Consider the following 91,744-nt stretch of genomic DNA (forward strand, 5'->3'; position numbering starts at 1 on the left):
GTCGAGCATCTCGGTGGCCTGCTCAGGACTTTCCATAACCAGGGGTTCGCTGACCTCGAGACGGAGGCAGTTCACCGGGACGATTCCCTGACCGATGATGTGACGCAGCTCTTGAATGAAATCCTGTTTGAAGAGCTGCCGACAAGAAACGTTAACCGAAACGAACAGGGGCGACTCGTGTCGCGGCAATATCTTCTGCCAATTGGCAGCCGTATGTGCAGCCTTCGTCAGGACATGCGTGGAAAGCTTGATAATAAGATCGGAGTTCTCGGCCAGGGGTACAAAAGTCGCCGGCGACAATAGTCCTTCACGCGGGTGCTCCCAGCGAACGATGGCCTCAAACCCGGCAAGATCCTCAGTCGGAAGATAAACGATCGGTTGGAAGAATACCTTAAGCTGATCCTTCTCGACCGCCTTACGTAACTCGGCTTCCATCGCCGCCCGATCATCGCGGCTCGAACGCATCTCTGGGCGGAAAATCTCGATACGATCCGCACCGCTGCGCTTCGCTCGATACATCGCAATCTGAGCTTCCTTCAGAAGCTCATCTGGGCCACGCTCTTCTCCATCGTAAACCGAGACACCTAGCGATCCCGTGAGAACGATTTCCTTCCCTGCGATCTTGATCGGCGAACGCAAAGACCGCCGGATCCTCTCAGCCAACCCAGCCAGATCCCGGGCGCTCTGCTCGTTCAAAATCAGAATAGCGAACTGATCACCACCAAGCCGCGCCAGAGTATCCTGCGGCCCAAGATGCCGACTCAAACGCCGCGCCACTGTCAACAGCAGGCTATCGCCTACGACAAGACCAAGGGAGGCATTAACGCTTTTGAACTTGTCGAGATCGATACAGATGACCGTAGGCCGTACGGCAGCTTCACTAGCCGCACGCATACAGGCTGTCCCAAGACGGTCGAGAAAGAGTTCCCGGTTGGGAAGATTGGTAAGACCGCAGTGTACCGCATTGTGCAGAAGCCGCTCCTGGGCGCGCTTGCTTTCTGTGATATCGCGCATCAAACCAACGCAACGCACATCACGCCGGTCCGACGTTTCAATGCTCGCCGCGTCCAACTCATACCAGCGATACGAGTTGTCGCTGTGGCGCAAACGGAAATCGATACGGATCTTACCGCCAGCGCGTTCCTGCACGGACCAGAGCATAAGACGGAATTTCTCACGATCTGCCGTATGTAGGTGCGGAATGAAGTCTTCGACCTTACAGGTCAACTCGCCGCCGTTGAGCCCCAACGCAGCTTCGATAATCGGGCTAACCTTGACCTCATCGCGACGCGCATTCCATTCCCACGTTGCTGCACCGGCCCCCTCGACCGCGAGCGCCTGTCGCTGCTGTTGACTGGGCGAGGCGCCATACACCGGCTCTAAAGAGCGGAACGCAAACTGCGTAACCGTGAAACCGATCATCAAAACGATCAGAACCAAACCTGCTGCGAGGCCAGCTTCAATAACATCGCCCGACATCCTGCCGGTAAGCGTTACCGCTGTGCCAAAAACCCATACGAGGAAGATGATCCAAGTCGGTATGATCGACAGGGCCCGATCCTGACCTCGGAAAGCGAGGAACAGTATGATCGCAGCCCCCACACCGCCGATCACACAGAACGACAGGCGTGCAAACGTTGAAGCCAGACGCGGATCGACAACGGCAACCGCAACAAGCGCGAGCTGAGCCAGCATCCACACGCCAAAGAGCATGCGCACAAGCCCGTGACTTAAGCCCAGCCTGAGAAATGTGTGGAGGAAGATGACAAGACTGGCCGCAATCGACGCTTCACCCGCCGCGCGATAAACCGCGTTATCCTCAGGCCGCAAGTTGAACAGCTTATGGAAAAAGCCGAAATCGACGCACAGATAGACGAGCACACACCAAGCGACGAGTGCCGCGGACGGAAAGATCGCTTTGTGGTTCGCGGCAAAGATCGCCGTCAGAAAGATCGCCAATAGACCGGTCAGACCGAGCAACGCTCCGTTAAAGAGCTGCCGTTCGCGTACCTCAAGCTCATATGCCAATGGCTTCCATAGAAAGATCCGCGAAAAGCGCTCGGACGAAAGCTCAGCGACAAACGTGATCGTTTGGCCAGGTTCTAGCGTGATGCGGAACACGTCGGCCCGGTCGCTGTTCACACGCTCAGGCACAAAGCCGATTGATGGCGTCACCGCCTCAATGCGCCGGGCATCAAGATCCGGCCAGACCGTTCCGGAACCGACCACCGTGTAGCGATCTGCCGTAAGCCATCGCTCCATATCGGTATTGGTCGGGTTAGTCAGCGCGAAGACAATCCAGCTTGGATTAACCCCTGGCGTAGCCGCTTTGACGCTCATGCGCCCGACAACACCATCAAGCCCAGGTGCAGTTTCGACCTGCAGGCTGTCGCCGCGATTGTCGTAAAATTCGCCGTCGGTGGTTATCTCGATGCGATCCTGATCGGAACCGACCGTAATCGCCTTAAGCGCCGAAGCCGGGGATGTCGCAATGAGATTGGCGCAGCAAACCACAAGAACAGCCACTGCCAAGCTCAGCAGCCGCGCCGTACTACAGCGCACGCCCGCGAGCACGGCGCCCGGCCATCCGGCTCGATCAGGTTGCTGATGCCTCATTCGTCGCCTGTCCCCCTGGCGATATCTTCAGCAAGAAGCGCAAACAGGACGTGATCCTGCCATACGCCATTGATCTTCAAATACCGCCGCGCGAGCCCCTCGCGCACGAATCCCACCCGTTGCAACACATTTATGGACCCAGTATTGGACGGCATCGAGGCAGCCTCAATCCTGTGTAACCGCAATTCGTCGAATGCGTAGTGGACAGCGGTACGTACCGCATCTGTCATAAACCCACGCCCGACAAACGGAAGACCAAGCCAATATCCAAGAGACGCCGCCTGAGTCACACCGCGACGCACATTCGTCAGCGTCAATCCACCGTACAGCTCACGCCCGTGCTCGTTGAAGACACCAAACGCGTACCCTGCATCATCGCGTGCTTCACGTTGATAGTGCCGAACCCGACGCCGAAACGAGGTTCGTGTGAGATCATCATGCGGCCAAACTGGCTCCCACGGCCTGAGATGCTCACGGCTCCGCGCCCGTAACTGGGCCCAAAGCATATAATCTGACGTCAAATAAGGCCGCAGCAGGACACGCCCACCGCGCACCGCAATCTGTATATCGTTTCCCAGGCCCACCTTAAGGAAAGCCACGGCCCGACCTCACTGCCGAATCGTGCCCAAACAATGGCTGGCACGTTGCGCGTGTCCACGCGATGAAGCCCCGGCACCAACCACAGCTGCCGCCGGCTGCTTGGCTATCATACGTTGCATAAGCTCTTTAACTTGGGTGGGGCTGACCTCTTCAACCTTTGCAATCAGCTCCTCCTTTTCGATCAGACGCCCATGGGCCATCAGATGCCGCGCCATTTGCTCAGCACGCGCCGACGAACTTTCTAGCCCCATCATAAGCCCGGCTTTGAGTTGGGCCTTGGCCCGTCCCATCTCAGCGTCCGTGGGACCATCCTGTGCCAACCGTGACAGCTCTTCAGACACCACATCAACCAGCTCTTGCATTTGCTCTGGCCCGGTTGCCGCATGCACAGCCAACAGCCCAGTATCGCTTAATCCCCAGGCTGACGAATAAATAGCGTAACACAACCCGCGCTTTTCACGGACTTCTTGGAAAAGGCGGGATGACATCCCCCCGCCGAGGAGCCCAGAAAGCACCTGAACCGCAAAGAAATCCTCCGCGCGATAGGCCGGACCTTCAAAGCCGATCACAATGTGGCTTTGTTCAAAGGCCTTCTTTGAGGACCGGACCCCCCCGGCGTAAACTGCGCCACTGGTCGGATCACCGGACGGCGCAGACCCGTCGTCAAAAAGGGCCTCGGCTTGACGGCACAAACTGTCGTGATCAACAGCACCCGCCGCGCTCACCACCAACCGGTTCGCGGCATAGTGACGATCAAGGTAAGAGCGCAAATCCCTCGACGTAATTGCCTGCACGCTTTCAGGCGTTCCCAGGATTGTTCGCCCGATTGGCTGTTCAGGATAGGCTGCATCCTGGACGAGATCATAAACAAGATCGTCAGGGCTATCCTGGCTGGCAGCGATTTCTTGCAGAATAACGTCGCGTTCGCGATCAAGCTCCATCGGATCAAAGAGCGAGTCTTGCAAAATATCAGCCAGGATCTCCAAAGCCGTGCCATCGTCACCTTTGAGCACGCGCGCATAATACGCCGTCGTTTCGATGCTGGTGGCGGCATTAATTTCACCACCGACCTCTTCGATCTCTTCAGCGATCCGCTGCGCAGTCCGCGACGTCGTTCCCTTGAACGCCATATGTTCGAGAAGGTGAGAAATACCGTGCAGCGTTTCCGGTTCATGCCGGGCGCCGGTGTTCACCCAAACGCCAAGTGATAGCGTCTCCAGGTGATCCATCTGATGTGTCACCACCCTCAGACCATTCGCGAGCTCAGTGATCCTGGTCGTCATACTTGCCCCTGACGGATTGCACGCGCGTTCTGCTCGATGAAGGCTTCGACTTGACTGAGATCATTATCGAGAACTGGGTAACGCTCCTCATCACTGAGCAGCGTTGAAAGTCGGTCCGGGAGGCCTGGACGCATTCCCGTAATTTGCTCCATCGCATCAGGGAACTTGGCGGGATGTGCCGTCGAGAGCACAACTTGAGGAACGCCCATATTGGACTCGGGAGCGCGATCCGCAGCCCAAACCGCACAGGCCGTGTGCGGGTCCAACAGATAACCGCTCTCCGCCTGAACACGACGAATGGTATCGGCGACCTCGTTCTCACCAGCACGCGCCGCAGCAAAGTCAGCCTTGAGCGTCTCGAACGCCCGTGAACCGACATCGAACCGCCGAGACTGCTTCAGGCTCTCCATTTGAGCCCTGACGACATCGGACTGTCGCCCGCAAGCCTCGAACAGGTAACGTTCAAAATTCGAGGAAATCTGGATATCCATCGACGGTGACGTTGTCGCCGTCACACCGCGCATTTCATAACTGCCCGTTTCCAAGGTACGCGGCAGAATATCGTTCTCGTTGGACGCGATCACGAGTCGATCGATTGCAAGCCCCATCCGCTTGGCGACGTACCCCGCAAAAATGTCACCGAAGTTCCCGGTTGGCACCGCAAAGGAGACGGGACGTCGCCCCGCTCCAAGCGCAACAGCGGCAACAAAATAGTACGTCACCTGCGCCACGATACGCGCCCAGTTGATCGAATTCACACCTGACAGCTGCACCCGGTCACGAAACGCATGGTGATTGAACATCGCCTTCACCAACGCCTGTGCGTCATCGAAGGTCCCGCGCACCGCGATGGCATGGACATTCGCCTCCCGGGGCGTCGTCATCATGCGCCGCTGAACATCGGACACCCGCCCTTCCGGAAACAGGATGAACACATCGACGTTTTTCGATCCCCGGAACGCTTCGATCGCAGCCCCGCCCGTATCCCCAGACGTCGCGCCTATAATCGTCGCACGGCTATCGCGCTTCTCCAGGACATGATCCATAAGCCGGGCCAGGAGCTGCATGGCAACATCCTTGAACGCCAGCGTCGGCCCATGAAAGAGTTCCAGCACGAAGCGATTGGTATCGATCTGAACGAGCGGGGTTACAGCGGCATGCCCGAACGCTCCGTAAGCATCGCGGGCCATCGCCGCCAGATCTGCGCGCGAGATCCCTTCGCCCACATAAGGGCTCAAGACCTCTACCGCCACATCGCTGAACGGCATGCCGGCGAAGGCCTCAATGGCCTCCTGCGAAAATTGCGGCCACTGCTCCGGGACATATAAACCGCCGTCGCGTGCCAATCCCGCCAGCAAAACATCTTCGAAGTCGAGCGACGGGGCTTGGCCCCGTGTTGAGACGTACTTCAAGCCTTGAAACTTTCGTTTTTCGTTATGAGCAATTTCATGAGGCTAACCGCCCTCGCGCAGCACCCTAATGCGCTAGGCCGTGCACAACAAGACAGGCTTCTTGAGCCAATCCCGGTTACTCCGGGGTCCGCCGGCTCTCCAGCCTATGCCAGACAAAGGCGACATACACGCCGAGCAAGGTCAACGCCAAGCCGTACCATGTCAGGGCGTATTCAAAATGTCGGTTGAAAATCTTGACCTTACTGGTGCCTGGTTTGGGCCATTCCGCAGCCGGCACACCGCCAGCGACCGGCTCTGCTTCAATGAAAAAAGGCACAAGATCGGTCTTCGACGGATCGAACGCGGAGGCATGCATTCCGGCTAAATCACGCCAATACCACAGGTTGTCTGCCACATTGTTATCCGGTGTAAACGTTTCCTGTTTGGCACTCAGGCGAACGATCCCGATTATTGTGCGATCCTCAGCGCCACCCCCAGCAGGCCGAGTATCCGGAGATTTAAACCGCTCCGGCACATATCCGAGGTTAACCCACACATAACGCTTCTCCCCCACCCGCATGGGCGCAAACACGTCGTACCCGGGGCCATAGCCCTGATGCGGCGCGTACAGATAGCGCTCCTTTTCGTGATGCAGGATGCCGGGAACCTCCACACGCGTGTACTCGACATCACCGTCACGCGATCGGGCAATAACCTCGTCCAGCGATACCGGAGCCGCCTCCGCACGACTGTGTAGCCGCGAGATAATCGCGTCCTTTTCCACCTTGCGGCCCATCTGCCAGGTCCCAAGTCCAATCAGGATGGCAAGGCCCAGCAAAGTGAGGAGGCTGGGCCAGAGCAGACCGAGCTTTTGGTGGGATAGTTGTGAATCCGATTGCGTCATTCGTCAGAGAGCCGGCCTTCCTCGGCGCTGTATTTGTATTGCAATGCGATCAAGCCCCCTTTGAGAAGCCGCAAAAGCCCAAGCGCAACAACTGGGAGAATCAAAATCACGGCCGGTAGGGCGACCCACTCCGGCACGTCATATTTCAAGGTCGCGATCAGAGCCCCGCCAAGTCCGAGAAAACCAAGAATGAAAATACCGAAGACTGCCGGACCATCGCCAGTGTCAATGAAGCGGTAGTCCAAGCCGCAATGCTCACATGCATCGGGCACATTGATGAGCGAACGAAACAATCGACCCGTGCCACAACGCGGGCACCGCCCGCTCAATCCCGCTCTAATCGCCGATACCTTTGGCTCACTCATGTCCTGCTCTCAACGGTCTCGACCTGCCGCAGCACCCATTGTTGTTGCGCAATCTTGCTTCAAAAAAGTTCAGGGCAGCCAGAGCCGCCCCGAACCAGATCCATCGAATTCGCGGTCTACGACTTGTCGCCGTACCGAAATTAATGCCCGCCTGGGTTAGGGCCTGCGCCCCAGACGTAGATCGATACGAACAAGAACAGCCAGACCACGTCAACAAAGTGCCAGTACCAAGCGGCCGCCTCGAAGCCAAAGTGCTTTTTCGGCGTAAAATCGCCGCCGATCGCACGCAGCAAGCAGACGAAAAGGAACACCGTACCGATGATGACGTGTGCGCCGTGGAAGCCCGTGGCCATGAAGAAGGTCGCACCGTAGATGTGACCCGAATAATTGAAGGCAGCGTGGCCATATTCGTACGCTTGGCAGAATGTGAAGAGGACGCCAAGAAGAACCGTCAGCGTCAGCCCCCAGATCAGGTGCTTGCGATTGTTCTCGAGCATCGCATGGTGCGCCCACGTCACCGTTACACCCGACAGAAGCAGGATCAGGGTGTTGACGAACGGCAGCCCCCACGGATCAAACGTCGAATGGAACGCATCGTTGGGCTGCGGAGGCCAAGTACCACCGATAAACTCATTGCGCTGAACCAGGCCGATCTGTTCCGTGACGTTGGTCGGCTGGAAGATTCCCGAAGGGAACAGCGCAACGTCGAAGTACGCCCAGAACCAAGCGACGAAGAACATCACTTCAGAAGCGATGAATAGGATCATGCCATAGCGAAGGTGGAGCTGAACCACCGGCGTATGATCACCGTGATGGCTCTCCTTGATGACATCGCGCCACCACATGAAAGCAGTCGCCATAACCAGCATCGCACCGATGCCGAACACCCAAGGCCCCTGGACGCCGAAAAGTCCGGCTCCGCCAGCCTGCGAGCGCATCCAGACGATAGCGCCCACAGCGAGGATGAGAGCCGAGAAAGAAGCAGCTATGGGCCACGGACTAGGCTCTAGCAGATGGTAGTCGTGGTTCTTAGCGTGTGAATCAGCCATTAAGAGCTCTCCCGTTATCCCCTTTTTTGCCTAGGGCAGTTCTTCAAGGGCTTGCGCCCAGCCTTCCTTGCGTATTCACCCTCTCTGGTCGTCTTTTGATCGGAGAAACCAAAGCAGGGAGTAATCTAGTTTTCAGCCACCTTGCGCCGGCGTTTCCTTTGGCGCCTGCGCACTTTGACTGGGATTCTTTACAGGGTAGAAGGTGTAGGACAGTGTGATCTCCGATAGGCGTCCCGCATCTGCGTCATTGACGATTTCAGGATCGACAAAAAAACTCACGGGCATGTCCACCGACTGACCAGGCTCGAGCCTCTGCTCGGTAAAGCAAAAGCACTCAAGCTTATTAAAAAACTGTCCTGCAGACTCCGGCGTCACGTTGAACACAGCCGTCCCGGTGACCGGATGATCCGAGGTGTTGGTCGCGCGATAGCTCGCGAGCTTGGTCTCACCAAGATGAACCTCCATCGTGTGTTCAACCGGCTGAAATGCCCAGGGCAGATCCCGCGAAACGTTAGCGTCAAATCGCATCGTGATCGTTTGCGCCAACACCTTCTCCGCAGGCGCGCTGGCGACCTGGGTCGTGCCACCGAACCCGGTGACTTGACAGAACATGCGATACAACGGCACCGCCGCGTAAGCCATCCCAAGCATGCCGACCGCCATACCCAGGCAAATGATGCCCACCCGGCGATGACGGGCACCCATGCTGACTGACGGTGACTGATCAGCTGGTCCTTGCGAACTGTCTTTCGTCACGTCTTCCAAAAACCTCTCTATATCCTCAACCGGCACTATTACATGGGCCGATTGAAAACATTACCGCCAAGCCTCACGATCGTCGCAGCGTAAAAAAGGACGATCAACAGCCCCAGCGCGAGAGCGATCGCGATCGACCGCATCCGTTGCCGCTTCTTGTAGTCCTTGTCGTTATGGTCGTCGTTGTCCGACATCAAAACAAGCCTAACCCGGTGACCTGCGCGCCTGTCACAGTTGCGATCACATGCTCAGTCAGAAGTACTGCGAACAGTGCGAAGAGATAGAAGATCGAGAAGCCAAAAAGCTGCTTCGCCGCATGATCGGCTTCGCGTCCCTCGGTCACCCGCGCAACCTTAAAGGCAAACCACAGGAAAACTATCCCAAGCACAACTGACGTCGCGCCATAGGCCGCACCACCAAGACCGATGAACGACGGTGCAACGGCCAAAGGCACAAGCAAAAGCGAGTAGATTACGATCTGACGCCGTGTCTCCTTCGGACCAGCAACCACCGGTAGCATCGGCACACCAACACGCTCATAGTCCCTGCAGCGATAAAGTGCGAGAGCCCAGAAATGAGGTGGGGTCCACATGAAGATGATTAGGAATAGCAGAACACTTTCAATCGAGATTCCTCCCGTGACTGCAGCCCAACCAATCATCGGAGGAAATGCCCCGGCGGCACCGCCAATCACGATGTTCTGCGGCGTCCGGCGTTTAAGCCACATCGTATAGACGAAAATGTAAAAGCCGATTGTTAGGGCGAGAAGCCCTCCGGCGGTCCAATTGACCAGAACGCCAAGCGTCATGATCGACGCAACAGACAAAACGATACCGAAGCCAAGCGCTTCGCCTGCGCTTACGAGGCCACGAGGGATCGGCCGAGCTGCCGTGCGTGCCATATGCCGATCGATATCGGCGTCGTACCACATGTTGAGTGCACCGGACGCCCCAGCACCCACCGCGATAGCAAGGATCGCGATAATCGCCAGCACTGGATGCAGGTGCCCGGGCGCAGCAACCATTCCGGTCAGCCCGGTGAAAACAACAAGCGACATGACGCGCGGCTTCATCAAAGCCACGAAGTCTCCGACGCTTGGCGTCCCCGTAACCGCCACCGTCTCAACATCTGCCTGCAATCTCGACGTCACCGACATCTCGCAACCACTGATAAAGACCAAGTCTCTACGGAACCAACGTACCGCATCCCAGCCCCGACGCGTCCAGCAAGAAGCTCTGCCGATTACGCGCCTGGGTACCGCTCGACGGAACTATTCCTGATCCGCTAGCAACAGCGGACGATGCCGGTTGGCCCGCCCGCCACTTTAATACCCGCTTGTTCAGATCAAACAGGCGGCCCGGCCACAGATCGCGGCCGGACCGATCCTTGTCCCGATCAATGATGATCGGTTGCTTTGATCCGCGGCAGCGTTTCGAAGCAGTGGTACGGCGGTGGCGAAGACAGTGTCCACTCCAACGTCGTTGCGCCAGCACCCCAAGGGTTGTTGCCGACCCGCTCTTTGCGAGACAGGGCTACAAACAGACCGATGAAGAAGCAGATCGCGCCCACCGTTGTGATGTAAGAACCGATCGATGAGACCATGTTCCAAGTCGCAAAGGCGTCCGGATAGTCGACATAACGGCGCGGCATACCGGCAGCTCCGAGGAAGTGCTGCGGGAAGAACAGGATGTTCGCGCCAATAAACGTCAGCCAGAAGTGCAGCTTACCCCAGAACTCGGAGTACATTTTGCCGAACATCTTCGGGAACCAGTAGTACCAGCCGGCGAAGATCGAGAACACCGCACCCAGCGACAGCACATAGTGGAAGTGAGCAACCACATAGTAGGTGTCGTGAAGTGCACGGTCCACACCGGCGTTAGCCAGCATCACGCCCGTAACGCCACCAACGGTGAACAGGAAGATGAAGCCCAGCGCCCACAGCATCGGCAGACGGAACTGGATAGATCCACCCCACATCGTAGCGATCCACGAGAACACCTTCACGCCAGTGGGAACAGCGATGACCATCGTCGCAAACACAAAGTAAGCCTGAGATTCGACGCTCATGCCTGACGTGTACATGTGGTGCGCCCACACGACGAAGCCGACAAGGCCGATGGCAACCATAGCGTAGGCCATGCCGAGATAGCCGAACACTGGCTTCTTGGAGAAGGTCGCAACGATGTGGCTGATCATACCGAAGCCCGGCAGGATCATGATGTACACTTCAGGGTGCCCAAAGAACCAGAACAAGTGCTGATAAAGAACCGGATCACCGCCGCCAGCTGCATCGAAGAAGGTGGTGCCAAAGTTACGATCGGTCAGCAGCATCGTGATCGCGCCAGCGAGAACCGGCAGCGACAGCAGCAGCAAGAACGCCGTAACAAGAACCGACCATGCGAACAGAGGCATCTTGTGCATCGTCATGCCCGGCGCGCGCATGTTGAAGATCGTGGTGATGAAGTTGATGGCGCCCAGGATCGATGAAATACCGGCAAGGTGCAGCGACAGAATCACGAAATCGACGGATGGCCCCGGATGTCCGCTCGTAGATAGCGGCGCATAAACCGTCCAGCCCGTTCCTGCGCCGTCCATGCCCGGAGGGCCTTCGACGAACATCGAAGTTAACAGCAGAATGAAGGCGACAGGCAGAAGCCAAAACGAAATGTTGTTCATGCGCGGGAACGCCATGTCAGGCGCACCGATCATCAACGGCACGAACCAGTTGCCGAAGCCACCGATCATCGCCGGCATGACGACAAAGAACACCATGATCATGCCGTGGCCGGTCACGAACACGTTGAACATGTGCGGGTTGCTGAAGATCTGCATCCCCGGCTCTTGCAGCTCCAACCGCATTACGACTGAAAGCGCAACACCAATGATCGACGCCATCATCGCGAAGATCAGATAAAGCGTGCCGATATCTTTGTGGTTGGTCGAAAACAGCCACCGCTTGACGAAGCTCGTCGGCGCGCCCTGCTCATTATAACCTGCGTGAGCTTGATTGCTCATTGCGTTCGCCCCTTCAGATCTTGAGATCTTGCCTAGTTCCAACTGAGTTTCTGGCTCGTGAACCGCCGCAGCGCACGCCGGTTCACTCGTCGAGATCACTGCTGAACGGCAGCTACGTTTTGCTTAGCCTGTTCGATCGCAACTGCACGAATGATCTCACGGGCTTTTTTCTTGTCCTTCGCTTCCATAGCGCCGGCCCAAGCATTGAAGGTATCCTCACTGACGACACGCACCGCAATCGGCATGAAGGCGTGGTCCTTGCCGCACAGCTCAGAGCATTGCCCGTAAAAGATGCCTTCCTTGGTGGCCTTGAACCAAGTTGCCGTAACACGGCCAGGAACCGCATCGGTCTTCGTACCAAACGAAGGAATCGTCCAAGCGTGAATCACGTCCTGCGACGTCACCAGCACGTGCACCACCTTGTTAACCGGCACGATAACTTCATTGTCGACTGCCAGCAGGCGCGGCGAAGGAATACCTTCGTCGATCAACTCCTGCCGCTCGTCGTCCGTCAGCATCAACGAATCGAACGAAAAACCGCCCCGGTCGGGATATTCATGCGACCAGTACCACTGATAGCCCGTCGCCTTAATCGTCAGGTCGGGCTTCGGGTACGAGTACTGCAAATTGAGCAGCTTGAATGACGGAACCGCGATAGCAACCAGGATGATGATCGGCACCACCGTCCAAGCCACCTCCAGCATCGCATGGTGCGTCGTCCGCGATGGCGTCGGATTCGCCTTCTCGCTGAACTTGAAGATTACGTAGACCATAAGCGCCAGAACGAAGATCGTAATAGCGACGATGATGACGTTCACGAGGTCATAAAAGCTATGAATGTCATCGGCGACAGGCGAAGCAGCAAGCTGCATGCCTATCTGCATATCCGCAGGCTGTCCCAGTTTTGCCGCCATGGCAGGAACTGCCAAGCATACAGCCGTGACGATACCGGCGAGAACCGTCGACGACATAACGCCGAGCCATCGTTTCACCATTCTCCGCTCCCAAGTTACGCTCGGCCGTCGCCGAGTCTGCCCCTTTGATTGATAATCACGCCGGCCCCGGTCCGGCTCCGAGCATCCACTGGAGTGGCATCCTCACGGTCGTCGATCGGAGAGCAACTCCAGACCGCCGTAGGCGCCTTTATACAGCGCCAGTAAGTCATAGACTGAACGAAGTCGTCTAAGGTGCTCGGCAAGCGTTCCCAACCCTATCCAGAACACAAGCCGCATGCGGAGCTCAAGTCAAGTTCCATGCGGCATATATTCGCGATGGTCTTTGAACAATATTTGCACCCCTGTCCACCAAAACCGCCCAACAGCTCGGACAGTCCCAATTTAGCCTTTTTCGTTCCCGAGACGACACGACAAAGACTTCTCGCCAGACTAGATCATCAGCCACGCTGAAATCAGAAACGGCGGGGCTCAGCAATGGAGACGATCGCGTGCGGACCTGTGAAATTCCTCTGTCAGTTTTCCGCAGCAGCCGATTCGTTATTGCGGCGGTCATAGCAGTCCTAGTGACAGCCCTCGCTTTCGCACCCGCACAAGCGCAGGACGCGTCTCCCGACGGAAAAGTCAGATCTCAACACGGCGACTGGCAAATTGTTTGCAAGCCCCCGCCGCCGGGTGCCAGCCACGAAGTCTGCGCCGTTGTGCAGAGCGTCACGGCAGAAGACCGCAACAACGTCGGGCTGACCGTCTATTTTCAGCGCTTCTCGAATGGGACCCAGGTCCTGCGCGTATTCGCACCGCTCGGCGTCCTCCTGCCTCCCGGCCTGGGCTTGAAGATAGACGGCGCCGATGTGGGCAACGCACCATTTTTGCGCTGCCACACATTCGCTTGCTATGCGCAGGTGACCGTCGAAGAAAAGCTGGTCCAACAGCTCAAGAATGGAAAAACGGCAATCTTCGTAATCTTCCAAACCGAAGAGGCAGGCATCGGTATTCCGATTTCGCTGTCCGGCTTTTCCGATGCGCTGGCCGAACTGGCAAAGAGCAACTAATGCCCTTCTCGAACCCAACTGCCAATCTCAGCTAGTTTTTCGGAGCTGGTCGCGAAACCGCCAACGCGCTCCGGCGCACGAGCTGGCCCCAAGTGTCGTCATACTTGTGCACCAGCGACGTCGCTCCGCGCCCATCGACAAGGCCACGCTCTTCATTGTGCCAGTGGAAAATCCCACCGTTCAAATTGTAAACGCGATCCGCACCCGCCGCGAAAAGCTCCCTCTGGACGCGCTGTGCCAACGCTGAACTGCGCATCCCCACCGAACAGTAAAAGACCACCATCTTGCCGCGCACCGAGGACGAATAGCGCTGCAGGAAGGCGTCGGTGGGGATATTCGGATCAACCCGGATAGAGTTGGGAAGATGGCCGACGGCAAACTCATCCGCTTCACGCACATCTAACAACAGCACACCGGACTTACCCGACAGCCGTTGCGCCAAACCTTCCGACGACAAGTGAAGGACATCAGGAAACCTGCGGCGAACCATCGTCTCGGTCGCAAGCATCCGTTCGGGCTGCAGAGCGACCGCCTTAGGCGCCGTAACATCCGCCGTACGGCCAAATCCGACCCCAGTAGCAGACGCAGATGCAGATGCAGTGAAAACGATCAAACCGATCGTCACAGATACCAGCGACACTCTGTCCACAACGCGCCAAAGCATAGACCAGATCCGTCGTTCACTGACCAACGCAGCAGCTCCTCAAAAAGCAACCTGAACTCAAACGACTTGCATGTCTCACAAGTGACGAACGAACACTATAGATGCGGGTTCCAACGACATCCCCACGTGACGGCAATTCACTCGAGAAGCCCAATACGGTCACGTGAAGATCCGCCCTTTCGCCACTTTATTCAAGGAGCATGAAAACCCGAAGCCGTAGGGCAAAACCAACACCAAGGGAGGCGTTAGTTGAAGGCAACTCAACATCCATCTTCAGGGATCGATGAAACTGAGGAGACGCGCCGTTATCGCCGTCTGGAAGCCTTCAACCCTGCATTCCGCCGCGATATTGAACGTTTGATGCAAGTCTCTCCTGAACTGGAGGATCTTGCCGATAGCTTTCCCGGATTGTTGTTTGCGTTGGCGACAGGCTACGGCAAACCCGCGAAGCAACGCGCAAGTATACAGGCGATCCGTCGCGGCTTACCCCTTCAACGCGCAGCGATGACCTTATCGCTGCCATGGTGGCTGCGCCGCCTTCCTCCCGCCGCCTATACTCACAAAATCAGCATGCTACCGAGAAACGTAGAGTTCTCCAGGCATGTCGTTGATTTGATTCCGACACAAACATCGGACATGGGCCCCTGGCTATGGGCCATTGAGCATGGCTATCGCGGATGCCACTGGCACTTCGCTCTTTGGGCCGCGCGCTGGCTATCTAGATCCAATCGCGTCCTGGCAAGCCCGGGCGGAGAAAATAATTTCCGCTTTCTAACGGCCTGGGCATGGCACGCCGAGCGAGAGGGAACGCCAGGCCACCAGCTTGTACGCAAACCCTGGTCATCAGAAATGGGCCTGCGTAAAGCACTGGACGAAGTGGGCATATGGCGCCGCCGTGTGGCCCTGGCCGTCGCGCTAAACTCACAAAAAGAAACCGACTGGCTCACCGAAGGCAGCGCCAACGGCTACGAATTTGTCGCATTACAGACACCGGAGGATTTCATTCGGGAAAGCGATAAGATGGAGAACTGCTTGGATCAGTTCAGCGATCATATGGAAGGCGGCCTCTCGCGCATCTTCTCCATCAGAAAGAAGGGGCGCACCGTCGCAAATCTGGAAGTCGCCCCTCACGACAGCGAACCCACAATAGCCGGCATCCGTCAGTTGCGTGGACGCCGCAATCACAAGGCACGACCGGAGGTATGGCGCGCAGCATATACTTGGCTCAGCGAGCAACCCTTGCGACCGCCACACGCTGCGGCTCGGCGCAGCGACCGGGCGAGGACACAGCAAGCCGCATTGGAATTGTGGCTACCCTACCTGGAATTTCTCGATACGGCGGGGCTCGCCGAGGAGTTCGCGGCCTCAGCAATTGGCTTGAAGCCCATTGCGAGCAAGCGCCTTCCAAAAAGGAAAGTAAGTCTCTAAACCAGCACTCGAACACCCCGTGGCGCACCTCGCAAAGTAACATGCGCAAGGCCACCGCCGTCAAAGAAAGGAATGGTCAGGCCACACGCCGTTGTTCTCCTGTTGATTTGACGTGCACTCGTGTCGAGCGGCGCGACTTCTTTCCAACCGGCAAAGAAATGAGATCACGCTCGGGTTCGTCAGAAACCTTCTCAACCACAGGCGTTGCATGGGTTGGCGCGTTTGCCGTTACGTCAAGCACCTGCGCGATGCGCCGTGTGCTCTCCGCCCCTTGCGAAAAAGCGGCTTCCCAGAATTGAGCCTGCACATTGAGAATATCCATCGGCGTCCGGCATCGTGCCAACTTACTGGGCATCCCAAGACAGGCCTGCATCCTTCTGCTCGTCAGTCCCCACAGCTCTAGCTGACACTGACCAAGCCCCTTAAATTTCCGTTGTGTTTCATCGGATTGGGCAACCGGGCTTGCAAAATACGCTTCGCACATCGCTTGCCACGAACCGAAGCCTAAATCACTGATATTATGTAATGATTTCATAACTCGACTCCCTGACCGCGACCAGCTTGCCTCCTACCAGCCGCTTGAAGTGGAAGTATAACTCACGATCGAAAATTCAACCGCCGGAAGTCAATTTGTCCACAGCTCGCCAGAACAATTAAGATGCTGCAGCGCAAAATAAATTTCCCAACCTTCTCGAAACTCTCAACAGATGCTCGCCATCAAAAATTTCAATCAAAAATAATTATCGAACAAAACTCACAACCAAAAATTGAATATAGAGCCATTAACCACTTTATATTTGACAGTACTCGTCCTATCGCGAAGCTTTAGCCATGTTTCCCATCGCCGCTCCATGTTTCCCGCGGCGGAAAAACCCTTTGTATTTGTGTATTTTCATGTTGAGTTTCGTCTTTCTCAAGCAGGTCGAAAATATAATTTCAGCACGAGCTCAAGCGTGCTTATACCCCAAAGCATTGGTAGCGCTCGCTCTAATTATCAGCGCTCAACCCGTAGCAGCGAATGACGGAAACACGCCAACGAGGCACTATGAAACCTGGGTCGGCGCGGACACCGCCAAGAATGTTTGGCTTCTATATTCGGGAACGACTGCATCTCCATTCGGGCACATCTATGAAGACGGCCTTCGCCTAAGGTTTGTTGGCGGCTATGGCCAGTATACTTACGGCGGCAAACGTCCTGAGCTTAATCCTGCCTACACGGGTTTCGGAGCTGAACCGTGGCTCATTACGCCATATAAAACCTTCAAGGCACGGGTGCAGTTTGCGGAGGCTCTGATTGGCTATCAGTTACGTACTGGCGAACTTACGACCAAAGCTTTCGTCGGCATTTCGGCCATCGATCACGATATCCGTCCCGGAGACTATGCGATCCTTCCCGACGCAAACGGGAAACCGCGAAAATACTCCTTTAACTTTGCAAGTGGGCTTGATGTCGGCGTCAAAATCGCCCTTGAACTATGGTTGAATCTCGGTGCCGACGCCTATGCCTCTCTCGACCTTGCTTGGTCGGACGCCCACCTGACGCGATCCGCACGTGCGCGGATCGGACATTACTTATTTGATGGCCTGTCCGCAGGCCTGGAAGCCAACTTCAACTTGGACAGAAATGGCGAAGTCCGCCTCAAGGACGAAGAATTCGTCACGGACGCACCTATCGATTACGCCCGCTTCGGTGTGTTCGCGAGATACAATTGGGACGGAGGAGAAATTTCCGCTTCAGCCGGTCTACTCGGGGACTTCACGCAAAATCAGTCTGCATATGGTACAGTGAACTGGGTAACTCAGTTCTAACAAACCATCAGCCGCAGAGAGCGCATCGAGAGCAATCATGATCGGACTACCATCTGCGAACATTTCGCGAGCAGCAATGGCGGCCGCTTCATTGCTTGTCTTGCTCACGGCCCCTGTCCACGCGAAGACGTGCGCGGATCAAACGGTTTGGGCGCGCGGAGAACCCTCCGTCCTACAATGGCTCGCCAAAGCGAAAACAAAAGCCAATTGGCGCGCAAAGGTCAGAGCTTTGCCGGATCTTGGCGATCCATTTGCCAATTGGGAACGGGCAGAGAACGCCACCGAACACTGCGTCTCGGGTCCATCCGGAACGGTCTGCGACTTCGAAGGCACCCCATGTCGTAAAGACTGAGAAGCCCGTTAGCCATTTGTAAAATATGAGAATATCTGGACAATAAAACCCAGATGAGATTTTTGCGCGTCGGGATCGATTTGCAATCGAACGACTTGACGACGCCACAATTCATCAACAAATAGAACGCCCATTCTGTTTGCGAACAGTGAATTGACACTCTGTTACCTGCGAAACACCGGTTGCTCCGATAAAGCGGTTACTTTGACGATTTGCGTAGCACCCAACCACAGCACTTGAACAAGTGCCGCAGACAACTCGATCCAACCTCGACCTTTCGGTTCGGCCACCCATGCCCAAGTTAAGGCCAGAAACTCTGACGGCACGTCGCGAGCACATTCTTGACGCTGCGGAACGCTGCTTTGCGCGTTCCGGCTTCCATCAATGTACGATGGCTGAGATTTGCGCTGAAGCGGGAATTAGTGCTGGCGCTCTCTACAGTCACTTTCCTTCGAAAGAAGCCCTAATCGCTGGTAGTGCGGAACGTGACCGGTCCAATCTCACACGCCAATTCGCCGAGGTCGCGGATACCCCGGATCTGCCGACAGCTCTCACAAAGATTGCCGAGTACTACACGGTCGACGAACCCCAATATAAGCGCATTTTGACTGCCGAAATCGGACTGGAAGCCACACGCAACAATGGCATTCGTGAGATTTTTAACTCCGTCGACGGTTTTGTAGTGAGCAGCCTTCGGGAAGTTATCGAGCGTTCCCAACAGGAAGGTCGCATCAAACCAGATCTCGATGCGCGAACTTTGGCTGAACTCCTCAGCGTCATTGGCGAAGGCTTGATGTGGCGGCGTGCTGTTATTCCAGACTTCGACGCCAAGCCGTTGCTGCCTGCGATCACCAGCATCGTCGAAACGCTCTTTAACCCAACCTCACAACAACCAGGTGCCGCGACGCCGGCCAGACCTGCCGAGATCGAGGAAGACGCATGAAAAAGTGGCTTCTACTGATCGCGGTCGTGGCCGTGCTTTCCGCCGGCGGCTACGCCTACGTCTACGGCGATCTGCAAAAGCAGTTGGCTGAGAAGTTCGCGCCATCCAAAACCGATAACAAATCCGCAGATAAATCGAGCAAAGAAACAACCGAAGAGCAATCCTCTTCCTCCAAGGCCGTAGCGCCTGAGGATTCGGCAATTGCAGTTTCAGTGGCGGTAGTCCAACCCGCACTGTTTGTCGAAACCGTTATGGTCACGGGCTCTCTTGTTGCCCGCGAGCAAATCTTCGTGGCGGCGGAAATCGAAGGCCAGCGGATTGTGGAGCTTTCGGCCGAAGAGGGTGACTACGTAAAGAAAGACGATCTGCTCGCGACACTCGAAAGCGAGGCGCTCTCGGCCCAACGCGCCCAAATCACGGCAACCATTGCACGTGCCGATGCTGCCATCGACCGAGCCAAGAGCCTGATCGTGGAATCTGAAGCGCGCCTCGATGAAGCGGAAGCCGAGTTAAAACGCGCAACGCCATTGCGCTCCTCCGGATATCTTTCCGAGAGCACATATGACCAGCGCCGGGCGACAGCACGTACCGCGCGAGCCCAGCTGACGGCAGCCAAGCATGGCCTGGTCCTCGCCGAAGCCGAGAAGAACCAAGCTGGAGCTCAGGGCCGGGAACTGGATTGGAAACTATCGAAGACGGAAATTCGAGCCCCGACCAGCGGCCTGATCTCTCGCCGCACCGCGCGCATCGGCGGCCTCGTTTCGAGCACAAAGGACCCGTTGTTCCTGCTTGTCTCGGATGCCGAGATTGAACTCGACGCCGAAGTGCCCGAAACCAAACTCACGCGCTTGAAAATCGGACAGAAAGCTCAGATCAGCGCATCCGGCGGACCAATGGTTGAAGGGACCGTCCGCCTTATCTCACCAGAGGTCGACATCGCCTCAAGGCTCGGTCACGTCCGTATCTTTCTTGGCGCAAACCCAAACTTGCGTGTTGGAGCTTTTGCGCGCGGAACCATTGAAACGTCACGCACAAACGGATTGGCGGTCCCACAGTCAGCGGTACTGTACGAGACAAGCGATACCGCACAGCGCCCTATGGTCCAGCGCATTGTGGAGGGCAAAGTGGAAACCGTCGAGGTAGAGATCGGCTCTATTGCCGCCGGGTTTATGGAGATCACATCCGGTCTTACGGAAGGTGACGTCGTCGTCGCCAAATCCGGAACATTTCTGCGCAATGGCGACCACGTCAGACCAATCAAGCCCTCACCCAAAATCAGTGAGGCAAACTAATGAACACCAACGTCTCAGCGTGGTCGATACGACGACCAGTCCCCGCCCTGGTCCTTTTCATGGTACTGGTTGTGATTGGTACGCTGAGCTTTGGCACGCTGCCCATTACACGCTTCCCAAACATCGACATTCCGATTGTTCAGGTCTTGATTACTCAAGCCGGCTCCGCGCCTTCTGAACTCGAAACGCAGGTCACAAAAAAAGTCGAAGATGCCATTGCCGGTGTTAACGGCGTCAAACACCAAACGTCGACGATCACCGAAGGCTCATCCACCTCGATGATCGAGTTTCGGTTGGAAATTGATCCCGACCGCGCATTGAACGACGTCAAAGACGCAATTGCGCGCATCCGCGCAGACCTGCCACGAACCATCGACGAGCCGATCGTTCAGCGTATCGAAATCGAAGGTCTTCCTATCGTGACCTACTCGGCGCGCGCGCCGGCGATGACCCCAGAAGAGCTGTCGTGGTTCGTTGATGATACCGTTTCGCGTGCTCTCCGAAGCGTTGCCAACGTCTCAGCTGTTGATCGCATCGGCGGCGTCACCCGTGAGATCCATGTTGAGTTAGATCCTGATCGGCTTCTCTCACTCGGCATCACTGCAGGTGACGTGAACCAACAGATCCGCGCAACCAACATCAACCTCGCCGGGGGCCGGGGTGAAATTGCCGGACGCGAACAAGCAATCCGTACCTTGGCTGGCCAGAAGTCCGTGGCAGATCTGGCCGCAACCAGCATTGCGCTACCGGGCAACCGCTACGTCCGGCTCGATGAACTTGGCAAGGTCGTTGATACTGTCGAAGAGCCACGCACATTCGCCGACCTCGATGGCGAACCCGTCGTCGCTTTTGCAGTCTCGCGCGCAAAAGGAGCCAGCGACACCAACGTAGCTGACGCAGTCGCAGAACGTATTAAACAGCTCCAAACCGAATACCCGAACGTCATCTTTACACGCATCGATAACACCGTCGATTACACCTACGGGGTGTTTGAATCGACCATGAAGACCTTGATGGAAGGTGCCGTCCTCGCCATTCTCGTCGTCTTTGTTTTTCTCCGAGACTGGCGCGCAACCATCATCGCGGCAATTGCCCTGCCCCTCTCGATTATTCCGACATTTTGGGCGATGGAGACCATGGGCTTCTCGCTCAATCTCGTGTCGCTTCTCGCAATAACTATCGTTACTGGCATCCTGGTCGATGACGCCATCGTCGAAATCGAAAATATTGTCCGCCACATGCGCATGGGCAAATCCGCCTATCGCGCAGCCCTTGAAGCGGCCGACGAGATAGGTCTGGCTGTGATCGCGATTACGGTCACGATTATCGCAGTCTTCATGCCCGTCAGCTTCATGGGTGGAATCGCCGGACAGTACTTCAGGCAATTCGGCATGACCGTGGCGTTTGCCGTCGCGTTCTCGTTGCTCGTCGCGCGATTGATAACACCGCTCCTCGCCGCCTACTTCATGCGGTCCAACAAAGAAGCCGTCGAAAAAGAAAGCTGGCTCCTCCGGATCTATACGCGTCTCGTCGGATGGTCCGTCCATCACCGCATCAAAACCGTTCTTCTCGGCATTGCGATCTTTTTCTGCTCGATCGGCTCATTCTATTTGCTCCCGTCCGGCTTCCTTCCGGTAGAAGACGTCAGCCGGTCCCTCCTGGCCATTGAACTGCCACCGGGCTCACGCATTGAGGACACGCGCGAAGTCACGGAACGCATTGCCAACCACCTGCGCCGCCGTCCTGATGTCGAAAGCGTGTTTGTCAACGGCGGCAACCTGATGGGTTCTGGCGCCGAGGTGCGTAAGGCGACTCTCATCATCACGTTGAAGCCCAAGGACAAACGCGAGAAACCGCAAGCCGAAATTCAGGAAGAGATCGGCCGTGAACTGGCCGACATCCCGGACGTGCGCTACTGGTTCCTCCAGGACAACGGCCAACGCCAGTTCCAGCTCGTCGTATCCGGCCGAGACGGCGAAGCTGTTGATCGCGTGGGAGCTGCACTGACGAGCCAAGCCAATCGCCTCCCGCAACTCCTCAACGTTGTCTCGACAGCGGAACTCGATCGACCGGAACTACGCGTCTTTCCAAAGAGCGATGTTGCAGCCGACCTCGGCGTAACAACCCAAGCCATTTCTGAAGCGGTCCGCATCGCAACGATCGGCGACATCGGCGCCAACCTCGCAAAGTTTGACGTCGGCGACCGGCAAATCCCCATTCGCGTCAAGCTTCCCGACAGCGCGCGCGCCAATCGGCACATGCTCGAGAGTATCAAGGTTCCGACAGCGTCCGGCGGATCAGTGCCGTTATCCACCGTCGCGCGCTTTGAACTGAGCCAAGGCGCGACATCGATCGATCGCTACGACCGAACCCGCCGCGTCCTCATCGGAGGCGATCTGGTCGGTCGCACTCCTTTGGGCGATGCAGTGAACGCAGTTATGAAACTGCCGGCCGCACAAAACCTGCCCGAAGGCGTTGTGATCAAGCAATTCGGCGATGCCGAGGTTATGGCGGAAGTGTTCGAAAGCTTTGGCCAAGCCATGGCCGCTGGCTTGATGATGGTCTACGCTGTCTTAGTCCTGCTTTTTGCAAGCTTTTTGCAGCCCGTTACCATTCTGTTCTCCCTGCCGCTCTCGATCGGTGGCGCCATCGTCGCCCTAGCAATAACAGCAAACTCCATCAGCTTGCCTGTCGTCATCGGCGTGCTCATGCTTATGGGTATCGTGACCAAGAATGCCATCATGCTCGTGGATTTCGCTGTAGAAGAAATTGCGAGCGGCGTCCCGCGCAATGAAGCCATCGTCGACGCTGGCCGCAAACGCGCGCGACCCATCATCATGACGACAATTGCAATGATCGGCGGCATGCTGCCATCAGCCTTGGCCCTCGACTCTGGCGGTGAGTTCCGCGCGCCTATGGCCATCGCTGTAATCGGCGGCCTAGTTTCTTCGACGGTGCTCTCACTTGTATTTGTACCCGCCGTCTTTGTTCTCATGGACGATGTGGGCCGCGTGTTAGGCCGTGTCTTCGGGCGTTTCGTTGGCGCCGTCGACGAACCGGATGAGCCCACCGCGCATTCCGCAAAACCGCTTCCGTCAGGCTCTCCAGCAGCTTCGGCCGAATAGGTCACGGTGGATTGTTAATCGGGAAACAAATTTATTGCCCCACACCACGAACTTAGCGCTATCAGCTAGCGTTCACCGTTCGTCGCAAAATGAATTTCTTGCAGCCCGGAAGGGAACTAAATCCATGTTTGACGCGAAAAGCCTCCTCGATGCACTGGTGGGCGGCGCAAAGCCCGCACACACATCAGGCGCACCAGATACAACAGCACACGGCGACCCACTTGGCGACCTCCTGCGCAATATCATTCCCGACAAGAACTCAGAAAATGCAGGCGCCGCAGCGCCCCCATCGTCGTCAGGAGACGACATTGGCGACATCCTCAACAACCTAAAGGAAAAAATTGGCGCTGAAGGCGGCCTCGGTGACATTCTCGGCCAAGTCTTTGGCCAAGCCACTTCCGGCGTCCGTGAAGGCGCCGGCAAGATCGACGAAGCCACGGGAGCCAGCGACAGCGTCGGCGATGCCGTCCGTCAACTTTCCGGCAAATCACCAGAAGAACTGATCGCCACCGTCCGCGAAATGATCGCCAACAACCAGCTCGGCGCTGGTGCGGCATTGGGCGGCCTCGGCGCCCTGATCCTCGGCACTCAGACGGGCCGTTCAGTCGCCGTGGGCGCGGCCAAGATAGGTGCGCTGGCGCTCATCGGCGGCCTTGCCTACAAAGCTTATCAAAACTACCAGCAAGGTCGGCCTTTGATCACCGGAAAGGACGAGGTCGTAGCCGAACCTCCTCCAGGCTCAGGGTTTGAACCCTCAGCCGTCAGCAATAGGGAAGCGTTGACGCTTATCCGCACTATGGTGGCCGCCGCAGCAGCGGATGGCCGGGTCGACTCGATCGAGCAAAATGCAATTCTCGGCAGTCTTCCCCAACATGGCCTGAACGGAGAGGCCGAAGAATTCCTCGCCGCCCAACTCAATCACCCCGCATCGATCGACGAAATAGCCGGAGCGATCCGATCTAAGGAAGAAGCAGTCCGGGTCTACACAGCCGCGCGCATTACCATCGAACCCGATTCCGATGCTGAAAAAGACTTTCTGGCCAGCCTCGCCTCACGGCTCAACATTGAGCCAGAGCTGGCTGCACATCTCAATGCCTCAGCACGCCAAGTTGGCGCCTAGCTATATTCTTTAGATACGAGAAAAAAGGGGAGGCCAAACGCCTCCCCTTTCGATTTCTGTCTTTTACCGCAGCCGGTCTCAAACCATCCGAGGCAATAGACAGCGTTGGCTGTCAGTTGTTGTTCATGCCCGTCGTAACTGACGACTGCTGATCCTGATCCTTCTTGAAGAAGACATCGACACGCATGCCTGTCAGCAGCGGCGGTGATCCATCCAGATCAGCAACCACTTCCAATACATCGACATCGTTGGGACGACGCGGACCACGTGACGCGATACGCGGGCTACCCAGCGCCGACGCGATTTCAGTCACTGCGCCAGTGAATTCACGATCAGGATAGGCGTCGGCCTTAATGACGACCTTCTGACCAACGCGGATCTTGGAAACATCACGCTCTTCGACTTCTGCGCGCACACGCAATCCCGAAACGTTACCAAAAAGGACGAGAGGTGATTGCGGGCCCGGTGTTGCGATCTCGCCTTCGCGCGCGATCACGTTCAAGACCGTACCGTCAAACGGCGCCCGTACACGCGTCTTTTCATAGGCATTTTCAGCCATGGAAAGCTCAGCCCGCGCAATCGTCAAAGACGTCTCCAGCCGTGTCGGCAGAGGCATGTCTGAACGCTCCGCAACCTTGGCGAAATTCTTGCGTTCATCGCGCACTAACGTCTGAGCCTCATCGACAGCTTTGCGCACATCGGCAAGGTCGGCCTCAGACGCATCGCCCGCCCGTACACGCTCAGCGGTGTCGTCGAATTTCCGCCAATCGTCAAAGAGCGAACGTTCGGCATCTGCCAACGCATCCTCCGCGCGGCGGCGATCAAGCGCAGGCCCTGTGGCCTCTTCCTCGCTGCGCTCGCGCTTGCGCACCTCAACTTCTGAACGTGCTGCTACGACCCGCTGCCATGCGTCATCCGCATCAAGCTTGACCAGAATATCGCCCTTGCGAACTTGCGCGTTCGTCGCGACGGGAATCTCAACGACCAATCCGCCGGTCTCAGCCGAAACCTTGACCTCACCCGATTTGGGCTCGATCCGCCCAGTCGCCGAAGCGGCCCACCGCGCGCGAATAACCGAGTTTGAATCCACTTCCGCCGCGGTCTGGGCATGCGCTGCACCCGCGGTCCAACTCTGCTTGAGAACCGTCGATGCTATCGAAGCCGCCAGAACGCTCGCAATAGCGAACGTTGCCAAGGTCGAGTTAATTTTAGGCATGAGCTTTGCGCCTCTTTGTCAAATCCGTAATTTCTGGAGCATCTAGCCCCTGCGGCCGGCGCTCTTCGCCGACGATAAGACCGTCTTCAATCTTGACCACGCGATCGGCGTAGCCGAGCGTTCGCGGATCGTGTGTCACGGCAAGAACGCTACGGTTCTGCTCGTGAGCGATCCGCGCCAAGAGCTCCATGACGGCATGACCGTTCTCACTATCGAGCGCAGCGGTCGGCTCATCGGCGAGAACGATAGACGGTGAGCTGACAATGGCGCGGGCAACCGCCACGCGCTGTTGCTCACCACCCGACAAATTGCCGGGGTAATTCATCAATCGGGCACCGAGCCCAACCTCGCGCAGAACATCTTCGCTGCGCGCCGCCGCTTTGTAACCTTTTTGCCCCCGGACATCGAGCGCGATGCGCACGTTCTCGAGAGCAGATAGCGTCGGAAACAAATTGTAGGATTGGAAAATGAAGCCAATGTGAGCGCGTCGCAACTCCGCCAGTTGCTCGGCACTGAGCCCCTCCGTGTTCGTCCCTGCGACGGTCAACGACCCTTCCGTAGGAGTCATGATACAGCCCAGGATCGAAAGGAGCGTAGTCTTGCCACTGCCTGAAGGCCCCATGAGCAACGTGAGTTCGCCGGGCACGAGCGACAGGTCAACGCCCTTCACAGCGACGACCTTGCCCGCACCGCGTCCAAGCTCTTTCACGATGCCCTTAGCTTCCAGAACTGGCTTACTCGTGGTCATCGGCTAAACACCGTCGCTGGGTCGATCTTCGTTACCTTGACGATGGCCGATATCGCCGAGATGGCGCACATGAACACGGTCACGGTAAAGAGTGCGGCCGCCAATTGCGGCGTCATTAGAATTGGCAGCGGCGTTGACTGGCTCGCAAAAACAATCACGCCCGCCAATATCATGCCTAGCATATAACCAAGAATAGCGCTGAGGCCTGCTTGGGCTAGGATTACTTTGTGAATATATCCGGATGAAGATCCTAATGCACGCAGAGTTGCAAACTCGTTGATGTGATCCTTCGTACTGGAATAAAGGGTTTGCGCCACGATTACAGTGCCCACCAGAATACCGAGCAAAGCGCCACCAATAAGCGCAACGCCAGCACCCGTACGGAACAACCATTGTTTCAGGCTACGGTCGTGAAATTCTTCTTTTGTCAGAACTTCCGCCGACTCAAGCCGGTTCAGCAATTGTTTTCTAACCGTCTCGACATCGGCATTTGGTGCGAGTTTTACAAGATGAAAGGTCGCAATATCGCTCGGCAAATTGAGAAGCTGCCGCGCACGCGATAGAGGCATGTAAACATAAGGTGACTGCGTGAATGAGCGAATGCCGTCTGTCAACGCATTGATCTTAACGCGCCCAAAGTCGATTTGCGCAGAATCGCCAATCCCATGAACACCGAGGTCAGAAAGATAGGTGCGATCAACTGCAATCGCGTCCGGTGCTTTGATGTCTTCCCACGTCCCCTTCGCCAAATTCCAGGGTTTTAACGCACCGTCTTCGGCGTCGGATCCGACAACGACAACACGCGTAGAGCCGCCCTCAGGTTTACGCCACTCGGCAAACTTCACCACGATAGGCGTCACCGAAACAACGCCAGGTGTCGCGAGTGCCTGATGCCGTTCGCGCGTGCTTAGCAGCGCACCGCCATCCTCGAAACTTTTCGCCCCAAACGCCGTAATCCAGAGCGTCGCATCTGCTTGGTCGATGTTCGCTGTGATCATGCGGCTCGCGCCGAGATAAAGGCCAAGCTGAACCGCGACCAGCACAATCGAAAAGAGAATGCCGACCAACGTAACCGTAAGTCGTACGCGATCATGAAATAGGTTTCGAAATGCGAGTGTCAGAACCATTTAGCCAACCCGGCGTTGCGCCATTGATTTTTATCGCCATCAGTTCAACAAGAACTTCGCAGGCGCATAGAGTGCCGCTAGCAAGGTCCGAATTCTGTCGCCTAGAAGGCGTTCCTATCGGGCCATTAGCGCGGGAACGAAAAATCATGCCATATCGTTAGGTTTTACAATACAATTTTATAGTTAACATATGGCAAGATATAAGTTTTTTGAAGGCTACGACCGATTTTCCGGCTATCTCGAAGCCGAGCCCCGATCCATCAGAGTGTAAAATATTAGCCTACAGTTGAGAAACCAAGCTTTCGCCGCTTATTTTGTTTACGTCAGCCTCTAAAACCCTCCCGTCAACTATTGAAAAGCCCAGCCATGTCAAGTCTTTCACTGACCTCAACCCGGAAACTGCGTGCCATCGCCGCAGGCGGCGCCGCGGCTTGCGCGCTCGTCATTCATACGGCTATAGGCTCAGCGATCGCACAGGAACCACCTCAGGAACTTGGCATTTGGTATGACGACACCGGTCGTGGTGCTGTCAAAATCTCTCAATGCGGCACCTACCTGTGTGGCCACATCCACTGGCTCAAATCGCCTCTCAACAGCAAAGGCGAACCGCTTCACGACGCCAACAACCCAAACCCAAATGCGCGCATGCGTCCCGTGTGTGGCATGCAGGTTTTCGGCCAACTTACGCCCCAGGGCGACGGCACATGGGACGGCGGCTGGATCTACGATCCCAAGGTCGGCAAGTCCTATGACGTCGAAATCAAGAGCGCAGGCGCCGATGTCTTGGAGGTCCGCGGCTACGCTGGAATTAAGATGTTTGGCAAAACTCTCGTTTGGCGCAAAGCCCCCGACGATCTACCCAATTGTGATTTAGCCGAAGCGAACGGGAGCAAGCGCTAAGGCAGCAACCAAGAGCCTCCAGAAAGGTTCCTGGAAATAAAAAAGCACAGCACAATTCCAAGCGCTGTGCTTTTATTTTTCTCTCAATAGCGCGCAGCTCTCGTGAACTATTCTGCAGCGCCGGCTTGCACCGCATCAGCAACGCCAACGCTTCCGACACGTGCCCGCTGCTGGTCACGCCGCGCGAGCATGCGCTGAACGAAATCAACGGCACGCTCCATCACGATATCTCTCTGCCGATCGAGCGTAACCATATGGTAGCTGTCATCAAGCACGATCGTCTCGACGTATCCACCTAGATCTTTCTGCAAAACCAGTGTGTTAGAGAGGTTGCTCTGATCGTCGTGACGCGGATGGACGATGATCGCCGGAGCCGTGCACGCACCTAGGTTGCGCTTCACAGCCTTCACCAGTCGATGGAACTCCAACACCATCACGCCCGAACGCGCATAAGCCTGCTCGACGCCAGGACCCGAGCCCTTGAACGCCTCGATCATGAAATTGCGAACGCGCTCATCCTTGATACCGTGCGGCTCGCGCTGCTTGAAACGGAACATCCGCGCAAACCAACGCTGCGTAACCAAGCGATAAAAATTGAAATACCAGGGAATAGCCCAGCCGTTCGGCCACAACGTCGGCGCAAACACGAGCAGGCCTTCCACTTCGTTAGACCGCTGCTGAGCAAGCCGCATCGCGACAATAGAGCCAGCCGAAAGCCCGCCAATAAGAACCGTATCGCACTTAGCCTTGAGCTCGTCGAAGGCCTTATCGGCTTCCGCATACCAGTCCTGCCACCGCGAAAGGCTAAGCACGTCAGTACCATTCGCCATACCGGGAAGCATAGGGCAACTCACCGTGTAGCCGTTGCGCGCAATGCCCTGAGCTAAGAATTTAAGCTCCATGGGCGTCCCGCCGAGGCTATGGAACAACAGCACCCCGACTTTGCCGCCCCCGTAATGTATGCTGCTCAGATACCCTGTATTCTTCTTTTTGTTCATGCTTCTGTACGCTTCCGCTGACATCCGAGCCGAGCTTTGTGTAGGCGATATTTATCACTGCGAGCGTCGACCTTTAGCCGACACATGCTCCCGCGCGTGTAACCTACGGAACTGCCATAATGTATTGGCGTCCCCCGCTTGGCTCGGTGACTCTACCGAGAAGGTTTATTCCGCCGCTCTGGTCATCCCGCTCATCCCGACAACCTCACCGCGACGAATACCCTCCTGCTAATTCGCAGGCTAAAACTCCCTCTGCTATCATTTGAGCTTTCCGGCGGCCTTATAAGACAAAGAATGTCATGGCACCGTTAATTGGCTTGTATGTCACCTACTGAACGAAACGTATCGCCTTGACGATAGGGCAACGTGACGCAATTGCGAATATCCAAAAATTGAAACGCGTAAAATGAATCTTTTCGTAATGTCATATCTATAAGGATACATTATCGATAACTTACGCAACGCATTTACGCCCTCTGTGTGCGGATTGACACATCTGTTGTCACGCTTCCGCCGTCCACGACCGCGGCACTTTCCGCAATATAATTGTGACTCCCGTATGACCGAATGCCCGCGACAATTCGGGTAAGCCGCTCGTTACGTCTTATCTCCACAATTGTGGCAATGCTGTAGATTCGTAGACGGACATCTGACATAGCTCGTCCATTGTGGCATATGCACAACACGAGACTAAGGTATGCGACATTTCCGTAGGCCGCGCAAAGACCTGAGCAAAGAGCCTCAGACGCGCCTAGAAATATGATGTTAAGGTTAATGTATCACCGTTGTGATCAGGGCCTTTCCACCTCCCTGGGTAGCGATGCCTCTCTCCGATCACAAATTTCTCATTATCGAAATTGCAAAACGCCCCCGGCACATTTCCATAACTTCACCGCGCTCTGCTCAAAAGTTCGCCATCTGAAAAATATGAAATCGTTGTCACTATTAACCACAAGCGCGCACGTTATAGTTACCGGAAATTGCGCAGCGCACTTCACACTGACTTGGTCGCGTGCGGATTTGGCAAAATTATCGAGCGGAGGTTGAATCGTTGCTGCGCGCCTATCGTTTGCCGGTTTCCATACTTTTGAGCCTGACGCTTTCACTTGCGCCGGTTCTGGAGCCACTTCACGCCCAAACGTCAATCCCGCTGCCTGATATCGAAGCTTGCAAAGCTCAAGATGAGGAGGCCTTCCGATCCGCGATCAAGGCCGTCACGACAAGCGCCTTGCGAACCAACCTTGGCACCGTCGACTACGACGCCCTTGTCGCCGAGCAATGGCGCAAGAACAACGTCAGTCAACTGATTGATGATCGCGTCGACATCGCTGTTGCTGAGGTCCGCGACGAGTCAAGCTGGGGCACACTGCTTAAGTCTCTCGCTTATAAAGAGCAGGCCCAGAAACTGGCAACTGAAGTCGCCGAACGCGTTTATCGCTCGGACGCAATGAAAACGGCTATCGCCGATCTCGCGACAGCCGTCGGCCTGGAAGTTGGTGGCCGCATCGAGCAAGCAACCCGCGACGCCTCCCAACCGGCATTGCAATGCCTGCAGAGCTATCTTGGGCCTCGCTACGGCGCAACGGTCAGCGCAATCGTTCGCGATGATGCGCAAAGAGATTTCGCTGGAGCGTCGGACGCTGGGGGAGCCGATATATCGGCGGGTTCCATTTTACGCGAATCCAGCGCGGGCATCACTGGCGCAGCTATTCTCCTTGTACGTCGACAACTCGCAAATCTCGCGCGGAGCGTTGGGCAGCGCATGGTCGGCAGTGTTCTGTCCCGCCTTGTCTCGGTTGTGGCGGGCGGCGTCGGCCTTGTCCTGATCGCGAAGGACTTATGGGATCTGCGTTACGGTGTCCTGCCGATCATCGCATCGGAAATGAAGTCGGATGCCAGCAAAGATCAGGTTCGCGCAGAATTGGCCAAGAGCCTAAGTGAGCAAATGCGCAGTCATGTCGACGAAATTGGCGCTGCGGCTGCTGACCGCGTCGTCGAGGTCTGGCGCGATTTCCGCAGCGCGCACTTGAAAGCACTCGAACTCGCCGAAACCAATCAAGAATTTAGAACCTTCCTCGATAACGTCCGACAAGCCGACCTTGGGCGTCTGGATGAAGTTGTCGGTCTCGTTCTGGCAAGTGAAGGCGAAACCGGGGTTCTCACGCGGCTGGAGAACGGCACTCTGAACGAAGCAATCACCAGTCTGCCAGAACCCGCGATGGAGATTGCGCGCGCTACACGCTCTCTTGAAACTGCTCTCAAGTGGTCGGCAGTGGCTGGAAACAACATCAGTGCCGTTGTCGAGTACGGTATCTATCAGCAAGCCAGTCCGGACTCGTTTTCCACCTACACGCTGCAACGCGTTCTCGCTCTGAAAGATCGTATCGCCATCGCCCGGCTCGCCGGTGTCAACCGCGACGCTCGCGAAATCTTATTAGAACTAGGCGACTCCTCTTTACTCGGATTGTCACGGAGCCTCACCAGCGATGAACTGGCGACACTAAGCAGCTACCTTACCGGCCTGAAACGTGAACCCCGCGAACGCGTTTTGCGCGCCGTTGCGGCCTCACCGGCGAAAATGCAGGTTCTGGCGTCGGAAGGTGTGCGCAATGCTGTCGTCGCAAGCTCCGATCAGAACGCAGCTGTAGAGATGATGCTGCGAAATGATACCTCCGTAGATCCCACCAAGGTTGCCTCCGATTTCAAACTCGTTTGGGATGGCCGCGTCAGCCCGTCCCTCCTCGTCAATAAACATCCCCTCTCATTGGGGGCATTGGCGGTCGCGTTGGTCATTCTTCTGTTGCTCCTCCGTCGCCTCTTCAGCGTGAGGCGACCATCGAAGATTGGCACCGACGCGTAGCAAACAAAGGCAAGGCCTGACCTCAATTTTCAAAGATTGTGAGACCGTCAACAGAGGCGGATAGGCCACAGCGCATTGGTACGGTTTCATGCTAGAGCAGTCAGCCGAAGCGGATTTGCCCCGGCACATCCGCAAGAGGGACCGTAAAGACTTGGGACGGGAGACTAAAAAATGGGGCTTAAGGCACCGGGGATCATCACTTTTCTAATAGCGATTATTTTGACCGTCACTGTACTGATCATGAAGTTCTTTGACGCCAAGATTCCTTTTCTGGAGAATCGCGAGTTCTGGGTACTTTTGTTCTCCCACTTCCTCTTAATACTTGGGTGTTTGACACGTGGGCTGTAGCCACTAGCGTTGAATTTCTCAGCGACCCACAACCGACGGCTGTCCAACCCAGAATTTAGCTTTCTCATGTGCCCAACTGTCGCGCGGCACAATTTGGACTCGCCTCAACCTGCCCATCTGGGTGACGTTTCTCGTATGAACCGGGAACCGTACACGTTGACAAATTTCGCTAATCGCATCCGAATGTCATCGCCTGGGATTGTAGCCGCCGTCGTTTTGACGGTGGCAGCCGCAGGTTTCCTCCTTGCAGCACTGATCGGTCGCGGTGGTGTTAACCCCGTAGCCGGTATGGTGCCCGTCGCGGATCAGCAGCAGACCGCTGGTCCAGTCGGCAACGACAGAACATCGCGTTGAATATAAATATACTCAGCGCGACGGCTTGAGCGGATATTTCCGCTCAGCCAGCCAACCGTTTTGCGCGGCATAGTCCGCGCACTGAATTACCCAGATAAACCGTATCGGCGTTTTCAAGATCTGGAAGGGCAAGCGGCGCTTCTACAGCCCGTCCGCTCGCGAGAAGTTCGGCGCGGAAGGTTCCTGGGAGGAGACCGGCCGACAATGGCGGCGTCAAAAGCTTTCCGTCACGCTCGATGAAGATGTTGGTGCGGCTCCCTTCGCAGAGCGCTCCATTCTCGTTGAAATACACCACCTCATCAGCGCCGCAGGCCGCGTTGTAGTCCGCCCACTCAGCATCATACAATTCACGCCTTGTCGTCTTGTGATATAGGAACGCATTGGCGCTCGAAAGCCGCGTGGAAGAGATGACATAGCCCATCTCATAATCTGGACTTGCCACCGGCTGGTTTGAAACGGTGACCTTAACAATCCCGTCTTCCGAGAGCGTCAGCCTTACACGCAGGCGTTCATTCTCTCTCCCACTCAAAGCATTCGAAATTGCTGCACGAACGGCTGCCGCATCATACACAAAACCGAAATAGGCGGCAGAACCCGCCAGCCGTGAAAAATGCCGGTCTTCAAGAACGATCCCTTCGCCTGGCTCATAGAGCATCGTCTCAATCAGTTCGAAGGTCTTCGGCGGGTCCGTTAGAAACTTCATTTTCAGAAGGCATTCGTCATATTCGTGCCCACCCTGGGAGTCGAATACAACCCCCGAACCGATACCCATTTCCCCGCGCCCATCACGCATCACAATCGGCGTCCGTATTGCAACGTTAAGCTGAGTGACACCGCCTGGCGCCAGATATCCGAGCGCTCCGCAATAAACACCACGCGCCTCAGTCTCAAGCTCTGCGATCAACTCCATCGCACGGATCTTTGGCGCACCCGTGATCGATCCCGGCGGATAGATCGCACGCAAGAGCTGCTCCAAGCCAACGCCTTCCTTGAGCTGCGCCCGAATGCCCGACGTCATCTGATGGAGTGTCTTGAAGGTTTCAACGGTAAAAAGATCCGTCACCTCCACACTACCGATCTCAGATATGCGCCCGATATCATTACGCATAAGATCGACGATCATAAGGTTTTCGGCGCGTTGCTTAGAGTCAGTCGCGAGTTCTTTGCGCTTGTACGCGTCGCCCTCAATCGTACCGGCGCGCGCCGCTGTTCCTTTCATAGGCCGCGTTTCGATAACGCGATCATGTTGCGCGATAAACAATTCCGGAGAAGCAGACAGCACCGTTACTTTGCCGGTGTCCACGATACCGGCAAACGCGACCCGCTGCTTCGCCCGCAGATCGCGATAGAAGGTCAGAGGGGAACCATTGAGCTGAAAGCGAGATTTGAATGTTAGGTTGAGCTGATAGATATCACCAGCTCGGATCATCGCTTGAACCTTGGCGAAACGAGCCTCGTATTCCTCTCGGCTCCAAGCCAAAGTCACCGAGCTAAATTCATGGCTTTCACTCCGCGTCGTCGTATCGAGCCATGCACCCACTTCAGCACCAGACATGCGCCGGGGCGGATGGTATAGCCCGAACCACAGAAGCGGAACGTTGCGCTCCTTCGGCATGAGATGAGCGAGCTTGGGCTCCATGACATAACCAAGCTCGTAGGAGAAAAAGCCCGCGGCATGATAGCCCTGTGCGATCCCGGCTTCAATCCGCGCCAACGCCGCTGCGACCTCTTCCGGCGTTTCTGCACTGACGATTTCAATTGGGTCCGTAAACAGCAGCGACGGCTCTGCCGAACCGGAACTATTGTCCAGCAGCACAAACGCTTCCGACAGCGTCACGGCGTCGCTCGACGCCGGCGGACGCGGCAATTGGCGGTTCTGAGTGGTCATTCGTGAATATAACCCGTGAGTGCGAAGAACGACACGCGTCGGCTAGCTGCCGGCCCTGCGGGAATATCCTGCTGACCAAGTTGCACCGAGGTTTCGAAAGATCGGATCACGGAACTCCTTTCGCCAACTGTACTCACCAACAGCACTGGGCCGTCGCTGCCGGTGAAGGGCTGCATCAATTCAAAGTGGTCTCGGGGCCGCCCGCCTCCGCGCCATGCACGGATCGGTGTCGGATCATTACGCATATAGTAAAGCAGTTCCGCCGTTACGGGCCTGTCGTCGGTTATCACCGTGCTAAACGGCTGTCCACGCTCTCGCGCCTCCTGAAGTTTAGCTTGCGTCGCTTTGGCGATCTCTTCCCAGCCCAAAGTCCGCGCAAAAGGATCGGCTCCAATCGGCGGCGCAAGACGTCCCGCAGCGGCAACACCCACGACAAGCACCACCACCATAGCAATATGCACGCCGAACGAAGTCTTAAGCCAAATCCACGCGGCATCCCGCATCATCGTCGCCACCACCAGAACGCACGCTGCGACATACGCGACCGCCGCCCAATTTGCATGCGCGCGCGACAAGAACGCCTGAAGCGTGATGATTGCAATCAATGGCAGAGAAAACGCCAACAGCAGCCGATCAGCATCCGGTAGCCGCTGCCGACACGCGCGCCAGGTAATGATAAGGAGCCCAGCAAACAAAATCGGACCGAAAACGCCGAACTGCGCGCCAAAGAACTCTGCCGCCTTATCGGGATGGAAGAGTGCCCCACCCCACTTGGCGTTGTCGGCCGTATGCGAAAACGTCGCGAACTTATGGTCAAGATTCCAAACGAGGTTCGGCACGATCATAAGTACGCCGAGCCCCAGCCCCACGTAGAGCCGCGCATCCCGCAGCAAATCCCGCCGGGCGGGCGTCATAACAAGATAAACCGCCAGACAAACGATGAACCAAGCCATCGCATACTTGGCGTTGAGACCCAATCCGAAGGCAAGACCGAAGAGAAGTGCCGGCCACCAGCCTGGTCCCTGCACCATCCGTACAAACGCACCAAGCGCCAGGGCCCAAAACAGCAGCAGCGGAACATCGGTCGAGATGATACCGGCCGAAACCGACACACCGGGGAGCGTGGCATAGGCCAAACCGGCCACAACGCCGACCTTAAAATCATAAAGCTGCTGACCAATCCAAAACACTGCAACGGCTGTAGCCGTGTGCAGGAAGGGTGAAGGCAGCCGAATACAGAATTCGGAAAGACCACAACTATCGGTGGATAACCGGATCAGCCAAGCGATCAATGGCGGCTTGGAATAATAGCCAAACGCGGGCTCGAGACTCCAATACCAATACTGTGCTTCATCGAAAAACAGGTCCGTCCCATTGACAGCAAGCGCCAGGATGCGCACGACGAGCAGTGCGAGCAGTGCCGCGGCAAAGGCGCCGAGCCACGCCCGCTCCTGCAGGTTCTGAGACGTCCCGGCAATTTGGCTCATGCGTATTGGTCCCTGCATTCTATGGCCCAACGGGGGTTGTGTCGTCAGCCGGCGGCAGCAAGCCTCAATCGCGGGCGATTTGCAAGGTTGAGGCGGACTTAAGCCCGCTGATATTGTAGCGTCCGCCGAGAATCCTCCGCCGCCAGGCCCTAAGGCCGGCCGACAAGGAGCCCGAATGCGTATTTCCGTCGTTATCCCGGCGTTGAACGAGGCCGGTAACATCGGCCGGTTGGTCGCTGAAACTTACGAACATGTGCCGGCCGAAATGCTGGCTGAAGTCATCGTGATCGACGACGGCAGCGACGATGCCACCCCTGACGAACTAAGAGATATGATCGCAGCCGGTTCCTACCCAGGCCTGCGTTTGCTACGTCACGAAGGCCGTTGCGGCCAATCAACCGCTTTACGCAGCGGAATCCTTGCCGCCACCAGCCCAGTCATTGCGACAATGGACGGTGATGGCCAGAATGACCCGCGTGATATTCCTCGCATGGTGGGCCGCCTCGCCGCGCCGGGTACAGAAGGACCCGCCCTGGTCAACGGCTGGCGTACCAATCGGCAGGCCGAAGGCTCAAAGCGGTGGGCGTCGGTCGCAGCAAATCGGATCCGTGATTGGGTTTTACGCGACGAATGCCCCGATACCGGTTGCGGCATTAAAGTCTACTGGCGCGAGGCATTCTTACGGCTTCCATTCTTCACGAGCATGCACCGCTACTTACCGGCGTTGTTCCAGACCTACGGCCACAAGGTTGTCTATGAGCCCGTCAACGACAGACCCCGCCAAGTCGGCATCTCGAAATATTCGAACATCGGCCGCGCCATAATCGGCCTGTACGATCTGTTCGGCGTAAGTTGGCTACGCCGCCGCACGCGCGTACCAAACATTATTGAAGCCCTGCCATCAGACCGCCGCAATGCGGGCGTCGCTCAGTTAGGGCACGAGACAGCCGCTCCAAGCGTTGGAACGGCGGCACGCACTCAATAATCCGGCTTGGGGCACATCCGAACCAAGTCTGCGATTCTTGAGAATTTGAGGGCATCCAGCCAATGGAATTTTTAGCCACTGCCGCAATTAAGCTGGCTGATTGGTGGTCCGCCACCCCAACGGCCGAAATTATCTGGCTTGTAATTGGGTTCTCCGCTCAGCTCATGTTTTCCATGCGCTTCATCGTGCAGTGGATTGCGAGTGAGCGCGCACGCCGCTCCATCGTACCCGAGACCTTCTGGTATTTTTCATTCGTAGGCGGCGCAATGCTGTTCGCATACGCCATTTACCGCGTCGACCCGGTCTTCATCCTTGGCCAGGGCACAGGACTTCTGATCTACGCACGCAACATATACTTCATCTCAGCTCACAAGAAGGAAACCGCGGCCGCTGAAGCGGGGCCGTCACGCGCGTCCGATCCCACCAATATCCCCGCCGAATAACGGCGAACCGATAAAGGATTGCTCTGCGCACGGCACATTGAGCCGATACAAAAAGCGATGCGAAATCCGTTTCGTTGGGTTCAAGCAACAAAGCCGCACATAAGGGGCTTCACAATCTGCCAGAATGTGCTACATGACCACTCCCGGTGCCGCTACGACGTGTTCGGCACCTGCCTTGCAGTTCATAGCGTCATGACCCACATGAAGGCTTAAGCAAGGCTCCTTCGCATCAGTCCCGGCACTTCATTTGTGAAGCTCGCCTTGGCGCGCAAAGGTCGGGATATTGATTGGTGACGCGGGGTGGAGCAGCCCGGTAGCTCGTCAGGCTCATAACCTGAAGGTCGTAGGTTCAAATCCTGCCCCCGCAACCATCTTTACTTGCGACCCCGTAGCACCCGCTGCGGGGTTTTTGCTTTGCGTGGAAATCGTAAGGATTCCAGCGAGATCGCCCTGAACGTCGATCTCCACCTTGCCGTCGACTGGGGTCAGCACGATCTGATCCACGAGCGAGCGCAGCGTGTCGGCGGCCTCGATCCGCTTCCCCTCATCTTCGTCCTGCAGAGCGTCGTAAAGCTGTTGGACCCGCTTGCGGTATTGCAGTGCCATGCTCGGGTGCAGCAGCGGTGGCGGCTCGTCGGCTTCGGCCAGGAACTGTTCCAGTTCGGTCTTTCGGGCCTCGAGCTTCTTGCTGCGTTCTTTCACCATGTCGACCGAAAGGGCGTCGCTCAGGTACAGGTCGAGGATCTTTTCCAGTTCTCGGTTGACCTTGGCCAGTTCCGCCTCGGCCGACGCGATACCCGCACGGCCTTCCATGCGCAGGCGGTTCATCTCCTGCGTGAAGACCTCGCAGAAATGGGCGAAGAGCTCCGGATCGACGAGCTTGGTGCGCAGCGCATTGAGTACACGCGATTCAAGCTCGTCGCGGCGGATGTTGACCCGGTTGTTGCAGGTCCCCTTGTTGCGCGCTGTCGCACATCCGATCAGCGTCGCCGAAATCGCGGAATAGCCGCCACCACAGCAGGAACATTTGGTCAGTCCCGAGAAGAGGTATTTGGGACGGCGGCGGGTATTGATCCGGGAGAGATCGGCCTCGCCGTTTTCCTTCCGTGCGATCTTGTTCTTTTCCTGTCGCGCCTTCACCGCGCTCCAGAGGTCGTCGTCGAGAATGCGCAGCTCCGGCGCCTCCTGGATGACCCATTCCTCTTCCGGGTTGGGGCGGGCCTGCCGCTTGCCGGTGCTCGGATCTTTGACGAAGCGCTGTCGGTTCCAGACGATCTTGCCGACATACATCTCGTTGTTGAGGATGCCGTTGCCACGCTTCGGATTGCCATTGATGGTGCTGAAACCCCAATCGCCGCCGGAAGGAGCGGCGATGCCGTCCCTGTTCAGGGCAAAGGCGATGGTCTTGGCGGACTTGCCGGCGGCATAGTCGCGGAAGATGCGGCGCACGACCTCGGCTTGAGCTTCGTTGATCGTGCGATCGCCGCGGATCGGCTCGCCGTTCGCATCGAACTTCTTGACCACATCGTAGCCATAGGCATTGCCGCCACCCGATTTGCCTGCCTCGACGCGGCCGCGCTGCCCGCGGCGGGTCTTGTCGGCCAGATCCTTCAGGAACAGCGCATTCATCGTGCCCTTGAGGCCGACATGCAGATGCGTCACCTCGCCTTCCGACAGGGTGAACATCTTCACGTCGGCATAGGACATGCGCTTGAAGATGCCCGCGATGTCTTCCTGGTCGCGGGAGAGGCGGTCCATCGCCTCGGCGAGGATCAGGTCAAAGCGGCCGCCCATTGCGTCGGCCATGAGCGCCTGAATGCCCGGCCGGATCAGCGAGGCGCCGGAGATCGCGTGGTCCGAATACTCCTCGACGATGTGCCAGCCCTGCTTCTCGGCATGGAGACGGCACATACGGAACTGGTCGGCGATGGAAGCGTCGCGTTGATTGTCGGAAGAATAGCGAGCGTAGATCGCGACTTTCAAAACTTGGCTCCCATCCATATCAGGAGGAGCGCTTCCTCCTTTGCCGTGACATCATCACTTCCTCTGCATAGCACTCCTGCGCCGCCTGCCTCGCCAGGATGCCGACCAGTCGCAGAAGGCGTGGGTCGGGATTGCCGCGTGGCGTAAACGTCAGCTCCGGCACGTCCAGCAGCAAGGATTCGAGCAGCGCTTCGCGCTCTCCTCCTGTCATCTTTGCCGGGTTTCCTGGGGCTCGCAAGGTCATAACTTGCAGCATTCGCCCCGAGGGAAGCATAAGCAACGGAAATTGAAGGCGAATATTCGGCGGCAATTGGCGCGGGTGAGCGTGCTATCGCGTAGCTCAGCGTGTCCTGGCGAGCCATGGCGTAGCAAAATAACCTATCGGAATCCCTCGCTGGCCCGGTCATCATTGGCCTCGTCGCCTCTCCTCATGAGGTCATTGACTGTAGGCGCAACCTTATCGTATTGTAATTCGCGATACAAGGCGCTATATGCCGACCAAGGAGATTCGCCATGGCCACGACCGCCGAACGCAAGGAATACCCGATCTCGATGCGCTTGCCCGAGGCGGATGTCGCAATGATCGATCGCGCCGCCAGCTTGCGCGGCCGCTCGCGCACCGATTTCGTGCGCGACGCCGCTGTGCGCGCGGCCGAGGAGGTCGTCATGGAGCAGGGCCTGATCCGGATGAGCCCGGAGGGCTTCGCCGAGTTCATGGATGTGCTGGCGCGTCCGGCCGCTCCCGTTCCGGAGATGGTAGACGTTCTGAAGCGGCCCGCGCCATGGGAGCCCGGCTACGTGGCGAAGCGGTAAGCTCTTGCACCTTTCGGGTCCTGAACCGCTCTCTGCCGAACACGATGTGTCCGAGTTCACCTGTGGCAAGCCCACGCTTGACCACTGGCTGAAATCACGCGCCCTCTCCAATCAGCAGAAGGGCTTCACCGCCGTCCTCGTCGTGCATGAGGCTGGGCGCGTGGTCGGCTTCTACGGCCTCGCGCCTACCGGTGTGGTGCCTTCGGTTCTGCCGCGTTCGATCAGGACGGGGCAGCCGCCCAACCCGGTCCCCTGTATGCTGCTCGGCCAACTCGCAACCGACACCGGATGGGCAGGGCTGGGCATCGGGACCGGTCTTGTGAAGCATGCTCTCCAGCGCTGCGTTCAGGCCGCATCGCTGATCGGCGGGCGGGCCTTGCTGGTCAACGCCGTCGACGGGGAGGCGGCCAAGTTCTGGAGGCGGCGTGGCTTCGAGCCTTCCAGGGATGATCCCCTGGTTCTGCTCCGCTCGATCAGCGACATCGCTGCCTCGCTCGGCGAGGGCGGTGGGTGAAAGCTTGGCTGGCCTCCAACCGTAGCGATCCGCCCCTTCAGTCAGATTGAAGTAGATCAGATCCGCCCATGCAAATTCGTCCTCCCCCATTGCCCACATTCCACTGGCAGATGTTCGTGCTTTCCTTCGCGCTATTCTGGGCGGTCGGCGGCATGCCCGAACCTGCCAAGGCTCAGCCTCGGCCGCAGATTGCGAAGTGCGTTCCCGGCCAGGCCCGTACCGCCGACGAATATTGCCTCGTTGATGGCGACACGATCTGGATCGACGGGGAAAAGCTGCGCATGGAAGGCTACGACACCCCGGAACCGCAAACCCACATCTGTGGTGGCGACGCCGAAATCGCGCTGGCACACCGAGCCAGTGATCGGGTGATCGAGCTGCTGAACTCGCACGACTGGACCGTCGAATATGGAGAGCCGGACAACACCGGCACGCGGACGCTCGTGACGATCAGAATCGGTGGTCGCGACATCGGTGACATCCTGATTGCCGAAAGGCTGGCCAGACCCTGGCCCGATGGCGAAGAATGGTGGTGCAACCCGTAGACGTTAGTTCCACGCCGTCGACCGCCTGGCGAGATCAAACTAACTCACTGTGCGCCCCTTCTCTGTCGTTTCGACGATGATCCGCTGATCCTGGAAGCAGCTTTTCAGCGCCCAGTGTGACCAAGGCTTTGCCGTGCGAGGTAGGCGCGACTTGATGGAGTAGCTGTTCATCGCACTTGCATTCCCGCCGCTCGGATTCGACAACTGGTGTACTCGGGGGAAAATGCCATGCAGCTTGAGCGTGCTCGCATCAGAAATTTCCGTTCACTTCGCGATGTCGAAGTCGTTTTTGGCGCACACACCGCATTGATCGGCGGCAATGGCGCAGGAAAGTCTTCAATCTTGAAGGCTATCGAGAAGTTCTACTCGACTACGAAAAACTGCGACGCTGACGATTTCTTTGGACGCGATCAAGGGCAGCCGATCGAGATTGAACTAACCTTTCACCAGCTTAGCGAGCAAGAAGCCGCAGCGTTCGAGGATCGGGTGCGGGATGGTAGGTTGGTCGTCACCCGCATTTTTGACGGAGGTCCATCAAGTGGACGCTATCATGGTGTCGTTCCACAGATTCCCGACTTCGTCGCTGTTCGGGCTCATTCCGCAGCCACACCCAAGCGCGCTGCTTATAATGCCCTGCGCGAGAATAACCCACTCTACGCCGACCTTCCCACTGCTGGCAGTGCGGCAGCGGTCGACCAGGCGATGCTAACCTGGGAGGCTGAGCATCCCGATCAGTTGGTGCTGCTGCCCGACGATGGTCAGTTTTTCGGATTCCAGAACAACAGCCGAGGCAAGCTCCAGCAGCACACGAGCTTCGTGTTCATTCCGGCGGTTCGCGACGCATCAGCGGACGCGGCGGACGGCAAGACGAGCGTCATCGGCAAACTACTCGAACTGCTAGTGCGCAGTCAGATCCTTCAGCGGCCGGACGTTCAAGCGTTCAAGGCGCAGTTGACCGAGGCCTACCAGGCCTTGGTATCCGCCGAAAATATGCCTGAACTCGGTGCGCTCGCTGGGACCCTCACCGCCGACCTGCGGGGTTTGTATCAAGATGCTGAAGTTTCGTTGGCCTGGCGCGAGGTCGGCGAGATGCCAGTCCCGTTGCCAATGGCGGATGTGTTTCTCAAGGACGAAGGCTTCGGTGGACCGGTGGACAGGCAAGGTCACGGCCTCCAGCGTGCCTTCATCTTTACACTTCTCCAGCATCTTGCGCGAACTGCCGTGCCGGAGGGCGACGAGGCACCCCCTGATAGTGACGTTGACGGCAGTGATGACGCGCCCGCTGCGGCTGCGGCTGCGGTCATGGCGCAGGCACCGACGCTTATCCTCGCAATTGAAGAACCCGAACTGTATCAGCATCCGACCAAACAGCGGCACTTCGCGGAAGTGCTGCGGGGCTTGAGTAGCGGTACGCTCCCTGGCGCGCAGGGCCACACACAGGTTATCTTCGGTTCGCACTCGCCAATGTTCATTTCGATGGGGAAGGCCGACGAGATCAGGCTTACCCGGCGCTCGCATTGTGACGACAGTGAATTCAAGCAATGCAGCCTGCAAGCGCTGGATCTCGGCACCGTTGCGCAGAAGCTCGAACGCGGCTGGAATAAGCCCGCTGGCACTTTCAGTGCACAGACTTTGATGCCGCGGTTGCACATTCTCGGTGCTGAATTGGCCGAAGGCTTTTTCGCCACCGGTGTGATTCTGGTTGAGGGCCGAAGCGATAAAGCGGCGCTCACCGCGACGGCGCGGATGCTCGGCGTGAATTTCGAGGCGGCCGGCATCGCCATCCTGTCAACCGAAGGCAAAGCCAATCTCGATCGTCCCTATGTGATTTTTCGCGAGCTGGGTATTCCAACCTTCATGCTATGGGATTGCGACCAGCAGTTACCCGAGGCTAAACGAACGCCGGCAACCGATCTTGCTTTGAGCAAGCTCGCTAAGCCGAACGATCAGATCGACGCCGCGCCCACTAGCGACCTCATCAGCGATTGTTACGCGCATTTCGAAAAGACATTGGAGCACAAGCTCAAGGAGGATCTCACGCCTGAAGTACACACGGCGTGCCTTGCTGCTGCCTGCGAACCCTTTGGTGTGCATCCGAGCAACGATGCGCAGAAGATACCGGAAATCGTCTATCAGACACTTCTCCGTGCTAAAGAACAGGGCCACGAGAGCGAGATGCTGAAGAGCCTCGTCCGTGCCATGTGGCGTTTCTTCCGCGATGAGGAAATCCCGGACCCGACGGAGGCGCAAGCTCCGGTAGCAGTGGGTGCGTGATCCATGTGTGGCACTGTAACGAGGAACTGATTCGTGGCGACGCTCAAGATCATCCATACGGCTGACTGGCAGCTCGGAAAGCCGTTCGGGCGCTTTCCGCAGGAGGTGCGTAGTGCGTTGGCTGAGGCTCGCCTCGATGCCATCGATCGCCTCGGTGCTGCGGCAATATCCAGCGGTGCCACGCACATCGTCGTCGCCGGTGATGTGTTCGACAACGTCGAACCCGGCGACCGCATCGTCACGCAGATGCTGTCACGTATGCAGCGGGCGTCGGTCACCTGGTGGCTGATGCCGGGCAACCACGATCATGCGCGAGCCGGTGGACTCTGGAGCAGGCTGCGCGGGCGTGCGCCTGCCTCAGTCCGGATCGTGGACACTCCCGAGCCTATTGAGATGGAGCAGGGTGCTTGGCTTCTGCCGGCGCCCCTGGAGCACCGGAAGACGGTGTCCGATCCTTCCGCGGCGATGGTCGATATGACGACGCCGCCGGGGGCACTCCGCATCGGTCTCGCACATGGCTCCATCACAGAGTTTGGCGCCACCGGAGAGAGCTCCAATCTGATCCCGCCGGATCGCGCCAAGTCCGCGGGCCTTGACTACCTCGCGCTCGGGGACTGGCATGGCTTTTTGACGGTTGGCGACCGGACCGCTTACAGCGGGACCCCTGAAATTGACCGGTTCGGGCGCGATGAGCCGGGCGGCTGCATCGGCGTGAGCCTGCGATCCAACGAAACGCCCGAGCTGCAGCGGATCGAGACCGGTCGATATCGCTGGATGTCGCGCCGCTGGAGTATGGAGAACATGGAAGACTTGGACCGTGAACTCGCCGCGCTCCGCAGCGAGGCGCGTTTGTCGGACGTGCTCCTTTCGCTCCATCTCGTCGGTGTGGTGAGTCTCGCCGACCGCGTCACGATGACGTCGGCCGTCCAGGACTGTCTGGCGCACGAACTGCGGCATTTGGAACTCGACGCGGATGGCCTGACCGCGCGTCCGACGGCAGAGGACGTCGCCCAAATCGATGTCCAAGGTGCGCTCGCCGGGGCGACTGCTACCCTACAGGCCAGGGCTACCGGATCGGGTTCCGATGCCCAGATCGCCGCCGCGGCGCTGGAGCGTCTCTATGTCGAGGCGATGCGATTCGATGCGGAGGTTGCGCGATGATCCTCAAATCCCTGGAGGTCGAGAACTTCCGCAAGTTCCGCGAACCGCTACGCATCGACGGCTTCACCGACGGTTTGAACATCGTAGTCGAGCCGAACGAGACGGGCAAATCTACCCTATTGGAGGCCCTGCGTGCGGCCTTCTTCATCCGCTACTCCGCCAAGACCGAACTCGTCCGTTCCTATGTCCCGACTGGTGATGACGTGGCGCCCCGTGTCACTGTCGGCTTCGGCCTCAACGGGCAGACTTGGAGGCTCGAGAAGCAGTTCATGAAGTCTCCCTCCGTGCGACTTACCGGCGCGAGCGGGCGACGAGAGAGCGATGCGGCCGAAGAAGCGCTGCAGGAGCTGCTCGGATTCGAGCGGGGCAACAACCGGGGCAGCGATCCCGAAACGCGCGGGCCCCTTGGCATGCTCTGGGTCGAGCAGGCGACGGCACTCTCCGTGGAGAGTCCAAACCGCATCGTGCGCGATACCGTTCGGGGAGTGCTCGAGGCGGAAGTCGGCGCGGTGACGGGTGGTCGACGCTTTGACGCGATCCGGGCCAGCATCGAAGCGGCATATTCAGCGCTGCGCACATCGGCGACGGGCAAGTCGCGCGGCGACTTAGCGGTGGCAGAGGCTCGCGTGTCCACGGCGACGGCTGCCCGCCAGGCGGCCGAGACCAACTTCCATGAATACGAGAACACTCTCACCGAGTTGGACGCGGCGAGGTCACGGCTTAGGATTATCGAGCGTGATCTCGTCGACCCAGAGGCGGCGGAGCAGCGAAAAAAGCTCGAGGCGGACCAGAAGGTCGCGGAGACCGCCTCTCTGCGGTCGACTGCGGCGGAGGCGCAATTCGGACGCGCCGACGAGGTCGCGAAGACGGCTTCGTCGAGGATCGAGCGATTGGACGCAGCCGAGGCTCGCGTCGGATCCGCCGGCACATACCTCGAAGAGAAGGCTCGTCTGCGGGACGAAGCCAAGGCTGAGGCTGCTCGTGCCGGTGAGGAGGAAAAATCACTCCGCGCCGCGCTCGACGAGGCTCGCGCGGAAAGGGAGAAACACGAGGAGGCACTGTCCTCCGCACGCGCGCGATTGCGCGGGTTCGCTAATGCCGCGGGCGCTCGTCGCGCGATCGATGCGCGAAAAGCTCTAGCCGAGCTAGAGGAGCGTGAGCGTGCGCTGGTTGATGACTCCGCCGGGGCCGTCGATAGTGACGACCTTGAGGAGATTACCGAACTCGAGCTTGCCGCCATCCAGGCACGCGCCCGGTTCGAAGCAGGCGCTGTGAAGGTAGAAGTCGAACTCGGGGCGGGCGCATCTTTGAGGATTGACGGGTTGACGACCGACGTCACCAGCGTTGACGTCCTCAAGACCACCAAGTTCGAGTTGGGTGATGCGGGCAGCCTAGTCGTGCGCCCGCCGCAGGGTTCGGGTCAGTCCATTGAGGCCGATCTTGCAGCGGCGACGGAAGAACTCGCTTCCGCCTTGCGGTCGCTCGGCATCAAGTCGCATGCGGAGGGCGTGGCCCGGAACGAACGGGCCTCCGCTGCCAAGCGCGAGTTGAAGGCGCTCCGGACACAGATCGCCTCGGCATGTCCTGGAGATCCGACAATCGGGTTGGCGCCCGGGGCAGATGCCCTGCGCGCCTTCGTGGCCGAGCTGGGCGACATCGCCGACGTTGTCGCCCCAACCGACAATGTCGACACGCTGGAGAAGGCGGTGGTCGACGCCAAGCTCGCCGAGGCTGCCGCATCCGGAAAGCGCGAAGACGGGAGGACGGCTCTGTCGAAGGCGGAGAGTACGCTCGCAACGGCCGAAGCCGATTATTCCGCAGCCATCCGCGAATCCGAGGCTGCGGCTGAAGATCTCCGGAACCTCCTAGAGATCGGGGATCGGGAAACGCTCGAAGCGGCGCGCGGTGAGGCTCAGCGGGAGCGTGCCGCGAAGTTCGAAGCTCTCGAGAAGGCGCGCGAAAGCGCCACGTCTTTCGACGCCGACGCTATCCGACGCCGCATTGTGAACCTCGATCGTGCCGCCAGCCGGGCCGGCGAGGAACGACTTGAACTGACCGCCCGGATCGCGTCGCTCGAATCCACGATCGTTAGGGAAGGGACAAACGGGCCTGCCGGTCGCCTTGCCGAAACGCGGGAGGAAGAGGAGGCCGCGATCGCCGCTTGCGATCGTTTGCGGCATGAGGCCGACATGCTTGAGGTGCTCCGCGAGGCGCTGTCGGATGCCGCGAATGAAGCGTCGAGGACATTCCTCGCACCCGTCACGGCTCGGGCTAGTCGATACATCCAGCAGCTTCTTCCCGGATGTGATCTGTCATTCAACGAGGAGCTCGGGCTGACCGGCCTCACGAGGGCGGGGATCGATGAATCCTGTGGTGATCTCAGTCGAGGCACGCAGGAGCAGTTGGCGATATTGACTCGGCTCGCTTTTGCGGACCTCCTGCTCGAGGATGGAGCGCCGATCTCTCTGATCCTCGACGACCCTCTCGTCTATTCCGATGATGCCCGCTTGGAGACGATGACCGACATCCTGCAGGACGCTTCGAAGCGGATGCAGGTGATACTTCTCACGTGCCGGTCGAAGGCTTTTCGTCACGTCGAAGCCAATAGGATCACGCTGAGATGAGCAAACGGATGGATGCGGCGAACCGCTACAGGCTCGCCTTCACTGAAGCGGAGGAGGCGCTGGTCGCACGGATCGATTTGCGTTGATCGCATGCCAACCATGCCGAGGCCCGTGCTGCCTACCTCGCGAACCAAGCCGATCTTGGATATGTTGAGATCGCTGAGAGAGCGGGACGCCGTGCCTGCTCAACGGATCAGCTATTGGACCCAGATTATCAGCCTGGACGCTTGAAGGGCTCATATGAGCAGCCGTTCGAGCGCAATGATTGCCGGAGCGAGGAAATCTATACTGGCCTTCCCGCGAGGCGCTCGTCGAGAACCGGCTCGTCCCAGGTGCGCGTCACCCCGAGCCACTTGTCGATCACCGCCTGAAACTGGGGCTCTGCGAAACAGGTCTGGAACGTGTAGAGGCGATTGACCACTTGCCGCATCAGGTCGCGCATCTCCTCATCGTCGAACCGCGACACGCTTCCCCAGGGGATGTGGTTGCCGTCGGCGTCGATGACGAAGACATCGGAATAGTCACCGGTCTTCGTGACCGGGACCGGCCCCGCATGCAGGTCCTCCAGCATGCTGTTGCGGACGCAGATCATCGCCATCGCCTTGGCGAGCGTCGCCGCTAACTGTTCTTCTTCCTTCCGGCCCATTTTCGTCCTCCGGATCATTGTCAGAGGCCCGGCAACATGCCATCGGCGGCTGCGCTCGCTGGCGTCTCCGCGATCACCAGCCGCTCGTCGGGCAGCGGCCGTTGCAGGTCCTTCGCTTCCTTCCAGTCGGCGGTTAGCCAGGTCTCGACTTCGTCACGGCCCGTCAGGATGACGGGCATGGCCTTCGGATGGATCGGTTTCACCACGCCATTGGCCTCGGTCGTCAGGAAGGCGAACAGCTGATGATCGCCCGGACGCGGGGTCCGGTTCGATCCGCGGGTTCCGCGCCATGGCGTCCAGATTCCCGCGAAGAAGAACAGGGGCTGGGTCTCATCGAGGGCGAACCAGTGCAGCGGTTTGCGCTTCGTGACCGGATCGGGCTTTTGCCCATATTCGGAAAAGGCGGTGGCCGGGACCACGCTGCGATGCTCAACTCCGAGCCATTTGCGCCAATGGGGGCTGGCCGTGTTGCGGATATTGGTGACGCCGGTGTCCGGTGCATCGCGGGACTTCAGATATTCGATGGGCGTCGGCATGCCCCAGGTCAGCGAAGCCAGTTCCCGTCCGCCATCGGTGTTGCGCACCACCGGAGCCGGCCGGTCGGGATAGACGTCGATCGAAGGTTCGAGATTGCCGATGCTGTCATGGGTGGCGGCCACGAAATCCCTGATCGCCTGCTGATTGGTCGTAATGCGATACAGGTTGCACATCGCCCCACTACTCTCCTTGCGAATACTTTACGCCACCATAGGGCATCGCGCGCCGTCGATCACTTCCGGGATGGCCGAGATTGACTCTCGACCCACAAGAGAACAAATAAAGAACATAGCAACAGAATCGACCAGTGCAAAGCCCCGGAGACGCCATCCTCATATGCCCAGCCGTGCCGACAGCCCAGCCATTGCCGAACTTCGGGCGCGCATCGCGCGGCTCGAAGGCGATGGCGTGCGTCCGCACGAGGTGCTGCCCTTCGGGATCGCGCCGCTGGATCGCAAGCTGCCCGGTGGCGGACTGGCGCTCGGATGCCTCCATGAAGTCGCCGGAGGCGGCAACGGGGCGGTGGATGGCGCGGCTGCCGCCTGTTTCACCGCCGGGATCGCCGCCCGCACCGCCGGCCAGGTGCTCTGGTGCGTGGCGCTCCAGGATCTCTTCGCACCGGGGCTGGAGCAGGCCGGATTGCCGCCCGGCCGGGTGATCTTCGTCGAAGCCGGGGACGACAAGGCGACTCTCGCCTGTATGGAGGAAGGGCTGCGGCATGGCGGGCTGGGGGCGGTCGTCGGTGACGTCGCGCGCCTGCCGATGCCCGCCTCGCGGCGGCTGCATCTGGCCGCGAAAGGTTCGGCGACGATCTGCATCGCGTTGCGCCGCTGGCGGCGGCAGGCGGAGGCGAGCGATTTCGGGCAGCCGACGGCGGCGATGACCCGCTGGCGGATCTCGGCGCTGCCGTCCGCGCCCCTTCCGGTTCCCGGTGTTGGACGGCCGCGCTGGCTCGTTGAGTTGATCCGGGCGCGGGCGGGCGAATGTCTCGATATCGAACTGGAGGCGTGCGATGGCTCGGGTCATCTCTGTCTTCCTGCCGAACTGGCCGACAGACCGGTTGCGGCGGAAGGCGGGCGACGCAGCGCCGCCCGGTGAGGCGCCGCTGGTCATCGCCGGAAAGGAGAAGAACCGCCGGGTGGTGACGGCGGCCGATCCGGCCGCGCAGGCGCTCGGCCTGCGCGCCGGAATGCCTGTCACCAAGGCCCAGGCGATGGTGCCCGGCCTCCACATCGAGCCCGCCGACCCGCGGGCCGACCTGGACAGCCTCGAACGCCTCGCGCTCTGGGTGCTGCAACGCTTCTCACCTATCGTCGCCGCCGACGCGCCGGACGGGATCGTCATCGACGCGACCGGCGCCGACCATCTGCATGGCGGTGAGGCGGCCATGCTGGAGGTGCTGACCGGTCGGCTTGTCATGTCCGGCGTCACCGCCCGCGCCGCCATTGCCGATAGCTGGGGCGCGGCCCATGCGCTGGCGCGCTACGCGGCCGATCCGCTGTTTGTCGCCCCTCCCGGCGAAACCGTCCCGGTCCTCGCGCCGCTGCCGCTGCAAGCACTGCGCCTGCCGCCCGCGATCGCGGTGGGGTTGAATGACCTGGGCTTTGTCCGCATCGGCGACCTGATCGGGCAGCCCCGTGCGCCCCTGACCCGGCGCTTCGGCCCGGAGCTCTGCCGGCGTCTCGATCAGGCCCTGGGTGCGGTCGCCGAACCCATCGAGCCGATCCGACTGGAGGAGCTGGTCTCCGTCCGCCGCGTCTTCGCCGAACCCATAGGCGCCGCCGAGACCATCGCGCGCTATATTCGCAAGCTGGTCATGGCGCTCTGCGAGGCGCTCGAAGGGCGGGGTCTTGGCGCGCGCCGTCTCGACCTGCTCTGCTACCGCGTCGACAACCGGGTCGAGACGGTGCGCATCGGTCTGGCCATGCCGGTGCGGAATCCCGCGCGCCTGACCCGGCTTCTCTGCGACAAGATCGAGACGATCGCGCCAGGCTTCGGCGTCGAGATCATGTCGCTGACCGCCACCCTGGCCGAACCGCTGGCCCTGAAACAGGCGGCCAGCAGCCTGATCGAAGAGGGGGCGCCGGATCTCTCCGGCCTGATCGACACGCTGGCGAACCGGGTCGGCGCGCGGGCGGTCTATCGCTTCGCCCCGGTGGCGAGCGATGTGCCCGAACGCTCGGTCCGCCGCCTGCCGGCGCTTGCCGAGGATACGGGCGCAGGCTGGCCGGACCATTGGCCGCGCCCCTCGCGGCTGCTCTCCCAGCCGGAGCCGATCGAGACCATGGCGCTGCTGCCGGACCATCCTCCGAACTGGTTCTCCTGGAAGGGCGTGCGCCGCCGTGTTCGCCGGGCCGACGGCCCCGAGCGCATCTTCGGGGAATGGTGGAAACGCGATGCCGAGCTCATCGCTGTGCGGGACTATTTCCGGGTCGAGGACGATGCCGGCGAACGCTTCTGGATCTTCCGCTCCGGCGATGGCGAGGATGCGGCCACCGGCTCGCATCGCTGGTTCCTGCACGGGATATTCGGATGAGCGCGCCCGCTTACGCCGAATTGCAGGTGACGTCGCATTTCTCCTTCCTGCGCGGCGCGTCCTCGGCCGAGGAGCTGTTCGCCGCGGCGGCCGCGATGGGGATCGAGGCGCTCGCCGTGACCGATCGCAACACGCTGGCCGGCATCGTGCGCGCCCATGAGGCGGCGAAGGAGGCGGGGGTGCGGCTGATCGTCGGCTGCCGCCTCGATCTTGCCTGCGGCATGTCGGTGCTGGTCTATCCGACCGACCGGGCGGCCTATTCACGGCTTTGCCGATTGCTGTCGCTGGGCAAGGGGAGGGCGGGCAAGGCGCGCTGTCATCTCGAATGGGACGATCTGGTCGCCTATGGCGAGGGGTTGATCGTGGTCCTGGCGCCGGACCTCGCCGACGAGACCTGCGGTCTGCGGCTGCGGCGCCTGCGCGATGCCTTTGGCGATCGCGCCTATCTCGGCCTGACGCTGCGCCGGCGGCCCAATGACCAGATGCGCCTCTGGGAGCTGTCGACGCTCGCTGCGGGCCTAGGTGTGCCCACCGTCGTGACCAATGACGTGCTCTTCCATGAGCCCGGACGCCGCATCCTGCAGGATGTCGTCACCGCGATCCGGCACAATCTCACCGTCGATGCGCTCGGCACCCGGCGCGATCGCCATGCCGACCGCTATCTGAAGCCGCCTGCCGAAATGCACCGGCTCTTCGCGCGCTGGCCCGAGGCTTTGGCCCGGACGCGTGAGATCGCGGATCGCTGCCGCTTCTCGCTCGACGAGCTGCGCTATCAATATCCCGAAGAGCGCGACGATCCGGCGCTGACCCCGCAGGAGACCCTGGAACGGCTGACCTGGGAGGGCGCGGCGAGCCGCTATCCCGAGGGTGTCCCCGACGAGGTGACAGCGGCGCTGAAGCATGAGCTGGCCCTGATCGGCAAGCTCGACTACGCGCCCTACTTCCTGACGGTGAACAGCATTGTCCGCTTCGCCCGGTCGCGCGGCATCCTCTGCCAGGGGCGCGGATCGGCCGCGAACTCGGCCGTCTGCTATGTGCTCGGTATCACCGCGATCGATCCCGGCCGCAACGATCTCCTCTTCGAGCGTTTCGTCTCCGAGGAGCGCCGGGAGCCGCCGGACATCGACGTGGATTTCGAGCATGAGCGGCGCGAGGAGGTGATCCAGTGGGTCTATGAGCATTACGGCCGCGAGCGCGCCGCGCTAACCGCCACCGTCATCCGCTACCGCTCCAAGGGCGCGCTGCGGGACGTCGGCAAGGCCCTGGGGCTTCCCGAAGACCTGATCCAGACGCTGTCCGGCCAGCTCTGGGGCTGGTCCGAGGCCGGTGTGACCGAGCAGCAGCTCCGCGATCTCAATCTCAACCCGCAAGATCGCCGATTGCGCCTGACGCTCGAACTGGCCGCCCAGCTTCGCGGCGCGCCGCGGCATCTGTCGCAGCATCCGGGCGGTTTCGTGCTGACCCACGACCGGCTCGACGATCTCGTCCCCATCGAGCCCGCGGCGATGGAGGGGCGCCAGATCATCGAATGGGACAAGGACGATATCGACGCGCTGCGCTTCATGAAGGTCGATGTCCTGGCGCTCGGCATGCTGAGCTGCATGCGCCGGGGGCTGGACCTGCTGGCCGAGCACAAGGATATCCGCCTCGATCTGGCGTCGATCCCGGCCGAGGATCCGCGCACCTATGCGATGATCCGCAAGGCCGACACACTCGGCACCTTCCAGATCGAGAGCCGGGCGCAGATGTCCATGCTGCCGCGCCTGAAGCCCCGGACCTATTACGACCTGGTGGTGCAGGTCGCGATCGTGCGGCCGGGGCCGATCCAGGGCGATATGGTTCATCCCTATCTGCGCCGGCGCGAGGGTCTGGAAGAGGTCGACTATCCCCGGCCCGAGCTGGAGAAGGTGCTGGGCAAGACGCTCGGCGTGCCGCTGTTCCAGGAACAGGCGATGCGCGTTGCCATCGAATGCGCGGGCTTCACCGCTGGCGAGGCCGATCTCCTGCGCAAGAGCATGGCGACCTTCAAGCATACCGGCGGGGTCTCGAAGTTCCGCGACCGGCTGATCTCGGGGATGATCGAGCGTGGCTACGAGCAGGACTTCGCGGAGCGGACCTTCCAGCAGCTCGAAGGCTTCGGCTCCTATGGTTTTCCGGAAAGCCATGCGGCGAGCTTTGCGCTGATCGCCTATGCCTCGGCCTGGCTCAAATGCTGGCACCCGGATGTCTTCTGCGCTGCGCTCCTCAACGCCCAGCCCATGGGCTTTTATGCGCCGGCCCAGATTGTGCGCGACGCGCGCGAGCATGAAGTGGAGGTCCGCCCGGTCTGCATCAATGCCTCCCGCTGGGACTGCACGCTGGAGCCGACCGGAGACGAAAGCCGATTCGCCGTCCGCCTCGGGCTGCGGATGGTCAAGGGTCTCGCCAATGCCCATGCCGCCGCCATCGTCGCGGCCCAGGGCGATGAGATGTTCACCTCGGTCGACGATCTCTGGCGGCGGGCGGGTGTACCCGTGGCGGCGCTCGATCAGATCGCGGCGGCCGACGGATTCCGCCCGGCGTTCGGTCTGGCCCGGCGCGAGGCGCAATGGGCCATCAAGGGGCTGCGCGACGAGGAACTGCCGCTCTTCGCCGCCGCCTCGGAGCGCGAGGGACGGACCGTTCCGGAACTCGACGAGCCGGCGATCGCGCTCAGAGCGATGCCTGCTGGCCGCGAGGTGGTCGAGGATTATGGGCATATCGGCCTGTCGCTGCGTCGCCATCCGGTCTCCTTCCTGCGCGAGGACCTGGCGAGGCGCCGGATCGTCACCTGCGCCGAGGCGATGGCGGCCCGTGATCAGCGCTGGCTGGAGGCTGCCGGGATCGTGCTGGTGCGCCAACGCCCCGGTTCGGCCAATGGCGTCATGTTCATCACGCTCGAGGACGAGACCGGCATCGCCAATCTCGTCGTCTGGCAGAAGATTTTCGAGCGCTATCGCCGGGTCATTCTCTCATCGAGCATGATCGCCGTGCGGGGCCGCGTTCAGCGCGAGGGCGAGGTCGTGCATCTCGTCGCCCATCGGATCGTCGATCTGTCGCGGGATCTGGCGACTGTCGTGCAGCGCGAGGTGGCGACGGACGGGCAGCAGGGGCCGGGGGCCGGCGGTATCAGGGTGAAGGCGCGGGATTTTCGGTAAAGCCGGTGGCTTTGACAGAAGGCGGTATCGGTTCGAACCAACGAATCGGCCTGCCTCTCGGGGGTCACAAATCTTCTGGCCGGATCGACCATTCTGCGATTTCTCTATCGATCAATCGCCATTGCTCTAAAAGGTCGGCAAGGTCGGCGCTGTCTACGACCGCATGATCGAGGCCCTCGAATTGGTCACCGAGATATGTGGCGAGGCCCGCACCGCCTTCGTTGGCGAACCACACTCCGACCAGATCCGCGATTTCCTTCAACTGCCTGAGAGTCTTTTCGGCATCGCGAATGTCGAAATCACCAAGCTCCCTGTCCTGCCGACTTTGCTTGTTCCCGGCATGAGCAACATGCGAGTTAACGTGCTCGGCAATTCGATCAAGGCTGGCGAGCCGAGTTTCGATCTTCTCCAATACCGTGGCTGAGATCAGATCGCTCGGGTTACGCCCTGATGGAGACACGCCGCTCAAAACATCGAAATGCCGATGCGCGGCCTGACTTTTCATGAGCTCTGGATCACCCCACACCGGACGCCCATTCGCGGCGACGAGGTGGTCATGTTGTTCTTGATGCAGGCGATCGAGATCGTATTGCGCGTCAAGCACTTTCTCGACGTAGATTCTCCTGGTCAACCAGTTTTGGCTCGCTTTCACGTCGTTGACGACAGATCGGATCGAGTAAACTCCCTTGGGGCCATTGATCGGGGCCTTATCGAGAAGTCGGCGAGTGCCGAGAAGCAGGCTTGACCAGTATCCCTCGGAAACGAGATTGAACATCATCTGGTTAAGCGGGGGTCTCGAGCCTCTCTTCTCATTTGCAAGACGGACGATCCGAACCGTCGTGCGAAAGGCGGCGTAGTTCCAGAGCAGATCCTGAATGGTTCTGTGGATGCCCGTTGTCTCGTCGCGAAAAGCATCCCGCCACGTGGCGATGTGCTGGTCATGCTGCGTCATTAGTTTTCCAAGCCTGAGCGCCAAACTCACCTCATCATACCGGCAGACGCCAACACCGGCGACGGCTATTCGCTTCTGATTCTTCATTCGCGCGGGCTCTTTTTATTGTTCCCGCGAATAAACGCGCATCTTGCCGTGGGCCTGACGGGGGAAGGCCTTCCCCCTGGCCGGCACTATCGTTGCCGGCGCACCCCCTTCAGCGGGGAGACCCCGCAACGCCCCCTGAGAGGGAGAGTGCGGACGGGTTTTCCGTGACGGGTTGAGTGCTGGAGGAGTGGCCTCCGGCGCCCGTCGCGGAGATCATCCCGATGGCCAGACAGGACCGCGCTCGCCCAGGCGGCGCCCGCAGCAATCTCTATGACGACATCACCGACAAGATCATCGCCGAGCTGGAGGAAGGACGGCTTCCCTGGGTCCAGCCTTGGGGGACTGCGGCGAAAGCGCCGCTTGCCATGCCGCGAAACGCCGCGACCTCGCGGCAGTATTCCGGGATCAATGTGCTGATCCTCTGGGGTGCCGTGGTCCAGAACGGCTATCCGACCCAGCATTGGCTCACCTATCGCCAGGCGGCAGCCCTCGGCGGCAATGTCCGTAAGGGCGAGCACGGCACGACGGTCGTCTATGCCGACCGCTTCACCCCGGAAGACGAGAAGCGCCGAGCCCGCGAGACCGGTGAAGAACCGGGACGCGTCCCGTTCCTGAAGCGTTTCACCGTGTTCAACGCGGCGCAATGCGAAGGCTTGCCCGAGGACATCGCTGTCGAGGCACCACCACCACCGCCAGGCATGATCGAGCCGAGGGTCGAGGCGCTGATCTGTGCCACTGGTATCGATTTCCGCATCGGCGGGGATCGCGCCTTCTATGTTCCGGCGCTCGACTATGTCCAGGTGCCGCCACCGGCCGCCTATTTCGAACCGATCAACTGGCACAGGACGGCGCTCCACGAGATGGGTCACGCCACAGGCCATGCCTCGCGCCTGGGGCGGGATTTTTCGGGCAGTTTCGGCACGAAGAAATACGCCTTCGAGGAGCTGGTGGCTGAGATGAACGCGGCCTTCTGCTGCGCCTCGCTCGGCATCGTGCCGACCGTGCGCCATGCCGACTACATCGGCTCCTGGCTGGAGGTGCTGCGCGAGGATAACCGCGCCATTGTCCGCGCGGCCTCACAGGCCAGTAAGGCGGCCGACTGGCTGCTGGCGCATCTGCCGGCCGAAGATGCCGGGGAACCGGATCCGGCTGCAATCGACGGGAGGGTCGCGGCATGATCCTCCTGACCGGAACACAGCGTGACCGGCTTCTGGCCAATGGATGCCAGCGCGGCGGGGATCACATCCCCGTCGTGAAATTCTTCAACCCCTTCGGCGCGGGCGTCTGGCTCGCCACCGAGCTGGATCAGGGCGGCGACATCATGTTCGGCCTGGCCGATATCGGCTACCCCGAACTCGGCTCGTGGAGCCTGGAAGAGCTGCGTGGGGTCCGGTTGCCCTTCGGCATGGGGATCGAGCGGGATCTGCTCTTCACCGGGGATTTCCCGATCTCGGTCTGGGCGGAGGCTGCGTGGGAAACCGGCAGCATCCAGGCGGCGGAACGAGCCCTCTACCGCGCCGGTGCGGCATTCACCCGCACATCCACAGATACGGAAAGCCGGGAATCCTGATTTCCGGTTGCCGGCTTTGTGGCCTGGCGTCGCACTCTTCAGAGGAAGAGGGCGGCGCTTCGCTTCGTGACGGGTTGGAGGTCGAGAGAGTGGCTCCCGGCCGCCCGTCGCGGAGAAATCACCATGGCCAAAGCTGCCAGGAAGAAGCCCGTCGCCCCGATGATCGTCTTTTCACGGGCGCGCGACATTCCGTTCAACCGGATCAGGCTGTCGGACAGCAATGTTCGCGAGGCTGACGTCGAGGCGGGTCTGGACGAACTTACCCATGACATCGACCGGCGCGAGGATCTCGTGCAGGGCCTCAACGTTCGCGCCATCCTCGACGCGGACGGCGTTGAGACCGGCGATTTCGAGACCCCGGCCGGCGGCCGCCGCTACAGGTCCATCGCGCGCCTCGTCGAAGCCGGTCGCTTCCCGGCCGATGGCCTCGTCCCCTGCATCGTCAAGAAGGCCGATGCCAAGACCTCGGCAGTCGACGACTCGCTGGCCGAGAACCTGCTGCGCCTCGCCCTGCATCCGCTCGACCAGTTCAAGGCGTTCAAGCGGATGTTCGACATGGGCATGTCGAAGGAGGAGATCGCCGACGCCTGGCGGACCACGCCGCGCTACATCATGCAGCGCCTTCGTCTCGCGACGGTCGCGCCGGCGCTGCACGACGCCTATGCGCGGAATGAGATGACGCTGGCGATGCTGGAAGCCTTCACCGTCAATCCCGACCACGAGCGCCAGCAGCAGGTCTGGGAGCGGATCAGCACGTCGTGGCAGAAAGAGCCCTGGCACATCCGCAGCCTGCTGACCGAGACCACGGTTCCGGCTGCCGACAAGCGCGCCCGCTTCATCGGCATCGACGCCTATGAGGCGGCGGGCGGCCCGGTGCTGCGCGATCTCTTCTCCGACGAGAACGGCGGTTGGTTGCAGGACGTCACGCTGCTCGACCGCCTGGTTGACGATAAGCTGCGCACTGTCGCCGACGAGATCGCCGGACAGGGCTGGAAGTGGATCGACGCGGCAGTCGAACTTCCCTACGGCTACGCCAACGGCCTGCGCAGGCTGGTCGGTGTGACCCAGGAGCTGACCGACGAGGAGCGCACCGCCCGCGAGGCGCTGCGCGACGAGTATGACGAACTCGAAGCGCAGTATGCAGAAGCCGACGACCTGCCCGATGAGATCGACCAGCGGCTCGGGGAGATCGAAGCCGAGTTGGAAGGCTTCGAGAACCGGCCCGTCACCTTCGCGCCGGAAGACATCGCCCGTGCCGGTGTTTTCGTCAGCATCGACCGCGATGGCGAGTTGATCGTCAGTCCCGGTTATGTCCGCCCCGAGGACGAACAACCCGAGAGCGTCGATGGTGAGGATGCGGGCGAAGGTGCCGACCCGTCCGATCCCGATGCGGTGCAGCGCGCGGTTATCACCGTCGGCGGCGAGCCGGTCCCGGACGGCGATGAAGAGGAGGACGATGCCGTCAAGCCGCTGCCCGAGCGGCTGGTGACCGACCTGACCGCCTGGCGGACGCTGGCGTTGCGCAATGCGCTTGCCGAGAATCCGCGCGTCGCCATGACGGCGCTGCTGCACAAGCTGGTTCTCGATACTTTCGAGCGCACCGCCACCTCGGGAACCAGCCTCTATGCCGCCGTGCGTCACATCTATCTTCCCACGGATGCGACCGGGCTCGCTGACAGCGCCGCCGCGAAGATGATCGACGAGCGCGCGGACGCCTGGCGGGGCGACATCCCCGCTGGCGATGACGACCGGCTCTGGGACTGGATCGACGGTCTCGACGATGCCAGCCGCCTGGCGCTGCTCGCCCATTGCGTCAGTTTCGGGGTCAACGCGCTTTACGAGCGGCCCAACCCCTATTCGGGGAATGGCATCTCGCAGCACGGTCTCGACCGCCGCATGGCCGAGGCCGAACGGCTGGCACAGGCCACCGGCCTCGATCTCGTCGAAGCGGGCTGGAGGCCCACGGTCGAGAACTACCTGGGTCGCGTGACCAAGACCCGCATCATCGAGGCGGTGCGCGAGGGCGCCGGCGATCGCGCGGCCGATCTCATCGCGCATCTCAAGAAGGGCGATATGGCGAAGGAGGCCGAACGGCTCCTGGCCGATACCGGCTGGCTGCCGGAGCCGCTGCGCCCCGCCATCGAGGCGCAGGCCGTGGATGGCGCGACCGATCAGGACGAGGACAGCGTGGCGCTGCCCGACTTCCTCGCCGGTGGCCATGAGGACACGGCCGAGGCCGCCGACGATCCAGAGGCCCTCGTCGCCGCCGAGTGACGCGCAGCAGCGGGGCGGCCTCCGCCGCCCCGCATTCCATCCCTTCCATCTGAAGGCCCGGCATCTCGCCGGGCCGCTTTCGTTTCAGGAGCAAGATCATGTCCGCTTCCCTCATTTTCGACATTGCGCCTCTCGGCTCGCTCGTGGCCTATAGCGACGGCCAGCCGAAACCGCCCGCACGTTTCACCAAGAAGCTCGCCGCGTGGAAATCCCGCAACGGGGCCGGTCGCCTCGTGCGCAAGGAACCGGGCCGCGAGCGCCCGACCTACACGACGCCGCCGTCCTTCACCCTGCATGAGGGTGATTTCGGCGAAGGCGGCATCATCCTCATCACCATCATGCGCAGCTACGGCATCGACAGCGATCTGAGCTTCCGGGTTGTCGAACGCCCGAAGATCGGTCAGGTCCGTGTTGTGCAGGATGTCGGAGAGAACGTCGAATTGCTGCACCTCGCGGAGAACCACGAGGCGGCCGAACTCTGGCTAGCCAGGAACGGCTACAGCCGCGCGCGCCTCGAGGAGATCACCGCCGACGAGGCAGGCGCCGATGCCGTCGAGGGTCGAGCTGCCGCGTGACCATCGCCGATCCCGTTCATCCGGCCCGCTTGTCCCGTGACGGCGGGCCTTCTTCGTTTCAGGAGAACACAATGGCCATTCCCGATCCCGTTCGAACGAACTTCGACACTCTGCTTCGTGCTGCCGATGACGGCAATCTCGCCCTTATGGAATGCCTCGACGCCGCGACCCGTGAGACACGCTATGTCCTGTGCGCGGTCGGCCGCGACGGGGGTGATTACGTCTTCACGCCGTTCGGCCATCTCGCAAGCGGCAACCCCTATGACGCCTATCTGCCGCCGGATCCCGACGATCCTGCCGGCTTTGTCGAGAAGGCCGAAGATGGGGGCGCATCATGATGACGGTCGATGAAATCTTCGCCGATGACCGCCGCAATCCGCCATCGGAGCGCTCGCTTCCCTGGGAGGAAACCCGCAACGGCGTCACCGTCATCGTGGAACCGAAACCGCATTGGGCCGAGGACATGCGCGCCTTCCGGCTCGATGCCCGCGAATACTGCCGCTATGCCGACTGGACGGCCCATGGCGCCCGGACGCGCTTTTTCGGTCATATCGACACCTCCGGCGACGATGTGATGATGAAGGCCCGCGCCATGATCGCCCGCGAAATCGCCGATGGGTTCTGGGACTGACCGGCCCTGAAAGCCGAACCTTGCACACGGGGCTATCGGGTATCGCTGCACAAGCAGCGATGGATCGAGTTCGAGCTTCACCATTGCGCCAACTCCTTGGTGTTGTGGGGGCAACGGGTTCCGTCCCCGGCCTGAAACACACCCTGAATATCCGCCGGCAACGAGGCTGGCGCAGCAAAGCATCTGCGACGGGTTTCCGGCACCGGCTCGACGCAAAGCACCATCCCCCGCTTCCATTCGCTAACCTTGGTCCGACCGTCTCTTTGCATTCAACCCCGGTGGGGTCGGCTTACGCGCGCGTGCCGCCCTCGGGGATTCGGAAAGAATCCGAACGCCCGAGGGTGATTGCAGATCCGGTCAGACACTTCGGGCGCCTGTCGCGCGGGGGATGGTCCCCCGCCTCCAAAGACAGGAGCCGGAACCCATGTCCTACGCAGATGCCACCGCTTTCGCCGCCAGCCTCGCCACCACGCTGATGGTCGTGATCGTCGTGTTCCAGGCCGGGGACGGCACCCACGGCGTTTATCTGAACAGTCAAGCTGTCTCACTGGCATTTCGCTGAGCTCGCCGGCTCCCGGAACAGCGTCTCGATCAGCGGACATTCCCGCCGATTGCCTTCTGTGCATTGGGCCACCACGTCCTTCAGCACTCGCTCCATGCGTTTCAGGTCGGCGATCTTTTCACGCACGTCGTCGAGATGCGCGGCGGCAACGGCGCTTGCCTCGGCGCAGGGCTGGTCGCGCTCGTCGACGAGGCGCAGCAGTTCACGGACTTCATCGAGGGAGAAGCCGAGCTCGCGCGCCCGCAAGACGAAGCGAAGCCGTCGCTCGTGGGTGCTGTCGTAGCTGCGATAGCCGCTCGCCGTGCGCGGCGGCTCCGGCAGGAGGCCGACCTTCTCGTAATAGCGGACCGTCTCCAGATTGCACCCTGTGCGCTGTGCGAGTTCGGCGCGCTTGAGGCCTTTCACGCCAGCGTGATCGCGCATCCAAAAATACCCCTTGACCCTGTAGTTGCTACAGACCGCACATTAGCGCCTGGATAGGTTTTCGACAAGAAGAGCGAGGTCGAACATGAATGCATCCCGACACGGACCAGCAGACGTTGCACCGACTGCGGCAAACCTGACGACGCCAGAGCGAAGCGAGGCCGGGCGACAGCGCCTGGTCGCCGTCGGCGGCATACTCGGCGCCATCGCCGCCTCGTCCTGTTGCATCATTCCGCTCGTCCTGTTCAGCCTCGGCATCGGCGGCGCCTGGATCGGCAATCTGACGGCGCTTGCGCCCTACAAGCCACTGTTTGTCGCCGCAACGGCGGGCATGCTCGGCTACGGCTTCTACCTTGTCTACTGGAAGCCGCGACAGGCCTGTGCCGATGGGGCTGCCTGCACGCGCGCCGTCCCCAGCCGCCTCGTTCAGATCGCGCTCTGGTTCGCGACCGTACTCGTCGCCGCTGCTTTCGCCTTCGACTACGTCGCGCCGCTGCTGCTTTCCGCCTGACACCAAGAGGAGACTACCCCATGAGGAAGAGTTTGAGCGCTTTCACTTTGATCGCGTCGGTGATGACTGCGCCTGCCGCCTTCGCCGCCGAACGCACTGTGACGTTTGCCGTCGACAACATGACCTGCGCCTCGTGCCCCTACATCGTGAAGACCACGATGGCGGCAATCCCCGGTGTCGCGAAGGTGACCGTCTCCTTCGAGGCGAAGTCCGCGACCGTGACCTTCGACGACGCTAAGACGAGCACCGATGCCATCGCAGCCGCCAGCATGAATGCTGGTTATCCGGCCCACCCGACGCAGCAAGGCAGCTAGATGACTGATCGCGCCGTAATCCGCGCAGGTGCCGTTGGCGCCGTCCTCGCCGCGATCTGCTGCGCGGCGCCGCTCCTCGCCGTCGGCCTGTCTCTGGCGGGTCTTGGCACGTGGCTGACAGGTGTGGGTGCAGTGGTGCTTCCCCTGATCGTCGCGGGCTTCGGCTTCGGCGCGTGGGGGCCCCATCATCGCCGGGCAAGAGCCACGGCCTATGAGACGAAGATTCGCAAGGAAGGCGTGAAGCCATGAACGATTGCTGTGCAACCTCCTCCCGGGACAACCCGGCCGTTTCTCAGCCCGCGACACTGGCGAGCTTTGCCGTTCGACCGGGCGTAACGTTTCCGGATTGGTCGGCGGTCACGTCGCCTGTGGTCAAGAACGCTCTGCAGGCGATGGTCGGGTCCGACCACGTGCTCAATCGCTGGAGCGGTTACGATCCCGCCACCGACAGGGTGCGTGTTGCGTTGCTCCGACTCTACGCCGACCACGGGGGTGCCCCGACCATAAGCGCGCTTGCGGAGCGTACAAAACTCAGTGAGATGGTCATCCGGCCACTGCTCGACGAGCTCCGCCGGCGCGACCTCGTCGTTCTCGATGGCGAGCTGATCGTCGGCGCCTATCCGTTCAGCGATCATAACACCGGCCATCGGGTCACTCTGGACGGACGCACGCTGAATGCAATGTGCGCGGTCGACGCGCTGGGCATCGGTGCCATGACCGATCGCGACACCGCGATCGCCTCGCCCTGCGGCCATTGCGGCGCACTGATCCGGATCACCACGCAGGACCGAGGGCGGGCACTCGCCGACGTCGAGCCACAGTCGGCCGTCATGTGGCAGAGCGTCCGTTATGAAGGCGGCTGCGCCGCGAGCTCGCTCTGCGCGACGACCGCTTTTTTCTGCTCGGACGAGCATCTTTCCGCCTGGCGCGACGAACGTTCCACCGACGAGCCAGGTTTCCGGCTGTCGATCGAGGAAGGACTGGAAGCCGGCCGTGCTCTGTTCGGGCCGAGCCTCGCTGGTCTCGATGTGGCGTCGAAGAGCCTGGTGGTCGCCAACCGACCCTTGCGCACAAACGGTCGCAATGGAGGCGCTTACGATCTCGTCGTCATCGGCGCCGGCTCGGCCGGCTTCTCGGCCTCGATCACGGCCGCCGATCAGGGCGCACAGGTGGCGCTCATCGGCAGTGGCACCATCGGCGGCACCTGCGTCAATGTCGGCTGCGTGCCGTCGAAGACCCTGATCCGCGCGGCCGAGACGCTTCATAACGCTCGCGTGGCGGCACGTTTTGCCGGCATTACTGCTGAAGCCGAACTGACAGACTGGCGCGGAACCGTTCGTCAGAAGGACACGCTCGTGTCTGGGCTGCGCCAGGCCAAATACGCGGACCTGCTCCCCGCGTACAATGGTATCGCCTATCGCGACGGGCCGGCTCGCCTCCTCGACGGCGGTGTCGAAGTTGACGGCGCGCGTATTGCCGCTGGCAAGATCATTATCGCAACCGGCGCGCGGCCGGCAGTTCCTGCTATTCCTGGCCTCGAGACCGTACCGTATCTCACCAGTACGACGGCGCTCGACCTCGAGGAACTGCCGCGATCGCTGCTGGTGATCGGCGGCGGTTATATCGGCGCGGAGCTCGCCCAGATGTTCGCCCGTGCCGGCGTCAAGGTGACCCTCGTCTGCCGGTCCCGACTGCTCCCCGAGGCCGAGCCCGAGATCGGCGCGGCGCTCACGGGGTATTTCGAGGATGAAGGCATCACCGTTATCTCCGGCATCGCTTACCGCGCGATCCGCAAAACCGAGGGCCGAGCGTCACTGACCGTCACGCGTGACGGTCACGATGTCCAGATCGACGCCGATCAGGTGCTGATCACCACGGGCCGCACGCCCAACATCGAAGGCCTTGGGCTGGCCGAGCACGGGATCACCGTCTCGGCGAAGGGCGGCATCGTGGTCGACGACCGCATGCGCACGACCAAGGCTGGCGTCTATGCCGCCGGCGACGTCACCGGCCGCGACCAGTTCGTCTACATGGCCGCCTATGGCGCCAAGCTCGCCGCCAAGAACGCCCTCAATGGCGACAGCCTGCGCTACGATAACAGCGCCATGCCCGCTATCGTCTTCACCGATCCGCAGGTCGCAAGCGTAGGTCTCACCGAGGCGGCGGCGCGTGCGGCCGGGCATGAGATCCGCGTTTCGACGATCGGTCTCGATCAGGTGCCGCGCGCACTCGCCGCCCGCGACACTCGTGGGCTTATCAAGCTCGTGGCCGATGCTGCTGGCGGTCGTTTGCTCGGCGCCCACATCCTCGCGCCGGAAGGTGCCGACAGCATTCAGACCGCGGCTCTCGCGATCCGCCAGGGTCTCACCGTCGATGACCTCGCGGACACGATCTTTCCTTACCTCACCACGGTCGAGGGGCTGAAGCTCGCAGCACTTTCGTTCGGCAAGGACATCGCCAAACTCTCCTGCTGCGCCGGGTGAGCACAATCGGCGTCAAGGGCGTTTCCTGCCGATGATCGGTATGACGTCGGCGGTGCGGTTATCGCGCCGCCGTTCCATAAGCTGGCACAGCGCGCGGACTTGACGATGCTGGGCGAGCACGGTTTCGACGGCGCGCCGCTCCTGTTCGGCCCGGGCCGTCCCCGCCGGCCGATCCGTCGCGTTGCGCCGGGCTCTCGACTCGGCAACTGCATGGCGGAAGGCTTCCAGCACCTCGGAAGCGCGGTTCGCGGTCGCGCGACTGACACCTGCCTCGATGGCCAGATTCACAACCGTCAGCCTGCCATCAGCCACGCGGGGGCACCCATAAAGGAGGCGCGCCATCGCCTCACGAAGCGCCTGTTCCGTGGCTGCACTGACCGGCTTCATGATGTGCGTTCCTTCAACGGCGCGATGAGCCTGCGTTTTCTGTCGTTGTCCAGGCGCAGCGCTTCGCGTTGCAGCGGGGAGAGACGCTTGTCGGCGAGAAGATCCTCCGCCTGTGCAATGGAGGCTTCCCATGGCGGGAGATGTCGCTCGACGAGGCAGGCGTTGGGACATCGGTCGGGCGCGCATCGCGACAGGACCGGCACCGAGGCTGAAGGTTTCTCAGACTCCCGCAGGCAGAGCGCCGTCAATGGGTCGAAGAAGCAGTCGTTCAGATATCCGACATGCAGCGTGCGCGCCAGATGCGCCAGCATCGCCTTCAGGCGCTTGCGATCGGCCAGTTGCCCCGGAAGCGGGCCGAGTTCGCGGCCGACCCGCTCCAGTTCCACGCCGACGCGTTTACCGGCGGGTCCGCCTGGACCGTGACCGCGTCGATGGTTTTCGAAGTAGTCGATGATGTCGTCGAGTTGTCCGAGCGCCAGTTCCTGTTCGACCTCCTGCCTGAAGCCGGATGCGGACGAGCCGGCATAGCCGTTGAACATGGCCACGGAGGCGTGCTTGTACTGGATTTTGCCGGCGACAACCCCGAAGGGCCGGTTCGCGATGTACCAGGCCAGCGTTCGCCTGAACTGACGGGTGTTGAAGCGCCAGACGTCTTCTCCCACTCGGGGGATCACAGGACTATCGTCCGCGCCATATCGCTCATCGAGATGTTCTCGGAATTGGTTGATCTTCTTGGCGATGAGTATCGGCGTCTCGGCATTGTTCGTCTCGCGGTCGTCAAGGGCAAGCCATAGCCGCTCTGTCCCCGCATTCCGGCGGAATCGTTCCGAAAGACGCTCGGCAACCCGGATCGCCTGGACGGCGGCCTCGATGGTGATCCATTCGACCTGTTCGCCGCGAGCGCCGCGATCCTTCCAGGTCACGCCCTCGATCGCCAGCCTTTCTGTTCGCCCGTCCCGGTCGAGATTCCGTTTCAGGCAGCCGGATCGCAGCGACTGCACCTCACCGTCGCGCATGCCCGTCAGATAGCAACACACGATATAGGCGGCCGTCTGCAGGTGCCGTTCTTCCCGCGCCAGGCTGATGGCATCGAAGCGCTCCCGCCACGGTCGCCCCGTGTCGGGATCCGGGGAGATCGGCGTGTCCATCCCGCCCACCTCGAACCCAAGCTCGTCGACAGCATCATGAACCATCGACAACAGGGCCGGATCTTTGTGGACGGTGGTGAGATGCAGCCCGCATTGCATCGTCAGGAGCTTCAGATTGATGACCTCGCCATCAAACCTGCCGCCCCGCGACAATCTGCCGGTCAGCCCCCCGATCGAAAGAGGTCTTTCCCAGACAGGAATGCCTCTTCCTTCCTCGCGACGCTTGTCGATCCAGGAGGCCAGCATTACCGCGGGCCGCGTGTGGCGGGCGCGCGAGCGTGCTGCGAACCGGCTGTTCAGTGCATCGGCTTCAGCCCGGGCAGTGAAGATGTCGTCGCAGAGGTGCTCGACATATTTCAAGGCCCATCGCAGCATTGCGCCGATGACCGGCTCCGGGATGCGCGCGGTCCGGTTTTCCGAACAGCGCGTTCCCTGGCCGGTTGCCCGATAGACCGGTCGGCCGCGCCACGGGGTGAAGGTGATGCCACCGCACGTCAGATAGGGCGCCAGGCGATGAAGCTGGACGATGGGCCTGAGGCACACACCCACGCGCCCCGGCGTGATCGGCCGCGCCCGGTGATGGGTCGCGTATGCATCGATCAAATCCTGATCGACGTTTGCCAGATCGAGCTTGCCGATCCGCGAGCGCACGAAGTCCAGGAACCGGCGCAGCGTCGCAAGCGCAGTATGGCCGGAGACTGGCCGCAACCGCGGCTCACCGTCGGCGCGCCGTTCATTCATCCAGGCATAGATGTATTCCTTCGCAAGCAACCGCTCTGCCGCGCAGGGGATCACGCCGAAGTCGACCGTTCGAAAGGCCTTTCTGGCCATGTTGAACATCGCCGGCGCCATATCCCAGACATCATCGCCGAACCGCGAGAGCGCCGCTCGGTCGGTACCATCCCTGAGAGGCATCGAAGCCAAAACGATGTCGTCATCGACCCTGAGGCGTGAGACGGCACGCTCATCGTTCAAAGGAGAGGTAGTGGTCATGAGCCGTAAGCCTCCGGCGGAAGATAGAGCAACCGCGCCGAGGATTCTGCCGCCTCAACCCGTGCGCCTCCGACGACGGAGGACGGGAACATCGGCAGAATTTGCTCCGTGATCCTGCGGTATGGCCGATCGAATTTCTCGTTCCAGTCGCCAGAAGGCAACGCCTCCCGCAGCTCGTCCATGAACGCCTGGAACGCGATCAGCGCCGGTAGTTTCCGTGCGGTAATGACCGCGTTGGAGCATTCCAGGCACCCCCAGAACGGCGTCGGACAGGCTTCGCCTTCCCGACCGAAAGGGCTGACGCGGAAGTTGCTGCACGCCGCCAGCCAAAGATCCTGCTCTCCGTCCAGGAGCGGGCCGATCTTTTCCGACGGCACCGGCAGCCCGGTCGCGTCGGCTGAGGTTCGCAGCCGGGCTTCATCCGCGGGCACAACGATCCAAGGTCGCAGAGCCGGCGCCATCGCGTCGGTCAGTGCCTCGACTATCGTCTGCTCATGCAGATGCCGAAGGGCGGGGATGTCGGCATAATGGTTGGCCGCCACCGCTACCGTGTGGCCGACGGCAAAGTTCTCCAACTGCCCTCCGGTCCGCTTATACCAGTCAGCCTTCTGGGTCTTGCGCAGCCTGGAGAGATTGAGCGCCAGCGATTTTCCGGCGTCATCGACGATTCCGTACTTCTCGACAAACGCGGCCACGCAGGTCCCCAGCTTTTTCGGCGACGACAGGCGCCCCGGCTTCCAGGTGATCCAGAGCTTGCTCGATCCAGTGTGCTGCCGAGCCTTTTCCGTCAGCTTGATCGCCAGCCGCAGGACGGCTCCGGGCGTCTCCCGTCCGCCATCGCGGACACGCAAGCGCTTCCACTGGGCATGATGCGCGCGCCGCTTTCGATACTCGATCTCGACATAACCCCGGTTGGGATTGCGCAAGCAGTCAGCCTCAAGCCCACGCAGCGCTTCGATCTCCATGCCGGTCGTCAAGGACAGCCAGACGAGGAAGCCGACGACATCGTACCGGGTCAGATGGAAGCCGGCATGCAGTTCCTCGACCGGAGGCGGCTCGAGCCCGCATCTATGAGCGTGGTAGCGCAGATTGTCGAACAGCGCGCCTTCCCCGGCGACTACTCCCGCCGTCACAATCTGTTCGACCACTAGGTCATAGCGACGGCGCAATTCTGGATCACGGCCTACATCCAGAAGTGGGGGAGGCAGAGCCTCGCCCGTCGCTATCCGGTCGCGAGCCTCGATGATCTGGCGCATCGCTGCCTGCAGCAACGTCGAGGCAATCCTCCCACTGTAGGCATCGCGCGGCTTTGAGACGCCGTGCTCGCCGTGACCGATGTATTTCAGGCGCAACAGTGTTTCGGGCGGAAGCCTTTCAGGATTGAGCTCGGCGGCGACGCGCAGCACCCCGATCAGAGCACCGAGCACATTGCGCTGATTGGGTCGCTCGCCGCCGTTCTGCTCCAGCCAGTCCTCATAGGCATTGATTACCGCCGGAGTTAAGTCGTCGAGACGACGAGGTTTTACCGACGCCCCTTCCAGGAACAGCCAGAACCGCCGCAGACGGCGGATAAAGGTGCCTGCGGTTTTCCAGAGTGGTGCCGGCCCCATCCGGTGGAGATACTCCTGCAGGAATGGCGCAACCTCATGGGTCAGCGCCGTCAGCGGCCAGGAAGACAGATTGACGTCGATCCTCCCGGCATCTTCCGTCCGAAGGACGAAGACGAGCGGATTTTGCGGATTTTCCTCTTGAGTGTCGAACAATTCGATTCCAACTGGGAAGGTGGCACGACGACCGCGTTTCATCACAGGGGTCCACCAGCATTAACGCGCAGTTCCCAGGCCTCGACCGCAGCGTCGATCATTTCCTGGCTTTCTTCCATGCAATCCAGGTAGATGTGAGTGCTTTCGATGCGGCTATGGCCCAGCAAACGCTGCAACTTCAGAAGAGGATCGCCAATCAAGCGGCGGTACGCCGCGCCGATATGGGATCGGCGTTCGTCGAGTACCCATCCGATCTGTTCACGCACGAGCAGCGACAGCATATGAACCGCAAAGGTGTGGCGCATCATGTGCGGAGTGACGTCGAGGTCGATCCCGAACCGCCTGCACCGTACGCTTGCCCTCCGGAAGACCACCTCCCAAGCGGCCGGGGGCATGGGCCGCGCCCCTTCCGCCAGCCAAAGACACAATGGTTCGGATGTTTCCGCCCATACCAAGCGGCTGCGTTCGCGCGGCGCCAGCACGTCGACACTGGCTCGAACTGTGTCCTTTTCCAGAAGGAGCCTTCCCCGATCGTGGCTGACGACACGGATCGGATGTTCGATTGACCTATTGCGCGGTTGCGAAAGGCGCATGAGGACATTGGTCCGTTCCAACGCCGCGTATTCATGCAGACGCTTCAGCACGCGCTCGGGCAAGCGGATCTCGCGCCCCTTGCTACCCTTGGCAATGGCCGGCGCCAGTCGGAAAGATCGGCTCCTCAATGCACCGACCGGCTCCGTCCTCGGGAACTCGATCCAGAGCAGACTTGCCGCTTCCTGGAGCCGCAGGCCCGTCGTGACGAGCAATTCGGCGAACAACGCATTGCGCTCGCTGTTGCGGCCCTGCCAGGTGGGATCCTCGCTCCCGTCTGGAAGACGACCACGCAAGCCGATCTCGCGAAACAGGAGATACCGATCCAGGGAAAGGAACCGGATATCGCGTGTCCGTGCGCCGCGCTCGGTGGCAACATTGGCAGCGACCGCTATGGCCCCGCCGCCGTTCGTCCGTCGCCATGATTGCCGATAGGTGAAAGGCGATTTGGCGATCATTCCCTCTTCAAGAGCCCATCGGTAAAGCTTGTCGAGCGCTGCTACCGACCGGTTCCAGCTCGCGGCCGAGATGCGCGCCGGAGGAAGCGCCAGACGTCGCGCCGCATGGAAGGCTGCGACATCGTGCCGATCAGCCGCCCAGAGGGCTCTGTTGTCTCGGCGCTCGGCAAGAAAGCGCATCCAGATCAGGATATCCCAACCATAGGCGCGCAAGCTGTTGGGCGAACGAACCCCCAACGTGGGGCAAGCTCGAAAGAACCGGTTCAGGTCGTGATCGTAGCTGTCGTCATCGCCAAGAATGAACGGCATGCCGTCCACGAGGTTCAGCTTCTCGGCGGCTGCGACTTCATCCACCGACAGCCTGTGGACGACGCCATCAACCGTAACAGACTGCCGCAGCGTCGAAAGATCCGTGAAGAAGAGCTGGGGCATCCTGTTCTCCTCGGCCGCGATTTTCCCGCCGGGACGGGCTCGAGCCCGTCCCGGCGGGAAAATCGCATCGCCTCACCTCAAGCGAAGGGGAATGTCGTCAACGTTGATCGTGTGCTGCGAACGTCACAGCGGTAAGACAGAACACAGAGTCAGGATAACGGCGCCATGCCCGCCGACGAGTTCGACGGCGACGAAGAGATGGTGAAGCTCGAACTCGATCCCTTCGGCTGAGGCGCGAAAGCGCCTCCGCCCGACGGCCCGGCCCGCGTCAGGCGCAGCCGGGCCTTGTGCCATGCGCAGGCTGCGCATCGCCAGCGGCGGTGCCGAGGCCTCGCCTCGGCTCTGGAAAGGGAGAGTTGGGCCGGGATCGGGGCGAGCCTGGCGGAAGGAGAGGAGAGCGCCGCCGGGCCATATCATCCCGCTCTCCTGGAGGATCATCCAATGACCGATACCGACAAACCAGCCACGCCGGAATTCGACATGGCCGCCAGCGTCGCGCGCTTCTTCGCCGAGCGCGATGAGCGCAACCGTCGCGCTGAAGCGGTCCGTCCCGACAACAAGACGGCGCTGTTCGATGCGCTGGCCGCCGCAGGCATCACTCTCGTGACCGTCACCTTCGACGGTTCTGGCGACAGCGGCCAGATCGAGGACATCACCGCGCAATCGGACGACCGGACCGTGGACCTGCCGCAGGGCGAGATCACCATTGCCACGGTGGCATGGGGAACCGACAAGGTGACCGCAATCTCAATGGGCGTTGAGGCGGCCATCGAACAGCTCGCCTATGACTTCCTCTCGGAAACCCATGGCGGCTGGGAGAACAATGATGGCGCCTATGGCGAGTTCAGCTTCGATGTGGCGGCGCGCACCATCACGCTCGACTACAACGAGCGCTACACCGCCACCGAATTCTACAGTCACGAGTTCTGAGGGGGTGGAAATGGCACATCCCTATCATCATGCGCTCTCGTCGGTGAAGAAATGGGGCGGCACGGTCGAGGATTACTTGCCCATCCATAGCTGGTTCGATGCCAGCAAGGAGATCCTGGCCGATTTTCGTCATCGCGCGCTTCGCCACCATGCCGAGGGCATCTTCATGGCCGAGACCATTTTCGGGGCGACGATCACCCTGTCCACCGGCAGGGTGATCCCGGCCCGATGGGTCGGGGAGCAGCATGTCCGCGAGGATCTGGGCCGTATCCCGTCCTTCGCCGATTGGGCGCGGGCAATCCACCCGGCGCCTTGGATGGGGCGGACGCAGCGGATCGAGGCGGAGGTCGATCCGCATTGCGTCAATGGCCGACTTCAGGAAGAAGTCTGAGCAGTCGCGTCAGCCTCCCCCTTATGAAAGCCTCTTGCCATGCTCAGCCATATCGTCATCTCCGTCCTGCTCTGCACGGCTTCCTGCGAACCGGCGGAAATCCGCGTCTGGGACGGTGACTCGATCCGGCTGGGTATGGGACAGCAGTCCGAAGCTGTTCGGATATTCAACATCGACGCTCCCGAAATGGAGGGCCGCTGCATCCATGAAACCGACCTTGCCCGGCAAGCGAAGATCAGGCTGGCGGAAATCCTGCAAGGTCGGCGGGTCGAAATCCTGCGTCAGGGGACCGACCGCTATGGCCGGACCCTGGCGGCGATACGCGTCGAAGGCCGCGATGTCGGCGATATTCTCGTCGATGAAGGGCTGGCGAGAACCTGGGCCGGGCGGCGTGAGCCCTGGTGCTGATCGCCGGATCGTCCCGCCGAGGTGCGGGACGATCCACCGTCGGGACGGGAGAGTAAGAGTGCGGGCCGGTTGGCCGTGACGGATTGTGAGGCGGGAGAGGGGCTTCCGCCGTCCGTCGCGGAGCATTCCCCATGAGCCTTTCCCACCACACCACTTTCGCCTCGATCGGCGAAATTGTCGCGCGACAGATCCTGCCCCGGCTGCGTCATGCCCAGAAGCTGCCGCTGCGCATCTCCTGCATCGGTATCGCCAGCGATGACGAAAGCGATGACGTCGGCGGCTTCGAGCGCACGCTCGTCATCGGCCAGTGCCAATCCCCCGAAGAGGCGTTGATCATCGCCAGCCAGCGCGTTGCGCGCGGTGATTTCCGCGTTGGACAGGGCGATGCGCTGCGCTTTCGCCCCCGCGTCATGGTCATTCAGGACAACGAACTGGGCCTTGTCCTTGCCGGTGAGGTCCGGGCCGGGATCGTGCTCTGGCAGCATCCGGTCGCCTCCGACGCCGAGGCTCGCCGCACCGTCACGGAGGCCAGCCGTCTGCGGGGCATGGCCTTCACGGCATCCGGGCGCGGCGATGCGGTATCGGCTCGTGATCTCCGCCACCGCGCCAGCCTGCTCGAGGCGCGGCTGGTCGATCCCTTCTGGCGCGAGACGACTGCCGATCTGCTGCGGCTGCCACAAGCTGCCTGACCTGTCGCCCCTTTCCATCCACTAGGCCCGGCCCCGCGCCGGGCCTTCTCGTTTCAGGAGCCTGACATGGCCGACTACTTCACCCATTTCTCCTGCCTGCTCGACGTGGGCAGCCCCGAGAACGCCGCCCGCGCGCTTGATCTCTACAACGCGCTGGCGCGCGAAAACGCCGCCGAAGATCCGCCCTCGGACGGCTTCATGCTTTCGATCCAGCCCGAACATGGCGGCACCCAGCTCTGGATGCGCGATGACGGCACCGGCGATCCCGAGCATGTCATCCAGTTCGTCAAACGCTGTGCCGCCGCGTTCGGCCTGACCGGGCTATGGGGGATGCAATACGCCAATACCTGCTCACGTCCGAGAATCGACGGGTTCGGGGGCGGCGCGCATGTCCTCGACCTCGCCACCGGCGAGACGGTGGACTGGATCTACACCGACGGTTGGCTTTCCACCGTTCTGGACGGGGGCGACCCCAATGCCTGACGTCATCGAAACCACGGTCTATCGGCTCGACGAGCTTTCCGAAGCCGCGAAAGACAATGCCCGCGCCTGGTATCGCGAGGGCGGCTTCGACTACGATTGGTACGATGCCGTCTATGAGGATTTCCGGCGGATCGCGGACATCCTCGGCATCCGCATCAAGAGCCGCACCGTCCGCCTCATGGGCGGCGGCGTGCGACAAGAGCCTTGCATCTGGTTTACGGGCTTCTGGTCGCAGGGCGATGGCGCCGCGTTCGAAGGCCACTATTCCTATCGCAAAGGCACGGCGGCGGAAATCCGTACCTATGCGCCGAAGGATGTGGAGCTGCACCGCATCGCGGATGCCCTGCACCAGGCGCAACGCCGCAACTTCTACCAGTTGACCGCCGAGGCGACCCATCGGGGGCGATACTATCACGAATACTGCATGGCGATCTCGGTCACCCGCGACAGCCCGACCTGGCAGGACATGACCGCCGATGCCGAGGAGACCGTCATGGAGGCATTGCGCGATCTCGCCCGTTGGCTTTATCGCCAGCTTGAGCGCGAATACGACTACCTGACTTCGGATGAGGCGGTCGATGAGGCCATCGTTGCCAACGAATACAGCTTCACAGTTGATGGAAAGCGCTTCGGCTGAAACCCTTCTGCGCTGCCTCACAGAACCGACAGCAGGTCCGTCCGTGAGAAGTCGTCGCCGACGAAGAGCAACGGGCAGCCGCGTTCGCTGGCGACCTCATAGGCGAAGCAATCCCCGTAGTTGAGTCCGGCGGGATGAACGCCCTTGCCCCAGCGGGCATAGGCTTCGGCGATCCTGCGTGCCGAGGCTTCAGTGACGGAGACCACCTCGAACCCAAGGCCCTCGACCAGGGCGGCGATCTCTTCACCGACATTGCGCCGCCCGGCGACGATCAGCGCCTCGGCCACTGTTCCGGCCGAGATCAGCAGGCCGTCTGCCGCCTCGATCGCCACCATGCAGGTCTCGGCCTGCGGCTCGTCCAGCACGATGGCCATCAGCGCCGAGGTATCGACGGCGATCATGCCGGCATCCCGTCATCCCCGTAGAGGAAATCCTGGCTGCGCGCGGCAGCCGCGCCGGGCAATGCCTTGCCCCGCGCCGTGGCCCGGACCCGCTCCATCAGCGCGCGCCGGCCTTTCGGGGTCGCCACCACGGCAACCGGCACGAGGCGGGCGACCTCGTGGCCCCGCCGCGTCAGGATCACCTCGTCGCCGGCTTCGGCCCGCTTCACCAGTTCGGTGAGCTGCCCCTTCGCCTCGGTGACAGAAACCCTCATCGCATATCACTCCAGATGTTCTCCGCTATTCTGCACAAGATGGTCCAGATAATGGTCCACTTCAAGCCCCCAGAGCGAAAGGAGGGCCGGGAACAGGTGCCCCCGGACGGGTTGAGAGAGGGTCGTCCGGCAGGTGCCCCTTTCCCTCTCGGAGACCGATCATGGCTTTGCCCGAACTTGCTTCCCAATCCGCAATCCGCGTCCCCGACGAGCGCCGCATGGACTTCCTGCCGCGCCTTTTTGGCCGGCGCCTGCTCATCATCGGCGAGCATACCGTCTTTCGCTTCATGGAGATACTCAGCCCCGGCGATTACGGCGGCGGGCTCTGGGATTTCTACGAACGCGCCGGCCAGCCGCTCTATCTCGCGCCGACCTCAAAGCCCCGTTGCCGCCTGTTCTGCGAAGGCAACGGCTTCGAGGGCGAGGTCTCAAGCGATGCCGCCGGGATCATCGCCACGCTCTTCGCCTTCTCGCATCTTTCCTTCCGCTACGATGACGACGAACTCGCCGAGGGCTATGGTCGCCTCTACGAGCATGCCGCCGATCACGCGGAGGCGGCGGCGATTTTCCAGGCCATCGACTGAAACCCACAAGCGCCCAGCCTGACGGTCGGGCGCTTGTTTCATGCCTGCTTTCGCCACGGCTTCAGAGCGAGAGATGGGCCGGAAGGGGTTTGAGCCGGTGCGGTCGAGAGAGAGCGCTGCCCGGCTTGATCCTGACTTGCTCTCCCGAGGAATCCCCGATGAACATGATTTCCGCATCCGCGGCGGCATCCGCCACCGCGCCGCTTCCGTTCGACCATGACGCTGAGACCGCGGCCTGCGTTTTCACCGCTGCCGGTCTGCTGCTGCCGCATCTGGAACGCGGTCAGCGTGTCGACGCCGCCACGCTGCGCGGCGCCATGGAGGCCGCCTTCGGCACGTCCGATGCCGCCGGCGCTTGGGACTGGAAGACCGCCTATGATGCCTGCGAGGCGGCGACCGTCCTCTTCCTGCGCAAATACGGCAATGCACTTTTCCGCAAAGCCGGGTCTCCGTCGGCAATCCTGCCGCAGCTTACGAAAATTGCCGGGCTCCTGCCGACCCACACCCGGCGTTCCGAGGAAGCGCAGACCTTCCAGCAGTTCTCCACCCCGATCCCTCTCGGCTTCGCTGCGGTGACGGCGGCGGCGATCACGCACGCCGACCGCGTGCTGGAGCCCTCGGCCGGCACCGGGCTCCTCGCCATCCTGGCCGAGATCGCCGGCGGTGCGCTGCTCGTCAACGAACTGGCCGAGGTCCGCGCCGGCCTGCTTTCCTCCCTCTTTCCGGCCCTGTCCATCACCCGCTTCGACGCCGCCCAGATCGACGATCATCTCGATCCCGGCCTGATCCCGACAGTGGTGCTGATGAACCCGCCGTTCTCGGTCATGGCCCATGTCGAGGGCCGCGTGGCTGATGCCGCCTTCCGCCATGTCGCCTCGACGCTGGCGCGCCTTGCGCCCGGCGGGCGGCTCGTCACCATCACCGGCGCGAGCTTCGCCCCCGACAATCCGGCCTGGACGGCTAACTGGAAACGGCTGCAGGAGCGCGGCCGCGTGGTCTTCTCGGCCGTCATCGATGGATCGGTCTATGCCAAGCACGGCACCACCATCGACACGCGGCTGACCGTCATCGACAAGCTGCCCGCCGAAGACCCGGCGGTGTTCCCGGCAGCGCCCGGTGTGGCGTCGGATGTTGCCACCCTGATGGGCTGGCTGGCGGAGCAACTTCCGGCCAGGCTTCCCGTCGATCCCGGCCTGGCCGTGCCGGTGGCACGACCGACCGCGCCGCGCACCGTGCGCGGCTATGTCAACCGCGCCGCGCGATCCGCGCCCGACGCGCCCCTTGCGGAACCGGAGGCCGTGCCGGTCGCCTACGAGATCGTGGATTGGGAACCGGCCGAGGGCGGCCGCCTCTCCGACGCGATCTACGAGGAATACGGTCTTCAGACCATCCGCATCGCCGGGGCGCAGGCGCATCCGACCCAGCTCGTGCAGTCGGCCTCGATGGCGAGCATCGCGCCGCCGAAGCCGAGCTATCGTCCGGTGCTGCCCAAAGACATTCTCGGCAGGCTGTCCGAGGCGCAGTTGGAGACGGTGATCTATGCCGGCGAGGCCCATATGGGATTCCTCGCCGGGGCTTGGACGGTGGACGACACGCTCGACAATCTTGCTGCCACGCCGGAGGACGCCAAGGGCGCCGTCCGCTTCCGCCAAGGGTTCATGGTCGGCGATGGCACCGGCGTCGGCAAGGGCCGGGAATCCGCAGCGATCATCCTCGACAACTGGATGCAGGGGCGGCGCAAGGCGGTCTGGATCTCGAAGTCCGACAAGCTGCTGGAGGATGCGCAGCGCGACTGGTCGGCGCTTGGCATGGAGCGGCTGCTGGTCACGCCGCTGTCGCGATTCCCGCAAGGCGCAAAGATCACCCTGAACGAAGGCATCCTATTTCTAACCTATGCCACGCTGCGCTCCGACGACCGCGGAGAAAGGATTTCCAGGGTCAGGCAGATCGTCGAATGGTTGGGTTCCGACTTCGATGGAGTGGTGATTTTCGACGAGGCGCACGCAATGGCCAATGCCGCAGGAGGCAAGGGAGAACGCGGCGATGTCGCCGCCAGCCAGCAGGGCCGTGCCGGGCTGCGCCTCCAGCACGCCCTGCCGCAGGCCCGCGTGGTCTATGTCTCGGCCACCGGCGCCACCACCGTCCACAATCTCGCCTATGCGCAGCGGCTCGGTCTCTGGGGCGGCGAGGATTTCCCATTCTCGACCAGGGCGGAGTTCGTCGAGGCGATCGAGGCCGGCGGCGTCGCGGCGATGGAGGTGCTGGCGCGCGACCTGCGGGCGCTTGGCCTCTACACCGCCCGCTCGCTGTCCTTCAAAGGCGTGGAATACGAGTTGCTCGACCACGAACTGACCCCTGAACAGGTCCGCATCTACGACAGCTATGCCGATGCCTTCGCCATCATCCATAACAATCTCGATGCGGCGATGCAGGCCGCCAACATCACCGGCGGCGAGGGCGGGTCCGGCACGCTGAACCGGCAGGCCAAGTCCGCCGCCCGCTCGGCCTTTGAGAGCGCCAAGCAGAGGTTCTTCGGGCACCTGTTGACGTCGATGAAAACCCCGACGCTGATCCGGTCCATCACGGCCGATCTGGAAGCGGGACATTCTTCCGTCATCCAGATCGTCTCGACCGGCGAGGCGCTGATGGAACGGCGGCTGGCAGAGATCCCCACCGAGGAATGGGGCGATCTGAAAATGGACCTGTCGCCGCGCGAGTATGTCCTAGACTACCTCGCTCATTCCTTCCCGGTGCAGCTTTATGAGCCGTTCACGGATTCGGAGGGCAACCTGTCGTCGCGCCCGGTCTATCGTGATGGCCAGCCGGTCGAGAGCCGCGAGGCCGCGGCCCGGCGCGACGAGATGATCGCCAACCTCGCCAGCTTGCCGCCGGTTCCCGGCGCGCTCGACCAGATCATCCAGCATTTCGGCACCGACACGGTGGCGGAGGTCACGGGCCGCTCGCGTCGTATCGTCCGCAAGCGCGGCGGCGGCGTTACCATCGACCGGCTCGTCGTGGAAAGTCGCGCCGGTTCGGCCAACCTGGCCGAGACGCAAGCCTTCATGGACGATCAGAAGCGGGTGCTGGTGTTCTCCGATGCCGGCGGCACCGGGCGCAGCTATCACGCCGAACTGTCAGCGAAGAACACCCGGCTGCGCGTCCATTACCTGCTCGAAGCCGGCTGGAAGGCGGACGCCGCCATCCAGGGCCTTGGCCGGACGCATCGCACCAATCAGGCGCAGCCGCCGCTGTTCCGGCCGATCTCGACCAATGTGAAAGCCGAGAAGCGCTTCCTCAGCACGATTGCCCGCCGCCTCGACACTTTGGGCGCGATCACGCGCGGCCAGCGCCAGACCGGCGGCCAGGGCCTGTTCCGGCCCGAGGACAATCTGGAAAGTCCCTACGCCCGCGACGCGCTGCGCCAGCTCTATCTCCTGCTGGTGCGCGGCAAGGTCGAGGGATGTTCGCTCGAACGCTTCGAATCCGCCACCGGGTTGAAACTGATGGACGCGAACGGCATCAAGGACGAGCTGCCCGCCATCACGACTTTCTTGAACCGGCTGCTGGCGCTGACCGTCGAGCTTCAGGGCGTTCTCTTCAGCGCTTTCGAGCAGCTTCTGACCGCGCGGATCGAGGGCGCCATCGCGTCCGGCATCTATGACGCTGGGCTGGAGACGCTGCGCGCCGAGAGCTTCACCGTCACCGACCGTCAGGTGATCTACACCCATCCCCGCACCGGGGCCGAGACCAGCCTGCTGACGATCACCGAACGCAAGCGCAACCGGCCCGTCATGCTCGATGCCGCCCTAGCGGAACTCGACGATCCGCGCGCGAAGCTCCTGATCAACGGGCGCTCAGGCCGCGCGGCGGTGCAAATCCCCACCACCAGCGTCATGCTGGACGATGGCGAGATCGAGCGCCGCGTCAGGCTGATCCGGCCGATGGAAGCACACAATATCCCCATCAGGATGATGGGCGAGACCCATTGGGTCGAGGCCGACCGGGACGCATTCGCTGCGGCCTGGAATGCGGAACTTGCGGAGGTGCCGGAGTTCGCAGACAGCACCCTGCATATGGTGACGGGCTTGCTGCTGCCGATCTGGAAACGGCTGCCGAACGAGTCCACCCGCGTCTATCGCCTCCAGTCTGACGCGGGCGAGCGCATCATCGGCCGCAAGGTCTCCCCGGCCTGGGCCGCGAACGCGACCACGACCGGCATCGCGAAGGTCACGCCGAAGGATGCTTTCGCGGCGCTGATGGAAGGCCGGACGATCCTCGATCTCTCCGAGGGCCTCCAGCTTCGCCGGGTCCGCGTCATGGGGGTGAACCGCATCGAGCTTTCCGGCTTCACCGACACCATGCGCCAGCGTCTCACGGCATACGGCCTCTTCCACGAGATCATCTCCTGGAAGCTGCGCATGTTCGTGCCAGTCGATGCCAGCGGACCCGCCGTGCTGGCCAAGCTCTTCGACCGCTGGCCGGTCGAGCGCATCGGTGAACGGGAGGCAGCCTGATGCCGCGTCACGACGCCTTCGAACTGGCGACCCGTCTCGGCCGAGAGGCCGAGGCGGTCTGCCGCCACTATCTCTCGTCCGGCCACCGCGCCGGGCGATATTGGCTGGTCGGCGATGTGCAGAATACTCCTGGCCGCTCGATGTTCGTGCGCCTGACCGGCCCGGGTTCCGGCAAGGGCGCGGCGGGGAAATGGACCGACATGGCCACCGGGGAGCATGGCGATCTGCTCGACGTCATCCGCGAGGCGCTTGGCCTTGTCGACTTCAAGGACGTGGCCGAGGAAGCGCGCCGTTTCCTTGCCCTCCCGCATCCTGAACCGGAGAAGACGAGGACGCCGACCGGCAGCACATCCAGCAGCGTGCCCGGTTCGCCTGAAGCGTCGCGCCGCCTCTTCGCCATGGCGCAGCCGATCCACGGCACCCTTGCGGCGATCTACCTCAACGGGCGGGCGATCACCTCCCTCTCGGACACCACCGCGCTGCGCTACCATCCGAGGTGCTACTATAGACCCGACGAGTCTTCACCCACCGAGATCCGGCCGGCACTCGTTGCCGCCGTCACCGATCTTGCGGGCCAGCAGACCGGCGCGCATCGCACCTGGCTCGCCCCGGACGGTTCCGGCAAGGCGGCTGTCGAAACACCGCGGCGGGCGATGGGCGTCCTTCTCGGGCACGCTGTCCGCTTCGGAACCGCCGCTGAGGTTCTCGCCGCCGGCGAGGGCATCGAGACCGTGCTGTCGCCCCGTCAGGTTCTGCCCCGCATGCCGATGCTGGCGGCGCTTTCGGCCGCTCACCTCGCTGCCATCCTGTTCCCGCCGTCGCTGCGCCGGCTCTATGTCGTCAGGGATCGCGACCCGGCCGGGGACGGTGCAAGAGACGGCCTGGCCGCCAGAGCAGAGAGCCTCGGGATCGAGGCGATGTCGCTCACGCCGCTCAACGGCGATTTCAACGATGATCTGCGACGCCACGGCGCCGATGCCCTCCGGGCGCGTCTGAAGGATCAGCTTCATCCTGAAGACGTCCGCCGGTTCATGGAGAGGTGAGGTCGTGATCGGTCCCGGAGGCGCGGCCCAGCGTCATCCTCTGCCGGTTTCAGTCTTTCGCCATCGGCAGGTGCATCCATCGTCGGAGAGTCCCGCGCCCACGGCCTTCGGAGAGGGCGATCGGCGCACAAACGGGCCGGGCAGGCAATGGCCGGGTTTGGACTATTTTCCGCCGGCGGGGACGAACCCCGCCTTTGCATCGCGAAAGTCAAAATAGCCCACCCCCGGCCATCAAGGCCCTCGCGGAGCGGGCGAGGGCTGCCAACCCGTCCCGCCCGTGCGCTTCGACGCCTGCGAAGGCCGCGATGGGCGCGGTCTCCAGACGAAGGACGCTCCCGATGACGAACGAAACCTATTCCGCAGGCGACGAGCCGGTCCACACCTCCTCCCAGACCGATCACACCCTCACCGAACTCCAGCTCTACGGCTGGCGCCCGTTCCAGGACGAACCCGATCCGAGGCCGCTGCCCGAGGGCAACACCGTCGCCGCCGCCGTCACCGACATCTTCGACGCCCTCGTCGCGACGCTCGGCGACACCCGCTTAGAGCCCGACCTCGAAGAGCTGCTCTGGGGGACCGTCAATCTCTTCCACCGCGCCACCGGCCGGGTGGAGCGCGATCTCGACGACAACGAGCAGGCGCAGCGCCGGCTTCAGCGGGAACAGGACGGCAGCGAGGTCAAGTCGGTCGAACTCGAACGCCTCACGGCCGAGGGGCAGACCCTGATCGAACGGCGCGCCAGCATGGAACTCTTCCGCGACCTCGCGGCCGAGGCTTTCGAGCACCACACCGGCAGTGCCTGGCGGCCGCGCAGCGGCTCGATGGTCAACCATCGCAACCTGACCGCCGCGATGATCGACAGCCGCGACTTCCTTGCCGCGAAGCGCCGGGCCGAGACCGAGGTGATGCTGCCCGCCGGCCCGAAGGTTGCCGTGACTGGCGGCGCGGACTTCAACGATCACCGCCTGATCTGGGCGAAGCTCGATCAGGTCCATGCCAAGCACCCCGAGATGGTGCTGCTGCACGGCGGGTCGCCGAAGGGAGCCGAACTGATCGCTTCCCGTTGGGCAGATCACCGCAAGGTGCCCCAGGTCGCCTTCCGGCCCGACTGGACCAAGCACGCCAAGGCGGCGCCGTTCAAGCGAAACGATGCCATGCTGGACGTGCTGCCGGTCGGCGTCCTCGTCTTCCCCGGCACCGGGATTCAGGAGAATCTCGCCGACAAGGCCCGCAAGCTCGGCATCCCGGTCATGAAGTTCGACGGCGGCGCGTAAGCGCCGCCGCCTGGCGGCTTTCGGCCGCCGATACTTGACAAGATGCAAGGCCGCGCCTTTGATGGAACATCCTTGCAGAACCGGCGAAGCAGCATAGTCGCAGGCGGAGCGCATCTCCCGGCAGCCTGTCGTGATCCCCAACCGTTCTCTGGAGGTTTCCATGACGCTGATCCTGCTCGCCATCTCGCTCACCATCGCGGCCTGCGTGATCGCCTGGAATCTCGCGATCTATGCCTTGCCCGTCATGGCAGCCATCACGGCCGCGCAATATGCCTGGGGCGCGGGCGCCGGGGTCGTGATGTCCGGCCTCATGGCCATCGGCGCCGCCGTGCTCTCGATCGCGCTTGTGATCGTGACTCTTGGCTTCGCGAAGAACCCGGCCCTGCGGCTCATTGCGCTCGCTCTCTTCGCCGTGCCCGCCGTCATCGCCGGCTATGCCCTTGTCTATGGCATCACCAAGAACGCCATCGACTCGGGGCTGGTTCTCAACCTGTTCGGCGGCATGGGCGGTCTCGTCCTCGGCATCTCGGCCATCGTCAATCTGAACGCCCTCGGCGAGTCGGTGTTCTCGCGCTGAAACGGCAGACGCGATCAGCCACTTCTGAGGAAGGCCGGCAGCTTGCGCCGCCGAGCCCCGGTCGTTTCGCCCAAGACGGAAAAGCAGTTCGTCGCAGCATGTCACCATCGCACCCGGTCTGCTTCTCGCGGCGCTTGAAATGGTCTGCGGTGCGAACCGTGGTCCCGTGCGGTCGATGCCCCGCTGCATCGGTCCACGTCGTTTCGTGGGGCCTTCGCGAACACCTTCCTTGTCCCTTCACGATGCTGAGGGACCGAGCCTTTGGCCGATGAAGCAGGGCGGCGCCATACCGGACCTGAGAACCCGATAGCCTGTCCGATCACATCGCGGATGACATGGCCTTCCGGCGGCGGACACGACGGTGACCGGCAAAGACGGTTGAAGGAGTGCCATGCCGGTGGTCTCGGTTCGCATGGGGGCCTGCCTGGTCGCTGTCGCCAGCAAGGACGATGGTTCTGCTGTGCGTCCCCGATCTGCTTTCGAAAGCACCATCCCTCCGCCTGACTGATCCCCTAAGTCCGTTCGGCTTCCACCAGCAACCCCCGCGGCTCCCAGCCGTGTTGCCGCGCAAACGCGGCTGCCCGCCCCACCTGGGGCCTTGGGGGCAAGCTGCAGCAAGGGCGGCAGTTGCAGGAGTCTTCCGACGGCCTTGGCCGGGTCTCGTCGGAGGGACGGTCCCTCCGAGGAGCAACGGAGACCTACAATGCAGAACATCGTCATCCTCGCCGGCAACATCGGCCAGGCCCCCGAAACCCGCACCACCCAGGGCGGCACCGGCATCACCCACTTCACCCTGGCCACCTCGCGCCCCCGCTATTCGGAAGGCCGCGTCCTGCGCGACGAGAACGGCTATCGGGTCCAGGACACCGAATGGCACCGCATCACCTGCTTCAACGGCCTCGGCAAGACGGTCCAGCAGCATTGCGACAAGGGCATGAAGGTTCTGGTTCGCGGCCGCATCCACTACACGAAATGGACCGATGCCGCCGGGGTCGATCGCTACGGCTGCGAGATCATCGCCGAGACGGTCGATTTCCTGAGCCGGGCGAAGCAGACCCAGAACGACGACGGCAAGTTCATCGACGACGATGACATTCCGTTCTGATCGGGAACCCGAGGCCCGGCGGCGCAAGCCGCCGGGTTTCCCTCCTGCTTCACCGGATCGCGCCCGCCGCTTCTGGCAAGGTCCGGCGACCGAATCAGACGGGCATGGACGGGAGCGTCGTCTCTCTATCCTTGATAATTGCACCTGAATTTCGGCTGGTGCTCACAGCGAGAACGACTATTATAGTCGTAGTTCTGGAGTGCGTGCGTATCCCGGTGGGAGGTGATCATGTATGATCACCGCTCGCCAATCTCGGGCTGCGCGCGCGTTACTGGGATGGACACAGGAGACGCTCGCCGACAAGGCCCAGGTCGCATTGACCGCACTCAAACGCCTCGAATCCCAAAGCGGGCTCGAGGTGTTCGAGTCCACCCGCGACCAGGTGCGCCGCGCTCTCGAAGCGGCCGGGATCGTTTTCTTGTCGACGGATAAGGGCGAGGGCGTGTTGCTGCAACACGATACGGTCAACACCGACAAACGGTGAAACAGCGGCCAGCGTGATGTCAGGTTCTCGTCAAAAGGAATGGCTATCTTCCGCCGAAGATGGTTAACAAATACGTTACCCGAACGTGAGCGAATGATGGGCCGCGCGACACAGACATATCTCGACACACCACCGTCCAGCCAGACGCTGACGTCTTATGATCGCGAGCATATGAAACTCTACATGCGCCTTCTCGATGCCGAGCGTGATGGCGCCGATTGGCGCGAAGCTGTGCAGGTTCTCTTTGGCCTCGATCCAGAGTGCGATCCCGACCGCTGCCGCTCCATCCATGATACTCATCTCGCTCGCGCGCATTGGATGACCGAACACGGCTACCGCGAACTGGTCCGCGAAAGCCAGCGCAATTCCTGACGCGTGATGCGTGCCGCGCATCACCTGTTGACCATCGCCTGACTTCCTCAATTCAACGCGTGCGGGAATCCTGACCCTTCTCAATTCGTTTGAGTAGACCCGGGAGGCCGCGATGACCCCTGACGCATCGACTTGGCGTTCGTCGGCGCAATACGACCATCTGGATGAACTGACGGCATCCGATCTGGCCTGGGAATGGCTGCGCCGCAATGACGATTATGACGCAGATTTTGAAGCCTCAATTGCCGACCATGGAGACCCCCAACCGCTGACCGAACGGATCCGGCAGCGCTGGGGGTTGCGATTTCCCTGTCGATCCGCTGGTCCCGCCACCCGATGCGCCGGTCTTCTGGCTCCCAGCGGAGGACACAAGTGTGGTGGTGCTGACCGAAGCCCCTTCGGAACTTGACGACAGCACTGACGGCGCTCCGCCGAACTGGCGCCTCGACTTCTCGGTCGAGAACGCTGGCGCGGAGTTCCATGTCCCGCTTGGCAATGGGCGGAAGCTCCAGATCTTCGACGGCGCCATTATGGGGGACGCGATCGCGGTCGCCGTCGTCCCTCTCAGCCTCGCCGGTTTCGACCGGATCGAGGCCATTCAACGCTTCCTTTCGGCCCTGCATGGTCGCGCGATCCCGCCGGATACGCGCCTGACACGCCAGCAACGCGCGCGCCTCCGACGGATGCTGCGGGCCTTCGATGGCCATCGGGCCGGCGCGACGCAGCAGGAGATCGCGCGGGTTCTTCTGAACACCGGCCGGCTTGAGCGGGACGAATGGCAGGCGTCCTCGGCCCGTCATGCCATCAAGGCACTCCTGCGCGACGCCCGTTCCATGGTCGCCGGCGGTTATCGGAAACTCCTGCGTCATCGCCGCCCACGATAACGCGATCCTTTGCCCTGATGGTGGGCGATTTCGATACCCCCCAACTTCGCCCTGCAACTCGCCGCTCTTCCTGCGCCACCGTGGTCATTGCCCGCCGCTGATCCGCAGCGGCCGCTTGCAACCCCACGGAGGCCCGATCATGCCACATGAACCCGTCGTCCTGCCGCCGCGTTTTCTACGGACCAAGGAGGCCGCGACCTTTCTCAGCCTCTCGGCCCGGACCCTCGAAAAGCACCGCACCTACGGAACCGGGCCAGCCTATCGCAAGCTTGGCGGCCGTGTGGTCTATGCCATCGACGATCTTGAGGCCTGGACCGAGCGCGGCGCGGTGACCTCCACCTCCGATCCGCGCGGCTCCGTGCTGCCCGCCAAGCGTCATGCGTTTCCGTCCGGCCCGCAGGCCGGTCGTTACGCCCGCTGATCGCAGCCGGTTCCCTTCATGACGGTGCGACGCCGATCCCTTTCTGAGCGCGGGCAGCTCGACCTGTTCCGGGCGCTCCCCGGCGATTTCGCGCCACGAGACGCGCAGGATCTCATGGCCTATCCCTTCTTCTCCCTCGCCAAGTCGAAGCGCATCGCGCCCATCGACTTCGCCGCCGGCAATGTCTCCATCCGGGTCGAGGCTGTTCCCGATCACGGCATGGCCACGATCTGGGACGCCGATATTCTGATCTGGGCGGCGAGCCAGATCGTCGAAGCCCGCGACAGCGGCCTTCGCACCTCCCGGCTGATGGCCGCCACGCCCTACGAGATTCTCACCTATGTCGGGCGCGGCACCGGCTTGCGCGACTATCAGCGCCTGAAGGCGGCGCTCGACCGGCTGCAATCGACCACGATTTCCACCTCGATCCGCCAGCCGGTCGAAGGGCGCCGGCATCGCTTCTCCTGGATCAACGAATGGCAGGAACGCACCGACCATAGCGGCAGACCCGATGGCATCGAGATGATCGTGCCGGACTGGTTCTACCAGGCCGTCCTCGACGATGCGCTCGTGCTGACCATCGACCGGACCTATTTCGATCTCACCGGCGGCCTCGACCGCTGGCTCTACCGCCTGGTGCGCAAGCACGGCGGCCGCCAGCGCGATGGCTGGCGGTTCGATTTCCGTCACCTTCACCAGAAATCCGGCAGCCTGTCGCCGTTCAAGCGCTTCGCCTTCGAGTTGCGCGACATCATCCGGCGCCAGCCGCTGCCGGGCTATTCGCTGTTTCTCGAGGCCGAGGTCGGCGGGCGAATGCTGCTGGCCTTCGAGCCGCTCGCGCCCTGTGGAAAACCTGTGGATGGCCTCGTGCTATCGGGAACCCGGACTATCGTGCTATCGGGAACCGGAGGCTCGTGCTATCAGGAACCGAAACCGGGCTTAACACCCGGAACCCATTCAGGAAATCGCGCCCTTAACTTAGAGTCTAACAAAGAGTCTAACTTTGAAGAGCGCGCGCGCGATGTGGAAAACCTCATCCGCGACACCGCCAGAAGCCTTGGTAGAGCCGCTAAGAAGAGGGCATCCGACGCCCCGGCATCGCCTCGACCGGCATCTGATCGAGGCGCAACCGAGGCTCCTGAATCTGCAGAAAGACCCCGCCTGCCTCTCGATCTGCCGGGGGGGTGCAAATGATCATCGCGCTCCTCAACCAGAAGGGCGGTGTCGGCAAGACGACGCTGGCGCTGCATCTTGCCGGTGAACTGGCTCAGGGTGGCAAGCGCGTCACCCTGATCGACGCCGATCCGCAAGGCTCCGCCCTCGACTGGTCGCAACAACGCGCGCGTGAGGGCCTGCCACGCGCCTTCGGCACCGTTGGCCTGGCCCGCGACACGCTGCATCGCGAAGCGCCCGAACTCGCCCGCGATGTCGATCGCATCGTCATCGACGGGCCACCGCGCGTCGCCGGCCTCATGCGCTCCGCGCTGCTCGCCGCCGATCTCGTGCTGATCCCGGTGCAGCCATCGCCGTTCGACGGCTGGGCTTCGGCGGAGATGCTCGCCCTCCTGGCGGAGGCGCGCATCTACCGGCCCCAGCTCGTTGCCCGCTTCGTGCTCAACCGCTGCGGTGCCCGCACCGTCATCGCCCGCGAGACCGCCGAGACGCTGGCGGACCACGATCCTCCCGTGCTCACCAGCGCCATCGGCCAGCGCGTCGTCTTCGCCGACGCCGCGCAGACCGGGCGGCTCGTCCGCGAGATCGGGCGCCGATCACCCGCCGCGCGCGAGATTGCCGCCCTGGCCGCCGAGATCGGCCTGCTGGGGATCGGGAGGGTATCGGCATGACGATCCTTACCGGCGACTGCCGCGAAGAAATGCCCTGGCACGCACCCTACGACATGATCATCGCCGATCCGCCCTATGGCGACACTTCGCTCGCCTGGGATCGGCGCGTCGAGGGCTGGGTCGTGCTGGCGCGCGCCGCCCTCAGGCCGACCGGCTCGCTCTGGGTCTTCGGCTCGCTGCGCAGCTTCATGGCGACCGCCGACCGCTTCACTGACGCCGGCTTGCGGATCGCGCAGGAGATCGTCTGGGAAAAGCAGAACGGCACCGGCTTTCATGCCGACCGCTTCAAGCGGGTGCATGAACTGGCCGTCCAGTTCTATCCCGCCGAGACCGCTTGGCGTGACATCTACAACGACGTCCAGACCACGCCCGACGCGACGGCCCGCACGGTGCGGCGCAAGCAGCGCCCGCCCCATACCGGCCAGATCGACGCCGGCCATTATGTCAGCCATGACGGCGGGCCGCGCCTCATGCGCTCGGTCATCTACCTGCGCAACTGCCACGGCCGCGCCATCCATCCGACCGAAAAGCCGTCGGCGCTCCTGGAGATCCTGATCCGCACGAGCTGCCCCGAAGGCGGCCTGGTCGGCGACTGGTTCGCCGGTTCCGGCGCGGCCGGGGAAGCCTGCCGGCTTTCCGGCCGGCGCTATCTCGGCTGCGAGATCGACCCCGACATGGCCGAGTGCGCGCGGGCGCGCATCGCCACCGTGCTGCCATTCCATGACGGAATTTCGTCATGACGGCGCGCACCGAGAAGCGCTGCTTCGCTACGCGCCCGGCCGATCCCGATAGCTGGATCAAGGCCGGCGACGCGCCGCCAAAGCGCACGGATACCGCCGACGCCTATTCGGCGCGGCTGACCGTGGACATCACGCCGGCGCTGCGCGGCCGCATCAAGATCGCGGCCTTCCAGCGCGGCATCACCGTCGCCGACATGCTGCGCGACCTGCTGGCGCGCGAGTTTCCCGACATAGGGGGAGACCGCCCATGATCGGCATCGACGCCCATGACGGCGATCTGACCCGCGCGGAACTGACCTGGGTGGAAGGCAAGACCGAATACTGGATCAGATTCGGCCATGCGACTGGTGAGCAGATCCTCGATCGCAACCGGCGTGTTGTATTCTTCCATCCCGGCACGGTGTTTGCGTTCGTCCGCTGGGCGGCGAACGACCACGGCACGATCATTTCGCGCCTCGACATCCTGCGCGCGGTTGCGCCGGGCCAGTCCTATCAGACGCTGCCCTTCGTCCGTCCAGGCGGCGAAATCCTGCTGAAGATCGAAGGCTGGCCGAAGGTCGAGGCTGTCCTTCGCCATGTCGACGGGATCGAGGCCATAGGTGTCGATCCGGCCCAAGTCGATCCCGATCATTGGCGGCACGTCTCCCACTGGATAAACGCAGGCGAAGCGCCGCGTCCCTACACCGCGGAGCGTCATCAGGCATGGCTCTGGCGGCGGGAGATCGCCCCATGACGCGCTTTCGCTATGTCATGGTGACGACGGTTGCCACGCTCGGGATCGCCTTTGCCGGATTCGTTCCGACTGCGCCAAGGCTGGTCTGGAACGCATCGGCCAGCGTGCCGATCGGGTTCTATACTGTCGCACCCGACGACCGGATCGCGGTGCCCGATCTGGTCGCCGTCATCCCACCCGAACCCTTCGCCTCGTTTATGGTCGAGCGCGGCTACGTCGCACGCGACGTGCCGCTTCTGAAGCACGTTCTCGGCCTGCCCGGACAGCGCCTGTGCCGCGATGGCCGCGCCATTATCGTCGACGGCGTTCCGCTCGGCGAGGCGCGCGACCACGACAGCTTCGGCCGAGACCTGCCGGTCTGGCAGGGCTGTCGCGTCATCGCCGAGGGCGAAGTGTTCCTGATGAACCCGGACGTCGGCGACAGCCTCGACGGCCGCTATTTCGGCCCGTTCCCCGCCTCGGCGGTGATCGGCCACGCGATCCCGCTTTTCACCGACGAAGACGGCGAGGGCCGCTTTGTCTGGCGCGCGCCGATGCGGTGACAGCGCGTCCAGAGCGGGGCCGTTGAGCCGTCCCGCGTCTTCTCCACCGCATAGGAAAGGAGCCTTCCATGGCACAGATCGGCCAGTTTACCCGCACCCCGTCCGGCTATTCCGGGCGACTCCGCACGCTCTCGCTGGACGTCGAGCTGACCTTTACGCCGTCGGAAAATGCGGACGCCGACAAGGCGCCTGCCTATCGCATCCATCTCGGCGATGAGTATGGGCCGGAAGTCGGCGCAGGCTGGAAACATTCCGGCGAGCGCGCGGGACCGTTCGTCTCCGTGCTTCTCGACGATCCAGTTTTCCAGCAGCCGATCCGCGCCCGCCTGTTCCAGTCGGACGAAGACGGCCGCGACTGGGGCTTGCACTGGACCCGCCAAAAGAAGCGCGACGAGCAGGAGTGATCATGGTCACGTCCTGCATCCGTCCCGCCTCGGGGAGATGTGGCGCCCGCCGCCGCATCCTCCTCCTTCTTCTTTCCGGCCTGTTCGTCACAGCCATTGCCCCGCTGCCCGGCCTGGCGCAGATCGCCGTGATGGGTCGTGCCGTCGCCGTGCATCCGCACGGCGCCCATATCGAAGAGGCTTCGCAGCGGTTCGGCATCCCGGCGGCATGGATCATCGCCGTGATGCAGGTCGAAAGCGCGGGCAATATGCACGCCATATCGTCTGCCGGCGCGATGGGGCTGATGCAGGTCATGCCCTCGACTTGGGCGGAGCTGCGCATCCGCCATGCTCTCGGCCGCGACCCCTTCGAGCCGCGCGACAACATCCTCGCGGGCACCGCCTACCTACGCGAGATGTGGGATCGCTACGGCAATGTTGCCGCGATGCTCGCGGCCTACAATGCCGGTCCCGGTCGCTACGATGAATACCGCGCGACGGCTCGTCCGCTGCCTGCCGAGACGCGCGCCTATGTCGCTGCTTTGACGCCGATCCTGCTCGGCGAGCGGCCTTCCGGCAGCGGCTCGACGGTCGCTCCGCCGCCCGACTGGCGCGAGGCGGCGCTCTTCGTCGCGCGTGAAATCGGCGCTTCCGCTGCCGATCCCGCGTCCCCCGACCGCACGCCGGACGATGCCCCTTCGCTCGTCCCGGCGGCACCGGACGCACTCACCGCCTTGCAGTCGGAGGGGCTGTTCGTCGCCCGCGATGCCGGTGGGGACCGGCCATGAGCAGCGGCACCGCAATTCGCATCCCATCGGGCGCTGGCGTGTCATGGAGGGCGCAGAGGGTGGCGGCAGGCACCACGACCGAAAGATGGCGAGATAAAAGGCCGCACGGTGCGGCTGTGGCGGGCGGTTGTTTTTGTTCAGGTTTCCGGCGCGTCCCGCACCGTGCGGCGCTGGCGCGCACCGTGCGCTGCGCGCTCCTCTTCCTGATTTTCCTTGATGATTTGCACCG

89 protein-coding genes and 1 tRNA gene (1 of these 90 cut by a window edge) are annotated in these 91,744 nt (G+C 61.4%); 58 read left to right on the plus strand and 32 right to left on the minus strand.

Annotated elements, in window-relative coordinates; translation table 11 throughout:
• From K5845_RS06965 to coxB, 12 genes are all read right to left on the minus strand, one after another.
• Window positions 1-2,616, minus strand: the 5' portion of a protein-coding gene (locus K5845_RS06965; RefSeq protein ID WP_287958695.1) for an EAL domain-containing protein. The gene continues 1,422 nt to the left of window position 1, outside the view; only the first 2,616 of its 4,038 coding nucleotides appear in the window; its start codon is at window positions 2,614-2,616; the stop codon falls past the left edge of the window.
• On the minus strand, window positions 2,613-3,215 hold the full coding sequence (locus tag K5845_RS06970) for a GNAT family N-acetyltransferase (protein ID WP_046479471.1): 603 nt from the start codon (window positions 3,213-3,215) through the stop codon (window positions 2,613-2,615). The genes K5845_RS06965 and K5845_RS06970 overlap by 4 nt, the downstream gene beginning before the upstream one ends.
• Before the next feature lie 9 nt (window positions 3,216-3,224).
• Window positions 3,225-4,499 (minus strand): M16 family metallopeptidase, encoded by a 1,275-nt coding sequence (locus tag K5845_RS06975; RefSeq protein ID WP_046479470.1) that lies wholly within the window; start codon window positions 4,497-4,499, stop codon window positions 3,225-3,227.
• Window positions 4,496-5,911 carry a threonine synthase gene (thrC, locus tag K5845_RS06980; RefSeq protein ID WP_046479469.1) on the minus strand — a complete coding sequence of 472 codons (1,416 nt, stop codon included), beginning with the start codon at window positions 5,909-5,911 and terminating at the stop codon, window positions 4,496-4,498. The genes K5845_RS06975 and thrC overlap by 4 nt, the downstream gene beginning before the upstream one ends.
• A gap of 115 nt (window positions 5,912-6,026) precedes the next feature.
• Window positions 6,027-6,794 carry an SURF1 family protein gene (locus tag K5845_RS06985; protein WP_287958696.1) on the minus strand — a complete coding sequence of 256 codons (768 nt, stop codon included), beginning with the start codon at window positions 6,792-6,794 and terminating at the stop codon, window positions 6,027-6,029.
• Complete coding sequence (locus K5845_RS06990) at window positions 6,791-7,159, minus strand: DUF983 domain-containing protein (RefSeq protein ID WP_046479468.1); 369 nt, start codon at window positions 7,157-7,159, stop codon at window positions 6,791-6,793. The genes K5845_RS06985 and K5845_RS06990 overlap by 4 nt, the downstream gene beginning before the upstream one ends.
• A gap of 140 nt (window positions 7,160-7,299) precedes the next feature.
• Entirely contained in the window at window positions 7,300-8,208 is a 909-nt protein-coding gene (locus K5845_RS06995; RefSeq protein ID WP_046479467.1) for a cytochrome c oxidase subunit 3, read from the minus strand.
• Window positions 8,209-8,340: 132 nt separating this feature from the next.
• Window positions 8,341-8,964 carry a cytochrome c oxidase assembly protein gene (locus K5845_RS07000; RefSeq protein WP_244464958.1) on the minus strand — a complete coding sequence of 208 codons (624 nt, stop codon included), beginning with the start codon at window positions 8,962-8,964 and terminating at the stop codon, window positions 8,341-8,343.
• Between the two features lie 38 nt (window positions 8,965-9,002).
• Window positions 9,003-9,158, minus strand: a complete 156-nt coding sequence (locus tag K5845_RS07005; protein ID WP_170832441.1) for a cytochrome c oxidase system small membrane protein — start codon at window positions 9,156-9,158, stop codon at window positions 9,003-9,005.
• Entirely contained in the window at window positions 9,158-10,120 is a 963-nt protein-coding gene (locus K5845_RS07010; protein WP_046479466.1) for a heme o synthase, read from the minus strand. Before K5845_RS07010 ends, K5845_RS07005 begins: the two co-directional genes overlap by 1 nt.
• A gap of 239 nt (window positions 10,121-10,359) precedes the next feature.
• A complete protein-coding gene (gene ctaD / locus K5845_RS07015) occupies window positions 10,360-11,979 on the minus strand; it encodes a cytochrome c oxidase subunit I (protein WP_046480784.1) in 1,620 nt (539 codons plus the stop codon).
• A 95-nt stretch (window positions 11,980-12,074) separates the two neighbouring features.
• Complete coding sequence (gene coxB / locus K5845_RS07020; protein WP_046479465.1) at window positions 12,075-12,974, minus strand: cytochrome c oxidase subunit II; 900 nt, start codon at window positions 12,972-12,974, stop codon at window positions 12,075-12,077.
• A 524-nt stretch (window positions 12,975-13,498) separates the two neighbouring features.
• Between coxB and K5845_RS07025 the strand changes: the two genes are divergently transcribed.
• Window positions 13,499-13,984, plus strand: coding sequence for an invasion associated locus B family protein (locus K5845_RS07025; protein WP_052744149.1), 486 nt, complete (start codon window positions 13,499-13,501; stop codon window positions 13,982-13,984).
• Between the two features lie 31 nt (window positions 13,985-14,015).
• On the opposite strand, the gene K5845_RS07030 is transcribed toward K5845_RS07025, so the two are convergent.
• Window positions 14,016-14,624: a rhodanese-like domain-containing protein gene (locus K5845_RS07030; RefSeq protein ID WP_287958697.1), complete on the minus strand. Its 609-nt coding sequence runs from the start codon at window positions 14,622-14,624 to the stop codon at window positions 14,016-14,018.
• A gap of 273 nt (window positions 14,625-14,897) precedes the next feature.
• Here K5845_RS07030 and K5845_RS07035 point away from each other — a divergent pair, with 273 nt between their 5' ends.
• A complete protein-coding gene (locus K5845_RS07035) occupies window positions 14,898-16,076 on the plus strand; it encodes a PcfJ domain-containing protein (RefSeq protein ID WP_046479463.1) in 1,179 nt (392 codons plus the stop codon).
• A 76-nt stretch (window positions 16,077-16,152) separates the two neighbouring features.
• Here K5845_RS07035 and K5845_RS07040 read toward each other — a convergent pair whose 3' ends face one another.
• Window positions 16,153-16,611: a hypothetical protein gene (locus K5845_RS07040; protein ID WP_139165311.1), complete on the minus strand. Its 459-nt coding sequence runs from the start codon at window positions 16,609-16,611 to the stop codon at window positions 16,153-16,155.
• Between the two features lie 359 nt (window positions 16,612-16,970).
• Between K5845_RS07040 and bcsS the strand changes: the two genes are divergently transcribed.
• The 5 genes from bcsS (at window position 16,971) to K5845_RS07065 (ending at window position 24,717) form a co-directional block, all read left to right on the plus strand.
• Window positions 16,971-17,885, plus strand: a complete 915-nt coding sequence (gene bcsS / locus K5845_RS07045) for a cellulose biosynthesis protein BcsS (protein ID WP_287958698.1) — start codon at window positions 16,971-16,973, stop codon at window positions 17,883-17,885.
• A 644-nt stretch (window positions 17,886-18,529) separates the two neighbouring features.
• Window positions 18,530-19,180: a TetR/AcrR family transcriptional regulator gene (locus K5845_RS07050; RefSeq protein ID WP_046479459.1), complete on the plus strand. Its 651-nt coding sequence runs from the start codon at window positions 18,530-18,532 to the stop codon at window positions 19,178-19,180.
• Complete coding sequence (locus tag K5845_RS07055) at window positions 19,177-20,472, plus strand: efflux RND transporter periplasmic adaptor subunit (protein WP_052744057.1); 1,296 nt, start codon at window positions 19,177-19,179, stop codon at window positions 20,470-20,472. The genes K5845_RS07050 and K5845_RS07055 overlap by 4 nt, the downstream gene beginning before the upstream one ends.
• Window positions 20,472-23,597, plus strand: a complete 3,126-nt coding sequence (locus K5845_RS07060) for an efflux RND transporter permease subunit (RefSeq protein WP_287958699.1) — start codon at window positions 20,472-20,474, stop codon at window positions 23,595-23,597. The genes K5845_RS07055 and K5845_RS07060 overlap by 1 nt, the downstream gene beginning before the upstream one ends.
• A 124-nt stretch (window positions 23,598-23,721) precedes the next feature.
• Window positions 23,722-24,717, plus strand: a complete 996-nt coding sequence (locus tag K5845_RS07065) for a tellurite resistance TerB family protein (protein ID WP_046479457.1) — start codon at window positions 23,722-23,724, stop codon at window positions 24,715-24,717.
• Between the two features lie 112 nt (window positions 24,718-24,829).
• On the opposite strand, the gene K5845_RS07070 is transcribed toward K5845_RS07065, so the two are convergent.
• Genes K5845_RS07070 through K5845_RS07080 form a run of 3 tightly spaced genes read right to left on the minus strand, consistent with a single transcriptional unit; the run spans window position 24,830 to window position 27,808 of the window.
• On the minus strand, window positions 24,830-25,933 hold the full coding sequence (locus K5845_RS07070; protein WP_046479456.1) for an HlyD family secretion protein: 1,104 nt from the start codon (window positions 25,931-25,933) through the stop codon (window positions 24,830-24,832).
• Complete coding sequence (locus tag K5845_RS07075; RefSeq protein ID WP_046479455.1) at window positions 25,926-26,681, minus strand: ABC transporter ATP-binding protein; 756 nt, start codon at window positions 26,679-26,681, stop codon at window positions 25,926-25,928. Before K5845_RS07075 ends, K5845_RS07070 begins: the two co-directional genes overlap by 8 nt.
• Window positions 26,678-27,808, minus strand: coding sequence for an ABC transporter permease (locus K5845_RS07080; protein ID WP_287958700.1), 1,131 nt, complete (start codon window positions 27,806-27,808; stop codon window positions 26,678-26,680). The genes K5845_RS07075 and K5845_RS07080 overlap by 4 nt, the downstream gene beginning before the upstream one ends.
• Before the next feature lie 366 nt (window positions 27,809-28,174).
• On the opposite strand from K5845_RS07080, the gene K5845_RS07085 reads away from it, so the two are divergent.
• On the plus strand, window positions 28,175-28,708 hold the full coding sequence (locus K5845_RS07085; RefSeq protein ID WP_287958701.1) for a DUF2147 domain-containing protein: 534 nt from the start codon (window positions 28,175-28,177) through the stop codon (window positions 28,706-28,708).
• A gap of 107 nt (window positions 28,709-28,815) precedes the next feature.
• Here the strand turns inward: K5845_RS07085 and K5845_RS07090 are convergent, their stop codons facing one another.
• Window positions 28,816-29,706, minus strand: coding sequence for an alpha/beta hydrolase (locus tag K5845_RS07090; RefSeq protein WP_287958702.1), 891 nt, complete (start codon window positions 29,704-29,706; stop codon window positions 28,816-28,818).
• A gap of 1,051 nt (window positions 29,707-30,757) precedes the next feature.
• Here K5845_RS07090 and K5845_RS07095 point away from each other — a divergent pair.
• Both K5845_RS07095 and K5845_RS07100 read left to right on the plus strand, forming a co-directional pair.
• A complete protein-coding gene (locus tag K5845_RS07095) occupies window positions 30,758-32,566 on the plus strand; it encodes a hypothetical protein (protein ID WP_287958703.1) in 1,809 nt (602 codons plus the stop codon).
• 483 nt (window positions 32,567-33,049) lie between these two features.
• Window positions 33,050-33,268 (plus strand): hypothetical protein, encoded by a 219-nt coding sequence (locus K5845_RS07100; RefSeq protein ID WP_090228153.1) that lies wholly within the window; start codon window positions 33,050-33,052, stop codon window positions 33,266-33,268.
• Window positions 33,269-33,311: 43 nt separating this feature from the next.
• On the opposite strand, the gene pabB is transcribed toward K5845_RS07100, so the two are convergent.
• The gene (gene pabB, locus K5845_RS07105) at window positions 33,312-35,156 is read right to left on the minus strand and encodes an aminodeoxychorismate synthase component I (RefSeq protein ID WP_287958704.1); all 1,845 of its coding nucleotides are present in this window, start codon (window positions 35,154-35,156) and stop codon (window positions 33,312-33,314) included.
• Window positions 35,153-36,643 carry an ArnT family glycosyltransferase gene (locus K5845_RS07110; protein ID WP_287958705.1) on the minus strand — a complete coding sequence of 497 codons (1,491 nt, stop codon included), beginning with the start codon at window positions 36,641-36,643 and terminating at the stop codon, window positions 35,153-35,155. The genes pabB and K5845_RS07110 overlap by 4 nt, the downstream gene beginning before the upstream one ends.
• A gap of 175 nt (window positions 36,644-36,818) precedes the next feature.
• On the opposite strand from K5845_RS07110, the gene K5845_RS07115 reads away from it, so the two are divergent.
• The 3 genes from K5845_RS07115 to K5845_RS07125 all read left to right on the plus strand — a co-directional run bounded on the left by K5845_RS07115 (window position 36,819) and on the right by K5845_RS07125 (window position 38,442).
• Window positions 36,819-37,628, plus strand: a complete 810-nt coding sequence (locus K5845_RS07115; protein WP_076605356.1) for a glycosyltransferase family 2 protein — start codon at window positions 36,819-36,821, stop codon at window positions 37,626-37,628.
• Between the two features lie 62 nt (window positions 37,629-37,690).
• Window positions 37,691-38,071, plus strand: coding sequence for a lipid-A-disaccharide synthase N-terminal domain-containing protein (locus K5845_RS07120; RefSeq protein ID WP_082101197.1), 381 nt, complete (start codon window positions 37,691-37,693; stop codon window positions 38,069-38,071).
• 294 nt (window positions 38,072-38,365) lie between these two features.
• Window positions 38,366-38,442: transfer RNA gene (locus tag K5845_RS07125), tRNA-Met, on the plus strand.
• On the opposite strand, the gene K5845_RS07130 is transcribed toward K5845_RS07125, so the two are convergent.
• A complete protein-coding gene (locus tag K5845_RS07130) occupies window positions 38,399-40,072 on the minus strand; it encodes a recombinase family protein (RefSeq protein WP_353736534.1) in 1,674 nt (557 codons plus the stop codon). The two genes, K5845_RS07125 and K5845_RS07130, sit on opposite strands and share 44 nt — an antisense overlap.
• A gap of 495 nt (window positions 40,073-40,567) precedes the next feature.
• On the opposite strand from K5845_RS07130, the gene K5845_RS07135 reads away from it, so the two are divergent.
• The 6 genes from K5845_RS07135 (at window position 40,568) to K5845_RS07160 (ending at window position 47,985) form a co-directional block, all read left to right on the plus strand.
• A complete protein-coding gene (locus K5845_RS07135; protein WP_012092580.1) occupies window positions 40,568-40,867 on the plus strand; it encodes a type II toxin-antitoxin system TacA family antitoxin in 300 nt (99 codons plus the stop codon).
• Between the two features lie 46 nt (window positions 40,868-40,913).
• Window positions 40,914-41,381 (plus strand): GNAT family N-acetyltransferase, encoded by a 468-nt coding sequence (locus tag K5845_RS07140; RefSeq protein WP_223850374.1) that lies wholly within the window; start codon window positions 40,914-40,916, stop codon window positions 41,379-41,381.
• A gap of 68 nt (window positions 41,382-41,449) precedes the next feature.
• The gene (locus tag K5845_RS07145; protein WP_012092582.1) at window positions 41,450-41,926 is read left to right on the plus strand and encodes a thermonuclease family protein; all 477 of its coding nucleotides are present in this window, start codon (window positions 41,450-41,452) and stop codon (window positions 41,924-41,926) included.
• A gap of 228 nt (window positions 41,927-42,154) precedes the next feature.
• Window positions 42,155-44,200 carry an ATP-dependent nuclease gene (locus tag K5845_RS07150; protein ID WP_012092583.1) on the plus strand — a complete coding sequence of 682 codons (2,046 nt, stop codon included), beginning with the start codon at window positions 42,155-42,157 and terminating at the stop codon, window positions 44,198-44,200.
• Between the two features lie 33 nt (window positions 44,201-44,233).
• On the plus strand, window positions 44,234-45,361 hold the full coding sequence (locus tag K5845_RS07155; protein ID WP_012092584.1) for a metallophosphoesterase family protein: 1,128 nt from the start codon (window positions 44,234-44,236) through the stop codon (window positions 45,359-45,361).
• Window positions 45,358-47,985: an AAA family ATPase gene (locus K5845_RS07160; RefSeq protein ID WP_012092585.1), complete on the plus strand. Its 2,628-nt coding sequence runs from the start codon at window positions 45,358-45,360 to the stop codon at window positions 47,983-47,985. Before K5845_RS07155 ends, K5845_RS07160 begins: the two co-directional genes overlap by 4 nt.
• 283 nt (window positions 47,986-48,268) lie before the next feature.
• Here K5845_RS07160 and K5845_RS07165 read toward each other — a convergent pair whose 3' ends face one another.
• Complete coding sequence (locus tag K5845_RS07165; RefSeq protein ID WP_012092586.1) at window positions 48,269-48,631, minus strand: hypothetical protein; 363 nt, start codon at window positions 48,629-48,631, stop codon at window positions 48,269-48,271.
• 20 nt (window positions 48,632-48,651) lie between these two features.
• The gene (locus K5845_RS07170; protein ID WP_028034378.1) at window positions 48,652-49,341 is read right to left on the minus strand and encodes an SOS response-associated peptidase; all 690 of its coding nucleotides are present in this window, start codon (window positions 49,339-49,341) and stop codon (window positions 48,652-48,654) included.
• 163 nt (window positions 49,342-49,504) lie between these two features.
• Here K5845_RS07170 and K5845_RS07175 point away from each other — a divergent pair, with 163 nt between their 5' ends.
• The 3 genes from K5845_RS07175 to K5845_RS07185 are packed head-to-tail and all read left to right on the plus strand — an operon-like array spanning window position 49,505 to window position 54,880.
• Window positions 49,505-50,266 (plus strand): ImuA family protein, encoded by a 762-nt coding sequence (locus K5845_RS07175; RefSeq protein WP_012092588.1) that lies wholly within the window; start codon window positions 49,505-49,507, stop codon window positions 50,264-50,266.
• Complete coding sequence (locus tag K5845_RS07180) at window positions 50,181-51,704, plus strand: Y-family DNA polymerase (RefSeq protein WP_012092589.1); 1,524 nt, start codon at window positions 50,181-50,183, stop codon at window positions 51,702-51,704. The genes K5845_RS07175 and K5845_RS07180 overlap by 86 nt, the downstream gene beginning before the upstream one ends.
• The gene (locus tag K5845_RS07185) at window positions 51,701-54,880 is read left to right on the plus strand and encodes an error-prone DNA polymerase (protein WP_012092590.1); all 3,180 of its coding nucleotides are present in this window, start codon (window positions 51,701-51,703) and stop codon (window positions 54,878-54,880) included. Before K5845_RS07180 ends, K5845_RS07185 begins: the two co-directional genes overlap by 4 nt.
• Window positions 54,881-54,944: 64 nt before the next feature.
• On the opposite strand, the gene K5845_RS07190 is transcribed toward K5845_RS07185, so the two are convergent.
• Window positions 54,945-55,919, minus strand: a complete 975-nt coding sequence (locus K5845_RS07190) for an AbiU2 domain-containing protein (protein WP_012092591.1) — start codon at window positions 55,917-55,919, stop codon at window positions 54,945-54,947.
• Window positions 55,920-56,140: 221 nt separating this feature from the next.
• Here K5845_RS07190 and K5845_RS07195 point away from each other — a divergent pair, with 221 nt between their 5' ends.
• The 7 genes from K5845_RS07195 to K5845_RS07225 all read left to right on the plus strand — a co-directional run bounded on the left by K5845_RS07195 (window position 56,141) and on the right by K5845_RS07225 (window position 61,531).
• The gene (locus K5845_RS07195; protein ID WP_036749324.1) at window positions 56,141-57,097 is read left to right on the plus strand and encodes an ArdC family protein; all 957 of its coding nucleotides are present in this window, start codon (window positions 56,141-56,143) and stop codon (window positions 57,095-57,097) included.
• On the plus strand, window positions 57,094-57,489 hold the full coding sequence (locus tag K5845_RS07200) for a DUF2958 domain-containing protein (protein ID WP_012092593.1): 396 nt from the start codon (window positions 57,094-57,096) through the stop codon (window positions 57,487-57,489). The genes K5845_RS07195 and K5845_RS07200 overlap by 4 nt, the downstream gene beginning before the upstream one ends.
• 123 nt (window positions 57,490-57,612) lie before the next feature.
• Window positions 57,613-59,763, plus strand: coding sequence for a ParB/RepB/Spo0J family partition protein (locus tag K5845_RS07205; protein ID WP_012092594.1), 2,151 nt, complete (start codon window positions 57,613-57,615; stop codon window positions 59,761-59,763).
• 98 nt (window positions 59,764-59,861) lie between these two features.
• Window positions 59,862-60,338: a UCP036055 family protein gene (locus K5845_RS07210; RefSeq protein ID WP_012092595.1), complete on the plus strand. Its 477-nt coding sequence runs from the start codon at window positions 59,862-59,864 to the stop codon at window positions 60,336-60,338.
• A 71-nt stretch (window positions 60,339-60,409) separates the two neighbouring features.
• Window positions 60,410-60,676, plus strand: coding sequence for a DUF6117 family protein (locus K5845_RS07215; protein WP_012092596.1), 267 nt, complete (start codon window positions 60,410-60,412; stop codon window positions 60,674-60,676).
• A complete protein-coding gene (locus K5845_RS07220) occupies window positions 60,673-60,969 on the plus strand; it encodes a hypothetical protein (RefSeq protein ID WP_012092597.1) in 297 nt (98 codons plus the stop codon). Before K5845_RS07215 ends, K5845_RS07220 begins: the two co-directional genes overlap by 4 nt.
• Before the next feature lie 424 nt (window positions 60,970-61,393).
• Window positions 61,394-61,531 carry a hypothetical protein gene (locus tag K5845_RS07225; protein WP_166436082.1) on the plus strand — a complete coding sequence of 46 codons (138 nt, stop codon included), beginning with the start codon at window positions 61,394-61,396 and terminating at the stop codon, window positions 61,529-61,531.
• Here the strand turns inward: K5845_RS07225 and K5845_RS07230 are convergent.
• The gene (locus tag K5845_RS07230; protein WP_012092599.1) at window positions 61,514-61,954 is read right to left on the minus strand and encodes a MerR family transcriptional regulator; all 441 of its coding nucleotides are present in this window, start codon (window positions 61,952-61,954) and stop codon (window positions 61,514-61,516) included. The genes K5845_RS07225 and K5845_RS07230 overlap by 18 nt on opposite strands.
• An 85-nt stretch (window positions 61,955-62,039) precedes the next feature.
• Between K5845_RS07230 and K5845_RS07235 the strand changes: the two genes are divergently transcribed.
• Genes K5845_RS07235 through merBA form a run of 4 tightly spaced genes read left to right on the plus strand, consistent with a single transcriptional unit; the run spans window position 62,040 to window position 65,262 of the window.
• The gene (locus K5845_RS07235) at window positions 62,040-62,465 is read left to right on the plus strand and encodes a mercuric transporter MerT family protein (RefSeq protein WP_012092600.1); all 426 of its coding nucleotides are present in this window, start codon (window positions 62,040-62,042) and stop codon (window positions 62,463-62,465) included.
• Between the two features lie 20 nt (window positions 62,466-62,485).
• Window positions 62,486-62,779 carry a heavy-metal-associated domain-containing protein gene (locus K5845_RS07240; RefSeq protein ID WP_012092601.1) on the plus strand — a complete coding sequence of 98 codons (294 nt, stop codon included), beginning with the start codon at window positions 62,486-62,488 and terminating at the stop codon, window positions 62,777-62,779.
• Window positions 62,780-63,028 carry a hypothetical protein gene (locus tag K5845_RS07245; RefSeq protein WP_012092602.1) on the plus strand — a complete coding sequence of 83 codons (249 nt, stop codon included), beginning with the start codon at window positions 62,780-62,782 and terminating at the stop codon, window positions 63,026-63,028.
• On the plus strand, window positions 63,025-65,262 hold the full coding sequence (merBA, locus tag K5845_RS07250; RefSeq protein ID WP_012092603.1) for a bifunctional organomercurial lyase/mercury(II) reductase MerBA: 2,238 nt from the start codon (window positions 63,025-63,027) through the stop codon (window positions 65,260-65,262). The genes K5845_RS07245 and merBA overlap by 4 nt, the downstream gene beginning before the upstream one ends.
• 12 nt (window positions 65,263-65,274) lie before the next feature.
• Here the strand turns inward: merBA and K5845_RS07255 are convergent, their stop codons facing one another.
• The 5 genes from K5845_RS07255 to K5845_RS07275 all read right to left on the minus strand — a co-directional run bounded on the left by K5845_RS07255 (window position 65,275) and on the right by K5845_RS07275 (window position 71,451).
• A complete protein-coding gene (locus tag K5845_RS07255) occupies window positions 65,275-65,649 on the minus strand; it encodes a hypothetical protein (RefSeq protein WP_012092604.1) in 375 nt (124 codons plus the stop codon).
• On the minus strand, window positions 65,646-67,790 hold the full coding sequence (locus tag K5845_RS07260) for a hypothetical protein (RefSeq protein ID WP_015647726.1): 2,145 nt from the start codon (window positions 67,788-67,790) through the stop codon (window positions 65,646-65,648). Before K5845_RS07260 ends, K5845_RS07255 begins: the two co-directional genes overlap by 4 nt.
• A complete protein-coding gene (locus tag K5845_RS07265; protein WP_012092606.1) occupies window positions 67,787-69,595 on the minus strand; it encodes a site-specific integrase in 1,809 nt (602 codons plus the stop codon). The genes K5845_RS07260 and K5845_RS07265 overlap by 4 nt, the downstream gene beginning before the upstream one ends.
• Window positions 69,595-71,034, minus strand: coding sequence for a tyrosine-type recombinase/integrase (locus K5845_RS07270; RefSeq protein WP_012092607.1), 1,440 nt, complete (start codon window positions 71,032-71,034; stop codon window positions 69,595-69,597). The genes K5845_RS07265 and K5845_RS07270 overlap by 1 nt, the downstream gene beginning before the upstream one ends.
• 123 nt (window positions 71,035-71,157) lie before the next feature.
• On the minus strand, window positions 71,158-71,451 hold the full coding sequence (locus K5845_RS07275; protein WP_040128407.1) for a hypothetical protein: 294 nt from the start codon (window positions 71,449-71,451) through the stop codon (window positions 71,158-71,160).
• A gap of 24 nt (window positions 71,452-71,475) precedes the next feature.
• On the opposite strand from K5845_RS07275, the gene K5845_RS07280 reads away from it, so the two are divergent.
• The 6 genes from K5845_RS07280 to K5845_RS07305 all read left to right on the plus strand — a co-directional run bounded on the left by K5845_RS07280 (window position 71,476) and on the right by K5845_RS07305 (window position 74,572).
• A complete protein-coding gene (locus tag K5845_RS07280) occupies window positions 71,476-71,964 on the plus strand; it encodes a DUF6878 family protein (RefSeq protein ID WP_012092608.1) in 489 nt (162 codons plus the stop codon).
• Window positions 71,965-71,974: 10 nt separating this feature from the next.
• Complete coding sequence (locus K5845_RS07285) at window positions 71,975-72,355, plus strand: DUF6915 family protein (protein WP_012092609.1); 381 nt, start codon at window positions 71,975-71,977, stop codon at window positions 72,353-72,355.
• 39 nt (window positions 72,356-72,394) lie between these two features.
• On the plus strand, window positions 72,395-72,763 hold the full coding sequence (locus K5845_RS07290) for a thermonuclease family protein (RefSeq protein ID WP_012092610.1): 369 nt from the start codon (window positions 72,395-72,397) through the stop codon (window positions 72,761-72,763).
• Window positions 72,764-72,894: 131 nt separating this feature from the next.
• Complete coding sequence (locus tag K5845_RS07295; protein WP_012092611.1) at window positions 72,895-73,452, plus strand: hypothetical protein; 558 nt, start codon at window positions 72,895-72,897, stop codon at window positions 73,450-73,452.
• A 66-nt stretch (window positions 73,453-73,518) separates the two neighbouring features.
• The gene (locus K5845_RS07300; RefSeq protein WP_012092612.1) at window positions 73,519-73,935 is read left to right on the plus strand and encodes a hypothetical protein; all 417 of its coding nucleotides are present in this window, start codon (window positions 73,519-73,521) and stop codon (window positions 73,933-73,935) included.
• Window positions 73,928-74,572 (plus strand): DUF8835 domain-containing pootine, encoded by a 645-nt coding sequence (locus tag K5845_RS07305; protein WP_012092613.1) that lies wholly within the window; start codon window positions 73,928-73,930, stop codon window positions 74,570-74,572. Before K5845_RS07300 ends, K5845_RS07305 begins: the two co-directional genes overlap by 8 nt.
• A gap of 17 nt (window positions 74,573-74,589) precedes the next feature.
• Here K5845_RS07305 and K5845_RS07310 read toward each other — a convergent pair whose 3' ends face one another.
• Together K5845_RS07310 and K5845_RS07315 are read right to left on the minus strand one after the other, a co-directional pair.
• On the minus strand, window positions 74,590-74,973 hold the full coding sequence (locus K5845_RS07310) for a type II toxin-antitoxin system VapC family toxin (RefSeq protein WP_012092614.1): 384 nt from the start codon (window positions 74,971-74,973) through the stop codon (window positions 74,590-74,592).
• A complete protein-coding gene (locus tag K5845_RS07315) occupies window positions 74,970-75,227 on the minus strand; it encodes a type II toxin-antitoxin system Phd/YefM family antitoxin (protein ID WP_028034381.1) in 258 nt (85 codons plus the stop codon). The genes K5845_RS07310 and K5845_RS07315 overlap by 4 nt, the downstream gene beginning before the upstream one ends.
• 161 nt (window positions 75,228-75,388) lie before the next feature.
• Between K5845_RS07315 and K5845_RS07320 the strand changes: the two genes are divergently transcribed.
• The 19 genes from K5845_RS07320 (at window position 75,389) to K5845_RS07410 (ending at window position 91,515) form a co-directional block, all read left to right on the plus strand.
• Entirely contained in the window at window positions 75,389-75,811 is a 423-nt protein-coding gene (locus tag K5845_RS07320) for an antirestriction protein (protein WP_012092616.1), read from the plus strand.
• A 158-nt stretch (window positions 75,812-75,969) separates the two neighbouring features.
• Complete coding sequence (locus K5845_RS07325) at window positions 75,970-80,325, plus strand: strawberry notch-like NTP hydrolase domain-containing protein (RefSeq protein WP_012092617.1); 4,356 nt, start codon at window positions 75,970-75,972, stop codon at window positions 80,323-80,325.
• On the plus strand, window positions 80,325-81,368 hold the full coding sequence (locus K5845_RS07330) for a DUF7146 domain-containing protein (RefSeq protein ID WP_036749060.1): 1,044 nt from the start codon (window positions 80,325-80,327) through the stop codon (window positions 81,366-81,368). The genes K5845_RS07325 and K5845_RS07330 overlap by 1 nt, the downstream gene beginning before the upstream one ends.
• Before the next feature lie 338 nt (window positions 81,369-81,706).
• Entirely contained in the window at window positions 81,707-82,642 is a 936-nt protein-coding gene (locus tag K5845_RS07335) for a DUF2493 domain-containing protein (RefSeq protein WP_012092619.1), read from the plus strand.
• 160 nt (window positions 82,643-82,802) lie between these two features.
• Entirely contained in the window at window positions 82,803-83,219 is a 417-nt protein-coding gene (locus K5845_RS07340) for a hypothetical protein (RefSeq protein WP_012092620.1), read from the plus strand.
• 703 nt (window positions 83,220-83,922) lie between these two features.
• Complete coding sequence (locus K5845_RS07345) at window positions 83,923-84,324, plus strand: single-stranded DNA-binding protein (protein WP_012092621.1); 402 nt, start codon at window positions 83,923-83,925, stop codon at window positions 84,322-84,324.
• Window positions 84,325-84,556: 232 nt separating this feature from the next.
• Window positions 84,557-84,808 carry a helix-turn-helix domain-containing protein gene (locus K5845_RS07350; protein WP_012092622.1) on the plus strand — a complete coding sequence of 84 codons (252 nt, stop codon included), beginning with the start codon at window positions 84,557-84,559 and terminating at the stop codon, window positions 84,806-84,808.
• Between the two features lie 96 nt (window positions 84,809-84,904).
• Window positions 84,905-85,180 carry a DNA -binding domain-containing protein gene (locus tag K5845_RS07355; protein ID WP_028034393.1) on the plus strand — a complete coding sequence of 92 codons (276 nt, stop codon included), beginning with the start codon at window positions 84,905-84,907 and terminating at the stop codon, window positions 85,178-85,180.
• Between the two features lie 112 nt (window positions 85,181-85,292).
• Complete coding sequence (locus K5845_RS07360; protein ID WP_012092624.1) at window positions 85,293-85,589, plus strand: transcriptional regulator domain-containing protein; 297 nt, start codon at window positions 85,293-85,295, stop codon at window positions 85,587-85,589.
• Window positions 85,555-86,064: a DUF2285 domain-containing protein gene (locus tag K5845_RS07365; protein WP_036749067.1), complete on the plus strand. Its 510-nt coding sequence runs from the start codon at window positions 85,555-85,557 to the stop codon at window positions 86,062-86,064. Before K5845_RS07360 ends, K5845_RS07365 begins: the two co-directional genes overlap by 35 nt.
• Window positions 86,065-86,203: 139 nt before the next feature.
• On the plus strand, window positions 86,204-86,485 hold the full coding sequence (locus K5845_RS07370) for a helix-turn-helix transcriptional regulator (RefSeq protein ID WP_012092626.1): 282 nt from the start codon (window positions 86,204-86,206) through the stop codon (window positions 86,483-86,485).
• Window positions 86,486-86,503: 18 nt separating this feature from the next.
• Window positions 86,504-87,679, plus strand: coding sequence for a replication initiator protein A (locus tag K5845_RS07375; RefSeq protein WP_012092627.1), 1,176 nt, complete (start codon window positions 86,504-86,506; stop codon window positions 87,677-87,679).
• Window positions 87,676-88,329 carry a ParA family partition ATPase gene (parA, locus tag K5845_RS07380; RefSeq protein ID WP_012092628.1) on the plus strand — a complete coding sequence of 218 codons (654 nt, stop codon included), beginning with the start codon at window positions 87,676-87,678 and terminating at the stop codon, window positions 88,327-88,329. Before K5845_RS07375 ends, parA begins: the two co-directional genes overlap by 4 nt.
• Complete coding sequence (locus K5845_RS07385; protein WP_012092629.1) at window positions 88,326-89,069, plus strand: DNA-methyltransferase; 744 nt, start codon at window positions 88,326-88,328, stop codon at window positions 89,067-89,069. The genes parA and K5845_RS07385 overlap by 4 nt, the downstream gene beginning before the upstream one ends.
• Window positions 89,066-89,320: a hypothetical protein gene (locus tag K5845_RS07390; RefSeq protein WP_012092630.1), complete on the plus strand. Its 255-nt coding sequence runs from the start codon at window positions 89,066-89,068 to the stop codon at window positions 89,318-89,320. Before K5845_RS07385 ends, K5845_RS07390 begins: the two co-directional genes overlap by 4 nt.
• Window positions 89,317-89,802, plus strand: a complete 486-nt coding sequence (locus tag K5845_RS07395; protein ID WP_012092631.1) for a DUF2840 domain-containing protein — start codon at window positions 89,317-89,319, stop codon at window positions 89,800-89,802. Before K5845_RS07390 ends, K5845_RS07395 begins: the two co-directional genes overlap by 4 nt.
• Entirely contained in the window at window positions 89,799-90,344 is a 546-nt protein-coding gene (locus K5845_RS07400) for a S26 family signal peptidase (protein WP_012092632.1), read from the plus strand. Before K5845_RS07395 ends, K5845_RS07400 begins: the two co-directional genes overlap by 4 nt.
• 68 nt (window positions 90,345-90,412) lie before the next feature.
• A complete protein-coding gene (locus K5845_RS07405; RefSeq protein ID WP_012092633.1) occupies window positions 90,413-90,748 on the plus strand; it encodes a DUF736 domain-containing protein in 336 nt (111 codons plus the stop codon).
• Window positions 90,749-90,750: 2 nt separating this feature from the next.
• On the plus strand, window positions 90,751-91,515 hold the full coding sequence (locus tag K5845_RS07410; RefSeq protein WP_012092634.1) for a lytic transglycosylase domain-containing protein: 765 nt from the start codon (window positions 90,751-90,753) through the stop codon (window positions 91,513-91,515).
• Window positions 91,516-91,744 lie beyond the last annotated feature (229 nt).

It is taken from the genome of Filomicrobium sp. (assembly GCF_025698805.1).
GTDB lineage: Bacteria > Pseudomonadota > Alphaproteobacteria > Rhizobiales > Hyphomicrobiaceae > Filomicrobium > Filomicrobium insigne.

Coding starts and splice junctions, on each gene's coding strand:
- K5845_RS06975 (WP_046479470.1), bottom strand. CDS start 4,499: ATGACGACCAGGATCACTGAGCTCGCGAATGGTCTGAGGGTGGTGACA.
- K5845_RS06985 (WP_287958696.1), bottom strand. CDS start 6,794: ATGACGCAATCGGATTCACAACTATCCCACCAAAAGCTCGGTCTGCTC.
- K5845_RS06990 (WP_046479468.1), bottom strand. CDS start 7,159: ATGAGTGAGCCAAAGGTATCGGCGATTAGAGCGGGATTGAGCGGGCGG.
- K5845_RS06995 (WP_046479467.1), bottom strand. CDS start 8,208: ATGGCTGATTCACACGCTAAGAACCACGACTACCATCTGCTAGAGCCT.
- K5845_RS07005 (WP_170832441.1), bottom strand. CDS start 9,158: ATGTCGGACAACGACGACCATAACGACAAGGACTACAAGAAGCGGCAA.
- K5845_RS07010 (WP_046479466.1), bottom strand. CDS start 10,120: ATGTCGGTGACGTCGAGATTGCAGGCAGATGTTGAGACGGTGGCGGTT.
- ctaD (WP_046480784.1), bottom strand. CDS start 11,979: ATGAGCAATCAAGCTCACGCAGGTTATAATGAGCAGGGCGCGCCGACG.
- coxB (WP_046479465.1), bottom strand. CDS start 12,974: ATGGTGAAACGATGGCTCGGCGTTATGTCGTCGACGGTTCTCGCCGGT.
- K5845_RS07040 (WP_139165311.1), bottom strand. CDS start 16,611: ATGAAATCATTACATAATATCAGTGATTTAGGCTTCGGTTCGTGGCAA.
- bcsS (WP_287958698.1), top strand. CDS start 16,971: ATGTTGAGTTTCGTCTTTCTCAAGCAGGTCGAAAATATAATTTCAGCA.
- K5845_RS07050 (WP_046479459.1), top strand. CDS start 18,530: ATGCCCAAGTTAAGGCCAGAAACTCTGACGGCACGTCGCGAGCACATT.
- K5845_RS07055 (WP_052744057.1), top strand. CDS start 19,177: ATGAAAAAGTGGCTTCTACTGATCGCGGTCGTGGCCGTGCTTTCCGCC.
- K5845_RS07060 (WP_287958699.1), top strand. CDS start 20,472: ATGAACACCAACGTCTCAGCGTGGTCGATACGACGACCAGTCCCCGCC.
- K5845_RS07065 (WP_046479457.1), top strand. CDS start 23,722: ATGTTTGACGCGAAAAGCCTCCTCGATGCACTGGTGGGCGGCGCAAAG.
- K5845_RS07070 (WP_046479456.1), bottom strand. CDS start 25,933: ATGCCTAAAATTAACTCGACCTTGGCAACGTTCGCTATTGCGAGCGTT.
- K5845_RS07075 (WP_046479455.1), bottom strand. CDS start 26,681: ATGACCACGAGTAAGCCAGTTCTGGAAGCTAAGGGCATCGTGAAAGAG.
- K5845_RS07080 (WP_287958700.1), bottom strand. CDS start 27,808: ATGGTTCTGACACTCGCATTTCGAAACCTATTTCATGATCGCGTACGA.
- K5845_RS07085 (WP_287958701.1), top strand. CDS start 28,175: ATGTCAAGTCTTTCACTGACCTCAACCCGGAAACTGCGTGCCATCGCC.
- K5845_RS07090 (WP_287958702.1), bottom strand. CDS start 29,706: ATGAACAAAAAGAAGAATACAGGGTATCTGAGCAGCATACATTACGGG.
- K5845_RS07100 (WP_090228153.1), top strand. CDS start 33,050: ATGAACCGGGAACCGTACACGTTGACAAATTTCGCTAATCGCATCCGA.
- pabB (WP_287958704.1), bottom strand. CDS start 35,156: ATGACCACTCAGAACCGCCAATTGCCGCGTCCGCCGGCGTCGAGCGAC.
- K5845_RS07110 (WP_287958705.1), bottom strand. CDS start 36,643: ATGAGCCAAATTGCCGGGACGTCTCAGAACCTGCAGGAGCGGGCGTGG.
- K5845_RS07115 (WP_076605356.1), top strand. CDS start 36,819: ATGCGTATTTCCGTCGTTATCCCGGCGTTGAACGAGGCCGGTAACATC.
- K5845_RS07120 (WP_082101197.1), top strand. CDS start 37,691: ATGGAATTTTTAGCCACTGCCGCAATTAAGCTGGCTGATTGGTGGTCC.
- K5845_RS07130 (WP_353736534.1), bottom strand. CDS start 40,072: ATGGATGGGAGCCAAGTTTTGAAAGTCGCGATCTACGCTCGCTATTCT.
- K5845_RS07135 (WP_012092580.1), top strand. CDS start 40,568: ATGGCCACGACCGCCGAACGCAAGGAATACCCGATCTCGATGCGCTTG.
- K5845_RS07145 (WP_012092582.1), top strand. CDS start 41,450: ATGCAAATTCGTCCTCCCCCATTGCCCACATTCCACTGGCAGATGTTC.
- K5845_RS07150 (WP_012092583.1), top strand. CDS start 42,155: ATGCAGCTTGAGCGTGCTCGCATCAGAAATTTCCGTTCACTTCGCGAT.
- K5845_RS07160 (WP_012092585.1), top strand. CDS start 45,358: ATGATCCTCAAATCCCTGGAGGTCGAGAACTTCCGCAAGTTCCGCGAA.
- K5845_RS07165 (WP_012092586.1), bottom strand. CDS start 48,631: ATGGGCCGGAAGGAAGAAGAACAGTTAGCGGCGACGCTCGCCAAGGCG.
- K5845_RS07170 (WP_028034378.1), bottom strand. CDS start 49,341: ATGTGCAACCTGTATCGCATTACGACCAATCAGCAGGCGATCAGGGAT.
- K5845_RS07175 (WP_012092588.1), top strand. CDS start 49,505: ATGCCCAGCCGTGCCGACAGCCCAGCCATTGCCGAACTTCGGGCGCGC.
- K5845_RS07180 (WP_012092589.1), top strand. CDS start 50,181: ATGGCTCGGGTCATCTCTGTCTTCCTGCCGAACTGGCCGACAGACCGG.
- K5845_RS07185 (WP_012092590.1), top strand. CDS start 51,701: ATGAGCGCGCCCGCTTACGCCGAATTGCAGGTGACGTCGCATTTCTCC.
- K5845_RS07190 (WP_012092591.1), bottom strand. CDS start 55,919: ATGAAGAATCAGAAGCGAATAGCCGTCGCCGGTGTTGGCGTCTGCCGG.
- K5845_RS07195 (WP_036749324.1), top strand. CDS start 56,141: ATGGCCAGACAGGACCGCGCTCGCCCAGGCGGCGCCCGCAGCAATCTC.
- K5845_RS07200 (WP_012092593.1), top strand. CDS start 57,094: ATGATCCTCCTGACCGGAACACAGCGTGACCGGCTTCTGGCCAATGGA.
- K5845_RS07205 (WP_012092594.1), top strand. CDS start 57,613: ATGGCCAAAGCTGCCAGGAAGAAGCCCGTCGCCCCGATGATCGTCTTT.
- K5845_RS07210 (WP_012092595.1), top strand. CDS start 59,862: ATGTCCGCTTCCCTCATTTTCGACATTGCGCCTCTCGGCTCGCTCGTG.
- K5845_RS07215 (WP_012092596.1), top strand. CDS start 60,410: ATGGCCATTCCCGATCCCGTTCGAACGAACTTCGACACTCTGCTTCGT.
- K5845_RS07220 (WP_012092597.1), top strand. CDS start 60,673: ATGATGACGGTCGATGAAATCTTCGCCGATGACCGCCGCAATCCGCCA.
- K5845_RS07225 (WP_166436082.1), top strand. CDS start 61,394: ATGTCCTACGCAGATGCCACCGCTTTCGCCGCCAGCCTCGCCACCACG.
- K5845_RS07230 (WP_012092599.1), bottom strand. CDS start 61,954: ATGCGCGATCACGCTGGCGTGAAAGGCCTCAAGCGCGCCGAACTCGCA.
- K5845_RS07235 (WP_012092600.1), top strand. CDS start 62,040: ATGAATGCATCCCGACACGGACCAGCAGACGTTGCACCGACTGCGGCA.
- K5845_RS07240 (WP_012092601.1), top strand. CDS start 62,486: ATGAGGAAGAGTTTGAGCGCTTTCACTTTGATCGCGTCGGTGATGACT.
- K5845_RS07245 (WP_012092602.1), top strand. CDS start 62,780: ATGACTGATCGCGCCGTAATCCGCGCAGGTGCCGTTGGCGCCGTCCTC.
- merBA (WP_012092603.1), top strand. CDS start 63,025: ATGAACGATTGCTGTGCAACCTCCTCCCGGGACAACCCGGCCGTTTCT.
- K5845_RS07255 (WP_012092604.1), bottom strand. CDS start 65,649: ATGAAGCCGGTCAGTGCAGCCACGGAACAGGCGCTTCGTGAGGCGATG.
- K5845_RS07260 (WP_015647726.1), bottom strand. CDS start 67,790: ATGACCACTACCTCTCCTTTGAACGATGAGCGTGCCGTCTCACGCCTC.
- K5845_RS07265 (WP_012092606.1), bottom strand. CDS start 69,595: ATGAAACGCGGTCGTCGTGCCACCTTCCCAGTTGGAATCGAATTGTTC.
- K5845_RS07270 (WP_012092607.1), bottom strand. CDS start 71,034: ATGCCCCAGCTCTTCTTCACGGATCTTTCGACGCTGCGGCAGTCTGTT.
- K5845_RS07275 (WP_040128407.1), bottom strand. CDS start 71,451: ATGATATGGCCCGGCGGCGCTCTCCTCTCCTTCCGCCAGGCTCGCCCC.
- K5845_RS07280 (WP_012092608.1), top strand. CDS start 71,476: ATGACCGATACCGACAAACCAGCCACGCCGGAATTCGACATGGCCGCC.
- K5845_RS07285 (WP_012092609.1), top strand. CDS start 71,975: ATGGCACATCCCTATCATCATGCGCTCTCGTCGGTGAAGAAATGGGGC.
- K5845_RS07290 (WP_012092610.1), top strand. CDS start 72,395: ATGCTCAGCCATATCGTCATCTCCGTCCTGCTCTGCACGGCTTCCTGC.
- K5845_RS07295 (WP_012092611.1), top strand. CDS start 72,895: ATGAGCCTTTCCCACCACACCACTTTCGCCTCGATCGGCGAAATTGTC.
- K5845_RS07300 (WP_012092612.1), top strand. CDS start 73,519: ATGGCCGACTACTTCACCCATTTCTCCTGCCTGCTCGACGTGGGCAGC.
- K5845_RS07305 (WP_012092613.1), top strand. CDS start 73,928: ATGCCTGACGTCATCGAAACCACGGTCTATCGGCTCGACGAGCTTTCC.
- K5845_RS07310 (WP_012092614.1), bottom strand. CDS start 74,973: ATGATCGCCGTCGATACCTCGGCGCTGATGGCCATCGTGCTGGACGAG.
- K5845_RS07315 (WP_028034381.1), bottom strand. CDS start 75,227: ATGAGGGTTTCTGTCACCGAGGCGAAGGGGCAGCTCACCGAACTGGTG.
- K5845_RS07320 (WP_012092616.1), top strand. CDS start 75,389: ATGGCTTTGCCCGAACTTGCTTCCCAATCCGCAATCCGCGTCCCCGAC.
- K5845_RS07325 (WP_012092617.1), top strand. CDS start 75,970: ATGAACATGATTTCCGCATCCGCGGCGGCATCCGCCACCGCGCCGCTT.
- K5845_RS07330 (WP_036749060.1), top strand. CDS start 80,325: ATGCCGCGTCACGACGCCTTCGAACTGGCGACCCGTCTCGGCCGAGAG.
- K5845_RS07335 (WP_012092619.1), top strand. CDS start 81,707: ATGACGAACGAAACCTATTCCGCAGGCGACGAGCCGGTCCACACCTCC.
- K5845_RS07340 (WP_012092620.1), top strand. CDS start 82,803: ATGACGCTGATCCTGCTCGCCATCTCGCTCACCATCGCGGCCTGCGTG.
- K5845_RS07345 (WP_012092621.1), top strand. CDS start 83,923: ATGCAGAACATCGTCATCCTCGCCGGCAACATCGGCCAGGCCCCCGAA.
- K5845_RS07350 (WP_012092622.1), top strand. CDS start 84,557: ATGATCACCGCTCGCCAATCTCGGGCTGCGCGCGCGTTACTGGGATGG.
- K5845_RS07355 (WP_028034393.1), top strand. CDS start 84,905: ATGGGCCGCGCGACACAGACATATCTCGACACACCACCGTCCAGCCAG.
- K5845_RS07360 (WP_012092624.1), top strand. CDS start 85,293: ATGACCCCTGACGCATCGACTTGGCGTTCGTCGGCGCAATACGACCAT.
- K5845_RS07370 (WP_012092626.1), top strand. CDS start 86,204: ATGCCACATGAACCCGTCGTCCTGCCGCCGCGTTTTCTACGGACCAAG.
- K5845_RS07375 (WP_012092627.1), top strand. CDS start 86,504: ATGACGGTGCGACGCCGATCCCTTTCTGAGCGCGGGCAGCTCGACCTG.
- parA (WP_012092628.1), top strand. CDS start 87,676: ATGATCATCGCGCTCCTCAACCAGAAGGGCGGTGTCGGCAAGACGACG.
- K5845_RS07385 (WP_012092629.1), top strand. CDS start 88,326: ATGACGATCCTTACCGGCGACTGCCGCGAAGAAATGCCCTGGCACGCA.
- K5845_RS07390 (WP_012092630.1), top strand. CDS start 89,066: ATGACGGCGCGCACCGAGAAGCGCTGCTTCGCTACGCGCCCGGCCGAT.
- K5845_RS07395 (WP_012092631.1), top strand. CDS start 89,317: ATGATCGGCATCGACGCCCATGACGGCGATCTGACCCGCGCGGAACTG.
- K5845_RS07400 (WP_012092632.1), top strand. CDS start 89,799: ATGACGCGCTTTCGCTATGTCATGGTGACGACGGTTGCCACGCTCGGG.
- K5845_RS07405 (WP_012092633.1), top strand. CDS start 90,413: ATGGCACAGATCGGCCAGTTTACCCGCACCCCGTCCGGCTATTCCGGG.
- K5845_RS07410 (WP_012092634.1), top strand. CDS start 90,751: ATGGTCACGTCCTGCATCCGTCCCGCCTCGGGGAGATGTGGCGCCCGC.